Origin of the sequence: Cryobacterium sp. Y50, from assembly GCF_002929805.1 — a bacterium.
In the GTDB taxonomy this organism is placed as follows: Bacteria; Actinomycetota; Actinomycetes; order Actinomycetales; family Microbacteriaceae; genus Cryobacterium.
In genome coordinates this window covers 57,672-171,935 of record NZ_PJJM01000102.1, presented here as the reverse complement: position 1 = coordinate 171,935, position 114,264 = coordinate 57,672, and the positions used below count along the sequence as shown (strand labels likewise).

General features: G+C 63.8%; 107 protein-coding genes and 1 pseudogene (2 of these 108 running past the window's edge). 72 read left to right on the top strand and 36 right to left on the bottom strand.

Going from position 1 to position 114,264, the window contains the following annotated elements:
* Positions 1-267: the 5' portion of an acetyl-CoA C-acetyltransferase gene (locus CXY73_RS18015; RefSeq protein WP_104178508.1), read on the bottom strand. It extends 918 nt beyond the left edge of the window; only the first 267 of its 1,185 coding nucleotides appear in the window; its start codon is at positions 265-267; its stop codon lies off the left edge, out of view.
* A 534-nt stretch (positions 268-801) separates the two neighbouring features.
* Between CXY73_RS18015 and ispG the strand changes: the two genes are divergently transcribed.
* The 10 genes from ispG to rbfA all read left to right on the top strand — a co-directional run bounded on the left by ispG (position 802) and on the right by rbfA (position 10,230).
* Complete coding sequence (gene ispG, locus CXY73_RS18005) at positions 802-1,956, top strand: flavodoxin-dependent (E)-4-hydroxy-3-methylbut-2-enyl-diphosphate synthase (protein WP_199184386.1); 1,155 nt, start codon at positions 802-804, stop codon at positions 1,954-1,956.
* 160 nt (positions 1,957-2,116) lie between these two features.
* On the top strand, positions 2,117-2,368 hold the full coding sequence (locus CXY73_RS18000) for a type II toxin-antitoxin system Phd/YefM family antitoxin (RefSeq protein WP_104140047.1): 252 nt from the start codon (positions 2,117-2,119) through the stop codon (positions 2,366-2,368).
* Positions 2,365-2,622 carry a Txe/YoeB family addiction module toxin gene (locus tag CXY73_RS17995; protein WP_104139846.1) on the top strand — a complete coding sequence of 86 codons (258 nt, stop codon included), beginning with the start codon at positions 2,365-2,367 and terminating at the stop codon, positions 2,620-2,622. Before CXY73_RS18000 ends, CXY73_RS17995 begins: the two co-directional genes overlap by 4 nt.
* A gap of 56 nt (positions 2,623-2,678) precedes the next feature.
* Positions 2,679-2,984, top strand: a complete 306-nt coding sequence (locus tag CXY73_RS17990) for a winged helix-turn-helix domain-containing protein (protein WP_104139843.1) — start codon at positions 2,679-2,681, stop codon at positions 2,982-2,984.
* A 10-nt stretch (positions 2,985-2,994) separates the two neighbouring features.
* Complete coding sequence (locus CXY73_RS17985) at positions 2,995-3,231, top strand: hypothetical protein (RefSeq protein ID WP_104139840.1); 237 nt, start codon at positions 2,995-2,997, stop codon at positions 3,229-3,231.
* Between the two features lie 97 nt (positions 3,232-3,328).
* On the top strand, positions 3,329-5,092 hold the full coding sequence (locus CXY73_RS17980; protein WP_104178507.1) for a proline--tRNA ligase: 1,764 nt from the start codon (positions 3,329-3,331) through the stop codon (positions 5,090-5,092).
* A 187-nt stretch (positions 5,093-5,279) separates the two neighbouring features.
* On the top strand, positions 5,280-6,317 hold the full coding sequence (gene nusA / locus CXY73_RS17975) for a transcription termination factor NusA (protein WP_104139834.1): 1,038 nt from the start codon (positions 5,280-5,282) through the stop codon (positions 6,315-6,317).
* 8 nt (positions 6,318-6,325) lie between these two features.
* Positions 6,326-6,583 carry a YlxR family protein gene (locus tag CXY73_RS17970; RefSeq protein ID WP_104139831.1) on the top strand — a complete coding sequence of 86 codons (258 nt, stop codon included), beginning with the start codon at positions 6,326-6,328 and terminating at the stop codon, positions 6,581-6,583.
* A gap of 76 nt (positions 6,584-6,659) precedes the next feature.
* Complete coding sequence (gene infB, locus CXY73_RS17965; protein ID WP_104178506.1) at positions 6,660-9,485, top strand: translation initiation factor IF-2; 2,826 nt, start codon at positions 6,660-6,662, stop codon at positions 9,483-9,485.
* A gap of 238 nt (positions 9,486-9,723) precedes the next feature.
* Complete coding sequence (gene rbfA, locus CXY73_RS17960; RefSeq protein WP_104139825.1) at positions 9,724-10,230, top strand: 30S ribosome-binding factor RbfA; 507 nt, start codon at positions 9,724-9,726, stop codon at positions 10,228-10,230.
* Between the two features lie 55 nt (positions 10,231-10,285).
* Here rbfA and CXY73_RS17955 read toward each other — a convergent pair whose 3' ends face one another.
* Entirely contained in the window at positions 10,286-10,798 is a 513-nt protein-coding gene (locus CXY73_RS17955) for a dihydrofolate reductase (protein ID WP_104178505.1), read from the bottom strand.
* On the bottom strand, positions 10,795-11,829 hold the full coding sequence (locus CXY73_RS17950) for an A/G-specific adenine glycosylase (RefSeq protein WP_104178504.1): 1,035 nt from the start codon (positions 11,827-11,829) through the stop codon (positions 10,795-10,797). Before CXY73_RS17950 ends, CXY73_RS17955 begins: the two co-directional genes overlap by 4 nt.
* 23 nt (positions 11,830-11,852) lie before the next feature.
* Here CXY73_RS17950 and CXY73_RS17945 point away from each other — a divergent pair, with 23 nt between their 5' ends.
* The gene (locus CXY73_RS17945; protein WP_104178503.1) at positions 11,853-12,464 is read left to right on the top strand and encodes a hypothetical protein; all 612 of its coding nucleotides are present in this window, start codon (positions 11,853-11,855) and stop codon (positions 12,462-12,464) included.
* Here CXY73_RS17945 and CXY73_RS17940 read toward each other — a convergent pair.
* Positions 12,461-13,474, bottom strand: a complete 1,014-nt coding sequence (locus CXY73_RS17940) for a ketopantoate reductase family protein (RefSeq protein WP_104178502.1) — start codon at positions 13,472-13,474, stop codon at positions 12,461-12,463. The two genes, CXY73_RS17945 and CXY73_RS17940, sit on opposite strands and share 4 nt — an antisense overlap.
* 57 nt (positions 13,475-13,531) lie before the next feature.
* On the opposite strand from CXY73_RS17940, the gene truB reads away from it, so the two are divergent.
* The 4 genes from truB (at position 13,532) to CXY73_RS17920 (ending at position 16,291) form a co-directional block, all read left to right on the top strand.
* Positions 13,532-14,476, top strand: coding sequence for a tRNA pseudouridine(55) synthase TruB (truB, locus tag CXY73_RS17935; RefSeq protein WP_104178501.1), 945 nt, complete (start codon positions 13,532-13,534; stop codon positions 14,474-14,476).
* The gene (locus tag CXY73_RS17930; RefSeq protein ID WP_104139807.1) at positions 14,473-14,841 is read left to right on the top strand and encodes a hypothetical protein; all 369 of its coding nucleotides are present in this window, start codon (positions 14,473-14,475) and stop codon (positions 14,839-14,841) included. Before truB ends, CXY73_RS17930 begins: the two co-directional genes overlap by 4 nt.
* Before the next feature lie 77 nt (positions 14,842-14,918).
* The gene (locus CXY73_RS17925; RefSeq protein WP_104139804.1) at positions 14,919-15,359 is read left to right on the top strand and encodes a hypothetical protein; all 441 of its coding nucleotides are present in this window, start codon (positions 14,919-14,921) and stop codon (positions 15,357-15,359) included.
* The gene (locus CXY73_RS17920) at positions 15,356-16,291 is read left to right on the top strand and encodes a bifunctional riboflavin kinase/FAD synthetase (protein ID WP_104178500.1); all 936 of its coding nucleotides are present in this window, start codon (positions 15,356-15,358) and stop codon (positions 16,289-16,291) included. The genes CXY73_RS17925 and CXY73_RS17920 overlap by 4 nt, the downstream gene beginning before the upstream one ends.
* 13 nt (positions 16,292-16,304) lie before the next feature.
* Here the strand turns inward: CXY73_RS17920 and CXY73_RS22110 are convergent, their stop codons facing one another.
* Positions 16,305-16,523 (bottom strand): PLDc N-terminal domain-containing protein, encoded by a 219-nt coding sequence (locus tag CXY73_RS22110; RefSeq protein ID WP_104139798.1) that lies wholly within the window; start codon positions 16,521-16,523, stop codon positions 16,305-16,307.
* Between the two features lie 174 nt (positions 16,524-16,697).
* Here CXY73_RS22110 and CXY73_RS17910 point away from each other — a divergent pair, with 174 nt between their 5' ends.
* Together CXY73_RS17910 and CXY73_RS17905 are read left to right on the top strand one after the other, a co-directional pair.
* Positions 16,698-17,345 (top strand): ScbR family autoregulator-binding transcription factor, encoded by a 648-nt coding sequence (locus tag CXY73_RS17910; RefSeq protein WP_104178499.1) that lies wholly within the window; start codon positions 16,698-16,700, stop codon positions 17,343-17,345.
* 52 nt (positions 17,346-17,397) lie between these two features.
* The gene (locus CXY73_RS17905) at positions 17,398-18,621 is read left to right on the top strand and encodes a CynX/NimT family MFS transporter (RefSeq protein WP_104139792.1); all 1,224 of its coding nucleotides are present in this window, start codon (positions 17,398-17,400) and stop codon (positions 18,619-18,621) included.
* Between the two features lie 9 nt (positions 18,622-18,630).
* Here the strand turns inward: CXY73_RS17905 and CXY73_RS17900 are convergent, their stop codons facing one another.
* Positions 18,631-19,575, bottom strand: coding sequence for an ROK family protein (locus CXY73_RS17900; RefSeq protein ID WP_104139789.1), 945 nt, complete (start codon positions 19,573-19,575; stop codon positions 18,631-18,633).
* A 135-nt stretch (positions 19,576-19,710) separates the two neighbouring features.
* On the opposite strand from CXY73_RS17900, the gene CXY73_RS17895 reads away from it, so the two are divergent.
* The 10 genes from CXY73_RS17895 (at position 19,711) to CXY73_RS17850 (ending at position 32,337) form a co-directional block, all read left to right on the top strand.
* Positions 19,711-20,655 carry a sugar-binding transcriptional regulator gene (locus tag CXY73_RS17895; protein ID WP_104139786.1) on the top strand — a complete coding sequence of 315 codons (945 nt, stop codon included), beginning with the start codon at positions 19,711-19,713 and terminating at the stop codon, positions 20,653-20,655.
* A 33-nt stretch (positions 20,656-20,688) separates the two neighbouring features.
* Positions 20,689-21,702 carry a deoxyribose-phosphate aldolase gene (gene deoC, locus CXY73_RS17890; RefSeq protein ID WP_104178498.1) on the top strand — a complete coding sequence of 338 codons (1,014 nt, stop codon included), beginning with the start codon at positions 20,689-20,691 and terminating at the stop codon, positions 21,700-21,702.
* Between the two features lie 8 nt (positions 21,703-21,710).
* A complete protein-coding gene (locus tag CXY73_RS17885) occupies positions 21,711-23,231 on the top strand; it encodes an aldehyde dehydrogenase family protein (RefSeq protein ID WP_104178497.1) in 1,521 nt (506 codons plus the stop codon).
* A complete protein-coding gene (locus tag CXY73_RS17880; RefSeq protein ID WP_104178496.1) occupies positions 23,228-24,091 on the top strand; it encodes an aldehyde dehydrogenase in 864 nt (287 codons plus the stop codon). Before CXY73_RS17885 ends, CXY73_RS17880 begins: the two co-directional genes overlap by 4 nt.
* Positions 24,092-24,145: 54 nt before the next feature.
* Positions 24,146-25,666: an SDR family oxidoreductase gene (locus tag CXY73_RS17875; protein WP_104139774.1), complete on the top strand. Its 1,521-nt coding sequence runs from the start codon at positions 24,146-24,148 to the stop codon at positions 25,664-25,666.
* A 99-nt stretch (positions 25,667-25,765) separates the two neighbouring features.
* Positions 25,766-26,326 carry a GDSL-type esterase/lipase family protein gene (locus tag CXY73_RS17870; protein WP_104139771.1) on the top strand — a complete coding sequence of 187 codons (561 nt, stop codon included), beginning with the start codon at positions 25,766-25,768 and terminating at the stop codon, positions 26,324-26,326.
* A 43-nt stretch (positions 26,327-26,369) separates the two neighbouring features.
* Complete coding sequence (locus CXY73_RS22105) at positions 26,370-28,289, top strand: DUF2207 domain-containing protein (protein WP_158254159.1); 1,920 nt, start codon at positions 26,370-26,372, stop codon at positions 28,287-28,289.
* Positions 28,290-28,300: 11 nt separating this feature from the next.
* Positions 28,301-28,636, top strand: coding sequence for a DUF6804 family protein (locus CXY73_RS17860; protein ID WP_233198434.1), 336 nt, complete (start codon positions 28,301-28,303; stop codon positions 28,634-28,636).
* Positions 28,637-28,956: 320 nt separating this feature from the next.
* Positions 28,957-31,143: a DEAD/DEAH box helicase gene (locus CXY73_RS17855; RefSeq protein WP_104178495.1), complete on the top strand. Its 2,187-nt coding sequence runs from the start codon at positions 28,957-28,959 to the stop codon at positions 31,141-31,143.
* A 165-nt stretch (positions 31,144-31,308) separates the two neighbouring features.
* Positions 31,309-32,337 carry a 6-phosphofructokinase gene (locus CXY73_RS17850; RefSeq protein WP_104178494.1) on the top strand — a complete coding sequence of 343 codons (1,029 nt, stop codon included), beginning with the start codon at positions 31,309-31,311 and terminating at the stop codon, positions 32,335-32,337.
* A gap of 157 nt (positions 32,338-32,494) precedes the next feature.
* Here CXY73_RS17850 and CXY73_RS17845 read toward each other — a convergent pair whose 3' ends face one another.
* Complete coding sequence (locus CXY73_RS17845) at positions 32,495-32,749, bottom strand: mycoredoxin (protein WP_104139757.1); 255 nt, start codon at positions 32,747-32,749, stop codon at positions 32,495-32,497.
* A gap of 57 nt (positions 32,750-32,806) precedes the next feature.
* Here CXY73_RS17845 and CXY73_RS17840 point away from each other — a divergent pair, with 57 nt between their 5' ends.
* From CXY73_RS17840 to CXY73_RS17830, 3 genes are read left to right on the top strand one after another with little or no spacing between them, the layout of a single operon-like run.
* Positions 32,807-33,280, top strand: coding sequence for an 8-oxo-dGTP diphosphatase (locus CXY73_RS17840; protein ID WP_104178493.1), 474 nt, complete (start codon positions 32,807-32,809; stop codon positions 33,278-33,280).
* Positions 33,273-34,469, top strand: coding sequence for an inorganic phosphate transporter (locus CXY73_RS17835; RefSeq protein ID WP_233198433.1), 1,197 nt, complete (start codon positions 33,273-33,275; stop codon positions 34,467-34,469). Before CXY73_RS17840 ends, CXY73_RS17835 begins: the two co-directional genes overlap by 8 nt.
* Complete coding sequence (locus CXY73_RS17830; protein WP_104139751.1) at positions 34,466-34,798, top strand: peptidase; 333 nt, start codon at positions 34,466-34,468, stop codon at positions 34,796-34,798. Before CXY73_RS17835 ends, CXY73_RS17830 begins: the two co-directional genes overlap by 4 nt.
* Before the next feature lie 43 nt (positions 34,799-34,841).
* Here CXY73_RS17830 and CXY73_RS17825 read toward each other — a convergent pair whose 3' ends face one another.
* Positions 34,842-36,119: a uracil-xanthine permease family protein gene (locus tag CXY73_RS17825; RefSeq protein WP_104178492.1), complete on the bottom strand. Its 1,278-nt coding sequence runs from the start codon at positions 36,117-36,119 to the stop codon at positions 34,842-34,844.
* Between the two features lie 68 nt (positions 36,120-36,187).
* Here CXY73_RS17825 and CXY73_RS17820 point away from each other — a divergent pair, with 68 nt between their 5' ends.
* Positions 36,188-37,771, top strand: coding sequence for a carboxylesterase/lipase family protein (locus CXY73_RS17820; protein ID WP_104139745.1), 1,584 nt, complete (start codon positions 36,188-36,190; stop codon positions 37,769-37,771).
* Positions 37,772-37,834: 63 nt separating this feature from the next.
* A complete protein-coding gene (locus tag CXY73_RS17815) occupies positions 37,835-39,319 on the top strand; it encodes an NCS2 family permease (RefSeq protein ID WP_104139742.1) in 1,485 nt (494 codons plus the stop codon).
* A 30-nt stretch (positions 39,320-39,349) separates the two neighbouring features.
* On the opposite strand, the gene CXY73_RS17810 is transcribed toward CXY73_RS17815, so the two are convergent.
* From CXY73_RS17810 to CXY73_RS17790, 5 genes are all read right to left on the bottom strand, one after another.
* Entirely contained in the window at positions 39,350-40,084 is a 735-nt protein-coding gene (locus CXY73_RS17810) for a FadR/GntR family transcriptional regulator (protein ID WP_104139739.1), read from the bottom strand.
* The gene (locus CXY73_RS17805; RefSeq protein WP_104140041.1) at positions 40,084-40,857 is read right to left on the bottom strand and encodes a 3-oxoacyl-ACP reductase; all 774 of its coding nucleotides are present in this window, start codon (positions 40,855-40,857) and stop codon (positions 40,084-40,086) included. The genes CXY73_RS17810 and CXY73_RS17805 overlap by 1 nt, the downstream gene beginning before the upstream one ends.
* 68 nt (positions 40,858-40,925) lie before the next feature.
* A complete protein-coding gene (locus CXY73_RS17800; RefSeq protein ID WP_104178491.1) occupies positions 40,926-42,287 on the bottom strand; it encodes an aldehyde dehydrogenase in 1,362 nt (453 codons plus the stop codon).
* The gene (locus tag CXY73_RS17795; RefSeq protein ID WP_199184385.1) at positions 42,284-43,054 is read right to left on the bottom strand and encodes a gamma-glutamyl-gamma-aminobutyrate hydrolase family protein; all 771 of its coding nucleotides are present in this window, start codon (positions 43,052-43,054) and stop codon (positions 42,284-42,286) included. Before CXY73_RS17795 ends, CXY73_RS17800 begins: the two co-directional genes overlap by 4 nt.
* Positions 43,035-44,402 (bottom strand): glutamine synthetase family protein, encoded by a 1,368-nt coding sequence (locus CXY73_RS17790; protein WP_104139733.1) that lies wholly within the window; start codon positions 44,400-44,402, stop codon positions 43,035-43,037. Before CXY73_RS17790 ends, CXY73_RS17795 begins: the two co-directional genes overlap by 20 nt.
* A 265-nt stretch (positions 44,403-44,667) precedes the next feature.
* Between CXY73_RS17790 and CXY73_RS17785 the strand changes: the two genes are divergently transcribed.
* Complete coding sequence (locus tag CXY73_RS17785; protein WP_104139730.1) at positions 44,668-46,212, top strand: amino acid permease; 1,545 nt, start codon at positions 44,668-44,670, stop codon at positions 46,210-46,212.
* 106 nt (positions 46,213-46,318) lie between these two features.
* Here the strand turns inward: CXY73_RS17785 and CXY73_RS17780 are convergent, their stop codons facing one another.
* On the bottom strand, positions 46,319-47,194 hold the full coding sequence (locus CXY73_RS17780; RefSeq protein ID WP_233198432.1) for a fumarylacetoacetate hydrolase family protein: 876 nt from the start codon (positions 47,192-47,194) through the stop codon (positions 46,319-46,321).
* Between the two features lie 53 nt (positions 47,195-47,247).
* Positions 47,248-48,801: a DNA-3-methyladenine glycosylase 2 gene (locus tag CXY73_RS17775; RefSeq protein ID WP_104178490.1), complete on the bottom strand. Its 1,554-nt coding sequence runs from the start codon at positions 48,799-48,801 to the stop codon at positions 47,248-47,250.
* Between the two features lie 74 nt (positions 48,802-48,875).
* Between CXY73_RS17775 and CXY73_RS17770 the strand changes: the two genes are divergently transcribed.
* The 3 genes from CXY73_RS17770 to CXY73_RS17760 all read left to right on the top strand — a co-directional run bounded on the left by CXY73_RS17770 (position 48,876) and on the right by CXY73_RS17760 (position 52,089).
* Positions 48,876-50,267, top strand: coding sequence for an FAD-binding oxidoreductase (locus CXY73_RS17770; RefSeq protein ID WP_104178489.1), 1,392 nt, complete (start codon positions 48,876-48,878; stop codon positions 50,265-50,267).
* Positions 50,268-50,300: 33 nt separating this feature from the next.
* A complete protein-coding gene (locus CXY73_RS17765) occupies positions 50,301-51,530 on the top strand; it encodes a PrsW family intramembrane metalloprotease (protein ID WP_104139721.1) in 1,230 nt (409 codons plus the stop codon).
* A 187-nt stretch (positions 51,531-51,717) separates the two neighbouring features.
* On the top strand, positions 51,718-52,089 hold the full coding sequence (locus CXY73_RS17760) for an FKBP-type peptidyl-prolyl cis-trans isomerase (RefSeq protein WP_199184384.1): 372 nt from the start codon (positions 51,718-51,720) through the stop codon (positions 52,087-52,089).
* 67 nt (positions 52,090-52,156) lie between these two features.
* On the opposite strand, the gene CXY73_RS17755 is transcribed toward CXY73_RS17760, so the two are convergent.
* Together CXY73_RS17755 and CXY73_RS17750 are read right to left on the bottom strand one after the other, a co-directional pair.
* Positions 52,157-52,402 carry a DUF167 domain-containing protein gene (locus CXY73_RS17755; protein ID WP_104139718.1) on the bottom strand — a complete coding sequence of 82 codons (246 nt, stop codon included), beginning with the start codon at positions 52,400-52,402 and terminating at the stop codon, positions 52,157-52,159.
* Positions 52,403-52,479: 77 nt separating this feature from the next.
* Positions 52,480-52,923 carry a pyridoxamine 5'-phosphate oxidase family protein gene (locus CXY73_RS17750; protein ID WP_104178488.1) on the bottom strand — a complete coding sequence of 148 codons (444 nt, stop codon included), beginning with the start codon at positions 52,921-52,923 and terminating at the stop codon, positions 52,480-52,482.
* A gap of 199 nt (positions 52,924-53,122) precedes the next feature.
* Between CXY73_RS17750 and CXY73_RS17745 the strand changes: the two genes are divergently transcribed.
* On the top strand, positions 53,123-54,871 hold the full coding sequence (locus CXY73_RS17745) for a BCCT family transporter (protein ID WP_233198431.1): 1,749 nt from the start codon (positions 53,123-53,125) through the stop codon (positions 54,869-54,871).
* Between the two features lie 27 nt (positions 54,872-54,898).
* Here CXY73_RS17745 and CXY73_RS17740 read toward each other — a convergent pair whose 3' ends face one another.
* Together CXY73_RS17740 and CXY73_RS17735 are read right to left on the bottom strand one after the other, a co-directional pair.
* Positions 54,899-55,165: a protealysin inhibitor emfourin gene (locus CXY73_RS17740; protein ID WP_146071809.1), complete on the bottom strand. Its 267-nt coding sequence runs from the start codon at positions 55,163-55,165 to the stop codon at positions 54,899-54,901.
* Positions 55,166-55,174: 9 nt separating this feature from the next.
* Positions 55,175-56,413 (bottom strand): M4 family metallopeptidase, encoded by a 1,239-nt coding sequence (locus CXY73_RS17735; RefSeq protein WP_199185425.1) that lies wholly within the window; start codon positions 56,411-56,413, stop codon positions 55,175-55,177.
* Positions 56,414-56,482: 69 nt separating this feature from the next.
* On the opposite strand from CXY73_RS17735, the gene CXY73_RS17730 reads away from it, so the two are divergent.
* The 3 genes from CXY73_RS17730 to CXY73_RS17720 all read left to right on the top strand — a co-directional run bounded on the left by CXY73_RS17730 (position 56,483) and on the right by CXY73_RS17720 (position 61,637).
* Positions 56,483-57,388 (top strand): LLM class flavin-dependent oxidoreductase, encoded by a 906-nt coding sequence (locus CXY73_RS17730; RefSeq protein WP_104178487.1) that lies wholly within the window; start codon positions 56,483-56,485, stop codon positions 57,386-57,388.
* 160 nt (positions 57,389-57,548) lie between these two features.
* On the top strand, positions 57,549-58,658 hold the full coding sequence (locus CXY73_RS17725) for an AI-2E family transporter (protein WP_104178486.1): 1,110 nt from the start codon (positions 57,549-57,551) through the stop codon (positions 58,656-58,658).
* A gap of 48 nt (positions 58,659-58,706) precedes the next feature.
* Positions 58,707-61,637 (top strand): aminotransferase, encoded by a 2,931-nt coding sequence (locus tag CXY73_RS17720; RefSeq protein WP_104178485.1) that lies wholly within the window; start codon positions 58,707-58,709, stop codon positions 61,635-61,637.
* Between the two features lie 10 nt (positions 61,638-61,647).
* On the opposite strand, the gene CXY73_RS17715 is transcribed toward CXY73_RS17720, so the two are convergent.
* A complete protein-coding gene (locus tag CXY73_RS17715) occupies positions 61,648-61,992 on the bottom strand; it encodes an ATP-dependent DNA ligase (protein WP_104139697.1) in 345 nt (114 codons plus the stop codon).
* Positions 61,993-62,202: 210 nt separating this feature from the next.
* Here CXY73_RS17715 and rpsO point away from each other — a divergent pair, with 210 nt between their 5' ends.
* Positions 62,203-62,472: a 30S ribosomal protein S15 gene (rpsO, locus tag CXY73_RS17710; RefSeq protein ID WP_092112143.1), complete on the top strand. Its 270-nt coding sequence runs from the start codon at positions 62,203-62,205 to the stop codon at positions 62,470-62,472.
* A gap of 169 nt (positions 62,473-62,641) precedes the next feature.
* Entirely contained in the window at positions 62,642-64,171 is a 1,530-nt protein-coding gene (locus tag CXY73_RS17705; protein ID WP_104139694.1) for an amino acid permease, read from the top strand.
* Here the strand turns inward: CXY73_RS17705 and CXY73_RS17700 are convergent.
* Entirely contained in the window at positions 64,168-65,388 is a 1,221-nt protein-coding gene (locus tag CXY73_RS17700) for an SGNH/GDSL hydrolase family protein (RefSeq protein WP_104139691.1), read from the bottom strand. The genes CXY73_RS17705 and CXY73_RS17700 overlap by 4 nt on opposite strands.
* 164 nt (positions 65,389-65,552) lie before the next feature.
* Between CXY73_RS17700 and CXY73_RS17695 the strand changes: the two genes are divergently transcribed.
* The 11 genes and pseudogenes from CXY73_RS17695 (at position 65,553) to CXY73_RS17645 (ending at position 78,637) form a co-directional block, all read left to right on the top strand.
* Positions 65,553-66,704, top strand: coding sequence for an LLM class flavin-dependent oxidoreductase (locus CXY73_RS17695; RefSeq protein WP_104178484.1), 1,152 nt, complete (start codon positions 65,553-65,555; stop codon positions 66,702-66,704).
* Between the two features lie 2 nt (positions 66,705-66,706).
* Positions 66,707-66,823, top strand: a pseudogene (locus CXY73_RS23650) (NADPH-dependent FMN reductase); the annotation flags it as partial.
* Between the two features lie 463 nt (positions 66,824-67,286).
* Complete coding sequence (locus CXY73_RS17685; protein ID WP_104178483.1) at positions 67,287-67,835, top strand: NADH-quinone oxidoreductase subunit B family protein; 549 nt, start codon at positions 67,287-67,289, stop codon at positions 67,833-67,835.
* Positions 67,832-69,892 carry a hydrogenase 4 subunit B gene (gene hyfB / locus CXY73_RS17680; protein ID WP_104178482.1) on the top strand — a complete coding sequence of 687 codons (2,061 nt, stop codon included), beginning with the start codon at positions 67,832-67,834 and terminating at the stop codon, positions 69,890-69,892. The genes CXY73_RS17685 and hyfB overlap by 4 nt, the downstream gene beginning before the upstream one ends.
* A 26-nt stretch (positions 69,893-69,918) precedes the next feature.
* Positions 69,919-70,812: a respiratory chain complex I subunit 1 family protein gene (locus tag CXY73_RS17675; RefSeq protein WP_146070716.1), complete on the top strand. Its 894-nt coding sequence runs from the start codon at positions 69,919-69,921 to the stop codon at positions 70,810-70,812.
* Positions 70,809-71,459, top strand: coding sequence for a hypothetical protein (locus CXY73_RS17670; protein WP_104139680.1), 651 nt, complete (start codon positions 70,809-70,811; stop codon positions 71,457-71,459). The genes CXY73_RS17675 and CXY73_RS17670 overlap by 4 nt, the downstream gene beginning before the upstream one ends.
* Before the next feature lies 1 nt (position 71,460).
* Complete coding sequence (locus CXY73_RS17665; protein ID WP_104178481.1) at positions 71,461-72,909, top strand: proton-conducting transporter membrane subunit; 1,449 nt, start codon at positions 71,461-71,463, stop codon at positions 72,907-72,909.
* Positions 72,909-74,471, top strand: coding sequence for an NADH-quinone oxidoreductase subunit C (locus CXY73_RS17660; RefSeq protein ID WP_104178480.1), 1,563 nt, complete (start codon positions 72,909-72,911; stop codon positions 74,469-74,471). Before CXY73_RS17665 ends, CXY73_RS17660 begins: the two co-directional genes overlap by 1 nt.
* Positions 74,472-74,885: 414 nt before the next feature.
* Positions 74,886-77,174 carry a polyribonucleotide nucleotidyltransferase gene (locus CXY73_RS17655; RefSeq protein WP_104178479.1) on the top strand — a complete coding sequence of 763 codons (2,289 nt, stop codon included), beginning with the start codon at positions 74,886-74,888 and terminating at the stop codon, positions 77,172-77,174.
* Between the two features lie 180 nt (positions 77,175-77,354).
* Entirely contained in the window at positions 77,355-78,227 is an 873-nt protein-coding gene (locus tag CXY73_RS17650; protein WP_104178478.1) for an SGNH/GDSL hydrolase family protein, read from the top strand.
* A 74-nt stretch (positions 78,228-78,301) separates the two neighbouring features.
* A complete protein-coding gene (locus CXY73_RS17645) occupies positions 78,302-78,637 on the top strand; it encodes a metalloregulator ArsR/SmtB family transcription factor (protein ID WP_199182248.1) in 336 nt (111 codons plus the stop codon).
* Between the two features lie 35 nt (positions 78,638-78,672).
* Here the strand turns inward: CXY73_RS17645 and CXY73_RS17640 are convergent, their stop codons facing one another.
* From CXY73_RS17640 to CXY73_RS17610, 7 genes are all read right to left on the bottom strand, one after another.
* Entirely contained in the window at positions 78,673-80,235 is a 1,563-nt protein-coding gene (locus CXY73_RS17640; protein ID WP_104178477.1) for an NADH-quinone oxidoreductase subunit C, read from the bottom strand.
* Entirely contained in the window at positions 80,235-81,698 is a 1,464-nt protein-coding gene (locus CXY73_RS17635; protein ID WP_104178476.1) for a proton-conducting transporter membrane subunit, read from the bottom strand. Before CXY73_RS17635 ends, CXY73_RS17640 begins: the two co-directional genes overlap by 1 nt.
* Positions 81,698-82,357, bottom strand: coding sequence for a hypothetical protein (locus CXY73_RS17630; RefSeq protein WP_104132403.1), 660 nt, complete (start codon positions 82,355-82,357; stop codon positions 81,698-81,700). The genes CXY73_RS17635 and CXY73_RS17630 overlap by 1 nt, the downstream gene beginning before the upstream one ends.
* A 12-nt stretch (positions 82,358-82,369) precedes the next feature.
* Positions 82,370-83,311: a respiratory chain complex I subunit 1 family protein gene (locus CXY73_RS17625; RefSeq protein WP_104178475.1), complete on the bottom strand. Its 942-nt coding sequence runs from the start codon at positions 83,309-83,311 to the stop codon at positions 82,370-82,372.
* A 5-nt stretch (positions 83,312-83,316) separates the two neighbouring features.
* On the bottom strand, positions 83,317-85,335 hold the full coding sequence (locus tag CXY73_RS17620) for a proton-conducting transporter membrane subunit (protein ID WP_104139656.1): 2,019 nt from the start codon (positions 85,333-85,335) through the stop codon (positions 83,317-83,319).
* Positions 85,332-85,817 carry an NADH-quinone oxidoreductase subunit B family protein gene (locus tag CXY73_RS17615; protein ID WP_104139653.1) on the bottom strand — a complete coding sequence of 162 codons (486 nt, stop codon included), beginning with the start codon at positions 85,815-85,817 and terminating at the stop codon, positions 85,332-85,334. Before CXY73_RS17615 ends, CXY73_RS17620 begins: the two co-directional genes overlap by 4 nt.
* Before the next feature lie 188 nt (positions 85,818-86,005).
* Positions 86,006-86,470: an Lrp/AsnC family transcriptional regulator gene (locus CXY73_RS17610; protein WP_104178474.1), complete on the bottom strand. Its 465-nt coding sequence runs from the start codon at positions 86,468-86,470 to the stop codon at positions 86,006-86,008.
* Positions 86,471-86,601: 131 nt separating this feature from the next.
* On the opposite strand from CXY73_RS17610, the gene pdhA reads away from it, so the two are divergent.
* From pdhA to CXY73_RS17590, 4 genes are all read left to right on the top strand, one after another.
* Positions 86,602-87,699, top strand: coding sequence for a pyruvate dehydrogenase (acetyl-transferring) E1 component subunit alpha (gene pdhA / locus CXY73_RS17605; RefSeq protein ID WP_104139647.1), 1,098 nt, complete (start codon positions 86,602-86,604; stop codon positions 87,697-87,699).
* A gap of 2 nt (positions 87,700-87,701) precedes the next feature.
* On the top strand, positions 87,702-88,769 hold the full coding sequence (locus tag CXY73_RS17600) for an alpha-ketoacid dehydrogenase subunit beta (RefSeq protein ID WP_255411399.1): 1,068 nt from the start codon (positions 87,702-87,704) through the stop codon (positions 88,767-88,769).
* On the top strand, positions 88,766-90,244 hold the full coding sequence (locus CXY73_RS17595; protein WP_104178473.1) for a dihydrolipoamide acetyltransferase family protein: 1,479 nt from the start codon (positions 88,766-88,768) through the stop codon (positions 90,242-90,244). The genes CXY73_RS17600 and CXY73_RS17595 overlap by 4 nt, the downstream gene beginning before the upstream one ends.
* Before the next feature lie 319 nt (positions 90,245-90,563).
* The gene (locus CXY73_RS17590; RefSeq protein ID WP_104139642.1) at positions 90,564-91,226 is read left to right on the top strand and encodes a VOC family protein; all 663 of its coding nucleotides are present in this window, start codon (positions 90,564-90,566) and stop codon (positions 91,224-91,226) included.
* Positions 91,227-91,618: 392 nt separating this feature from the next.
* Here the strand turns inward: CXY73_RS17590 and CXY73_RS17585 are convergent, their stop codons facing one another.
* A complete protein-coding gene (locus CXY73_RS17585) occupies positions 91,619-92,218 on the bottom strand; it encodes a TetR/AcrR family transcriptional regulator (RefSeq protein ID WP_104139639.1) in 600 nt (199 codons plus the stop codon).
* An 82-nt stretch (positions 92,219-92,300) separates the two neighbouring features.
* On the opposite strand from CXY73_RS17585, the gene CXY73_RS17580 reads away from it, so the two are divergent.
* Genes CXY73_RS17580 through CXY73_RS17560 form a run of 5 tightly spaced genes read left to right on the top strand, consistent with a single transcriptional unit; the run spans position 92,301 to position 98,564 of the window.
* Positions 92,301-93,908, top strand: a complete 1,608-nt coding sequence (locus CXY73_RS17580) for a carboxyl transferase domain-containing protein (protein WP_104178512.1) — start codon at positions 92,301-92,303, stop codon at positions 93,906-93,908.
* Positions 93,909-93,912: 4 nt separating this feature from the next.
* Complete coding sequence (locus CXY73_RS17575) at positions 93,913-95,937, top strand: biotin carboxylase N-terminal domain-containing protein (protein ID WP_104178472.1); 2,025 nt, start codon at positions 93,913-93,915, stop codon at positions 95,935-95,937.
* A gap of 11 nt (positions 95,938-95,948) precedes the next feature.
* Positions 95,949-97,115 (top strand): acyl-CoA dehydrogenase family protein, encoded by a 1,167-nt coding sequence (locus CXY73_RS17570; protein ID WP_104178471.1) that lies wholly within the window; start codon positions 95,949-95,951, stop codon positions 97,113-97,115.
* Positions 97,116-97,137: 22 nt separating this feature from the next.
* Complete coding sequence (locus CXY73_RS17565; RefSeq protein WP_104178470.1) at positions 97,138-97,650, top strand: MaoC family dehydratase; 513 nt, start codon at positions 97,138-97,140, stop codon at positions 97,648-97,650.
* Positions 97,647-98,564 carry a CoA ester lyase gene (locus CXY73_RS17560; protein ID WP_104139627.1) on the top strand — a complete coding sequence of 306 codons (918 nt, stop codon included), beginning with the start codon at positions 97,647-97,649 and terminating at the stop codon, positions 98,562-98,564. Before CXY73_RS17565 ends, CXY73_RS17560 begins: the two co-directional genes overlap by 4 nt.
* Before the next feature lie 59 nt (positions 98,565-98,623).
* Here CXY73_RS17560 and CXY73_RS17555 read toward each other — a convergent pair whose 3' ends face one another.
* Positions 98,624-99,127 (bottom strand): glutathione peroxidase, encoded by a 504-nt coding sequence (locus tag CXY73_RS17555; RefSeq protein ID WP_104139624.1) that lies wholly within the window; start codon positions 99,125-99,127, stop codon positions 98,624-98,626.
* A gap of 281 nt (positions 99,128-99,408) precedes the next feature.
* Between CXY73_RS17555 and CXY73_RS22100 the strand changes: the two genes are divergently transcribed.
* Both CXY73_RS22100 and CXY73_RS17550 read left to right on the top strand, forming a co-directional pair.
* A complete protein-coding gene (locus CXY73_RS22100) occupies positions 99,409-99,576 on the top strand; it encodes a hypothetical protein (protein ID WP_158254158.1) in 168 nt (55 codons plus the stop codon).
* A gap of 268 nt (positions 99,577-99,844) precedes the next feature.
* Positions 99,845-101,530 (top strand): ribonuclease J, encoded by a 1,686-nt coding sequence (locus CXY73_RS17550; RefSeq protein ID WP_104139621.1) that lies wholly within the window; start codon positions 99,845-99,847, stop codon positions 101,528-101,530.
* 68 nt (positions 101,531-101,598) lie between these two features.
* On the opposite strand, the gene CXY73_RS17545 is transcribed toward CXY73_RS17550, so the two are convergent.
* The gene (locus tag CXY73_RS17545; RefSeq protein ID WP_104178469.1) at positions 101,599-103,212 is read right to left on the bottom strand and encodes a peptide chain release factor 3; all 1,614 of its coding nucleotides are present in this window, start codon (positions 103,210-103,212) and stop codon (positions 101,599-101,601) included.
* Between the two features lie 353 nt (positions 103,213-103,565).
* Between CXY73_RS17545 and CXY73_RS17540 the strand changes: the two genes are divergently transcribed.
* Entirely contained in the window at positions 103,566-104,570 is a 1,005-nt protein-coding gene (locus CXY73_RS17540; RefSeq protein WP_233198430.1) for an aldo/keto reductase, read from the top strand.
* Between the two features lie 19 nt (positions 104,571-104,589).
* Here the strand turns inward: CXY73_RS17540 and CXY73_RS17535 are convergent, their stop codons facing one another.
* Positions 104,590-105,180, bottom strand: a complete 591-nt coding sequence (locus tag CXY73_RS17535) for a TetR/AcrR family transcriptional regulator (RefSeq protein ID WP_104178468.1) — start codon at positions 105,178-105,180, stop codon at positions 104,590-104,592.
* Positions 105,181-105,435: 255 nt separating this feature from the next.
* Here CXY73_RS17535 and CXY73_RS17530 point away from each other — a divergent pair, with 255 nt between their 5' ends.
* The 4 genes from CXY73_RS17530 to CXY73_RS17515 all read left to right on the top strand — a co-directional run bounded on the left by CXY73_RS17530 (position 105,436) and on the right by CXY73_RS17515 (position 108,690).
* Positions 105,436-106,779, top strand: coding sequence for a pitrilysin family protein (locus CXY73_RS17530; RefSeq protein ID WP_104178467.1), 1,344 nt, complete (start codon positions 105,436-105,438; stop codon positions 106,777-106,779).
* 65 nt (positions 106,780-106,844) lie between these two features.
* Complete coding sequence (locus tag CXY73_RS17525; protein WP_104140014.1) at positions 106,845-107,447, top strand: histidine phosphatase family protein; 603 nt, start codon at positions 106,845-106,847, stop codon at positions 107,445-107,447.
* A 44-nt stretch (positions 107,448-107,491) separates the two neighbouring features.
* On the top strand, positions 107,492-108,253 hold the full coding sequence (dapB, locus tag CXY73_RS17520; protein ID WP_104178466.1) for a 4-hydroxy-tetrahydrodipicolinate reductase: 762 nt from the start codon (positions 107,492-107,494) through the stop codon (positions 108,251-108,253).
* A complete protein-coding gene (locus CXY73_RS17515; RefSeq protein ID WP_104178465.1) occupies positions 108,250-108,690 on the top strand; it encodes a hypothetical protein in 441 nt (146 codons plus the stop codon). The genes dapB and CXY73_RS17515 overlap by 4 nt, the downstream gene beginning before the upstream one ends.
* A 10-nt stretch (positions 108,691-108,700) precedes the next feature.
* Here the strand turns inward: CXY73_RS17515 and CXY73_RS17510 are convergent, their stop codons facing one another.
* From CXY73_RS17510 to CXY73_RS17495, 4 genes are all read right to left on the bottom strand, one after another.
* Positions 108,701-109,591 (bottom strand): TIGR01777 family oxidoreductase, encoded by an 891-nt coding sequence (locus tag CXY73_RS17510; protein WP_104178464.1) that lies wholly within the window; start codon positions 109,589-109,591, stop codon positions 108,701-108,703.
* A 9-nt stretch (positions 109,592-109,600) separates the two neighbouring features.
* A complete protein-coding gene (locus tag CXY73_RS17505; RefSeq protein WP_104178463.1) occupies positions 109,601-110,032 on the bottom strand; it encodes an OsmC family peroxiredoxin in 432 nt (143 codons plus the stop codon).
* Between the two features lie 143 nt (positions 110,033-110,175).
* Complete coding sequence (locus tag CXY73_RS17500; RefSeq protein ID WP_104178462.1) at positions 110,176-110,679, bottom strand: DUF4395 domain-containing protein; 504 nt, start codon at positions 110,677-110,679, stop codon at positions 110,176-110,178.
* Positions 110,666-111,133 (bottom strand): thioredoxin family protein, encoded by a 468-nt coding sequence (locus CXY73_RS17495; RefSeq protein WP_146071808.1) that lies wholly within the window; start codon positions 111,131-111,133, stop codon positions 110,666-110,668. The genes CXY73_RS17500 and CXY73_RS17495 overlap by 14 nt, the downstream gene beginning before the upstream one ends.
* Before the next feature lie 165 nt (positions 111,134-111,298).
* Between CXY73_RS17495 and thyX the strand changes: the two genes are divergently transcribed.
* The 3 genes from thyX to CXY73_RS17480 all read left to right on the top strand — a co-directional run.
* Positions 111,299-112,009 (top strand): FAD-dependent thymidylate synthase, encoded by a 711-nt coding sequence (thyX, locus tag CXY73_RS17490; protein WP_104139596.1) that lies wholly within the window; start codon positions 111,299-111,301, stop codon positions 112,007-112,009.
* A gap of 96 nt (positions 112,010-112,105) precedes the next feature.
* Positions 112,106-113,083 (top strand): 4-hydroxy-tetrahydrodipicolinate synthase, encoded by a 978-nt coding sequence (gene dapA, locus CXY73_RS17485; protein ID WP_104139593.1) that lies wholly within the window; start codon positions 112,106-112,108, stop codon positions 113,081-113,083.
* A 171-nt stretch (positions 113,084-113,254) separates the two neighbouring features.
* Positions 113,255-114,264, top strand: partial view of an efflux RND transporter periplasmic adaptor subunit gene (locus CXY73_RS17480; RefSeq protein ID WP_199184380.1) — the 5' portion only. The gene runs 49 nt beyond the window's last position; 1,010 of the gene's 1,059 nt are visible here — the first part of the coding sequence; it begins with the start codon at positions 113,255-113,257; its stop codon lies beyond the right edge, outside the window.

Below are 114,264 nucleotides of genomic sequence, written 5' to 3'. Positions count from 1 at the left end.
GACCTTGTTGAGCGTCATGGCCGGTACGTTCCACGGGATGCCTGCTGCGACGCTGGACTGCCGGGCCGGGTTCTGCCCGCAGCCAGCCTGCAAGACCTGCCCCATGAGCACGAAGTCCACCTGATCCGCAGCGACTCCGGCGCGGACGAGGGCGCCCGCGATGGCCGCGGCGCCGAGGTCGACGGCGGTGAGGGACGAGAGCTGCCCGTTCACGCGTCCCTGCGGGGTGCGCGATCCGGCCAGAATTACAACGTCGGTTTCGGTCATGGGGACTCCTTTGTCAATGAGGTGATGTTTTCAGCATATTGGCCATGTCTGGGTATCGGTTCACGGTCCCCTTGGCAGTAACGATGGTTGTCCATAGATTTCTGACACCTGAACCACCTGTCAGGTTCTGCGCCACAGCTCTCCCCACCCCAACACATCAGAACGAGAAGCACCCCAACGCATCAGAACGAGAGGCAAATTTCATCCGGGTAACAAAGTTGTTCCTGGCTCCGGCGGTCAGCACCGCCCGGGCCCTGACCCTGGTCGGCTGCGCACCAACGACCACGTCAGTGACAACCGGAGACGAGGACTCCACCACCACGCCTTCCGTTCCGGCCGCCAGACCTACGAAGACGTCGCGACAGCCGGAGCCTTCATCGGCGACCGGGCTGACTGAGCTGGAATTGGACAACTGCGGCCACTCGCCGCACCTCGAACACCCGGCTGAGTTTCTTGCGACACTGCTGGCCCAGCTGGAGCGGTAACCCGAGGTGGCATTCAGCTTGTCCGGGTGTCGGCAACTAAGCTAGGCAAGTGGCTGCAATCAATTTGGGGATGCCCAAAGTACCTGAGGTACTCGCTCCCAGACGTAAATCCCGTCAGATCAAGGTCGGTAAGGTTCTGGTCGGTGGCAATGCTCAAGTGAGCGTGCAATCGATGACGACTACCCCGACCACCAACATCAACGCGACGCTTCAGCAGATCGCCGAACTCACAGCGAGCGGATGCGACATCGTGCGCGTCGCTGTCCCCACCCGGGATGACGCAGAGGCTCTGCCGATCATCGCCAAGAAAAGCCAGATTCCGGTCATCGCAGACATCCACTTTCAGCCGAACTATGTCTTCGCCGCGATCGACGCCGGCTGCGCCGCCGTACGAGTGAACCCGGGCAACATTCGCAAGTTCGACGACCAGGTCGGCAAGATCGCCGCCGCCGCCAAGGCCGCCGGCGTGAGCCTGCGCATCGGGGTCAATGCCGGCTCGCTCGAGCCGAGCCTGATGCAGAAGTACGGCAAGGCCACGCCGGAAGCGCTCGTGGAGAGCGCAGTCTGGGAGGCGAGCCTGTTCGAGGAGCATGACTTTCACGACTTCAAGATCTCGGTCAAACACAACGACCCGGTGATCATGGTGAAGGCCTACCGCCTGCTCGCCGAGCGTGGCGATTGGCCGCTGCACCTCGGCGTGACCGAGGCCGGTCCGAGCTTTCAGGGCACCATTAAAAGCGCGACTGCGTTCGGTTTGCTGCTCGGCGAGGGAATCGGCGACACCATCCGAGTATCGCTCAGCGCTCCGCCGGTCGAAGAGATCAAGGTCGGCCTGCAAATTTTGCAGTCACTCAATCTACGCGAACGCAAGCTTGAGATTGTCTCTTGCCCCAGTTGCGGCCGGGCACAAGTGGATGTCTACAAGCTCGCCAATGATGTCACCGATGGGCTCGAAGGCATGACCGTGCCGTTGCGGGTGGCGGTCATGGGTTGCGTCGTCAACGGACCGGGCGAAGCCCGCGAGGCTGACCTCGGTGTTGCGAGCGGCAATGGCCGGGGCCAGATCTTTGTGCGCGGCGAGGTCATCAAGACCGTTCCGGAGTCCGAGATTGTGGCCACGCTCATCGAAGAGGCCAACCGCCTCGCCGCCGAGATGCCGGCCGCCGAGCTCGGCAGTCCCACGGTGTCCGTCGGCGCGAAGTAGCCGATCCGCGCGAACTTGATTGGCGTCAGGAAAGCCGTCTGCTTACAGATACGTGAGTTTCACGGGTGGCACCTTCCGATCACGCGAGCAGCGATTATGGTTCGCGATTGCCCGTTGCCCTGACTTCGCGTACAATTTCTTGTACGTCGAAGGAGAGAATATGAAAACAATCACCTATTCGGAGTCGCGGGCAAACTACGCGGCGACGCTCGACTCTGTGCTGGACGATCGCGAGGAAGTCATCATTACGAGAGCGGGCCGAGACCCGGTCGTTCTCGTTGCCCTCGATGATTACGAATCTCTTAAGGAGACGGCCTATCTCTTGCGCAGCCCTGCTAATGCTCGCCGCTTACTGGGCTCCATTGAGCGCCTTGAAGCTGGCCAGGGTGCTGAGCACGATCTCGCCGAATGAGGCTGGTCTGGGATGAGCGTGCCTGGCAGGACTATCTGTACTGGCAGACGCAAGACCGCAAGATCGTCAAGCGGATCAACGCCTTACTCAACGACATTCAACGCAATGGCAACGACGGAAACGGCAAACCCGAAGCGTTGAAGTACGGCTTTCGCGGATACTGGTCTCGAAGAATCACCGACGAACACCGACTGATCTACAGGGTGACGGACGATCAGACCCTCATCGCCCAGTGCCGCTACCACTACGAGTAACGCTTGCATTTCTGACAGGTGTCATAATATATTTACACCTGTCAGGAGGCGTTGTTATGAACATGGAACAGCTCAGCGCGACCCTCGCAGCGGTCGCCAGCCCGCAGCGCATGTTGATTCTGGCCGAATTGCAGGGCGGGCGCGTGCACGTCAGCGAGCTGGCACGACGCGTCGGAATGTCGCGGGCGCTGCTCTACATGCACCTCGCGAAGCTTGAGGGTAGCGGATTTGTAACCACGTCGCTGGAGCTCTCTCCGGAGGGAACCGCTCTCAAGCACGTCGCGCTCGCTCCATTCTCAATCACCGTCACCATCGTTACCATCGCCGATGCCGTGGCAAACGCCGCGGCATCATCCCATTAAAGGAATCACCATGGATTATGCCTTCGCTTTTCTGGTCCCCATCGTCGCGATCATCGGCGGAATCACTTACTCAATTTTCAATCAGTACTTCAAAACTCGTCGCCACGTGGCAGAGGCAGAAGGGTCGCCGGCGCTGAGGGAAGCGCTGGCTAGGAGTAACGAGATTAATGCCGCGCTGTTGGAGAAATTGACCGCAATGGACTCTCGGCTGGGCGCGATCGAGCGCACCCTGAGCGAGGTCGGCTGAGCCGGTTCGGTGACGTCGCTCGTAGCCATCGATGAAATCGATCACCAGCACCGCGCCCGTGGGGGAGCGCTCGGCGGCGCGCGCGTAAGGTAGACGGGTGCCTACACGTCTCTCCAACTACTTCCTCCGTACTCTCCGCGAAGACCCCTCCGACGCCGAGGTGACCAGCCACCGCCTGCTCGTGCGGGCCGGCTACATCCGCCGCCAGGCCCCGGGCATTTTCGCCTGGCTGCCGCTCGGCCTCCGGGTGAAAGCAAAAGTGGAGCGCATCATCCGTGAAGAGATGACGGCGGCCGGCGCGCACGAGGTACATTTTCCGGCCCTGCTGCCGCGCGAGCCCTACGAGCTGACCGGCCGCTGGGATGAATACGGCGAGGGCTTGTTTCGTCTGAAAGACCGCAAGGGCTCCGACATGCTGCTCGCGCCGACCCACGAAGAGGTCTTCGCGCTGCTCGTCAAGGACCTGTACAGCAGCTACAAGGACCTGCCGCTGTCGATTTACCAGATTCAGGACAAGTACCGCGACGAGGCACGCTCGCGCGGCGGACTGCTGCGCGGCCGCGAATTCACCATGAAGGACGCCTACTCCTTCGACTACACCGACGCTGGCCTAGACGTAAGCTACCAGTTGCAGCGCGACGCCTACGAGCGCATCTTCAACCGGTTCGGCCTCAAATACGAGATCGTCCAAGCGGATGCCGGCGCCATGGGTGGTTCCAAGAGCGAAGAGTTCCTGCACCCCACCCCGGTCGGAGAAGACACCTTCGTGCGCAGCGCGAGCGGCTACGCGGCCAACATCGAGGCGTTTCGTACCCTCGTTCCGGAAGACAAAGACTTCAGCGCGCTGCCCGCTGCGCAAGTCTTCGATACCCCGAACACCCCGACCATTCAGACGCTCGTCGACAAGGCCAACGCCGAGCACCCCCGCCTCGATGGTCGCGACTGGACGGCAGCCGATACCCTCAAGAACGTCGTGCTCGCGCTCACGAGCCTTGACGGCACCCGTGAACTCATCGCGATCGGCGTTCCCGGCGACCGCGAGGTCGACCTTAAGCGTGTCGAGGTCGCCTTCGCCCCCGCCGAGGTGGAAGCCGCCAACGAGGGAGACTTCGCTAAGAACCCCGGCTTGGTCAAGGGCTATATCGGCCCGTGGGGAGCGGACGGCGCCGTTCTCGGCGCGAAATCGACCACCGGTATCCGTTTTCTGGTCGACCCGCGCGTGGTCTCCGGAACCGAGTGGATCACCGGCGCCAACGAAGAGAGCCGGCACGTGTTCGGCCTCGTCGCCGGCCGCGACTTCGCCATTGACGACGTCGTCGAGTCCTCCGACGTGCGCGCCGGCGACCCGGCCCCCGACGGCTCTGGCCCGGTCGAACTCATTCGCGGCATGGAAATCGGGCACGTGTTTCAGCTCGGTCGCAAGTACGCCGAGGTGCTCGGTCTCAAGGTTCTCGACGAGAACGGCAAGCTGGTCACGGTCACGATGGGTTCATACGGCATCGGTGTCACCCGCATTCTCGCGGTCATCGCCGAACTCAACAACGACGCAAAGGGCTTGATCTGGCCCGAATCGGTCACTCCGTTCGACGTGCACGTGATCGCCACAGGCCGGGACGAGATCGTCTTCGACACCTCGGAAGCCGTCGTCGCCGCGATCGAAGCCACCAATCGTGAGGTGCTCTACGATGACCGCCGCAAGGTCTCGCCGGGCGTCAAATTCGGTGACGCCGAGCTCATCGGTGTGCCGTGGATCGTCATCGTCGGCCGCGGCGCTGCCGACGGCATCGTCGAGCTGTGGAACCGCCGCACCGGCGACCGGGAGCAGGTCGACGTCGCCGACGTGGCCAAACACTTCGTCTAAGAAACGTTTGATCGAGAACGGATGCTGCCAGCCAACTGAGCCGGCAGCATCCGTTCTGCAGAGAACCAGCGCTGGACCAACCCACGGCGGGGAGAATGGGTGACGGGACGCCGCAGATTCGAGTACCGTAGTATCCAGCCCGCTGCGCGGTTTCGCGGCGGCAAGATCTGAATAGAGGAGGCCGGCCATGGACATCGACCTCAGTGTTTTGCGGCTACTGGAGCGCGAAAAAGAGATTCCCTTCGAGGAACTCGTGCAAATCATCGAACAGGCGATTCTGACTGCCTATGTCAAGCACATCCAGCAAGACGTGTCGAAGCTCGAAGCTTCGAAGATTGCTGAAGCCAAGCACGATATTCAGGAGGTGCCCGAAGCGCGCGTCGTTCTCGACCGCAAGTCCGGGCACGTGGACATTTTCATTCCCGAGCACGACGACGACGGCAACGTCATCGGCGAAGCTGTCGACAACACCACCGACTTTGGTCGCATCGCTGCCTTCGCCGCCAAGCAGGTCATCAACCAGCGTCTGCGTGATCTGGCCGATGACGCTGTTCTCGGTGAATTCAAGGGCCGCGAGGGTGACATCGTCGCCGGAATTATTCAGCAGGGCCCAAACCCCCGCATGATTCACGTCGACCTCGGCACCATCGAAGCGATCATGCCCCCTGAGGAGCAGGTTCCCACTGAGAGCTATGTGCACGGCGCGCGCATTCGCGTGTTCGTGACGGCCGTCGGTCGTGGGCTCAAGGGCCCGCAGATCACCGTATCGCGCACCCACCCCTCGCTCGTGCGCAAGCTGTTTGCACTCGAGGTGCCCGAGATCGCCAGCGGAGTCGTCGAGATCGTCTCTCTCGCCCGCGAAGCCGGCCACCGCACCAAGATCGCCGTGCGCGCCACCGAACCCGGCGTGAACGCCAAGGGTGCCTGCATTGGCGAGCTCGGCCAGCGCGTGCGCGCCGTGACTGTTGAGCTCAACAACGAGAAGATCGACATCGTCGACTTCTCGCCGGACCTCGCTACCTTCGTCGCGAGCGCTCTGTCGCCGGCCAAGGTGACGAGCGCCTACGTGATCGACGAGTCGATCAAGGCTGTGCGTGCGCTCGTACCCGACTACCAGCTATCGCTCGCGATCGGCAAAGAGGGCCAGAATGCGCGCCTCGCAGCCAAGCTGACCGGTGCGAAAATCGACATCCAGCCGGACAGCATTCTGGAGGATGCCGAATAAGGGGTACGATGAATTCCGTTAGAACGTGTATTGGCTGCCGTTCGCGCGCCCCTCGATCCTCACTTTTGCGGATCGTTGCTGGGAAATCAGAAGTTGTGGTGGATGAAACCGCCACAATCCCCGGTAGAGGTGCGTGGCTGCACGCCCGCGACTCGTGCTTTCTGGATGCCGTGAGGCGCCACGCTTTCGGGCGTGCTTTTCGCGTGACCAGGTCACTGGACGCGAAACAACTAGAGAACAGGCTGAATTGGCTTATGGACAACTAATGAGCGGCTCGAAATGAGACCCGTCCGTTATTAACGGTCTGCCCCTTTCCGGGTGCAGACCCGGAACAGGAGAATTGTGGCTGCGAAACCACGCGTACACGAGATCGCTACTGAGCTCGGAGTCGACAGCAAGGTAGCACTTGCTAAATTGAAGGAAATGGGCGAGTTCGTAAAAGGACCGTCTTCCAGTGTTGAACCGCCAGTAGCACGTCGCCTTCGCGCTGCGCTTCAGGCGGAAAGTGCCGCAGCGAAGGCTGCCACCCCGCCGCCCGCCGCTGGAGCTGCTGCCACCCCGGCAACGCCTGCTCGTCCGAGCCACGGCGCGAAGCCGGGTGCTCGCCCGGGCCCCAAACCGGCCGCCGAGCCCGCTGCTCCGGCCGTCGCCCCGGCAGCGGATGCTGCGCCCGTTCCGGTGGCGCCGCTCACCGTCGCCGAGCGCCAGGCTCAGGCCGCTGAGAAGGCCGCAGCTGCTGAGAAGGCCGCAGCCGCCGAGGGTGACAAGCTCAACAACGGCACCTCCGAAGCGAAGTCCACGGAGGGATCGGCTACGCCGGTCAAGCCGGGCATGCCTCGCCCGGGAGCTGCACGACCGGGTAACAACCCGTTCGCCAGCAACCAGGGCATGGGTCAGCGTCCAGCTCAGCCGCCGCGTCCGGGGAACAACCCGTTCGCGAGCGCACAGGGCATGGGCCAGCGCCCCGCAACACCTACTCCCAGCAACATTCCGCGCCCTGCGGCTCCTCGCCCCGGCGCCCCCCGCCCCGGTGGACCTGGCCAGGCGGCACGCCCGACCGGATTCGGTCAGCGCCCAGGCGCCTTCCAGCGTCCCGGCGGCGCCCCGGGTGGAGCCGGTGGAGCACGCCCCGGATTCACGCGTCCCGGAGCTCCTGCCGGAGCCCCCGGTTTCGGCCCGCCCCGGCCTGCCGGCGGAGGAGGCGGTGCCGGTCGCGGTCGTGGCCCGGGCGGTGGCACAGCTGGTGCCTTCGGTCGCGGTGGCGGCAAGAACAAGGCGCGCAAGTCGAAGCGTACGAAGAGAGCAGAGTTCGAGCTGCGCGAGGCCCCGTCGCTGGGTGGAGTATCCGTACCGCGCGGCGACGGTGGAACAGTTGTTCGTCTTCGCCGCGGAGCATCCATCACGGACTTCGCTGACAAGATTGACGCGAGCCCCGGAAACCTTGTGACCGTGCTGTTCCACCTCGGTGAAATGGCCACGGCAACGGAATCCCTCGACGAGGCCACATTCGACGTGCTCGGCAGCGAGCTCGGTTACAAGATTCAGATGGTCTCGCCCGACGATGAAGACCGTGAGCTGCTGCTCGCGTTCGATATCGACATCGATCAGGAACTCGCAGACGAAACCGACGAAGACCTCGCGATTCGTCCTCCCGTCGTCACCGTCATGGGCCACGTCGACCACGGTAAGACCGCGCTGCTTGACGCGATCCGTAACGCCAAGGTCGCCGAGGGCGAAGCCGGTGGTATCACGCAGCACATCGGTGCGTACCAGATCATCACCGAGCACGAGGGCATCGACCGTGCCATGACGTTCATCGACACACCGGGTCACGAGGCATTCACCGCTATGCGTGCTCGTGGTGCGCAGGTCACCGACATCGCGATCCTCGTGGTCGCTGCCGACGACGGCATCATGCCGCAGACGATTGAGGCGCTCAACCATGCCCAGGCCGCCAACGTGCCGATCGTGGTTGCAGTGAACAAGATCGATAAGCCCGGAGCCAACCCGCAGAAGGTACGTCAGCAGCTCACCGAATTCGGCCTCGTCGCCGAAGAGTACGGCGGAGACGTCATGTTCGTCGACGTGTCGGCCAAGAACAAGACCGGTATCAAGGAAATTCTTGACGCCGTACTCCTGGTCGCCGATGCCGCACTCGACATGCGCTCCAACCCGAACAAAGATGCCCGCGGTGTCGCCATCGAGGCTCGCCTCGACAAGGGCCGCGGCGCGGTGGCAACCGTGCTCATCCAGTCCGGAACGCTGCACGTCGGAGACTCCATCGTCGCCGGAACGGCCTATGGCCGTGTTCGTGCGATGGCCGACGAAAACGGCGTTGCCGTTCTCGCCGCCACGCCGTCTCGCGCAGTTCAGGTGCAGGGTCTGTCGAGCGTTCCCCGCGCCGGCGATACCTTCCTCGTCATCGAGGAAGACCGCACCGCCCGTCAGATCGCCGAAAAGCGTGAAGCCGCCGAGCGCAACGCACTGCTGGCCAAGGCCCGCAAGCGCATCAGCCTCGAAGACTTCACCCGTGCCCTCGAAGAGGGCAAGGTCGAGTCGCTCAACCTCATCATCAAGGGTGACGTTTCCGGTGCCGTTGAGGCGCTGGAAGAGTCGCTGCTCAAGATTGAGGTCGACGATTCTGTGCAGCTGCGCATCATTCACCGTGGTGTCGGTGCTGTCACGGAGAGCGACGTCAACCTCGCGACCGTCGACAACGCCATCATCATCGGGTTCAACGTTCGCCCGGACACGAAGGCCCGCGAGCGTGCTGCTCGCGAAGGCGTCGACGTGCGCTTCTACTCCGTCATCTACTCCGCCCTCGAGGACATCGAGAGTTCCCTCAAGGGAATGCTCAAGCCCGAGTACGAAGAGATCCAGAGTGGTATTGCCGAAATTCGCGAGGTCTTCAGCTCGTCGAAGTTCGGAAACGTCGCCGGTGTCATCGTGCGCTCCGGTACCATCACCCGAAATGCCAAGGCTCGAGTTATTCGCGAGGGCATCGTGGTGGGGGACAACCTGGGTATCGAGTCGCTGCGTCGTTTCAAGGACGATGTCACCGAGGTTCGTACGGACTTCGAGTGTGGTATCGGACTGGGCAAGTTCAACGACATCCGAATTGGCGATGAGATCGAGACCATCGAGATGAAGGAGAAGCCGCGCGTCTAGCGTTGGTTTTGGGGGGTCGGGCTCGTATTTCGGGTCAGGCCCCGCACGGGGTCAGATCTGCGCAAATTTCCTCCGAAAAGGAAAGAGCGGGGACTCCCACCCCGATTCCCTGCTGTGCATATTAACAGCGGGGAAAATTTACTCCGCCCTTTCGTTGGGTAAGGAGCATCCGTTTAATGCGGTGAAAAAGTACAGAATGACCGGGCGCTTTGGCGGCCGGCTAACAAGGAGTATTGCAATGGCAGATCCGGAACGCGCCAGAAAAATGGCGGACCGCATTAAGGTCATCATCGCCAAGCGGCTGGAGCGCGGCTTGCGCGATCCCAGGCTCGGGTTTGTGACCATCACGGACGTGAAGGTGACCGGGGATCTGCAGCACGCCTCGGTGTTCTACACCGTCTATGGCTCGATCGAGGAACGCACGGACAGCGCAGCTGCGCTCAAGGCCGCAACCGGCCTGATGCGCAGCGAGGTCGGTAAGAACATCACGGCACGGCTCACCCCGTCGATCGAGTTCATCGCCGACGGTATTCCGGAGAACGCCGCGCTCATTGACGACCTACTGCGTGAGGCCCACGATCGCGATACCGCGACCGAGGACAGCAAAGGCACTGCGACCTATGCCGGCGACGCCGACCCGTACAAGAAACCGCGCGACTACGACCTCGAAGACGACGAGGCCGTTGAGGCCGACGACTCTGACGATCTCGACGCGCCCGACACTGCCAGCACCGGCAGGCACTAGAACCATTTCGGTACCTTCGACCGGGCCGGGGTCCGGAAAGGTTTAAGGATGCGGGTTATGGGGCTGGATCCGGTTCGGGGACGCGCTGGTAGCGCGCGAAACGGTAGCTCAGGCCTTCGCTGGAGCGGAGCCATCCGCTGGTTGGATTGGTGTCTACAAGGCTCCAAGCGGCGGTTAGGGCTGGGGCGAGCGTGTCGCCGGCGAACTGTTCGTCGATCTCGGTCAGCTCGAGTGTGTCGGCGTGGCAAAGGGCGAGGCGAAAGATTTCGGCGCCGCCGATCACCCAGACCGGCCCGGCGGCAATCGCGAGTGCGTCGTCGAAGCTGTGCACAGCAAATGCCCCGGGCGCGTCCCAGTCACGTTGGCGCGTGACCACGACGTTGTGGCGGCCCGCAAGAGGACGGAAGCGTTTGGGAATCGATTCCCAGGTGCGCCGACCCATGACGACGGCGCCACCTCGCGTGACGGAACGAAAGTGGGCGAGGTCCTCGGGCAGCTGCCAGGGCAGGCCGCCGTCGGCTCCGATCACACCCCCACGGCTTTGCGCCCAGATTAGACCGATGCTCATAATATTCCGTCGAGCAGGGTATAGCCGTCGGGAGAGTCGACCGCGAGGCCGTCGGCTACGAGGCTGTGCAGTGCGCGCTGCAGCTGAGCCGCGTCGGGCCAGAGCGAGTCAATCTCGGCGTCCGTCACGCCGCGGTGGGTAGAGCGCAGCTCGGCCATGATCAGGCCGCGCACCTGCCGGTCACTGCCCGCGAACTTCTTCTGCACGGTCTTGCGCGTTCCGGTGTATTCGGGATAGTCGAGGGCCCGCCAGGCACAGTCATTCCGGATCGGGCAGATGTCGCAGTTCGGACCGCGGCTGGTGCAGACGACCGCGCCGAGTTCCATGATCGCTGCGTTGAACAGCGCCGCCTCGAGGGCGCTTTGCGGCAAGAGAGCACCCATCGCCTCGAGGTCACGACCGCGGCTGGGGGGTGCGGGTTCCCCTGAACCGGCGATGGCACGGGCGATCACCCGCCGCGTGTTGGTATCGACGACCGGATGCCGGTGGCCATACGCGAACGCTGCCACCGCGCGCGCGGTGTAGTCCCCGATCCCGGTCAGGGCGAGCAGCGCATCGATGTCGGAGGGCACAACGCCGCCGTGTTGCTCGGTGATCTGCACGGCGGCAGCGTGCAACCATAAGGCGCGTCGCGGGTACCCGAGGCTGGACCAGGCGCGCACCGCCTCGCTTGGCGGCACCGCAGCGAGATCGGCGGGTGTCGGCCACCGCGCCAGCCACTCCTGCAGCCGGGGGATGACCCGGTTCACCGGGGTTTGTTGCAGCATGAATTCGCTCACCAGGATTCCCCAGGCGCCGAATCCCTCGCGGCGCCATGGCAGGTCGCGGGCGTTCGCCAGGAACCAGGCGTTGAGCGTGGTGCTGATATCCGCTGCTCGGTAGCCTGCGGCGCTGCCGCGAGCCGTCCTACTGCCGGCCGCCGTGCCAACAACGACTTCAGGAGCTGCGTTGTCTCCGGTTCCAGCAGTTGTGACGGGCACATCGGGCGCGTTCTTCAACGCGGCGGTATGACTCGAGGGCGCGATGTTCATCCGTTCTAATCTAGGCTCGTTTCATGAAGCTGGTTTCCACACCCCGGATCGAATTTCTGCGCACCCTGGCCGCCGAGATTCTGCACAATTACGGCCGAGGTCGCACGATCATTGCCGTCGACGGCAATGAGAGAGCGGGTCGCGTCAGCTTCGCCGACGACCTCGCGGCCGTCTTCCGCGAGAGCGAACACCCCACGTTTCGAGCCAGCCTACGTAATTTTCAGCACTCGCGCGCCGAGCAACAGCGCCTCGGCGGAGACCGCCTCGATGTTTCGGAGCGGTTGTATCGGGTCGGATACGACTACTCGACACTGCGCCGCGTACTCGTCGAACCCTTTCGCCTGGGCGGCAGTACCGGGTTCGTCACCGAAGAATTCGACCCCGACCGGGATGCCTGGATTCAACCGACCTGGCAAACCGCCCCGGCCGACGCCATTCTCATCGTTGACGGTGCCTACAGCAATCGACCGGAGTTGCACGGGCTGTGGCTGTTCAGCGTACTGCTCGAATCGGTGTCAGGAAGCGAATCCGACCGGCAGTACCTCGCCGATGTGCACCCGCGGGACATAGTCTCGGCGGTCGTCGACAACACCAACGCCGACCTTCCACGTCGGGTCTTAACCGACCGCTGCTAGTGGCTGGTGGTGGTGAGCTGATCGAACTGGGCCACGACCTCGTCTGGTTTCAGGAATACCCGGCTGCTCTCCACCTCGTGCACCAGCGCGGTCAGGAGAGCGTTGACCGGTGCCGGTCTTCCCGCCAGCTCGGCCTGACGCACGACAGCACCGTTGAGGTGGTCGATTTCGGTCAGGTGGGCCCGCTTGATGCTCTGCAGGGTCGACCCCAGATTGGCGACCGCACCCATTTTTGCGCCCATGCGCAGCGGCAAGGTCTGTCCGAGGGCCATCGGCAGCCGTGCGAACACGCGCAGGCTGCGATCGCTCATCCCCTGCAGGGACCCAAAGGTGACGTAGCGAGCCATGCCCACCTGCACGGTCTCCTGCATGCTTGCGGTCAGAATTCGGCGCAGCGGTGCATCGGCGATGACCGCCTGCACGCTCAGCCCGGTGATGGCCGGCAAAGCGTTGAGCATGTTCACTACGAGCTTGGTCCACTGGGCGCCCACGAAGTTGTCAGTGGCGACAGTGGGAAACGCCTCGTCCAGCACCGCCTGCCAGTGCTGGGTGGCAGCATCTGCTTTGCCGTCACCGCGACCGAGGTAGCTCGATGCTGAGGTGGTGACCCGCACGCGACCCGGCCCAATGTAATGCGCGGCGATGAGGGTGAGCAGACCGAAGCATTCCGAGTTCGGCAGCAGGTTCTGGGCTATTCGCAGCCCGTCGAGCCCGTTCTGCACGACGATCACCGGTGAGCCGTCGAGCGGCTCGGCATTCTCGGCGATGGCGGCCGTGGCATCCTGCGCCTTCGTGCAGACCAGTGTCAGATCCGGAGTTTCGGTCAGAGTCTCCTGCACCTGCACGCGGCATTGCGCATCCCCGTATCCTCCGGTGAGTCGGATTCCGTTCTCTTGAATCAGAGACCTGGCCACCGCGCGGGCCGTGATGGTGAGATCGTGGCCGGCCCGGGCGAGCAGGGTCGCGTAGAGACCGCCCAGGGCGCCGGCGCCGATCACAGCAATTTGCATAGCCCCAGCCTAGATTGCGTTTCGGGCGAGGGCGTTCCACGCTGGTACCCTCTAGAAGTGACTAGCGGCCTCCTCCTCATTGACAAGGCGCAGGGCTGGACGAGCCATGACGTTGTCGCCCGAACCCGGCGCCTGGCCGGAACCCGCAAGGTCGGCCACGCCGGTACCCTCGACCCGATGGCCACCGGCCTGCTCGTGCTCGGCATCGACAGCGCAACTCGGCTTCTCACCTACGTGGTCGGTCAGGGCAAGGAATACCTCGCGACCATTCGCTTGGGACAGTCCACCACGACTGATGACGCCGAGGGCGATGAACTCACTCGCGCACCGGTTGAACAAGTCGCCGCGATCACCCCCGAAGCAGTGGCCGCCGGCATTGAAAACCTCACCGGCGATATCAGCCAGCAGCCGAGCGCCGTCAGCGCCATCAAGGTAGACGGAAAGCGGGCCTACGCCCGGGTACGTGCCGGCGAAGACGTGCAGCTGCCCTCGCGCCCGGTCACGGTGAGTGGTTTCGAACTGTTCGCAAGCACGCCCGGCGACGGTTTTCTCGACCTCGAGGTGCGCGTCGAGTGCAGCTCCGGCACCTACATTCGTGCGCTCGCCCGCGACCTCGGTGTGGCGCTCGGCGTTGGCGGCCACCTCACCGTTCTGCGCCGCACCAGAATCGGCCCGTTCCGCATCGAGAACGCTGCTACCCTCGAGCAGATCAATGTCGTCGCCAACCTCATTTCTCCAGCGGATGCCGCCACCCGGCTGCTGGCGCGTCTCGACCTGTCCGCGGAGCAAGCCATCGACCTCGGACATGGCAAACGCATTACCGTGAAGGAAGACACCACCCGCACCGGTCCGGTCGCCGCCATTGCACCGGATGGCCGCCTGGTCGGACTGGTCGAGTATCGCGGCGGCCAGGCCAAGTCGCTGCTGAACTTTCCGCCAGATCTTCCTGGCAAAATAGCCGAGCCGCCGGCATCCGTCATCGAACCGGAACAGGGCTCATGATCGAATGGTTTACCTGGCTGCAGCTGGGAATCGCCGTGCCCGGCGGAGTGCTCTGCGTCATCCTCGGCCTGCTGGGACGCAAACCCACCGACCTCACCATGGGCGCGGCCGCCCTCGTCGAATTGCTGCTCATCGTGCAGCTTGCTGCCGCGATTGCGGCGCCACTGGCCGGCAACGACGCCACCGGCAGTCTGCTCGAGTTTTACACCTACCTGGTCAGTGCCATTGCGCTGCCGGTCGTGGCCGGATTCTGGGCGCTGGTCGAGCGTAGCCGCTGGAGCACCGTCATCCTCGGTGTGAGCTGCCTGTCTGTCGCCGTCATGCTCTACCGCATGAACCAGATCTGGAACGTTCAGGGGAGCTGACCCGGTTCCGGCTGCCTCGCGGAAGCTGCAATAATTATTTAACCAGATGACGAGTGAGTTATGACTACAACAGAGCGATGACAGAATCCCCGACTGAGAAGCCCGCCTCCGCCAAGCGGGTGAGGGGCGTCGGTCGACTCCTCATCGCCGTTTATGGCGTGCTGGCCCTCGCCGCCACCGGCCGGTCCTTCGTACAAATCGTGCGAGCCTTCGATGAAGCCCCGCTCGCCTATGCCTTGTCTGCTCTCGCCGCGGTGGTCTACATCGTGGCCACGGTGGCCCTGATGCGGCGCAGCATTCGCTGGTATCGCATCGCCTGGATCACGATCAGCTTTGAAATGCTTGGCGTACTCGTCGTTGGCACCCTGAGTCTGGTTGATCCGGCGCTGTTCGAGCACGCGACCGTCTGGTCGATCTACGGCAGTGGATACCTCTTTATTCCCCTCGTGCTGCCTCTGCTGGGCATGTGGTGGCTCGCCCGCCACCGCGTCGCGCCCGTGAGCGAGGGGCGCGCATGAAGATTCTGAACGGTGTCGAGTCCGTACCGAGCGACTGGCCCGACTCGGCCGTGAGCATCGGAAAGTTCGATGGCGTGCATGCCGGACACCGTGCGGTCATCACCGAGCTCCAGACCGTCGCCGAGCGCGAGCAGCTGGCGGCCGTCGTCGTGACGTTCGACCGGCATCCGCTCGCCCTGCTCTCGCCGCAAAACTGCCCGAGCACGCTCGTCAGCGCAGAGCAGAAACTCAAACTGATCGCCGAGACCGGGGTTGACGCGACCCTGTTGCTCGAGTTCAACCACGCCCTGTCAAGCCTGCCACCGCGCGAGTTCATCGAAAGCATTCTGGTCACCGCTCTGCACGCCCGGTTCGTGCTCGTCGGTTGTGACTTTCGATTTGGAGCCAAGGGGGCCGGTGATGTTGCCCTGCTGCGGCAACTCGGCCTCGAATACGGCTACACCGTTGGACTGATCGAGGACGTGAAACCCGACGGTGAACGGCGGGTCTCGTCCACCTGGATTCGCGAATTGCTCGCCACTGGTGCGGTGCGTGCGGCTGGAGACCTGCTTTGTCATCTGCCGACCGTGCGAGGCATGGTGGTACACGGCGCAGCCCGCGGCCGCGAGCTGGGTTTTCCCACCGCGAACCTGTCCGCCGATTCCGAGGGGCTGATTCCGGCCGACGGCGTCTACGCCGGTTGGCTGACGGATGCCGGTGCTCGCTATCCGGCGGCGATTTCGGTTGGCAACAATCCCACCTTCGACGGAGTGGCACAGAAGCAGGTCGAGGCCTACGTGCTCGATGAGACCGAGTTAGACCTCTACGACCGCGTCGTCGACGTTGCGTTCGTTGAGCGGATTCGCGGCATGGTCGCCTACGTGGGCATCGACCCGCTGATCAAACAGATTCGCGACGACGTGGCGCGGGTGCGCACGATCCTGGGCCCGTAATTCCGGGCCTGGTTTAGTCCAGTCGGAGCCGGTTACCGACGGCGAACCAGGCGGTCGCGCCGAACACCGGGGCGAGCAGCACAGCGAGAACCCAGTTGGTGCGCTTGGTTGGACTCAGGTGTGCGGCACGCCCGATCTGCATGATGGCGACGAGGGAAAGAGTGAGCACGACCAGCCCGGCGAGTACTGCCACCAGGATGCCGACCCAGTCGTGAACGCCGATGTTCTCCATGCCCAAAACCATACCAAACAGTATGTTTATTGTTGCGCGCAATGAGGTATTGGTGATTGGAGACTGGCACGTGGGCATAGCCCCAAAAGGGGGTGCGGTCGAGGCCCTCGGGGGATTCGAGGGGGGTCGTCGCCCCCGGTATTCTAGAAACTCGAGCATTTTCCGGGAGATCCAATGTCACAACAAGTACGAGCGATCGAAACGCGCGCCGCGATAATTCGCGGTGCAGCAGCGGCCTTTGAGCAGCGCGGTTACGGGAGCACGTCCCTTGCACAGGTCAGCAGTGCGGCTGGCGTCACCAAGGGCGCCCTGTACTTCCACTTCGATTCCAAAGAAGCTCTCGCCCTCGCCATAATCGCCGCGCAGCACGCGGCATCGGCGGCGGCCGGCCAGAAACTGCTCGATGACAACTACCCCGGTTTGCACGCCCTCGTATCGATGTCCTATGAGCTCGCGCGTCAGCTGCGCGACGACCTCGTCGTGAGCGCCGGAATTCGTTTGACCATCGAAGCGGTGAATTTTTCCACCCCCGTGGCCGGGCCCTACCTCGACTGGATGGTTGCCTGCGAGGAATTCCTCGGCCGGGGGATGGCCTCCGGCGATATCAACCCCGATCTGGACGTTCGTGCGGCCGCCCACTTCTGTACAGCGGCCTTCACCGGCGTGCAGGTCGTCTCCGATGTGCTGACCAAACGGGCCGACATCGACCAGCGTCTCACTGAGATGTGGGCCATGCTGCTGCCAGCCCTCGTCGCTCCCGAACGCTGGGAGGAGCTGAAAGACCTCCCCGAGCGTATCCGGCGGGAGCGCGCGGGGCTGTAGCCGTCGCATCCGCTCGGCTGGCCGGGCCTGCCCCGCGCCCTAGACTGACCGAGTGACTATCGCAGCCCCCAGCCCCCTCTGGCCGGGACGCGGCCTGGCCCTGCTGGGCATCATTCTGGTCGCGGCAAATCTCCGGAGTGCGGTTACCGCTCTCTCGCCGATTGTCGCCGAGATCAACGTCGATATTCCGCTCAGCGCGGTATCCCTCGGCGTGCTCGGCATGCTTCCGCCCGTTTGTTTTGCCGTTTTCGGCATCTTCACCCCAATGATCAGCCGTCGCCATGGCCTCGAATTGCCCCTCGTGCTCGCCGTCCTGGCGATCCTGGTCGGTCATTTCACTCGCGGGGTATCCGGCTCGATCACCATGCTCATCATCGGCAGTGTCATCGCCTTCGCCGGCCTCGGCGTTGGCAATGTGCTCCTGCCGCCGCTGGTCAAAAAATACTTTCCGGACCGGATCGGCCTCGTCACGTCCCTGTACGCCACCGTGATGTCGCTGAGCACCCTGGTTCCTCCGCTCATCGCCGTTCCGGTGGCGGATGCCGCGGGCTGGCGAATTTCGCTCGGCATGTGGATGCTGCTGGCTCTGCTGGCGCTGGTGCCGTGGATCACCATGCTCGTGCGGCACCGTACCGAGCAATCGCCAAGCCCCGTGGTCGACGAGGCCGATGCGGCCATTCTCGGTCGACTGTGGCGATCCTCGATCGCCTGGGCCATCGCCGGCGTGTTCGCGACCTCGTCGCTCAACGCCTATGCCATGTTCGCTTGGCTGCCACAGCTCCTCGTCGACGCAGCGCAGGTGACTCCTACCCAGGCGGGGACGCTCCTCGCGGTCTACGCCGGCATGGGCATCCCGTGCGCCCTGATCATTCCGATCCTCACCGCCCGCCTGAAGAACATCGGCCCACTCGTCTACGTGGGCGTATTCGCGTTCGTGATCGGCGACCTGGGGCTAATGTTCCTACCGAAGACCATGACCTGGCTCTGGGTGTCGCTGGCCGGGCTTGGGCCAATGTTCTTCCCGCTGGCTCTTGTGCTCATCAACCTGCGCACCCGCACCCACGCCGGTGCGGTTGCACTCAGCAGCTTTGTGCAGGGTATCGGTTACACACTCGGTGCCCTGGGTCCGCTGGTTTTTGGCCTGTTGCATGAACTGAGCGGTGGGTGGACCTGGCCGATGGTCTTTCTCCTCGTAACGGCGCTTGCCGTGCTCGTTGCTGGAGCGGTGATCGGTCGACCGCACATGCTCGAGGACGACCTGGCACGCTCCCGCTGAGCCAGGCGGCTACGGCACCAATTCTGCGCGGTGAATCAACGCCGCAGCGCCGATCAGCGGGCCGTCGCCCGAGAGAGCCGAGTGCACCAGGCGTACCCGGGTTGCGTAGGCGAATTGCACGCGTTCCAGGATCGCCGCGCAGGCGAAATCCAGCAGGTCGGGGGTGACATTCGAGAAACCACCACCAATGGCGACCATGTCGAGGTCGAGCAGCGTCGCCGCGGAGGCGATCGCCTGGCCGAGGGCCCGGCCGCTGCGCTTCACGGCCAGAATCGCGATCGGGTCGGCTGCCGCGTAGGCCGCCGCTAGGTCCTCGCCGGACTCGCCGGTGAAGCCCTGAGATCTGGCCCAGGCGACGGTTTTCGGCCCGGAGGCGATCGCCTCAATGCAGCCGGTTCCGCCGCAGGCGCAGGCATCCAAGAAGCCGCCGACCTCGATATGGCCGATATGGCCGGCATTGCCCGTTGGCCCGGATACCGTGACGCCGCCGAGAATCAAGCCGCCACCGACACCGGTCGACACGATCATGCCCATCAGGTTGTCGACGCCCCGGCCCGCACCCACCCAGTGTTCGGCTAGCGTGATGCACAGGCCGTCCATGCGCAGTCGCACGTCCAGACCGGGAACCAGCCCGGCCACGAGCTCCTGGAGCCCAAACTCGCGCCATACCGGCAGATTCAGCGGCGACACCGCCCCCGCACCCAGGTGAATCGGCCCGGCACAGCCGATGCCGACTCCGATCAGGGGATAGCCCAGCGGCACGCTCGCGAGGGTCGCCAGAATGACAGTTCTGACAGCGGATGCGAGCTGCTCACTGGTCGCGCTGGCCCCGGTCGTCGCGCGGTGCCGGCTGCTCGGAAGCACTGTGCCTCGGTCGTCCACGAGTGCGGCTTCGACCTTGGTCCCCCCAACGTCGACGGCGAGAACGTACTCGAAGGCTTCACTGGTGCGCATGCACTGATCGTATGGGATGGGTCCGCTCAACGCGCCAGCGGTGGCCGCTGCTCAAGAGAGCAAGATCGCCTACAGCTGTTGATTCGCGCGTCGGGCTCACGTAGGCTGAATTCGAAAGATTGGACCGTGAACCGTATGAGTGACACCGACGAACTCCTCTCCATCCGCGCGGCCGAGTTGTACTACGAAGAAAACCAGACCCAGGATGAGATCGGTGTCATTCTGCGCCTCACCCGCTGGAAGGTTGGCCGGCTGCTCGCGAGCGCCAAGGCCAACGGCTTCATCCGCATCGAAATCGTGCACCCGCGCGCCCGGCGACTACCGATCGAACGCCGCTTACGCGAATCGACCGGCTTGACCGACGCGATCGTGGTCTCCTCCGCCGGGGTGTCGAGCGACGCTGAGCTGCAGTCGCGTACCGCGCAGGCCGCCGCCGACTATCTCACGAGCCTCCGCCCGATTCCACGCACGCTCGGCATCAGCTGGGGTCGCACCCTGCACGACGTGTCCCTGCACCTCAAACAGGGCTGGGCGCCGGGAGTGAACGTGGTGCAGATCAACGGTGGCGTCAGCCTGAATCAGCGCACCGGCACCGCGGCATCCACTGCGGTGACCATCGCGCACAAGGCCGACGGGTCGGCCACTCTGCTGCCCAGCCCGGCCATCTTCGAACGCCTTGAAACCAAACAGGCGATGGAGGCCGACCGCACGGTTGCCGGGGTGCTTGCCCTGGCCCGCAATGCCCAGGCCTACGTCTTCAGCGCCGGTCAAGCAGATGCAAATTCCGCCCTGGTCGATAGCGGCTACCTGACGGTCGCCCAGATCGACGACCTCGTGACGCGCGGTGCAGTCGGCGACGTTGTCGGCCGCTACATCGATCAAAACGGCCGAATCGTCGACCCCGAACTCAACGAACGCACGGTCGGCATTCAGCTCGACCAGTTGCGGCGCGCCCCGCTCACCATCGCCGTCATTTCCGGACGCTCCAAACACGCCATCGCCCGCGCCGTCGTGCGCAACGGGCTGTGCACCGTTCTGGTGACCGACGAAGACACCGCGAACGCCCTCCTCCAAGACTGAAGATACCCGTGCCACCGCTCAAAAGGACACCCCATGACCAGTAGCCCCTTGGCCACCTACCAACCCGATCAGCGCGCCCTCGCGTTGATCGGCGGGGAAGCCACCGACGCCAACCTGCGCCGGTACCTGCACGGCATCCCCGGAATCGACGCCGTCGGCCTCGAAGCCCGCGCTGCCGACCTCGGTACCCGCTCGATCAAGACCAGCTCCAAGCGCTGGGCGATCGACACCATTATTGGACTGATCGACCTCACCACCCTCGAAGGAGCCGACACCCCTGGCAAGGTGCGTTCGCTCGTCGCCAAGGCGCTGGTACCTGACCCTGGTGACCCCGGCTGCCCGCGCGTCGCCGCGGTCTGCGTCTACGGCGACATGGTCGGCACGGCCGTCGTTGCGCTCGGCGCTGCCCACGCCAACGGCGGCACCGAGGGAGTCAACGTGGCCGCCGTCGCCACTGCTTTTCCCAGCGGACGCGCATCGATTAGCGTCAAGCTCGCTGATGTGCGCGCCTCGGTCGCCGCCGGCGCCGACGAGATCGACATGGTCATCGACCGTGGCGCCTTTCTGGCCGGCCGATTCGGCCAGGTTTACGACGAGATCGTGGCTGTGAAAGATGCCTGCCGCCGCGCCGACGGATCGATGGCTCACCTCAAGGTCATCCTCGAGACCGGCGAACTGAACACCTACGACAACGTGCGCCGCGCCTCCTGGCTGGCCATTTTGGCTGGCGGAGACTTCATCAAGACCTCCACCGGCAAGGTAACCCCGGCTGCGACGCTGCCGGTGACGTTGTCGATGCTTGAGGTCGTGCGCGACTGGCACCGCCTCACCGGCGTGCGCATCGGAGTGAAGCCGGCCGGCGGCATCCGCACCTCGAAGGACGCCATCAAGTACCTCGTGACAGTCGCCGAAACCGTGGGGGAGGAGTGGCTCGTACCGCACCTGTTCCGGTTCGGCGCGTCCAGCCTGCTGAACGACGTGCTATTGCAGCGCCAGAAGATGGCGACCGGGCACTACTCCGGCCCCGACTACGTGACGATTGATTAGGAACGACCATGAAATTTCTTGACTACGCTCCGGCCCCCGAGTCGCAGGCCCTGCTGGGCCTCAAAACCGATTACGGTCTGTTCATCAACGGTGAGTTCACGGCCGGCCGGGGCACCCCGTTTCAGACCATCAACCCGGCCACCGAGCAGCAGATCGCCATGATCGCGACCGCCAATGAAGCGGATGTCGACGCCGCCGTTGCCGCCGCCCGTCACGCCTACGACGGGGTCTGGTCCCGCCTGTCCGGCAGCGACCGAGGTAAATACCTGTTTCGCATCGCTCGTCTGGTGCAGGAACGCGCCCGCGAACTCGCCGTCGCCGAAACCCTCGACAACGGCAAGCCGATCAAGGAAACCCGCGATGTCGATATTCCCCTCGTCGCCGCCTGGTTCTTCTACTACGCCGGCTGGGCCGACAAGCTCGATCACGCCGGAGTAGGCCCGAACCCGGCCTCGCTCGGCGTTGCGGCCCAGGTCATCCCGTGGAACTTTCCGCTCATGATGCTCGCCTGGAAGATTGCCCCGGCCCTCGCCGCCGGTAACACCGTCGTTCTCAAGCCCGCCGAAACCACCTCGCTCACCGCGCTGCTGTTCGCCGAGATTCTGCAGCAGGCCGATCTGCCCGCCGGTGTCGTGAACATCATCACCGGTGCTGGCAGCACCGGGCAGACCCTCGTCAACCACCCCGGCGTCAACAAGGTCGCCTTCACCGGGTCAACGTCGGTCGGGCGGGCTATTGCCCGTTCGGTCGCGGGAACCGACAAGAAGGTCAGCCTCGAACTCGGCGGCAAGGGCGCCAACATCGTCTTCGACGACGCCCCGATCGACCAGGCGATCGAGGGCATCGTGCGCGGCATCTTCTTTAATCAGGGCCACGTCTGCTGCGCCGGCAGTCGCCTGCTCGTGCAGGAAAGCATCCACGACGACGTCATAGATCGGCTCAAGCGTAGTATGCAGACGCTGCGCCTGGGCGACCCGCTTGACAAGAACACCGATATCGGCGCCATCAACAGTGCAGAGCAGCTCGCCCGCATTCGCGAACTGTCCGAGCTGGGTCAGCGGGAGGGCGCCGAACGCTGGAGTGCCGACTGCGTCATCCCTACGACTGGTTTCTGGTTCGCGCCGACCATCTTCACCAACGTGTCGACCAGCCACCGCATAGCCCGCGACGAGATCTTCGGCCCGGTGCTCTCGGTGCTCACCTTTCGCACCCCGGCCGAGGCCATCGCCAAGGCGAACAACACCCCGTACGGTCTCTCCGCCGGAATCTGGAGTGACAAGGGCAGCCGCATCCTGGCCGTCGCCGACAAGCTACGCGCCGGCGTGATCTGGGCGAACACCTTCAACCAGTTTGATCCGTCGAGCCCATTCGGCGGCTACAAGGAGAGCGGCTACGGCCGTGAGGGAGGCCGCCACGGCCTCGCCGCGTACCTCAAGCCCGCCGTACGCACTGGTTCGCGGTCCGCCGCCGCTGTTCACGCGACACCGGTCACCAAGAAGTCCACGTCTGCAAAGAAGGCCGCCAAGTGAACCGCCTCGCCATCCCCAAAACCTACAAGCTCTATATCGGCGGCAAGTTTCCGCGCAGCGAATCCGGACGCGTCTACGAGGTGCTCTCGCACAAGGGCGAGTTTCTGGCCAATGCAGCCAAGGGCAGCCGCAAGGATGCCCGCGACGCTGTCGTTGCCGCTCGTAGCGCGCTCGGTGGCTGGGCCGGAGCCACGGCCTACAACCGCGGCCAGGTGCTGTACCGCATCGCCGAGCTGCTCGAGGGTCGTCGGAGCCAGTTCATCGACGAAATCATGAGCTGCGAGGGCGTCAATGCCGCAGCGGCGAGCGCCCAGGTCGACGAAGCCATCGACCGTTGGGTCTGGTATGCCGGCTGGGCCGACAAGTACGTGCAGGTTGCCGGCAACGCCAACCCAGTGTCCGGACCGTTCTTCAACCTGTCCGTGCCAGAACCCACCGGCATCGTGGCGATCATCGCGCCACAGAGCGCCGAATCGCTCCTCGGACTGGTCAGCGCCATCGCCCCGGCCCTCGTCGCCGGAAACACCGTCGTCGTCGTCGCCAACGAGAGTGCGCCGCTGCCTGCAATCAGCCTCGGCGAGGTGCTCGCCACGAGTGATGTGCCCGGTGGGGTGGTCAACATCGTGACCGGTTCGCCGGCCGAGATCGCGCCCTGGCTGGCCAGCCACGCCGACGTCAACGCTCTCGACCTCGTCGGAGCCGGCGACCTCGACTGGGTCGAGCTGCAGATCAGCGCTGCCGACACGCTCAAGCGGGTGCTACCACCCGAGACGGGAGCGGATGCCGCAGCACCGGCGTTGTCGCGCATCCTCGCCTTCACCGAACTGAAGACGGTCTGGCACACCAAAGCCATTCTCTGATTCGGATCCGAAGTACCCAGCGGGGGGTCAAGCGGACGGGATAAACTCCGCCGCATGACCTCACGCAGAGCACTTGTCACGGGAGCGACCGGCTACATCGGTGGACGCCTCGTACCCAAACTCCTCGAAGCCGGTTTCACGGTGCGGGTGTTCGTGCGCACCCCGTCAAAGTTACGCGATGTGCCCTGGGCCGACCAGGTCGAAATCGTCGAGGGCGACCTTGGTGACCTGGCCTCGGTACAGCGCGCCTGCATCGACGTCGACGTGCTCTACTACCTCGTGCACTCGATGGGCGCGGCCGGTGACTTCGAAGAAACCGAGCACCTGGCTGCCGAAAACGTCGCCCAGGCGGCTGTCGGCGCCGAAATCGGGCGCATCGTTTACCTCGGCGGGCTGCATCCCGAAACCGGCGCGTTGTCGGCCCACCTGAACTCCCGCAGGGAAGTCGGCCGCATCCTGCTTGCCAGCGGTGTACCGACCGCGGCCTTCCAGGCCGGCGTTGTCATTGGCTCCGGCTCGACCTCGTTCGAGATGATTCGTCACCTCACCGATGTGCTGCCCTATATGCCGGCGCCGAAGTGGGTGCGCAACAAGATCCAGCCGATAGCCGTGCGTGACGTGCTCTACTACCTGCAGGCCGCGGCCGACCTCGCCCCCGAAGTAAACCGCACCTTCGACATCGGCGGCCCCGACGTGTTGCGCTATGGCCAGATGATGAACGGCTACGCCCTCGAAGCCGGACTGAAACAGCGGGCCATCGCCGCCCTGCCAGTGCTCACCCCGTGGCTCGCCTCGCAGTGGGTGAACCTGGTCACACCCATTCCGCGTAACCTCGCCATTCCCATCATCGCGTCGCTGCAGTATGACTGCGTCGTGCATGAGAGCGACATCGACCAGTACATTCCGCAGCCGGAGGGCGGCCTCACCGGCTACCGGCGCGCGGTGCGCCTGGCGCTGGGCCGCATGCGCGACGGCGACGTCGAGACCAGCTGGCGTAACTCCTCGATCGAGGGCGCTTCGAGTAACCCGCTCCCAAGCGACCCGGACTGGGCCGGCCACGCCGTCTACACCGACCTGCGCGAGAAGACCACCCCAGCTGCCCCGGCCGCTCTCTGGCGGGTTATCGAGAGCATCGGTGGCGAAAACGGCTGGTATTCTTTCCCGCTGGCCTGGGCTGTGCGTGGCCTGATGGACAAGGCTGTTGGCGGGGTGGGCCTGCGCCGCGGCCGCCGAAACCCCGACCACCTGCACACGGGTGAGGTGCTCGACTTCTGGCGGGTCGAACAGATCGACCACGGCAGCTTTCTGCGATTGCGCGCCGAGATGCGCGTTCCCGGGCGGGCCTGGCTCGAAATGAGCGTTACACCGACGGATGCCGGTGGCTCGCTCTATCGGCAGCGCGCGGTGTTCTTTCCCCGCGGCCTCGGCGGTCGGCTGTACTGGGCGGTTATTTTTCCGTTTCACGGGATCATTTTCGAGGGCATGGCCACGCGCATCACGGCCGCGGCTGCGGCGGAACAGGAAGCCGAGGCGGAGCATTCGCTTTCGTCGGCTACACGCTCCGACAACGCCTGATGGTCGGGTAGATGTGTCGATAAAGCGTGCGTATACTCTGGGAATTCTGGCGATTCTGCCCGGTTCGGGGCATGATGGGTAGCGGATAGGAGGCCTATTATGACAGTTTCACTCGCCTTCCTGGGCGACGGCCTCACCGCGAATGGTCAGTGGGAAGAATGGTTTCCCGAGCACGAGGTACACAATCTCGCTGCGAGCGGCAACACCACCGATGAGGTTATTTCACAACTTGATCAGGTGATTAAGTTGCGGCCCAATGCCATTGTGATCGGGGTCGGCACCAACGATCTCGGCTGGCGCAAATCCGACGAGTACGTCGTGCGTAACCTCGAAACCATCCTGCACACACTGCGCCGTGCCCTGCCGGAGACCCGCATCATGGTGCAATCGGTGCTGCCGCGCGACCGAGACTTCGCCGGCACAATCCGCTCCATCAACCGGCACGTCTGGCAGTACGCCCCCACCCAACACGTGCAATACCTCGACCTGTGGCCGGCACTGGCGTTGCCAGACGGTGAACTCGACCCGACCTTCGGAATCGACCGGTTGCATCTGAACGAGGCCGGCTATGCCGCCTGGCTGGCCGAGTTGCGGCCGGGGCTGGAGATGCTGTTCGAGCGCCCGCCGTCGACGACGTCGATTCCGATTCAGCACGCCTGACCCGGGCGGCGGCCGGGCCAGTACGGCTCGGTAGAGTGGACTTATGCCCCGATCGGTTCGCCCAGCACGTTTCCTGGCTCTCGGTGCGCTGGTCGTGGCGGTGATCGGTGCTGTCATTGGGGGAGTCGTGCTCGCCGCGGCTCCAACCGCCCAGGCCGCTGTGCCAACCCTGACCATGCGGCAGGACGACTACAGCTTCGACTCCTTCGGCGCCGAGTATGAACTTGCCCGGGACACCGACGGTCGGTCAACCCTCACGACGGTGGAAACGATCGTCGCCCGATTCCCCGACACCGACCAGAACCACGGCATCCGCCGCGCCATCCCCACCCGGTATGACGGTCACCCCACCGGCATCGTGATCGACAGCGTCACCGACGAAAACGGCACGCTGCGCTCGTTCGACACCGACACCGACACCGACACCACGAGTGAAGACCGTGACCAGGAATTCATCGACGTGACGATTGCGACCGATGAGTTCGTGCACGGTGCGCAGACTTACGTCATCAGTTATCACCAGTCCAACGTGATCCTGTACCCGTCCGACGCGAACACCGAAGAGTTCTACTGGGATGTCAACGGCACCGGCTGGGACCAGAGCTTCGGTCTGGTGACCGCGACGGTGCACTTCGATCCGCAACTGGTGGACCACCTGGCGGGCGACGTGTTCTGTTTTCAGGGATCGGAGCTCGCGGACCAGCCGTGTGACGGCATCCGCTTGACCGGCTTGGCCACTGACCCGACCGTGTCGGCGACGGCCACCGATCTGGGGGCGCGGGAGAATGTCACGGTCGTGGTGCAGTTCGAGCCGGGCACCTTCGTGCCCCGCGACGACTCCTTCACAGCCAACGCTTGGCCGGGCATTGCGCTGGTCGCGGTGATTTTTGGGCTGTTGACGGCACTCGTCGCTGGGATCCTGCGGGCCACCCGGTGGCGCGCTGCGCCGGGCCGGTTCACCATCATCGCCGAATATCTTCCGCCGCGAGGCGTCAATCTGCTCACCTCCGGCGACGTCGTCGGTGCCGCTGCCAAGGCGATGGCCGCACAATTCATCAGCTTCGCCGTGCGCGGCAACGTGCGCATTCTTGATGCCGACGACAAGAAGAATCACTTTCTGCTGGAATTCGTGCACGCCGAAGCTGTTGACGAGACCGAAAGCCGCATTCTCGGCAAGCTTTTTCCCGGCTTGCGGCCCGGCGACCAGCGCGACCTGAAGAAAAAAAGCGTTTCACTCAGTAAGGCACTGCAGAAGGAACCGTTGGCGACCCGCGCTGAATCGCTGCGCCTGGGACTGCGGGAGAAGCAGAACGATGGGCTGCGGGTCTGGTTGTTCCTGCTGGCCAGCGTAAGCGCTCTGGCCGCGCTGGCGGCGAGTCTCGGGGCCATCATCACGGTCGTGGGCGGCTTCTGGCCGCTGCTGTTCATCGTGCTGGGTATCGCGGCCGCGGTGGCCACCTTCGTCTGTGCCGGAAATCTGCGACCGCTCACCGACAGCGGCGCTGAACTGCGTGACTATTTGAAAGGCGTCAAGTTGTATATAGGTCTTGCCGAAGCCGAACGGCTTCGTATCCTGCAGAGTCCAAAGGGGGCCGTGCGGTCCGTTTACCGGACAGAGAACGGTCGTTCCGATCTGACCAGAGCTACCATCACAGCGGATGCCCCCTCCCTTCAGATCGTGAAACTCTACGAGCGCGTGCTGCCCTTGGCGGTACTGTTCGGCCAGGAGAAGGAATGGTCGAAGGTAATGGGCGGGTATTACGCCGAGAGCGGCACCCAGCCCGACTGGTATTCCGGAACGGGAATGTTCCAGGCCGCGCTGTTTACCGGTGCTATCAGCAGCTTCTCGGCGTCCTCTGCCGCGTCGTGGTCGGGCACCGCCACGAGCTCTCCGACCTCGGGCGGCGGTGGCGGCGGGTTCTCGGGGGGCGGGGGCGGCGGCGGCGGCGGCGGGGGCGTCTGATGGGACGTGTAATGGGTACGCCAGCCGAACCGACCTTCACCCGCGCTGCCCTCGCACCGGGCCTGCTGGGGGCAATCGCCCTGCTCGCCGGCCTCGCCCTGCTGGATAGCGAAAGCTTCATCATCATCCGCTACGCGGTGAGCATCCTCGCGCTCATTCTCTGCGTCTTTGTGCTGCAGGCGCGTTCCTGGTTCTGGCTGATCGGCCTCGTGCCGATGGCGATTCTGTGGAACCCCGTCGTGATTCTTGACCTCAGCGGGCAGGGCTGGGTCTCGGCCCAGTTCATCGCCGCGATCATTTTTATCGCAGTCGGCCTGCGCACCAAGGTACCGGTTCGCAAGAATTGAACGGGGGCGTAGACTACTACCGCGTTGAGAGAACCGGGTCAGGTCTCTACCGTGCACTCGCTGGCGATGGCCGTACTCGTTGAACCAACGCCTGTAAAGGCGCGTGATTCGACGGCACCACCGCTGCGACAGCATCCGCTTGACCACGAGTTTTGCGTGATGATCGCGACCCGTACTGTGTTTCGTGAATCGTTTATTTCTGAGAACTCATCAGAACGATTGGCGGGCTGCAGTGTTCCGGCAACAGTTGGAGGCCGTGACCGGCTCGCGTGGACGGTTACAGCCGGTACCCGTACCGTGCTGCTTTTGAGTGGAGAACAATGGCTTATACCCGCACCGATGCCTCGGGCAGCCGGAACAACCTCGGCCGCGGCGGTATCACCCGCAATCGGGCACACCCGCGTTCGCGTGACGACGACGCGCCGATCATCCCGATTCTTGCCCGCAAGGTGCGCGAGGTCGAGGCGAAGGCGCAGTCCGGGACCAAGCTCGGGCCGACCAACCGCACCAAGTATCAGGTCATTGCCCTGCTCATGCGCGAGGAACGCGCCAGGATCAAGGGCGATAAGGACCTCTCCGACGCCAACCGGGCCGAGCTGCTCAAACGCCTCGATGGTATCGCCCAGATTTTGGCCAAGACCGCAGCTCGCGACACGAGCCTGATCACCCTGCTCGAACCCGATGCCGGCGTCTCCACCGTGGCTCAGCGGTTTCGGCGGGACTGGCTGCTGGAATCCGGTGCCGAACTGAGCCCTGACGAACTCATCATCACCCGCGAACCCGAAGCCAAACCGGTCGTGCTGCAGAACCAGGTCGTCCCCCAGTCGGTCAAAGCCCGGCAGCTAGCCAACCCGTTTCTCGCCCCCGACTTCAGTGCGGCAGCGCAACCGATCGTGCATCCGCGCCGGCTCGCCAATTGGGAACTGCTCGGCCCCCTATTCAAATCGTTTGAGTACGGCGCGGGCGGCCAGGCCGCCAGCATGGATATGCCGGAGGCCCCCAGGCTTGACCGACTGTCGCCGAATAGTATGGAGCTCATGCGGCACCAGGCGCGGTTCATCGAGAGCGCTCGTCTGGGCCACCGCAGCTATCTGCTCGCCGATGAGCCCGGCCTCGGCAAGACGGCGCAGAGCCTGCTGGCGGCATCCGTTGCCAACGCCTACCCTCTGCTGGCCATCGTGCCCAACGTCGTCAAGATGAACTGGGCTCGCGAAGTGGAAATGTGGACACCGAACCGGCGTGCCACCGTCATCCACGGCGATGGTGACACCCTAGACGCCTTCGCCGATGTGGTCGTGGTCAACTACGACGTGCTCGACCGACACCTGGCCTGGCTGGGCACCCTCGGGTTCAAGGGCATGGTCGTCGACGAGGCCCACTTCATCAAGAATCTCGCCTCCCAGCGCTCCAAGCACGTGCTCTCGCTGGCCGACCAGATTCGGCGTCGTACCCCGGGCGGGAACCCGCTGCTGATGGCCCTGACCGGAACACCCCTGATCAACGACGTCGACGATTTTCGGGCCATCTGGCAGTTCCTCGGCTGGATTGACGGCGACAAGCCAGCCCCCGCATTGCTGAAACGCCTCGAAGAAACGGGCCTCACGCCGGCCGACATGGGGTTCTACAAGGAAGCACGCGCTGCTGTCATCGACATGGGCATTGTGCGTCGCCGCAAGATCGACGTCGCCGCTGACCTGCCGGCCAAGCGCATTGCCGATCTCCCGGTCGAGCTCGACGACGACCTCGGTCGGTCCATCCGCCAGGCCGAACGTGAACTCGGTGCCCGGCTGGTTATCCGGTACCGTGCTCTCGTGGCCGCCCGGCACACGGGCTCTGGCGGTCCGGCCCTTCCCGACGAGGACCAGCGGGACGCCTACATTCGCGCCGTCGCGCACGCCGAACTCGAAGATTCCAAGGGCCAGAGCACCGGTGAGAACGTCTTCACAATGGTGCGCAAAATCGGTCAGGCCAAGGCCGGTCTCGCGGCCGACTACGCGGCTCAGCTGGCCCGGTCGGTCGGCAAGGTCGTGTTCTTCGCCAAGCACATCGATGTCATGGACACCGCTGAGGAGATCTTCGCCAAGCGAGACCTTAAAACGGTCTCGTTGCGCGGTGACCAGAGCGCGCTTGCCCGGCAGGCAGCGATCGACGCATTCAACAACGATCCCGACGTTGCGATCGCGGTCTGTTCGCTCACCGCGGCCGGCGTCGGCGTCAACCTGCAGGCCGCCTCGAACGTTGTGCTGGCCGAGCTGAGCTGGACCGCAGCCGAGCAGACCCAGGCCATCGACCGGGTGCACCGCATCGGGCAGGATGAGCCTGTCACCGCCTGGCGCATTATCGCCGCGCACACCATCGATGCGCGCATTGCCGATCTGATCGGCAGCAAGCAGGGCCTTGCTGCTCGTGCGCTGGACGGTTCGCAGGAAGAGTACGCCGCGGCCGACTCTGTGCAGGAGAGCGCCCTGATCTACCTGCTGACCCAGGCACTCGACGGAAAACTGTGAGGCCGTGCGCGACCGACCGGGGCGGGTCGATTTGAGCCGTGCTCGGTCAGGCAGCATGATTGTCAAGCGTGCATCTTTGATGCGCTTGTTCTGACATTGATTGGTGGCGCGCGTCGCGTCATGATCAATCGACCGGATTCGCCCAGCTACCAGGATCGGCCAGCAATGAAGATCGGTATTCTTACTAGCGGCGGCGACTGCCCCGGGCTCAACGCGGTCATTCGCGGTGCCGTGCTCAAGGGCGTGCGCACGCACGATTTTGAGTTCGTCGGAATTCGCAACGGTTGGCGGGGCCTGGTGCAGAGCGAATTCATGCCGCTCGACCGGCACAGCGTTCGCGGGCTGTCTCGTCAGGGCGGCACCATTTTGGGTAGTTCCCGCACCAATCCGTTCGAGGGTGAGAACGGCGGACCGGAGAATATCCAACGCACCCTCGATGAGAACGGCATCGACGCCGTGATCGCCATTGGCGGCGAGGGCACGCTCACCGCCGCGCATCGCCTGACCGAAGCCGGCCTCAACATTGTCGGTGTGCCCAAGACCATCGACAACGACCTTGAAGCCACCGACTATTCCTTCGGCTTCAACACGGCCGTCGAAATCGCCACCGAAGCCATCGACCGGCTGCGCACCACCGCTGAATCCCACGGCCGCTGCATGGTGGTCGAGGTGATGGGACGCCACGTTGGTTGGATCGCCCTGCATTCCGGCATGGCGGGCGGCGCCCATGCCATCCTTATCCCGGAGCAACCGAAGTCGATCGAACAGATTTGCAACTGGGTCGAGCATGTGCGCGACCGCGGCCGTGCCCCCGTCATCGTGGTCTCCGAAGGCTTTCTGCTCTCTGGAATGGAGGAGGCGCACTCTACCAAGGGGTTGGACGCCTTCAATCGTCCCCGCCTCGGTGGAATCAGCGAGGTCATCGCTCCGCTGATCGAAGAACGCACCGGCATCGAGAGCCGAGCGACCGTGCTCGGCCACACCCAGCGCGGCGGCGCCCCCTCGGCTTATGATCGCGTGCTCGCGACTCGACTCGGCATGGCCGCCGTCGACGCGATCCACAACTCGCAGTGGGGAACGATGGTGTCACTGCGCGGCACCGAGATCGACGTCGTGAGCATCGCCGCCGCCACCATCGGTCTCAAGCGCGTCACACCGGCCCGCTACGACGAGGCCGCGGTACTCTTCGGTTAGACAGGCCGTCCGCGCGCGTCGCGGCAGGCTTTGCGTTCTTGGCTCGGGTTCGAACCAGTGCCAATTTCTCAAATGCAGGCCACGACACCGATCGTCGCTGCGACAGCGCAAATCAGATCAGCGCAAATCAGATCAGCGCAAATCAGATCAGCGCAAATCAGCCGAGTTTGGCCTGAACCTGTGCCAGCGACGGATTGGTCGCCGCTGAGCCGTCGGGGTATAAAATCGTCGGCACAGTCTGGTTGCCGTTATTGAGGCTCATGACGAGCTCCGACGTACCATCAACCCGTTCGATATTCACCTCGGTGTAGCTAATTCCGACGGTGTCGAGCTGCTTCTTCAATCGTTTGCAGTAACCACACCAGTCGGTCGTGAACATGGTGATGGTTCCGGTAGCTGGTACAAAATTCATAATCGGAGCTTATCCGAGCTGCCTCCCAACCAGCTGCACGCGCGTTAAGATGAGGTAATGACTTTGCCCCAGGTATGTGTGTGCTACCTCACTCGACTATCTGCCGAAGGCAACCAGCAGGTTCTGCTGGGGCGCAAGAAGAAAGGCCTCGGCATGGGAAACATCGTCGGTCTGGGTGGCAAGCTCGAAAGCGGCGAAACCGCAGTGGATGCTGCGGTGCGCGAAATCGAAGAGGAGTCGGGACTCGTGGTGGCGGCATCCGCTTTGACCGAACTGGGCCTGCTCACCTACCTGTTTCCACACCGCAAGGAGTGGAGCCAGGAGTCGACCGTCTTCGTCTGCGAGGAGTGGTCGGGAACGCCGCGGGAATCCAACGAGCGGAACCCTCTCTGGTTCGACGTGGCGACCCTCCCGGTCGATGAGATGTGGGACGACGCCCGCCATTGGCTGCCCGGTGTGCTCGCCGGTGTGCCCGTGCGCGCCACCTTCACCTTCGGCGCCGATCTAAAGAGCGTGGTGTCCCGTGCCTGATTTCAGCCTCATCATCGTGTTGGTCGTCGCCCTGGCCCTCATTTTCGACTTCACCAACGGCTTTCACGACACGGCAAATGCTATGGCGACCCCGATCGCGACCGGCGCCATGAAGCCCAAGGTCGCCGTCGGTGTCGCCTCGATTCTCAACCTGGTCGGGGCATTCTTGTCGACTGAGGTCGCCCGCACAATCTCGGGCGGCATCATCAAAGAGGGTGACGGCGGGGTGCTGATCACCCCCGAGCTGATCTTCGCCGGTCTGATCGGCGCGATCGTCTGGAACCTGGTCACCTGGCTGATGGGGCTCCCGTCGAGCTCCAGCCATGCCCTGTTCGGCGGTTTGATCGGCGCTACCATCATCGGTGTCGGCACTCAGGCCGTCGACTACAACGTTGTCGCCGCGAAGGTCATTCTGCCCGCCCTGATCGCGCCCGTGATCGCCGGCGTTGTCGCCCTCGTTGCTACCCGCCTCGCGTATATGATCACTCGCCGGGACGTCGGTCAGCCCGACGGGCGCGGCGGCTTTCGCTACGCGCAGATCTTCTCCTCCTCGCTCGTCGCCCTCGCCCACGGCACCAACGATGCACAGAAGACGATGGGTGTGATCACCCTGACCCTGATCGCCGGCGGATTCCAGGCCGTCGGCAGCGGGCCAACGTTCTGGGTGATCGCCGCCTGCGCGCTGGCGATCGCGATCGGCACCTACACTGGCGGCTGGCGCATCATTCGCACCATGGGCACCGGACTGACCGAGATCAAGCCCGCACAGGGCTTTGCCGCTGAAACCAGCACCGCCGCGACCATCCTGGCCTCGAGCCACCTCGGCTTCGCGCTCTCCACCACCCAGGTCGCCTCCGGTTCGGTGATCGGCTCAGGGCTCGGCCGCCGTGGCTCGACGATTCGCTGGGGCATGGCCGGACGCATCGCGCTCGGCTGGGTTATGACGTTGCCCGCCTCGGCCATCATGGGTGCATTCGCGGCCGGGCTGGCCTTGCTCGGCCCGATCGGCATTGTGCTGGACATGGTGATTGGAACCATCGTGATCATGGTCCTGTTCCGCTGGTCCCGGCGCAATCGGGTCACTCACCACACACTGCTCAACGATATCGACGATGCCGGCCGGGTTGTCAGCATCAAGAAAACGCCGCGGCGACTCTCTCGTTCAGCCCGCAGGAAGGTGTCGCTTTGATCGACTGGGCGGCGTTCCTCATCGTTTCCGCAGCGTCGCTCGTCTCGGCGGCACTGGTGGTGAGCCTTTACTCGCTTGGTCTGCGCTTGTTCACCACGGCCGGCCGCATCCCCCTGGTGGGGCCGCACGAGTTCACCGGCGCAATTACCGTGCTGAGCCCCAAGAAGGCCGCGAAGCAGGTCAAGCGAGCGCGCAAGGCTGCCGCGGCGAACCCGCTGTCGGACGCCCAGAAGCGTTTGGCCCTGTACGCCGGCTGCGTTTGCTTTATCCTGTGCGCGGTCGCCGTGCTCTACGGCGTCTATCTGATCGTGCCCGTCCTGCACGCCTAGCCCTGCCACAGTGCCCGGGCCCGGGAGATGGTTGGAGGGGGCGCTAGGCGGTTCTGCGTACCCGGGCGACCCAGGTCATCAGGTGGTAGATCACGATGGCAGCGACCGTGCCGAGCGCGATGCCGTTGAAGCTGAGGGTGCCGGCGTTCAGCGTGAAGTCGGCGATGCCGATGATGAGCGCTGTCGCCGCAGTGAACTGGTTGACCGGCTTGGAGAAGTCGACCTTGTTGTCGAGCCAGATCTTCACACCGATGACGCCGATCAGCCCGTACAGCGCGGTGGTGACGCCGCCGAGCACCCCGTCGGGAATCGTGAAGATGATCGCACCGACCTTGGGGGAGAGGCCGAGCAGGATCGCGACAATTCCGGCGACCCAGTAGGCCGCCGTGGAGTAGATGCGCGTCGCCGCCATCACGCCGATGTTCTCGCCGTAGGTCGTGGTTCCGCTGCCGCCGCCGAAGCCGGCGAGCATGGTGGCCAGCCCATCGGCGAGCAGCGCCCGCCCGGTGAGCCGGTTCACTTTCGCATCCGTCATTTGCGCTACACCCTTGATGTGGCCGACGTTCTCGGCGATGAGCACGAGCACGACCGGCAGGAAGGCGGGAAGCACCCCGAACACGGCGGCCGGGTTCTCGAATGGGTTGGCCGGGGCGGTGAACGGCGGCAGGCCGATCCAGGCAGCCTCGGCGACGCGGCTGAAGTCGACCTCGCCAAAGAATACGGCCGCCACATAGCCCACCAATACGCCGAGAAAGATCGACAGCCGACCCAGGATGCCGCGAAACAACACCGTGCACAAAATGACCGCGACGAGGGTGATGAGCGCGGTGAGCGGCGCCTTGTCGAAGTTGGCTTTGGCGACCGGGGCCAGGTTGAACCCGATCAGGGCGACGATGGCGCCCGACACGATCGGCGGCATCAGCCGGTCGATCCAGCCGGTGCCGGTGAGCTGCACGATCAACCCGACGAGCGCGAGCAGCAGGCCGACGACCAGAATTCCGAACAGGGCGCTGTCCATGCCCGCCGAGGCCGTTGCCGCGGTGATCGGCGCGATGAACGCGAACGATGAGCCGAGGTAGCTCGGCAGTTTATTGCCGGTGATCAGCAGAAACAGCAAGGTTCCTATGCCGGAGAAGAGCAGAGTCGTGCTGGGAGGAAAATCGGTGAGCAGCGGCACCAGAAAGGTGGCGCCGAACATCGCGACGACGTGCTGCGAGCCGATTCCGATGGTCAGCGGCCAGCTCAGGCGTTCGCCCGGGCCGACGACCTCCTGCGCGCCAACCGTTCTTCCGTTTCCGTGCAGGGTCCAGGGCAGTGCCATAACGTTCTCGTTTCTTCTGTTCCGTGATCAGGTTTGAGCGTAGCCTGCGCAGCAATAGACTCGAGCCCATGAGCCAGCTCGCTGATCAGACCACCAATCAGGGTCTCGAGGTGCGAGTGGCCACCGGACTGCTCCGCGGCGTGCGTGAACGCGGCGTACTCGCCTGGCGCGGCATTCCCTACGCGGCGGCTCCGGTGGGCGACCTACGGTTTCGCTCCCCGCAGCCCGCCTCGGCGTGGACCGGCGTGCGGGACGCGAGCCAGTGGGGCCTGATCGCCCCGCAAAGCCACAAGGGTCAGTTTCGCGGCGCCCATCCGCGCATTCCGCAGGGTGAAGACTGCCTCAATCTCAACGTGATCGCCCCCGATGAGCGGATGCGTGACGGCGCGCGATTGCACGGTGCCACTCAACCAGGCAGCGCCCTCCGACCGGTCATGGTGTTCATCCATGGCGGTGCCTACAGCGTCGGATCCAGTCGCGAGGTTCCGCGCCAGGGTGAGGGATTGGTACGGCGCGGCGGTATCGTGTACGTCAGCTTCAACTATCGACTGGGCGCTCTCGGGTACCTGGACTTTTCCCGGTTTGCCTCGCCGGAGCATCCGTTTGAGAGCAATCTGGGGCTGCGCGACCAGGTCGCAGTGTTGAAGTGGGTGCGGAACAACATTCGCGCGTTCGGCGGGGACCCGGATGCCGTCACTCTGTTTGGCGAGTCGGCTGGCGGCAATGCGGTCACCACGTTGATGACGGTGCCAAGCGCGGCCGGCCTGTTCCACCGGGCCATCGCGCAGAGCGCTCCGCCGAACGCGGTCTATCCGAGTGAGCTCACCGCGCGCTGGGCCGGCGAATTCGTAGACAGCCTGAACCAAGGCTCCGCAGACTACGGCGACGAACAAGCGGCCAGCCAGCTGCTCTCCGTCGTCCCGGACGTGCTCGCCGCCGCGACCACCGCGCTGACCGTGCGCACGCCGGATCAGGATCCGGGCACGATTCCGCTCTGCCCGGTCATCGACGGCGATTTTCTGCCGGAGCGGCCGCTCGATGCCTTTCGCGACGGCCGGGCCGCGCGCATCCCACTGATCATCGGTACCAATGCGCGTGAGGGTTCGCTGTTCAGTGGTCGTATCGACATTCTCGCCACCACACCCGCGCGAATCCACACGATCTTCAAGAAAACCAAGAAGAAGGCCAAGAAGGCGCTCAAGGCGCAGTATCCGGGCATTCCGGCGCTGCGGGCCGCACTCGATTTTGGGGGTGACTACTCTTTTTGGTATCCGAGCGTGAAGGTCGCCGAGCGGCACTCCCGATACGCGCCGGTGTACTTCTACCGCTTCGATGCCGCTCCTCGTCTGCTGCGGCTGATGGGCCTCGATGCCACGCACGGCCTCGAACTCTTTCCGCTATTCGACCGCCTCGACGGCTGGTTCGGCCGCGGCATGACTGCCCTCGGCGGGCGCCGCGCCTTTCAGGACATTGGAACAAGAATGCAGGGCTGGTGGCTCGGCTTCGTGCACGACGGGGTGCCTTCGGCTGAGTGGCCGCGGTACGAGGAAGGCACCAGGGAGACCCTCATCATCGATCGGGAGGACCAGGTCGAATCCGACCCGCACCGCGAACGGCGCCTGGCCTGGGGCAGGTTCGTGCCGCACGTCTAAGCCAGCGCCGGCCCGGTCGTAGACTGGAACCTTGCGTTAGAGCCACGGCACCGGGAGCACACCATTAGCAGCACTGAAACACCCACTCAAGCTGCCTCGCCGCAGCCGGCATCGCGTGGTTTGAAGGCCCGCGTCGACTCCTACTTTGAGATCACCAGCCGCGGCTCCACCTGGTCCCGCGAATTCCGCGGGGGAGTCGTCACCTTTGTCACGATGGCCTACATCGTCATTCTGAACCCGCTGATTCTCGGCGGGTTCAGCGCCGACCAGGCCGCCGTCGACGTTGAGGGCGGCTGGCTGCCCAACGAGCAGGTCGCCGCCGTCACCGCGCTGACCGCCGGCGTCATGACCATTCTGTTCGGCGTTATCGCCCGCTTGCCCTACGGCTTCGCCGCCGGTCTCGGCATCAACTCCTTCCTCGCCGTGAGCGTCGTCGGCCAGGTCACCTGGGCCGAAGCAATGGGCCTGGTCGTCATAAACGGCCTCATCATCGTGCTGCTCGCCTCAACCGGCCTGCGCGAACTCATCTTCAACGCCATCCCGCGCCCGCTGAAAGTCGCCATCACGGTCGGCATCGGCCTGTTTATCGCGTTCATTGGACTAGTCGACTCCGGCTTCGTGCGCGCCAGCGGCGCCAACTCGCCGCCGGTGCAGCTCGGCGATGCTGGCTCGATCGCCACTCTGCCGACCGCGATCTTCGTGATCGGGCTGATCATCATGGGTGTGCTGCTGGCTCGCAAGGTCAAGGCCGCCCTGCTGATCGGCATCGTTGCGACCACCATCATCGCCGTCATTCTGGAAGCCATCTTCAAGGTCGGGCCGTCGTTCGGTACGAACCCGGCCGGGTGGAACCTCAACGCCCCGGTGCTGCCGACGAGCGTCGTCGCCCTGCCCGACCTCGGCCTGATCGGCGAGGTCTCCTTCGGCGCTTTCGAGCGCATCGGCATGCTCGCCGCCGTGATGCTGGTCTTCACCCTCGTCTTCACGAACTTCTTCGACGCCATGGGCACCATGACCGGCCTGGCCAGTGAAGCCGGCCTCGCCGACAAGGACGGCAAATTTCCGCGGCTGAAGTCTGCCCTGATCGTCGAGGGCATCGGAGCCGTCGCCGGCGGTGCGACGAGCGCCTCCTCGAACACCGTGTTCATCGAGTCCGGCGCCGGCATCGGCGAGGGAGCCCGCACCGGCGTCGCCAACGTGATCACCGGCATCCTCTTTCTAGCCGCCATGTTCTTCACGCCGTTGACCCAGATCGTGCCGCTCGAGGTGGCCGCAGCCGCCCTCGTCATTGTCGGAGCGCTCATGGTGTCGCAGATTCGCCACCTCGACTTCACCGAATTCTCCAGTACCCTGCCAATCTTCCTCACCATCATCGTGATGCCGCTGACCTACTCCATCGCCAACGGTATCGGCGCCGGCTTCATCAGCTGGGTGCTCGTGCGCAGCCTGTCTGGCAAGGCGCGTGAGATCAGCCCGCTGCTCTGGGTCGTCGCCGTCGGGTTCGTGCTCTACTTCGTGCGCGGCCCGGTCGAGGCGCTCATCGGCTGAGCGACCCGACAAACGGATGCCGCGACGCGGCTACTCGAGAAAACCGCGCAGCAGCAGCGCTGTACCGGCTAAATGCTCTCGCATAGCCTGCGCGGCGGCATCCGCTCGACCGGACAGAATGGCCAACACAATCTGCTCGTGTTGCGCGTCGGAGTGAGCGATGTTCGGACCGAGCGAGGGAATGGAATCAAGCAGTTCGTTGACCCGCATTCGCACATCGGCCAACAGCGGCACGAGCAACGAAGAACCCGCCAACTCACCGATATAGAGGTGTAACCGGGCGTCGAGGCGCCGGTAATCCTCGGGGCTGGCCTCGCGTGCGGCACCCAAACTGGCCCAGAGCAGCTCGCGCTCAGCGGCCGGCAGCACCCGGCTGGCGGCGGCCCGGGCAGCGCCGATTTCGAGAATGTCGCGCAGGGTGAGCACATCGTCGATCGCGGCGGAGACGAGCGCAGGCGCGGCACCTTCGGGGCCGGGCAGCGTGGGAATCACCGCGGTGACGAAGGTGCCACCGTATCGCCCACGCCGAGAAACCAGATAGCCAGCCTCGGCGAGGGAGGCAATGGCGTCGCGCAGCGTGTCCCGACTGACATTCAATTGGGCGGCCAGATCACGCTCGGACGGCAGTCGTTCCCCGGGCGCGACCAAGCCCAGTCGAACCGTCTGCAACAGCCGTTGCACGGTCTCCTCGAAGGCATTGCTGCCCGACACCGGGCGCAGCAGCAGACCGCTATCGAGGCCGCTGACTCCGGGTAGATCGGCCATTATTCTGGGGTGACGTAGGCCGAGCTGATTCCACCGTCGACCAGAAAGGTCGAGCCGGTTATGAACGAGGAATCATCGCTCGCCAGGAAGGCCACGGCCGCCGCGAGCTCTTCGGGCTCGGCGAACCTGCCGACCGGAATATGCACGAGCCGCCGTGCGGCTCGCTCCGGGTCTTTCGCGAACAGCTCCTGCAACAACGGTGTGTTCACCGGGCCGGGGCAGAGGGCGTTCACCCGAATGCCCTGGCGGGCGAACTGCACGCCGAGTTCGCGGCTCATCGCCAGCACTGCGCCCTTCGACGCGGTGTAGGAGATCTGGCTCGTCGCCGAGCCGAGCACGGCGACAAAACTGGCGGTGTTGATGATCGATCCACTGCCCTGTCTGACCATGTGGCGAAGCGCCGCCCGGCAGCACAGATACACCGATTTCAGGTTGACGTCCTGCACGTTTTGCCAGGCGGGCAGTTCGGTGGTTTCAATGGAATCGTCGTTGGACGGTGAAATACCGGCGTTGTTAAACGCCACATCGACCGAGCCGTAGGTGTCGAAAGTGGTGTCGAACAGGTGATTCACTTCATTTTGATCGGTGACGTTGACCTTAACGAACAGCCCGCCGACCAGCGCGGCGGCCGCCTGCCCGGCGGTTTCGTCAAGATCGCCGATCACGACCATCGCCCCCTCAGCGGCAAACCGTTTGGCTGTGGCCAGCCCGATACCGCTTGCCCCGCCGGTGATGACGGCGACCTTGCCGGCCAGGCGCTGGGTCAGGTCCATTCGCGCGATGCTGCTCACGATTTTCTCCTTCAATCTTTGACAAGCGGACGCTTCGCGCAGGTGGTGCGCTAGTCGACCGCGATGAAAACGTTCTTGGTGTCGGTAAAGTTCAGGGGGGCATCCGGCCCCAGCTCACGCCCGAGGCCCGACTGTTTGAAACCGCCGAACGGGGTCGAGTAGCGCACGGAGGAGTGCGAGTTGACCGACAAGTTGCCCGATTCGACGCCGCGTGCCACGCGAAGGGCCCGACCGACATCGCGGGTCCAGATGGAGCCGGACAGCCCGTATTGGGTGTCGTTGGCCAGGCGCACTGCGTCGGCTTCGTCGTTAAACGGCAGCACGACCACGACCGGGCCGAAGATTTCGTCGGTGACACAGCGATCGGTGCGGCTTGCCGGGGTGAGCACGGTTGGTGCGACCCAGAATCCGGGACCGGTCGGGGCGTGGCCTCGAAACGCCACCGGAGCATCCGCTGGCAGATAGGCGGACACCGCCGCGTGGTGCTGGCGAGAGACGAGCGGTCCCATTTCGGTGGCGGGGTCGGTCGGGTCACCCACCGTTACGGCGGCGACGGCCGGTTCGAGCAGCTCCAGGAACCGGTCGAACTTGCTCGCCTGCACCAGAATACGGCTGCGGGCGCAGCAATCCTGGCCGGCGTTCTCAAACACACCGGACGGCGCGGCGGCTGCCGCCCGTTCGAGGTCAGCGTCGGCGAAGACAATGTTGGCGCTCTTGCCACCAAGCTCAAGGGTGACTCGTTTCACCTGCTCGGCGCAGCCCGCCATGATCTGCTTCCCGACCGCGGTCGATCCGGTGAAGACGATCTTGCGCACGTCCGGATGGGTGACGAACCGGGTTCCGACGACGGAACCGCGCCCCGGAAGCACCTGGAACAGCCCATCGGGCAGTCCGGCCTCGAGGGCGAGGGCAGCGAGCCGCAGGCTCGAGAGTGGGGTCCACTCGGCCGGTTTCAGCAGCACGGCATTGCCGGCCGCGAGGGCCGGCGCGAAACCCCAGGCACCGATCGTCATCGGGAAGTTCCACGGTGTGATCACCCCCACCACTCCGAGCGGCTCGTGAAAGGTCAGGTCGATGCCGCCGGCGACCGGAATCTGCTGCCCGAACAGACGCTCGGGCGCCGCCGAGTAATACTCGAGCACGTCACGAACGTGCCCGGCCTCCCAACGGGCCTGCGTGATCGGATGCCCCGAGTTGCGCACCTCGATACCGGCCAGGTTCTCCCGGTTGCTGTCGACGGCCGCGGCGAATCGGCGCAGCATTCGGGCCTTATCGGCCGGATCGACGGCCGCCCACAGCTTCTGGGCCGTGACAGCCCGGGCGATGGCCTCGTCGGTTTCGTCCACGCCGACGTGCTCGATGGTCTCTGCGATCGACTCATCGGCCGGATTGACGATGGTGTAGCTGTTCACGGGATTGCTCCTTCAATCTGGGCCGCCCGGTATTCGGTGGCGGCCACAATGAGCCCGCTGAACAGGCGGAGGTCCTCGGGTGACTGTTCCGGATGCCATTGCACGGCTACCCCGAAGGGTACCGCCGGCAGTTCGACCGCCTGCACGATGCCGGCATCCGTTTTCGCCGTCACGGAGAGGCCGTCGGCGACCCGGTCGATGGACTGGTGGTGGTATACCGGAACGGCAGGCAGTTGGGTTTGGCCGTCGAGCAGTGTACTGAGGGTCGTGTTCGGTTCGATGACGACATCGACGACGTTGAACACGCCTCCGCCTGCCTGGTAGCTGGTGTCGCCGACCAGATCGGGCAGATGCTGGTGCAGACTACCGCCGAGGGCAACGTTGAGCATTTGGGCACCGCGACAGATGCCCAGAAATGGCAGTTCGCGGGCGATAGCCTCGTGCAGTAGCAGGTCTTCCCAGGCGTCACGGTCTGGCCGGGATTCATCGGTCTGCGCGTGCGGTGCCTGCCCGTACCGGGCCGGGTCGACGTCTTTTCCGCCGGTGATGATCAGGCCGTCGAGGCCGTCGAGCACCCGCCGGGCGATGGCGGCATTCACCGGCTGGGGTGGCAACAGCACGGCGATCCCGCCCGCACTCGTGACCGCATCGAAGTACACCCGCGGCAGGATCGCTGCCGGCACGTCCCACACCCCCGTCTGGGCCTGTTCTAGATAGGTGGTCAGACCGATGATCGGTCCCGGAGCATTAGAGACGTTCAAAGCCACGCACCCGCTCCCAGTCGGTCACGGCGGCGTCGAAGGCCTCCACCTCGATACGGGCGTTGTTGGCGTAGTGCTCAACGACCTCGTCGCCGAAGGCCTCCCGGGCGATAGCGGACCCGGTGAATAGATCGGCCGCTTCGCGCAGAGTTGAGGGCACCCGGGGCAGGCCGCTGGTATAGGCGTTGCCGGCATAGGCCGGCTCCAGTTCGAGTTCGTGCTCGATGCCGTAGAGACCGGCCGCGATCAGGGCTGCGACGGCGAGATACTGGTTGACGTCGCCGCCGGGCACCCGGTTCTCCACCCGGATGCCGGGGCCATGACCGACCACGCGCAGGGCGCAGGTGCGGTTGTCGATGCCCCAGCCGAGCGCGGTTGGGGCGAAACTACCCGGTACGTAGCGCTTGTACGAATTAATGTTGGGGGCCGAAAAAAGAGTAAGTTCGCGCATCACGGCGAGCTGGCCGGCCACAAATTGGCGGAACAGGGTCGACATGCCAGCTTCGGCATCCGCTTGATAGAACGCTGATTCACCGCCGGGGCGCTGCAGGCTGATATGGATATGGCAGCTGTTGCCCTCGCGCTCGTTGTATTTGGCCATGAAGGTGATGCTCTTACCGTGCGCGTCGGCGATTTCCTTGGCGCCACTTTTGTAGATGGAATGGTTGTCGCAGGTGGCCAGGGCTGTGGCATAGCGAAACCCGATCTCCTGTTGACCGAGGTTGCACTCACCCTTGACGCCCTCGCAGTACATTCCGGCGCCGTCCATGGCCAGGCGGATTTCCCGCAGCAGCGGCTCTATTCGAGTGGATGCCAGCAGCGAGTAGTCGATGTTGTAGTCGCTGGCGGGGGTCAGGCCCCGATACCCCTTCTGCCAGGCGGCGCGGTATCCATCGTCGAACACGATGAATTCCAGCTCGGTCGCGCAAAACGAGACGAGACCGTGTGCGGCCAGCCGGTCGAGCTGCCGCCGCAGAATCTGCCGTGGCGAGGCGACGACGGGGGTGTCGTCGGGCCAGTACAGGTCAGCGGTGACCAGGGCGGTTCCGGGCAGCCACGGCGCCAGACGCAGGGTATCGAGGTCGGGCCGCATCGCCATATCCCCATAGCCGCGGCCCCAGCTCGACATAGCGTAACCCTCGACCGTGTTCATTTCCACGTCGACGGCGAGCAGATAGTTGCAGCACTCAGCGCCGTGCGCCGCGGCATCCTCGAGAAACAGGCGAGCCGAGAGACGCTTGCCGACCAGTCGACCCTGCATGTCCGTGAAGGCGACGATCACCGTATCGATTTCGCCGCGCGCAACCCGCGTGGTCAGCTCGTCCAGCGTGAGGTTTCCGGTCTGGGTAGTCATTGAGCTTCTCCTCGGAGCTGGTCTAGCGAAACGAGTCGGTCACGGCAATCAATCGTGCAATTTTCAACCATTAGACCACAGACGCGGCAGCGTAGGGAAGGGTGGATTGCCTTCGCTGAGTGAATTTTATTTGCACAAAGGTATATACACCCAACCAATCAAGCCATAGCATCGTGCCAACCTCACTGAACCAGTGCTCACCGGCCGAAGATATTTTGGGGGTGTTTAATGACCGGGCGCGCACCAGAGCGCAAAGGAAAAACGGATGTCCAAAGACTCCTTGAAAGTTTCAGGCGTGCAGTACACCACCGCAGAAGCCGGGTACTTCGAGAAACGCAGGCTCAAACGTAGCGCCGGTATTTGGGGCTTGTGGGGACTGGCCGTCGCGGCGGTCATTTCCGGGGATTTCTCCGGCTGGAACTTCGGCATCGGGTTTGCCGGGTTCGGAGGGATGCTCATCGCCTTCTTACTGCTCATCGTCATGTACTACGGCATGATTTTCAGCATCGGGGAAATGGCGGCGGCCATGCCGCATACCGGCGGTGCCTACTCCTTCGCCCGGGCGGCGATGGGCCCGTGGGGCGGATACGTCACGGGGCTTGCTGAGACCATCGAGTACGTCGCAACCACCGCCGTCATCGTCTACTTCTCGGCCAGCTATGCCGACGGGATCACGTCGGAACTGCTCGGCATCTCCTTGCCACCCTGGCTCTGGTGGCTGCTGCTCTATGCCGCATTCATCGCGCTGAACGCCGCCGGAGCGGCGATCTCGTTCAAATTCGCTATCGTCGTGGCCATTATTTCGATCGCCATCCTGCTCGTGTTCTCGGCCATGGCCGCTCTGTCCGGCCTGTTCAGCTGGGACAACCTGTTCAATATCGCGCCGGATGCAGGCCAGAGCGCGTTCCTGCCGCACGGCATCATTCCAATTCTGTTCGCCCTGCCCTACGCCATGTGGTTCTTCCTCGGCATCGAAGAACTGCCGCTCGCCGCCGAGGAAGCGCACAATCCGGTGCGGGACATTCCACGCGCCGGATTCATCGCTCGCTCGACCCTGATCGTGACCGGGCTGCTCGTGCTGTTCCTCAACACCGGAGTGGTCGGTGCTTCGCAAATTGCCGGATCGGAAGAGCCCCTGCTCGATGGATTCCGGGAGATCGTCGGTGACGGCCTGGCGGCCGTGCTGGCCCTGTTTGCGCTGATCGGTTTGCTAGCTTCGCTGCAGGGAATCATGTTCGCCTACGGACGTAACATGTATTCGCTCTCGCGGGCGGGCTACTATCCGAAATTCCTCTCGCTCACCGGAAAACGTCAGACCCCGGCCATCGCCCTGCTGGTCGGCGCGATCATCGGTTTCGTGGCGCTCGTGCTGGTCGAGACCCTGGGTGGCTCCGGCGGCGTCGCCGGAGCCATCGTGCTGAACATCGCCGTCTGGGGCGCCGTGATCGCCTACGTGCTGCAGATGGTGTCGTTCGTTCTGCTGCGCAAGAAGTACCCCAATGCGAGCCGACCGTACCGCAGCCCGTGGGGTATCCCCGGAGCGGTCATCGCCGGCATCCTCTCGCTGGCCATTTTCTTCGGGTTCTTCATCAATGAACCGGCTCGGCCGGCGATCGCGGCCATCGCCGTGGTCTACGTTGTCATGCTCGCGGCCTTCGCTCTCTGGGGTCGCAAGCGACTCGTGCTCTCACCGGAGGAAGAATACGCGGTGTCCGGTGGGTTGCACCGAGACCCGCAGCGGGAAGGCTACGGCGGCACGGTCGAAGACTCGATCCTCGAAAGCGACGATCAGGTCAACCCGCGACCCTGACGCAGGATCGGGTAGGTCGGCGGCATCCGCTTTCTCGATACGTGATTCTGTTCGGCTGCACCAGCGGATGCGGCCGAACAGGTCAATCGGCCGCCTGGATCTGCCGCTAGATTTCGCGGCAGTGCGTCGTGAGCATGCCGATCTTGTCGATCGAAATGGTTACGGTCGAGCCGTCGCGCAGAAAAATGGGGGGCTTGCGGCTGTACCCGGCGCCGCCCGGGCTGCCGGTGGAGATGAGCGTGCCCGGCAGCAGGGTCGAGGTCTTCGACAGGTAAGAGATGATCTCGGCGACGGTGCGCACCATGTCGGCGCTCGAGGCATCTTGCAGGATACGGCCGTCAACGTGGGTGGTCAGCCAGAGGTCCTGCGGGTCACCGATCTCGTCGGCCGTGACGACGAGCGGGCCGGTCGGGGTGAAGCCGTCGAAGGACTTGCAGCGCGACCACTGCGCCTCCGAGAATTGCAGGTCGCGTGCGGTGATATCGTTCACGACGGTGTAGCCGAAGACGTAATCGAGGGCCTTGGCGACCGTCACGTTGCGGGCCGGACGGCCGATGATCACGCCGAGTTCCGCCTCGTAATCGACCTGTTTGGTCAGGTCGCGCGGCCAGATGACGGTCGAGCCGTGCCCGGTGAGCGAGTTGGGCCAGAGCGAAAACACGGTCGCTGCGGTTTCGAGGCGCAGGCTCAGCTCAGAGGAGTGCGCGGCGTAGTTGGCGCCGATGGCGATGATCTGCGGCGGGCGCAGCACCGCGGAGGAATGTCGCAGCTCGTCAACCGGGGTCAGCACTGCCCCGTTGGAAACCGCGTCGAGGCTGATCGCGCGCACGTGCTCGTAGCCGGCATCGCCGCGTTCCAGCAGGTCTTGCAGGTCTCGCGGCGCGTCGTCCATGACGTTGTCGAGAAACAGAGCCGCGTCGTCAAAGACCACGGCCAATCGAGGAATGGAATGGCCGTCAACTCTGAGATGCGCAAATTTCACTCTTCTAGGCTAGCGGCCCGGGCGGCGGCCCACCCTGTGGGGTACTCCAACCCTCATCCGATCCGCTTGGAGGAAACGGGGGAAATGGGCGATTTCGGGAGAGCGGCTGCCCGCCACAGGTGCATTCCCGCGTAGCTGCGCCACGGTGCCCAGCCGGTGCCCCGGGCCGCGAGTGAGCTTGGGGCGACCGGCAGGCCGAGCCGGCCGGCGCCCTGCCGCAGGGCCAGGTCGCTGGTCAACAAAATGTCCGGGCTGCCGAGCACCCGCATTGCCACGTACCCGGCCGTCCATGGTCCGATGCCCGGCAACGCCATCAAACTCACCTCAAGCTCGGCCCGGGTCTGCCCGAACGAGAGCGCGAGTTCGCCCGATGCCAGCAGTTCGGCTACGTGCAGAATCGTATTGATCCGGGCGCCAGGCCCACGCAGCACCGCCCGCCCGCCGGCCGCGATCTGCGCCGCCGTCGGAAAAAGCAGGCACTGATCGCCGCTCGGCCCCGGCATTCGCTCGCCAACCGCGTCGGCCAGCCGGGCGAGCGCCGTGCGCGCGCCCGCGACCGACACCTGCTGACCGATCAGCGCCCGAAACAGGGTCTCCTCGGCGTCCATGCTGCCTGGTACGCGCAGGCCGGGCGTCTGGGCGACCGAGTCGGCGAGCGCGGGATCGGCGGCGAGCTGGGCGTCGATCGCCTGCGCGTCAGCGTCGAGGTCGAACAGGCGCCGCACTCGGCTGACCAGCGGTGCAAGGTCGGCGAGATGCGACAAACGGATGTTGCAGGAAACTGCGGGGGCAGCATCCGTTCCCGACCGGGTCACCTCTACCACGCCCGTGCCATGCGGCAGGCGCACGGTGCGCGTGTAGCTGGAATCGGTGGCCGACTCGACGCCGGGCAGGGCTCTGGTAGCGAGAAAGCGCAGCACACTGGCACCGTCGAACGGCGCCCGGGCGGGAAGCTGGAGCAGAATTTTGGTCTCGGCCTGGTCCTCGTGGGGGAGCGGCCCTGGCCTGCCCAGCCGAGCCGCCCGCACCTCGGAGGGGGTGCGCGCGTAGACGGCGGCGACGGTGTCGTTGAACTGGCGTACGCTGCCAAAACCGGCTGCGAACGCGACGTCGGTGATCGACAGTTCCGTGTTCAGCAGCAGCAGCCGGGCAGTCTGGGCGCGGTGCGCGCGGGCCAGGGCGAGCGGTCCGGCACCGAGCTCGGCGACCAGCACCCGGGTCACGTGCCGGCAAGTGTAGCCGAGGCTGGCCGCGAGCCCCGGCACGCCGTTCCGCTCCACGATGCCGTCCGAGATCAGCCGCATCGCCCGGGCAGCGAGATCGTCACGCATGTTCCAGGCCGGTGAGCCGGGCACGGCGTCGGGCAGGCAGCGTTTGCAGGCCCGCAGGCCGGCTTCGTGCGCGGCCGCAGTGGTGAGGTAGAACGACACATTGCCGGGCTTGGGAGTCGTGGCCGGGCAGCTCGGCCGGCAGTAGATGCCGGTCGTGTGCACGCCGGTGATGAACTGGCCATCGAACCGGGCATCGCGCGAGGACATGGCCCGGTAGCGCTCGGCGAAGACCTGGTCGGCCATTGGCGGGTCGGCGGCGGCAGTTAAGCGGTTCATCCTTTCAGCCTGCCACGCCCGCGTACACACCGGTAGCGAAAATCAGACATCGTGCGGCTCGATAGGCTGAACGGATGAACGCACTGACGCGCCTCCAGACCGAGCTTGGCGACATCGTCGGCATCGACCCGATTGACCTTACGGCCAGCCGCACCGACAAGTCCGGCTGGGTCGCCGACGGCACACCGCTCGCCGTAGTTCACGCCACCGCAGTGGATCAGGTGCAGGCGGTGCTGCGCATCGCAACGGAATTTCGGGTGCCGGTGGTGACCCGTGGGGCTGGCACAGGCCTGTCCGGGGGAGCCTGCGGCACCGACGGCTCGATCGTGCTGAGCGTGGCCGGCCTGAACCGCATCCTCGAAATCAATGCCGACGACGAACTCGCCGTCGTAGAAGCCGGCGTGATCAACCAGCAGCTCAACGACGTGCTGGCCGAACAGAAGCTCTGGTTTGCACCCGATCCGGCGAGCAAGGCCATTTCTACGGTCGGCGGCAACATCGCCACGAACGCCGGCGGGCTGCTCTGCGCCAAGTACGGCGTCACCCGGGAGGCCGTGCTCGGCCTCACCGTCGTGCTCGCCGACGGCAGTCTGCTGCGCACCGGCCACCGCACCATCAAAGGCGTCACCGGCTACGATCTCACCGCACTTCTGACCGGCTCGGAGGGAACCCTCGGCGTCATCGTCGAGGCGACGGTGCGGGTGCGCGCGTTGACCACGGGCACGGTCGCGACCATCGGCGCGGTCTTTGAGACTGTCACCGCGGCGGCTGCAGCGAGCGCTGCCATCACGGCCGCGCGCATCCGCCCCGCCGTGATGGAACTGATCGACCCGGTCGCCCTCGCTCACGTCGCGACCTACCTGGGCCCGGCCGGATCGGCCGGGTTGCCGCTGGGCCGCGGCGCATTTCTGCTCGTGCAGACCGATGGGCCGGCCGCGCTCGCCGAAGCCGAGCAAGCCCTCATCGTGCTGCGCACCGCCGGCGGCGAGGCTACCCTCTCAACGGACGCCGCTTCCGGCGAACGCCTGCTCGCCATCCGCCGCGCCATGCACCCGGCCCTCGAGCAGCTGGGTCAGGTTCTCATTGAAGACGTGTCGGTGCCGCGCTCGCGCATGGCCGAGATGTTCGCCGCGATCGCCGGCATTAGTGCCCGCACCGGAATTCCCATTCCCACGGTCGCCCACGCCGGCGATGGAAACCTGCACCCCAATTTCGTGATAGAGCGCCAACCCGGTCAGGCGGCGGATGCGCCGGTGCCCGACGAGATCTGGGCGGCGGCCGACGAAATGTTCCGGGCAGCGCTCGCGTTGGGCGGCACCCTCACGGGTGAACACGGTGTCGGCGTACTCAAGCGCCGGTGGCTGCGCGATGAGATCGGCGACCGTAGCCTGGACCTGCAGCGCCAGCTCAAGGCGGTGTTCGATCCGCTGGGCATACTCAACGCCGGCACCATGTTCGACGCCTGAGCACTGGCGGGGTTGGCCCGGTATTCTCAAATAATGAGTCTCGACCAGCCGCCGGGCCAGCCGTCCCCCGAGCGCCTTCCCGTGCAGCCGAGCCCGACCCCCGTGCAACCCGTCTGGCGCCGGGCGGTGCGCCCCTCGCGCGCCGGTGCGATCGTGCTCGGCGTTGTCGGAATCGTGCTCGCCGGGCTGGCCTTGCTGGCCGTTATTTTGTATCTGACCACGTTCCTCGGCACCGGGGCGCTGCTGCTTGGACTGATCCTGGCGCTGCTGCCGCTCGCAGTCGTGCTACTGGCGGTGCGCTGGATCGATCGCTGGGATCCGGAGCCGCGCCCGGCGCTCATCTTCGCCTTGCTCTGGGGCGCTGGCATCTCCATCGTGAGCGCACTCGTCTTCGACCTCGGGGTGCAGATCACGATTGCGGCCAGTTCGGGGGCACTCGCCGGGAGTGATTTCGCATCCTCTGTTATTCAGGCGCCCGTAGTCGAGGAAATCGCCAAAGGATTCGGTGTTCTGGTCTTGTTCTGGGCGGTGCGCCGGCATTTTGATGGACCGCTCGATGGCGTCGTCTATGCCGCAACCATCGCCGCCGGCTTCGCGTTCTCCGAGAATATTCAGTACTTCGGCCTGGCCCTGGCCGATGGCGGCGCGCAAAACTTGGGCGTTACGTTCTTGCTGCGCGGTGTCTTCTCACCGTTCGCGCACGTCACCTTCACTATCTGTACCGGACTGGCCCTGGGCTTGGCGGCCCGGCGCGGCGCCTCGAAGAGTGGGGCGTTCGGATTCTTTCTGCTCGGCCTTATGCCGGCAATCGGCCTGCACGCGCTCTGGAACGGTGCCACCTTTGTGCTGGCCGGTGACGCATCCGTTCTGATCTACTACGTCGTCGTGCAGGTGCCGCTGTTCATCGTCGCTATTCTCGTCGTGGTATTTTTTCGCCGTCAGGAGGCGCGCATCACCCTGCGACGGTTGCACGAATATTCGCAGGCCGGCTGGTTTACCGCGGTCGAGGTTTCCATGCTCGGCACTGGGGCCGGGCGGCGTCAGGCGCTGGCCTGGGGCGCCCGTCAAACGCGCTCGCGCCAGCTGGCCATGCGCCATTTCATAGCGGATGCGACCCGCCTCGCCTTTGTTCGCGACCGCCTCGTTCGCGGCCAGGGAACCCCGGCGCTGCACGCCCGCGAGGCACTCCTGCTCGGGTTGCTCATGAGTCACCGGGCCGCGGTGTTGGGCCAGCAGCCTCCCGGGGCAGCGACGCAGCCGTGACAGACGGGGTCGGACGGTCCGCACCTACAGAAACTCGCCGCTTCGGTGGTGTGGCAATGCCGACGACTCTACCGATGCGACGAGTTGGTGTACGACTAGAGTGCACCCGCGGCGCCGTGGATGCAAGCATTATTTTTTTGGATCTCGCCGGTGTGCAATCGGGCGCAAGATCCGGTTGGATGGGTACATGACTGATATGAACTCCAAGCCCGAAATCGACTTTCCAGAGGGCGCTGCGCCCAAGCAACTTGAGGTCACCGATATCGTTGTCGGGGACGGCGCTGAAGCAGCTGCCGGCGCGACCGTCGACGTGCATTATCTCGGTGTTGAGTTTGAGTCCGGCGACGAGTTCGACTCGTCCTGGAGCCGCGGCCAGTCGATCAACTTTCCGTTGCGCTCGCTCATTGCGGGCTGGCAGGAAGGTATCCCCGGCATGAAGGTCGGCGGGCGTCGCAAGCTTGTTGTGCCCCCGCATCTCGCCTACGGTCCGGCCGGCTCGGGCCACCGTCTTTCCGGCCAGACCCTGATCTTCATTATCGACCTGCTCGGCGTTAGCTAAAGCCCCACTGAGAACGAACCGAAACGGGAGGTGGCTGCTGCAGTCGCGTCCCGTTTCGTCTGCCGGGCTACGACCGGTCGATGCGCAAATGCTTGATCTTGGAGGTGTGACCGCGAATGATGCTCACATCACGCTTGGGCACCTTGAAATGCTTGGCCAGCAGCGCGACCAGGGCATCGTTGGCAGCGCCCTCCACCGCGCGCTGCTGCAGAAAGACCGTCACGGAGGCGTGTTCCGGAGTGCTCTCGGCATCGTCGACCACGAGAGGGCCCTTGCGGCTGCCCGGCTTTACATGCACGGTCAGGTTGAGCATGGCGGGCACGGCACTCCTGTTCCCCCGGTTGGATGACAAAGGGCGCACCTCAACGGTACTGCGCCCGGCCACCGGTTCTACATCAGCGCCGTTGTGGGTTCCGGGCCGAGTGTGAACCGCCGCCCGGTGATCGTGGTGGGCACGATTTCGACGAAGGTCGGCTTGACCGTGGGAATCAGGGGCCGAAGCAGCAGGGTGGCGGCCGCGTCAATCGCACGCTGGGACTCGAGCGCCCGTGCCGTTCCGTGCACGACGACGCTCCATGCTTCGTCGCGACCCACGCCATCCGTTTCAAAGGCCACCGTGTGGTTCACGGTCAGTTCCAAAAGTTTGGTGCCGGCCGCCGTGCGAAATAGCAGTCGACGATCGGCCGCGACGAAATTCACTGGAAAAATGTCGGCAACGCCGCCGATGGCGACAGCGAGGCGGCCCAGGCTCGCCGAGAGCAGTGCATCCCAGCACTCGTCTTCCGTGAGGCTGTGCACGGGGTTGTGGGTGGCGTCGACATCGTCGTTGGTCATGGTCTATAGTCACACGGTCCGGCGCTCAGATCGAGGGGTACAACGGTAAAAGTCGGCCTGTCCCTGAGAAAATCTCCTGCTCCCCCCTTTGCGGCACGCTTTACCGGTAAGCTGGAATTTTGCCCAGCGGGGTACCTACCTGGCGGCGCAGCAACGGTTTCTATCGTGCGGCACAATCTATTCTTTGAGAAGGTTCACCGTGAGTGCACTACCCGACGTACCGGCGAAAACGCCGAAAATCAGCCCCCATCGACCCCGACGATTTGTTATTCCGGCACCTCGAGTGTTTTATCCGGCTCTCGGAATCATTCTGGCCGTCGTGATCGTCGCCATCGCCTTCCCGGTACGCACCGGCAGCGTGCTTGCCCTGCTGCAGGGTTGGGTCGTCGCCGGTCTCGGACCGTACTACATGGTCATTGTGGCCGCCTTCGTGGTATTCGCCATTTGGATGGGCGCGAGCCGTTTCGGCGACATCAAGCTCGGGCAGGATGACGACAAGCCGGAATTTGGCATCATGAGCTGGTTTGCGATGCTCTTCGCCGCTGGCATGGGTATCGGCCTCGTCTTCTGGGGAGCGGCTGAGCCCCTCACGTTCTTCACCGACCCCAAGCCGGGCGTGACCGGAGACTCGCGGGAGCTGGCTGCGGCTGCCATGTCGCAGACCTTTTTGCACTGGGGCTTTCATGCCTGGGCCATCTACGCCGTTGTCGGGCTCGCTCTCGCCTACTCCATCCACCGCAAGGGACGCCCGGTATCCATCCGTTGGGCGCTGGAGCCGCTGCTCGGGGACCGGGTCAAGGGCCGCCTCGGTGACGCCATCGACGTCATCGCCATCGTCGGAACTCTGTTCGGCGTGGCTACCTCACTCGGACTCGGGGTCAAGCAGATTGCGGCCGGCCTGAGCTACCTCGGCGTCGTGGGAGACGTCAACAACACCCTCCTCGTCGTGCTCATCATCGTCATCATCGCCATCGCCACCGTCTCCGTGGTGAGTGGAGTCGGCAAGGGCATCAAGTGGCTCTCTAATATCAACCTCGGTATGGCCGGGCTGCTGCTGATCGCTGTACTGGCCCTCGGCCCCACGCTCTACCTGTTCCGCCTACTCGTCGAGTCCATCGGCGGGTATTTTCAAAACGTCGTCGGCCTCACCTTCGACGCCGGTTCTTTCACCGGCCAGGCGGGAATCGACTGGCAGGGCGCCTGGACAATCTTCTACTGGGGCTGGTGGATCTCCTGGGCGCCGTTCGTCGGTGTTTTCATCGCACGCATTTCGCGCGGCCGTACCGTGCGTGAGTTCATCGCCGGCGTGCTGCTCGTGCCTACCCTAGTCACCTTCGTCTGGTTCGCCGTTATGGGCGGCAGCGCCATCCGCCTCGCCTGGGAGGGCGACGGCGGAGGGCTCTTCGACCCAGCTGTCGGCATCATCTCCGAGAACGTGCTGTTCAACTTCCTCGGCCAGCTACCGCTTGGCGGCATCCTCTCGGTTATCGCGGTCATCGTGGTGGCGATCTTCTTCATCACCTCGGCCGACTCTGGTTCGCTCGTGATCGACATGCTCGCCTCGGGCGGCGACACTAACCCGCCCAAGTGGAGCCGCATCATGTGGGCGAGCCTCGGCGGAATCGTCGCGATCGCCCTGCTGCTGGCCGGCGGGCTCGCTGCCTTGCAAACCGGCGCAATTCTGACCGCGATACCGGTCAGCATCGTCATGATCGGTATGTGTATTGCCACCTACAAAGCGTTCCGCGTCGAACACGAGGTTCTGGTCAGTGCCGAACGGCGTCAGCGTCGTGAGGAGATGGCCCGCCGCATCGGCAAGACGGTGACCGCGCACCTCGAGGAGAACTTCGACGACCACTTCGGCGATCAGGTCGACGGCCACATCGAGGCTGCGCTGATCGACGATCCGGCCCGTCGCCCCCGATGGGGCCGTCGCTCGAAAGAATAACCAGCACCACCGCCGGGTCAGGGCCGCCTACATTCCGTTGGCGGCCTTGACGCGGTTGACTAGGTCGCGCCACGGACCGTTTACCTCGGGCTCGGCGAGCACCACCTCGTGCGGGGCGCATCGAATGCGATAAGCGAACCGGTCTACAGTTGCCACGCTGTCGGTGACGTCGTCCCAGGGCAGCGAATCGAGAAAATCCGCCCAGATTGCGGGGTCGGGTTGCTCTTCAACCCGGACTTCCCAGGTGAGGCGGATCCCGGCCATCCCGCCGCTGCGCGACACAATGACTTTCATACCGAAAGGTTACCCCCCTGGTTGCCCTGCGATCGGCCCGCGCTGCGGCCCAGACGGAGGCGGTGTCAGCGGGTCGACCAACGGGGTCGAATACGCTGGCGGCAGGGAGATACCAGGGGCGCTCGGAGTGCCGATCGTGCTGGGCGACGGCGAGGGAACGGCGGCCACTACCCCGACCGTGGCCCAGGCCCGCAAGACCGCGTCGTGGGCGGTCGAACCGTTTCCGTAGAGGCGAGCCGCGGTATCCGCCGTCGCAGCCGCGAAGGCAGCAAAATCGCTCTGTGGACGAAGCGCCGTTCCGGTGAGCGTCTCATACCAAATGCGGCCCGGCGTTTTCCAGGCGTTGCCGCCGATGGCCTCTGCGACCAGGTAGAAAGCGCGGTTGGGAATGCCCGAATTGAGGTGCACCCCACCGTTGTCGTCGTCCGTCTCGACGTAACCGGCCATGCTGTCCGGCTGCGGATCCTTGCCGAGCACATCATCGTTGTACGCCGTGCCGGGCGCTTTCATCGAGCGCAGGGCGATGCCCTCGACCTGCTCGGTGAACAGGCCCTCGCCGATCAGCCAGCTGGCCGCACTGGTCGACTGTCCCCGCAGATTTTGCTCGACGAGCGCGCCGAACACATCGGAGATGGACTCGTTGAGCGCGCCGGACTGCCCCTGGTACTTCAGGTTCGCCGTAAATTGGGTGACTCCGTGCGTGAGCTCGTGACCGATCACACTCGGCGAAATGGTGAACCGGTTGAAAACCTGGCCATCTCCGTCGCCGAACACCATGCGTTCTCCGTCCCAAAAGGCGTTGTCGTATTTTTGGCCATAGTGCACCGTGGCATCCATCGGCATACCGCCGTTATCGATACTGTCGCGTCCAAACTGGTTCCAGTACATCGCCTGGGTGGCTCCGAGGCTGTCATACGACTCGGTCACCGCCGGGTCCGTTCCGGCGGGCTGCCCCTCCGTACGCACCTGCCGACCGGGCAGGCGTTCGAGGCCACCGGCATCCGAAATGGTGCGATCAGATTCCCCCGGTGTGCGGGTCGGCAGGCTGCGCGCACCCGGGTGGGCCAGTGGATGCGCCCCGTCGCGCAATCGCCGTATCCGCGAGTCTCGCAGCAGCGAATCCCTGGCGGCAGCTGCGGCCCGCGCGAATTTGGGATCGGCAAGTTGCGCCAATCGTGTCAGCAGGTACGGCGGCACGATCGTGCAGTAGCGGGGGATCAGCGGCGATTGAATCTGCGGAGTGTCCATGTGCAGAGTCTGGCACCGGGCACCGACATTGCAACAGTGCCGAAGCGCCCCGCTGAATAGACTCGCCTCATGCGCTTTGGAATCGTCATTCTTCCGCAAGACCCGTGGCCGCGTGCACGCAAGAAGTGGCTCGGTGCCGAGCAGTACGGCTTCGACCACGCCTGGACTTACGATCACCTGTCCTGGCGGTCGCTCGCCGACGAACCCTGGAATGCGACTATTCCCACCCTGACCGCCGCGGCGGCCGCGACCGAACGCATCGCTCTGGGTACCTTTGTCTCCTCACCGAATTTTCGGCATCCGGTGCCGTTCGCCCGGGACATAGCGACGGTCGACGACGTGTCGAACGCACGGTTCCTGCTCGGTATCGGGTCGGGCGGCACCGGGTTCGATGCCACAGTTCTGGGCCAGCCGGAGTACACGCCGCGGCAGCGGCACGAACGGTTCGCCGAATTCGTCACCGACCTCGACCTCTTGCTGCGCGGCGAGGAGCCGGGTTCCACCGCGGGAATCAGTTTCGCTGGTGACTGGTACTCGGCCGTCAATGCGCGCATGGTGCTGCCCGAGTCGGCTGCCCCTGTGCGCCAACGCGTGCCGTTCGTCATCGCCGCCAACGGCCCCAAGGGTCTCGGACTGGTCAGTCGGTTCGGCCAGGGCTGGGTGACGACCGGCCAGGAAGGATCAACGGGGGAGGCCTGGTGGGATGGCGTGCGCGGCCTCGCGCACCGGCTGAACGACGTGGCGACCGCCGAAGGCCGGGACCCGGCCACCATCGACCGTTACCTCTCACTCGACAGCGGCGGAACATATTCCCTGCAGAGCATGAATGCATTCGAGGATGCCGTCGGCCGCGCTGCCGACCTCGGTTTCACCGACGTGATCACTCACTGGCCACGCGCCAGTGGAATCTATGCCGGCGACGAAGCCGTGCTGGAGGCGGTCGCGGCAACCCTCAACCGTCGACACGGTTTCTGAGACCCTCCCTGTACGCCGCCGCGGCGGAGATTCCGCGGTAGCCCCCCGAAACGATCCGAAATTGACATAGTCACGTTAATCTCCGCAGTTGTCCCGGCCGGAGGCAACGAAGTGGCCGGTCGATCGGGGTTTCTGCCCGATGCCTGTCTAGGCTGGGTGCATGCGCGCACATGACGACCCCACGCCCCTGGCACCTCGCACTCCGCTGAACGACCGGCTCGGCTGGCTCGGCCTGCGCAGCGGGCAAATTCTGCTCGTCATCGTGCTCGCGTCCGCCGTCATCTACGGACTCGTGCAGCTCAAGCTCGTCGTCATCCCGGTATTGATCGCCATCATCCTCGCCTCGGCGCTCAGCCCGGTGATCAACGGCCTGCGCAAGCGCGGTGTCGCCGCGATCCTGGCCACCTGGATCACCCTGCTCGGCGGCATCGCCGTGTTCGGCGGAATCATCACGCTCATCGTCTTCGCGGTGCGCGACCAGTGGGACGAGCTGTTCTCCTCGGCCTCCGAGGGCATCGACACGCTGCAGCAGTTCCTCATCGACGGACCGATCCAGATCGACGAGCAGCAGATCACCGACGCCCGCGATGGCGTCGTCGACTTTCTCACCAGCAGCCAATTTGGCACCGGGGCGCTCGCCGGGGCCTCCGCTGTCTTCGAATTGATCACAGGCGCCGTACTTCTCGTGGTTATCCTGTTCTTCTTTCTCAAGGATGGCGGACAGATCTGGAACTTCTTCCTGAGTCCGTTCAAGGGCGAGCGCCTAGCCCGTGGCCGACGCATCGGTCACACTTCTCTGCGCGTGCTGGGCGGGTACGTGCGTGGCACCGCGATCGTTGCCGCCGTCGACGCCACCGCGATCGGCATCGGCCTGGCAATTTTGCAGGTGCCGCTCGCCCTGCCGCTCGCGGTCATCGTTTTCCTCGGAGCGTTCGTTCCGCTGATCGGAGCGACGGCGGCCGGTGTGCTCGCCGCGCTCGTTGCCCTGGTCGCGAGCGGCCCGGTCGTGGCGCTCATCGTGCTCATCATCGTGGTCGCTGTCAACCAGCTCGAGGGCAACTTTCTTCAGCCGGTCGTCATGGCGCAGTCACTCAAGCTGCATCCGCTTGTCATTCTCGTCGGCCTGACCGCTGGAACCATTCTCGGCGGCATCGTCGGTGCCGTGCTCTCGGTGCCGATCGCTGCCGTCGCCTGGGCCATCGCCAAGGCTTGGAACACCCCGAACGCCCCGGGCGCCATTCCGCCGAAGCGGCGCGTTCGCAAGCGCTGATCTGCAGCGTTAGCGCGCCGCAGCTGCCACCCGTATGACTGGAGAACCATGACCGTGCCGAGTCCATTTCACCTGCCGCGCCCGCGACTGACGCTCGACCAGGCGGCCGAGCTCGGGCGTGCCCGGTTCGGCGTGACAGGCACCATCACGGAGCTCGGCAGCCACCAGGACCGTAATTTTCGTATCAAATCGGATGCCGCCACGCTCGTTCTCAAGGTCTCCAATCCGGCCATCGCCCCGATCGAACTCGAGGCGCAAAACGCCGCCCTGGCCCACCTGCGCGTCTTGGGACTCGACCTGCCAGCGGCGCTCAAGGGGATCGACGGCAGCGAGATCCAGCGCGTCACCCTCGACGGACAGACCCTCGATCTGCGCCTCCTGACCTACGTGCACGGGCAGCCGCTGACCGACTCACTCCGCCTGTCGGACGTGCAGATCCGCTCGCTCGGCGATGTAGCCGGCCGGATTGCGCGTGGCCTCCATGACTTCGAGCACCCCGGAACCGACCGCGTTCTGCAGTGGGACCTGCGCCGCGGCGGCGAAGTCATCGACGTGCTCCTGCACTTCGTCGACGACGATAGCCACCGCGATCGCCTCCGGGAGGTGACCAGCGCGGCACGGCAGCAGCTCGCGCCGGTCGCGGCCGACCTGCGGGTGCAGACCATTCACGGTGACCTGACCGACGACAACGTCGTGTCGCGCGATGACACGGCAGACACGATCACCGGAGTCATCGACTTCGGCGACGTGGCGCTGGGCTGGCTCGTGGCCGAGCTGGCCGCGACCTGCGTCTGCGTGCTGTACCGCAGCCCGCAGCATCCGCTCGCCATCCTCGACACGATCGAGGCGTTCGCAGCGAGTGTCCCGCTGACCGAGGGGGAAATCAGCGCGCTCTGGCCGCTGATCGTGTTGCGCAGCGCGGTGCTCGTCGTGAGCGGTGAACAACAGGTGCGGCTGGACGGTGACAACGACTACGCCGACGCGAACCGCGCCCGCGAGTGGCGCGCCTTCGAAACAGCCGCCGATCTCGATGGCGCCGAGGTTGAAGCCCTCATCCGGTTCACGCTGACGGGCACCGGCGCCCCCATCGTGACAACCGAACACCCCCTGGCTGGGCCGCTCGATCCCGCGGTCATCATCGACCTGTCCGTGACGAGCGCCGGTTACGACGCCGGAGTCTGGCTGGAACCGGGCATTGATGCGCGCATTGCAGCGGATGTTGCAGCCCAGCTCGGCCACGCCGTCACCCGCTACGGCGAATACCGGCTCTCCCAAACGCGCATCAACACGGCCGAGGAATCGGTCACCCTGGTCCTCGGTGTCGAGGTGTTTCTGCCGGCCAGCAGCCAGATTACCGCGCCGATCGCGGGGACCGTTATGGTCGTCGATTCCGACACTGTGCGGCTCGAGGCCGGCCACTTCGACCTGTGGCTGACCGGTATCGACGCGGCAGCCCTGGCCGGCCAGACTATCGATGCCGGAACGATTCTCGGTACCGTTCCGGCCAGTTCGGCTGATGCACGCCACTCCAGCGCAGTGGCCCGCGTGACCCTGCAGACCAGTCGACTCCGCGGCATCCGCCCGCCGTTCTTCGTCGCACCGTCACACGCGGCGCTCTGGCAGCGGGTCTGCCCCGACCCGTCAGCGCTGCTCGGGCTGGAAACTGCCCGACCACTGGTCGATGCCGGTGCCCTGCTGCAGCGTCGGGACGAGTCCTTTGCGCGCGTGCAGGAACACTATTACGAGGCCCCGCCCCAGATTGAACGTGGCTGGCAGCACCACCTCATCGATACTCATGGCCAGGCCTACGTCGACATGGTCAACAACGTCACGACCGTCGGACATGGGCACCCGCGTATTGCCGAGGCCGCGCGCAGCCAATGGTCGCTGCTCAACACCAACTCCCGGTTTCATTACGAGGAGCTCGTGCGATTCACCGAACGCCTCGCCGAGCTCGCACCCGACCCGCTAGACACCGTCTTTCTGGTCAACAGCGGAACCGAGGCCGTCGATCTCGCCCTGCGCCTGGCCCTCAGTTACACCGGCCACGACACCGTGCTGGCGGTGCGGGAGGCGTATCATGGCTGGTCGCTGGCGGCGGATGCCGTCTCCTCTTCGGTGGCCGACAATCCCCGGGCGTTCGAAACTCGCCCCGACTGGGTGCATCTGGTCGAGGCTCCGAACGCCGTCCGTGGCAAGTATCGGGGCGCCGACTCGGCCCCGCTGTACCTCGACGATCTCGATGGCGACCTCCAGCTCCTCGCCGACGATGGGCGCACGGTAGCAGCGTTCATCGCTGAACCCGTGTTCGGCAATGCCGGCGGCGTGTTGTTGCCCGACGGCTACCTGACCGGCGTCTACGAGCGGATGCGCGCCCGCGGCGCACTCTGCATCGCCGACGAGGTGCAGGTGAGCTACGCCCGGCTCGGCAAGCACTTCTGGGGGACCGAGCAACAACGGGTGGTTCCCGACATCATCACGATTGCCAAGGCGATGGGCAACGGGCATCCGCTCGGCGCGGTCATCACCCGTCGCGACATTGCCGAGCACTTTGCCGAAGATGGGCCGTTCTTCTCCTCGGCCGGCGGCAGCCCGTTGAGCTGCCGCATCGGCCTGACCGTGCTCGACATCATGCGTGACGAAGGCCTGCAGCAGAACGCCGAGGTCGTCGGCCGCTACCTGAAACAGGGCCTCGAACAGCTGGGCGAACGATTCGATCTGGTCGGGGCTGTCTACGGCATGGGGCTCTATCTCGGCGTCGAGCTAGTCAGCAACCGGGCCGCCTTCACGCCGGCGACCGGCGCCGCCGCCCGGCTCTGCGACGAACTCCTGCTGCGGGGCTGCATCGTGCAGCCCACCGGCGACTTCAAAAACGTGCTCAAGATCAAGCCGCCGCTCTGTCTCACCATCGACAGCGCGAACCATTTTCTGGCGTCGCTGGCCGACGCACTGGGTATCATCGCCCTCAGTGCGGTATAGCCCCAGACGCTTAGCGCCGCGTTTTCGCGCTGATGCTCGGCGGCGGCGAGGGCGACGGTGTCGGCTCGGCGATGAACACCAGGCCGCCGGCACTGTTGGCCGAGAGCATGAGGGCTTCGATCCAGTCCCGGTTGATCGACGGGGTTCGACTGCCAAAATATCGGTAGTACAGCGTGCTCGTCGGGTCGAGCCAGATGGCGCTGCGACCGCTTCCCTCGTCGGCGGAATCGGACCAGGTGAAAATGAAACTCTCCCGGCGCCGCAGCTTGGTGCTGATCACGATTTGCAGATGCATGAGGGTACGATCGTCGAAGGTGGTCACGATGCCCGGATTGCCGTACAGCAACGTACCCATGTTCGTGCACCTCCTCGATTATTCCCCCACTGTAGCGCTATGAGCGGGCTGGAACAGACCGGGTGAACCACACACTGCGTTCGCTCCGCTGACTGCGGGGGGCGCTGACTCTGCTAAAGTATGAAGGTTGCCGTTCAACGGCCGCGGATAAAGAGAGCTCAGGCATCCTGCCAAGGGCACCGCGCAGTGAGAGAAAGGGGATCCCACTTTATGGCACTCGAACCAGATGCTAAGAAGGCGATCATCGAAAAGTACGCTACCCACCCAGGCGACACCGGGTCCCCGGAAGTTCAGATTGCAATGCTCACGCAGCGCATTCTTGACCTCACGGAGCACTTGAAAGAGCACAAGCACGACCACCACTCACGTCGTGGTCTGCTTCTTATGGTTGGTCAGCGTCGCCGTCTGCTCGGTTACCTGTCGGACATCGACATCACTCGGTATCGCACACTGATCGGCAGCCTCGGCCTGCGTCGCTAATTCCGTGCAGTTTATTTGCACGTAGCGAATGCAGCGTTGATAACGCGAACTTCTTCACAACGGGTCGTCACCTTTTCAGGTGGCGGCCCGTTGTGCGTGCCGCCGACGAACGGGTGTAGAACGGCGGCTTGCTAACATGAGCGGTCGGCAATAACGAACGGATATCAGCATGAGTCTTAGGCGCACCAAGAGTATTGAAGATTCCATAGCAGACTCGCTGGAAAAGGGCCACAGCCTCAAACGCACCCTTAGCACCTGGGACCTCATGATCATGGGCGTTGCAGTCGCCGTCGGAGCGGGAATCTTCTCGGTCGGCGCCAAGGCTGCCGGCAGCTATGCCGGACCGTCGGTCACCCTGGCCTTTCTGCTCGCAGCTTTCACCTGCGCGCTCGCGATCATGTGTTACGCCGAGTTCGCCTCGGCCGTGCCCGTCGCCGGGTCTGCGTACACCTTCACCTACGCGACCCTCGGCGAGCTGCTCGCCTGGATCATCGGCTGGGACCTCATTCTCGAGATGCTCACGGCGGCCGCCGTCATCGCCAAGTACTGGGGCATCTACCTCAGCACAGTGTTCGACCTGGCCGGCTGGAACATTCCAGCGACGATCCCAGTACTCGGCCTCGACGTCAGTTGGGGAGCTTTCGTCATCGTCGCCATCTTCACCGCACTGCTCGTACTCGGCACTCAGCTCTCTGCCCGCGTTGCCAGCGTCTTCACGATCATCAAGGTCGCAATCGTAGTCTTCGTCATCATCGTCGGCGCGTTCTTCATCAACACTGCTAACTACACGCCGTTCATTCCGGCCGAAGTCCCCTCGACCGGCGGAGAGGGCGACGTCTGGATGCAGTCCCTGTTCTCCTTCATGACCGGTGCGGCTCCCGCCCAGTACGGCCTGTTCGGACTGTTGGCCGGTGCGTCCCTCGTGTTCTTCGCGTTCATTGGCTTCGACGTGGTCGCCACGAGCGCCGAAGAGGTCAAAAACCCGCAGAAGACCCTGCCGCGGGGAATCTTCGCCGGCCTGACCATTGTCACGGTGCTCTATCTCGGCGTCAGCCTCGTCCTCACCGGCATGGTGCCGTACACCGTACTGGCCGACGACCCAAACGCTTCCCTCGCGACCGCGTTCGTTGCGGTCGGCGCCGGCTGGGCCGCTCAGGTTATCTCGATCGGAATCCTGGTCGGCCTCACTACCGTGATCATGGTGCTCTTGCTTGGCCTGTCCCGCGTGCTGTTCGCTATGAGCCGCGACGGCCTGCTGCCGCGCTGGCTCAGCGTCACGAGCGAGAAGCGACGCACGCCGGCTCGCATTCAGATCATTTCCGGCACCGTCGTCGCGCTCATCGCGGGGCTCACCGACGTGGGGGTGCTCGAAGAGATGATCAACATCGGCACGCTGTCGGCCTTCGTGCTCGTGAGCATTGCCGTCGTCGTGCTGCGCAAGAAGCGCCCCGACCTGCCGCGCGCGTTCAAGGTTCCGTTCTCGCCGGTGCTGCCGATCCTGTCGGCCGTGCTTTGCGGCTGGCTGATGCTCAACCTCACGACCCTCACCTGGGTACGGTTCGCGGTGTGGCTGGTCGTCGGCTTGCTCGTCTACTTCGCCTACGGTCGCCGCCACTCCGTGCTCGGCATCAAGCAGCGTGCGGCTGCTACCGAGGCGGTTCGAGTCGAAGTTGGCGGCGCGACAAAGCCCGTAGGCTAGCTGGCGAACTCGCCTTTCGCGTGCATCTCTTCCTGAATCATGAGGGCGAGCTGGCGCAGCAGGACGGCATCGACCCCGGAATCCGCGCGCGGTTCCGGATCAAACACGCCGAGCGCGCCGATGCGCTCACCCGAGGCTGCTTCGATGGGGAATCCGGCATAGAAACGCATGTGTGGTGCGCCGGTGACGTAGGCCTTGCGCCGCCAGCGGTGATCGGCGAGCGTGTCGGGCACGATGACGGCACCGCGTGCGCGCACGACCATCGCCGACATCGAATCGTTCCAGGCCGGGCTGTACAGGGCTGGGCCGGTGCTCGACCGAATCTGCAGGCGATTATTTTCCCGAATAGCGAAGAGAGCGGATGCCGTACCGAAAGACTGCTGCGCCAGCGCCACAATATGATCCAACCGGGTATCACAGCCGCGTTTGAGTCGGCGCTGGCCATCGCCGCGAATGGGCGCCGTCCGGGACGGCGCGTCGGTGGATCCGAGCGGTACCGGATAAGGGCTGCGCTGCACGACGTCCAGACGCCCCGCCATCTTCTCGGCCAGCAATTCGCCCCAGTGTCGATAATCGGTTGAATCCGACAGACCAGTGGAGGCCAGAAACTCGGCGTCCGTCACGGGGACGAAAACGGAGCGACGCATCGACAGGCAGACCTGTTCGGTGATCGTGTCGAGCGACCGGGCGTGCCGATCAGCGATCGTTCCGCCGAGGCTGTTGAAGATTGGAATGGCGCGAATGGGTTGGATGCCTTGAACATAAATGTAGGCACTGTCATTCGTGTGTCGCTCGAGAAAATTCAGCAGCCGAGTGAGATCGGCCTGCCACGTTCGTTCGGCCGTGAGATGCAGCGCGTCACCGACGCCCAGAATGACGACGACCGCATCGAGGCGCCGAAGGTCGGCCCCGCGCAGTTGTACCTGAGCGGAGGCCAGCAGCCCGATCGAGCTCGCGATGAGGACGACGTCTGCTCCGCGCTGCGTGCGCCCCGATAGTGCGCGAGCGAGCGAACCGGGCAACGCGAGGTCGTGGCTGCTGACGCCCCAGCCGGCGGCCGGCCCGCTGCCGAGCACGAGAATGCGATCGCTGTCGATGCCGGGGGAGTGGGCCTCCGGGGTGTCGCTGGGCTGCGGAATGGTGACGCTGCCCTGCATGCTGATCGCGGCCCAGGCGCGCATTATTCCGGCTGCCGCCACTCGCGCGAGTCCCTGCATCAGTGCATCCCCATTTCAGTCACTAACACTCTGCCCGACACCGGAACCTGTGCCACCCATTCTCATGGCACCAGTTCGGGGCGCACTCGTGCCGGGAATACGGGCGACCAGACGGCGGTTACTGGTAATATCAATGCAAACGCATTGTTTTTCTGGAGGCTGGCATGCAGTTCGGAATCTTCACCGTCGGCGATCGTACCGTTGACCCCACGACCGGGCGGGAACCGTCCGAGCACGAACGCATCTCCGCAATGGTCTCGATCGCCCAGAAAGTCGAAGAAGTCGGCCTCGACGTCTTCGCCACCGGTGAACACCACAATCCACCCTTCGTGCCGTCGTCTCCGACCACGATGCTGGGTTACATCGCAGCAAAAACGAGCCGCATCATCCTCTCAACGGCGACCACCCTGATCACGACCAACGACCCGGTGAAGATCTCCGAGGACTACGCGATGCTGCAGCACCTGTCGGAGGGTCGGGTCGACCTCGTGCTCGGTCGCGGTAACACCGGCCCGGTGTACCCGTGGTTTGGCCAGGATATCCGCCAGGGTATTCCGCTGGCTCTGGAGAACTATGCGCTGCTGCGTAAACTCTGGCGTGAAGACGTGGTGAATTGGGAAGGCCAGTTTCGCACCCCGCTGCAGGGTTTTCAATCGACGCCGCGACCCCTCGATGGTGTGCCGCCCTTCGTCTGGCACGGCAGCATCCGCAGCCCGGAAATCGCCGAGCAGGCCGCCTTCTACGGGGATGGCTTTTTCGCCAATCACATCTTCTGGCCGGCTAGTCACACCGAGAAAATGGTCGGCTACTACCGCGAGCGGTTTGAGCACTACGGGCACGGCACGGCCGAGCAGGCCATCGTCGGTCTTGGTGGCCAGGTCTTCATGTGTAAGAATTCCCAGGACGCGGTGAACGAATTTCGCCCCTACTTCGATAACGCACCCGTCTACGGACACGGCCCGTCGCTGGAAGACTTCACCGAGCAAACCCCGCTCACCGTCGGCAGCCCGCAGCAGATCATTGACCGCACCCTCGGTTTTCGCGACTACGTCGGCGACTACCAACGCCAGCTCTTCCTCATGGATCACGCCGGCCTGCCGCTGAAGACCGTGCTGGAACAGCTCGACCTTCTGGGCGAAGAGGTCGTGCCGGTGCTCCGCCGCGAGTTCGCGCAGAATCGCTCGGCCGCCGTGCCCGCTGGCCCGACCCATGCTTCGTTGGTCGCGGAAGCAGCGAAAACGGATGCCGCAGCTCCCGCCACCGGTTCGCGCACCGGGGCAGCCTCCGGGCTGTCCGCGTCGGCGAAGCTGGCTTAGTCATGGCCCCAACGACCCGCACCATCGCGGTGGTTACTGCGGGACTGAGCCCGCCGTCATCCACTCGGATGCTGGCCGACGAGCTCGCCCGGGCGACCGCTGACCGTCTGATCGAGCGATCCGATCGCTCCACCGCGGTGCGCGACCCCCTCGCTGTAAACCCGTCCTTCAGTCTGACGAACGGCTTCTGAGACCGATTGCCACGGCGAACGCCTCGTCTTGGAAAACAACGACGACCCTGGCTTTCTCGGGGGCCAGAACTCCGGCGCTTGTACCGAGTTTTAGGCAGCTTTGGCCAGGTAGGCGTCGTTGAGGTAGCTGTCGATGTGGTCGTCGATAGCCCAAAATACTCGTATTCTGACGTTGGCACCGCCTGCTGCGTTATCCTCGCTGACCCAGCCAAATTATGAAAGCACCCAGCCGAAGTGTTGTCGCTGACCGTACACTACTGTCGGGTGTATAATTGACCAGAATAGATAAGATCATAGTAGGCACTCGTGCCACTGTTTCTTGATTTTGAACTTGAACTTGTCCTTGGTTAGCAGTCACCTGAACTTTAACGAGAGATAACGATAATCTTGCATGCGTGAATTTTTATCTAAAATCATTCAGACACCTCGGCTCTTGACGCCACCCCGTCATATTATGCAGCAACTACCAGAACTAGAAGTGATTGGTTCGGCCTTGCAGGATAACGTGCGACGGCTATTTAAGGGGTCGCTGGCTATACGACAGATTGATACTGGTTCTGACAATGCGACCGAACAAGAACTGGCAGCTTTAACGAACGCTTATTATGATATTGAACGGTTCGGTATTCACTTTGTCCCCTCTCCGCGCCACGCCGACATGTTGCTGGTGACTGGGCCGGTGACGCGTAACATGGCCGAAGCATTAAAGCGGGCGTATGATGCCACGCCCCATCCAAAGTTGGTGGTGGCTGTGGGTGACGATGCGATCGACGGTGGAATTTATAAAGGTTCCTATGCCGTGCTTGACGGCGTCAGTCAGGTTATTCCAGTTGATTATCAGATTGCCGGCGACCCGCCATCGCCATTAGTAATTATGCAATCATTGCTGGCGATTTTGGACGGAGCAAAAAAGGCTCCCAAACAAAAGGGCCAGTCATGATGAGCGCCCTTGCCTCTCCCACTATGTTGATCGCCGCGATGGCCCTGTTTGGGATCGGTGGAGTTGGCGCTGTGTTGCTCCGAAAGTCAGATCGGCTAGCGAATTACTGGTCGAGTGCCTTCGCACTGTTCGGGTCCGTCACCGCGCTGGTATTTGCAGTTTCGATGCTGGCGAGTGGGCAGACATTTGTGGCCCAGACTACCAGTGATAGTTTTCCGTTGCTGTCGTTCGCACTGAACATTGACAGGTTGGCAGCTTTCTTTTTAGTGACAATTTCGATCGTAACGTTTTTTTGCTCACTGTACGGAATCGGTTACATCAAACAATATTATGGCCGCTACAACATCGGGTACTTGGGATTTTTATACAACCTGTTTATTGTGGCGATGCTGTTGGTAGTCACGTCGTCAAACGGCATATTTTTCTTGATCGTGTGGGAAATCATGTCCCTGGCCTCTTACTTTTTAGTGGCCTACGATCGTCATGACCCCGAAAACGTAAAAGCCGGTTTCTTATACCTGGTGATGACCCATATTGGCACGGCTTTCATTTTGTTAGCCTTTATACTCCTTTACGTTCACACGGGAAGCTTTGACTTCACGGTTATTCAAGCCGCGATGCCGACGGTGCCGGCGCATATCAAAGACAGCGTATTTTTGCTGGCGTTGATTGGCTTCGGCGTCAAAGCCGGCATTATTCCACTCCATATTTGGCTGCCGGCTGCTCATCCAGCTGCCCCGTCGCATGTCTCGGCGATCATGTCTGGGGTGATGATAAAAACAGGAATTTACATGATGATCCGGCTCTTTTTGGACGTCCTGCAGCCAGCTCCGCTTTGGTGGGGCATTGTCGTGTTGGTGATTGCGGTCGCATCGTGTGTATTGGGGGTTTTGTATGCTTTGACCGAGCACGACATAAAGCGACTGTTGGCCTATCACAGCATCGAAAACATTGGTATTATTTTGCTCGGAGTGGGCAGTGCATTGGTATTTTCTGCCCTTGGAATGTCAGGGTTGGCGGTGCTGGCCTTGACTGCTGCGCTGTTTCATACCCTCAATCACGCGATCTTTAAGTCGTTATTATTTTTGAGTGCGGGCTCGGTCATTCATGCCACTGGAACTAGAAACATGGAAAAATACGGCGGCCTCATTAAGCTGATGCCAGCCACCGGGTTGTTCTTCTTAGTGGGTTCGATCGCCATTTCGGCGTTGCCACCGCTGAACGGCTTTTTTAGTGAATGGCTGACATTTCAGGCGCTATTTCAGGGTATCGCGCAGACTGACTTTTACATTAAGTGGCTGTTTATTGGGGTCACTGCCGCCCTGGCACTCACCAGTGGCCTGGCCGTGGCTTGTTTCGTTAAGGCTTTTGGTGTCACTTTTTTGGCCCGGCCGCGCAGTCAGCGAGCCGAAAAAGCCCACGAAGCTTCGGCGGTCATGATCGCTGGCATGGCGGGTTTGGCGGTCCTGTGCGTGGCTGTTGGCGTTGGCTCGTCATGGATTATCGCCCAGCTGCAAACGATTGCCCAGGGTGTTCTTTCGGCTGGTGACCACGCGACGCTAGTGACGGTCACATCGGGTCATATTCTGTCTATCGCGGAGGGTTTTGCTACCGTATCGGCACCGCTGCTATCACTGCTATTGATCGCGGTGCCATTGGTGGTATGGACGATTACCAGGTTTGGCATCAACCGTTCGCAGCGTGTAACGACTGGACGGACCTGGGACGGTGGAACGGATCTCACTAGCCGGATGGAAATCACCTCAACTGGTTTTGCCCGCTCGATCATCCTCATATTTCGGGGCCTCCTGAAGCCAAGTTTACAGCACAGTGTTGAATACGAAGACGCCGCCAGCCGCCTGATTCCCCGCTCTCGCTCGGTAACATTGAGCGTCCAGGATGTCTATCGTCGCTATCTGTATCGTCCAGTATTTATCGGCTTTATTCATCTGTCTCACTGGATTAAAAATGGTATCCAAAACGGGAACATTAATGCCTATATTTTGTACATCTTGGTGGTGTTGCTGGTAATGCTCGGATTGGTTGGTGTCTGGTGAGTTACCTCCTATGGATTATCCAGATCATGTTTGTGCCCCTGGTGGCGCCACTTGGCGTCGGCCTGATCAATAGCTTGAAGGCAAGAATTCAAAAACGGCGTGGTGCCAGTCTGTTGCAGCCGTACCGAAATTTGTGGAAGTTGTTTTACAAAGACGAAGTGATTAGCCGGGACGCGTCATTCATCTTTCGATTTGCGCCGTTTATCGCCATGGGAGTCACTATTATCGTTGGTGCCTGTCTGCCAATTTTTACGTCAACGCTCAGCACACCGATGAGTGATTTGCTGGCGGTTGTTTACACCTTGGCACTGGGGACGTTCTTTATGGCGCTGGCTGGTATGGACAGCGGCAGCGCATTTGGTGGTTCTGGGTCAAGCCGTGAAATGACGATATCGGCTATCGTCGAAGCATCATTCATTTCCTCGATTCTGACCGTAGCGTTCCTGAGTGGCACAACCAATATTGCCGTGATGTCTGCCGGCCTGTCGCCCGGTAGCGGCAACTTTTTGATCCCAATCGTGTTGGCCTTTGCTGCTTTTTGTATCGTGTTGCTCGCCGAAACTAGCCGCTATCCGTTTGATAATCCTGATACGCATTTGGAACTGACGATGATCCACGAGTCGATGTTGTTGGAGTTTTCTGGTAAGCGATTAGCTCTTATGGAATGGGCAGCTGCAAACCGGCTGCTTATCTTTTCAATTTTGGCGGTCAATTTATTTTTTCCGATTGGCATCGCGCACGACCAAGCGGTGCTGTCGGTGCTACTCGGCATTAGTTCAACCCTTTTGAAAGTAGCAATTGTGTACATCGTGTTGGCTGTTCTAGAGTCAACGATCGCTAAATATCGCTTCTTTCGTCTGCCGGACTTGCTACTGGTGGCGTTTGTGTTGAACGTCGTTGCGATTGGGTTGGTCCTATGAACAGTCCACTGCTCGTCCCGATCTTGATAACGGTCATATATTTGACTAGCATTTATATGCACCTGGCTAAAAAAAACAATGGCGTCGCTGGCCTGTATGCGCTTCAATCGGTAGCCTTGGTGCTGCTGTTTGTTTCGTCGTTTCTTGCCAACCCAACCGTTTTACTTTTTCTGGTTATTGTCGTGTCCATAATAGTAAAAGTGATACTGGCACCGCGCTTTTTTAACCGACTGGTGACGCGTCATAAGGTGAAGTTTACGGTAAGTTCATACGCTAATACGCCCGTTACGTTGATCGTTATTATGTTCATTACGGCTTTTGTTAATTCAGACGTTTTTTTGCCGATCACCGATCTTTCGGCTAGCAATAGTACGTATGTTGCGCTAGCGATTGCTGCCATGCTGGTGTCAATATTTTTGATGGTCAATCGTAAAAGTGCACTGTCGCAGATTGTGGGCGTGCTATCGCTCGAAAACAGTATTGTAGCGTTTGGCATTATTGCTGGGCTCGAGCAATCCGCACTGCTGCAGCTGGGTACACTGTTTGACATCTTTGTTTGGATGTTGGTCGCGACGGTCTTTGTGTCGATGGTGTATCGGCATACGGGTTCGCTTGTCGTCACGACCATGCGGCATTTGAAGGATTAATATGATTATATATATTGTCGTTGGTGGACTATTGACAGCGAGTTTGTTGAGCCTGCTGTTTAAAAACCGGGTTGTGGGCGCTGCCGCCAGCATTATCGCTCATGGGCTGGGGCTGATTGGCGCCGTCGCCCTCTGTTTGCGAGTGGCCTCCGACGGCGACTACATCCCCTCTCTGTTTACGCTGGTGGATCCACTCAGCGCGCTGACTGTGCTGATCATTTCTATCGTTGGTCTGGCCGCCAGTGTGTACGCTGCCCCGTATTTAGACCGTGAAGTCTCGAAGGGAATTATTGGTCCCAAGCGCTTCCGGCAGTACTTTGGGCTGGTGAATTTATTCATGGCGTGCATGTTGTTATCGGTGACTGCCGCGCACCCGATTGCAGCTTGGATTTTTCTGGAGGCGACGACGCTGTCGACGGCCTTTTTGATTAGCTTTTATGACAGACCGTCAACGATCGAGGCCGCCTGGAAATATTTGATTATCAATTCAACGGGATTGCTGCTCGGGTTCTTTGGCGCGTTGCTGTTCTTTAGTGCTACTAGCCGATCTGGCCTTGATGGCTTTGTGACCTGGCAAAGTTTGCTCCAGCAGGCGCAGTCGATTGATCCAGGCGTCGTCAAGGTCGCCTTTGTATTTGTGCTGGTTGGCTTTGGCACTAAAGTTGGTCTGGCACCGATGCATGCCTGGAAACCCGATGCCTACAGTAAATCACCGGCTCCGGTTGGCGCCCTATTGTCGGGCGCGTTGCTGCCGGTTGCACTGGTGACGATTTTGAAGTTCAAGGTAATTACTGACACGGCCGTTGGGGGTGCGTTTAGTAGTCACCTGCTAATGGTATTGGGCGTGCTGTCGCTTCTCATTGCCGCCTTTAGTATTTTGACGATCCGCAACTACAAACGCATGATGGGATATTCGAGTATTGAACACGCTGGTCTGATGGCACTTGGTTTTGCGTTTGGCGGGCTTGGCGCCTTTGCTGCAATTTTACACCTGATATATCATTCGCTTATCAAAGCCGGACTCTTTTTTACTGCTGGTAACCTGCGGCTGTCGTTTCATTCGGCCAAGATTAAGAATGTTAGCGGCGCCCTGAAAGTGGTACCGGTCACAGCTGGTTTGTTTATGCTGCTGTTTTTGGCAGCAACGGGCCTGCCGCCGTTTGGCATTTTTATGTCCGAATTGTACATATTCGGGGCCGGTTTAAAGCAATATCCGATCGTGACGATTGTGGCACTGCTGGCCGTCGCGTTGGTGTTTGTCGGCTTTTTCCGGCAGGTATCGGCTGTGTTGTTTGGGGATCCGCCAGAGGGAGCGCAGGATGCAAAGTCGAATAAGTGGTTGCTGATCCCGCCTATTGTGCTGCTATCGCTGGTACTTGTTTTTAGCTTTTACCTGCCGCCCCCATTGCTCGATTTAATCAACGAAGCCGTCAGGAGGTATGACCTATAATGAACCAATTATACCCCGACTACCTAACACAAATAGCGAATGTGACGAGTGATGGCTCTGTGCATCAGTTTGTCATCGAGTCGGCGGAAACTACCAAGACGTTGAGGCAGCTGCTTGAAAGTGACGATCTGACATTTAAGATGATAGATGCTACTCACGATAACCATCGTGAGTTCCGGTTGTACTATATTTTTACCGATACAAAACGGCATACGGTTATTGTTGCGGTGCTGCCGTTACTCGATACGATCGAATTTGCCACCATCGCGAATGTGCTCCCAGCCGCAGGTAGGTATGAAAACAAGCTGTGCGAAATGTTTGGACTGCACGTCACGGGCCGAGGCCCGTCGCAGCGCATGCTGCTACACGAAAACTGGCCAGAAAACCTGCATCCGCTGCGCAAAGACGTTAAGTGGGATACGCGGCCCGAACCTGCAGGCGGTAACTACCAATTCCAGGATGTGAGCGGTGAAGGTATCTATGAAATACCGGTCGGTCCGATTCATGCCGGCATTATCGAGCCAGGACACTTTCGCTTTAGTGTGGCTGGTGAAGAGATCGTCCTGCTAGAGCCGCGCCTTGGCTACGCTCATAAGGGGAGCGAAAAGTTGTTTGAGCAATTACCCTTCGCTAGACAGATTATATTGTCAGAAAAAATCGCTGGCGATACATCATTTTCGTACTCACTGGCCTATTGCCAAGCAGTCGAGTCACTAGCTGGAGTATTGGTTACACCCGAGCACGGCCAAGCGCGCGTCCTATTCTCCGAACTTGAGCGGCTAGCCAACCACTTTGGTGATATCGGCGGTATTATGCTTGATGCCGGGTTTAACTTTGGCGGTGCCGGCGGCGCTAGAATGCGCGAGACGATATTACGGCTGAATGATAAGTTGTCGGGCAGTCGTCTATTGCGCGGCATTAACACGTTTGGCGGTGTGGCGATTAGACTGTCACGGGCCCAAATCACGGACTTGCGGGCTGAGCTGCCTCTTGTCGAAAAGGATTTCGAGCAAGTTATGAGTATTGCCGAAAATACGGTGACGTTATTGAATCGGCTAAAAGGTACTGGCGTGCTTACGCTAGACGTCGCTGCTCGGTTTGGCATGATGGGCCCCGTCGGCCGAGCGAGTGGCCAAGATGTGGACGTTCGACGAGATTTTCCTTACGCCGGGTACGGTACGCTGCCTTCAACACTTGTTCCGGTCGAGACCAGCGGTGATGTGTACGCTCGGTTTAGGGTGCGGGTACGAGAAGTTGGTGTCTCTTTCAAGATAATCGACGAGGTGCTCAGTAGCATGTCGAGTATTGTGCCTATACCTTCCAACAAAACGATTAAATTGTGCAGAAATAGCCTGGGCATAGGGTGTACCGAAGGCTGGCGCGGCGAGATACTCTGTGTCGTTCACACCAACGCCGAGGGGGTCGTCTCGCGCGTTGCTGTTCGTGACCCGTCTTTTGTCAATTGGCAAGGAGTAAGCGAAGCCGCGTTTGGAGGAGTGGTTCCCGACTTCCCGCTGGTGAATAAGAGCTTCGGCCTTTCTTACTCGGGGAACGATACGTAGAAAAGCAGACCCGCTGCTTTACACGAAGGTCCATTACCGGCTTCTCATCGCGCTCTGCACTGCCGATCATCCACCCGCACCCACCGAACTCAGGAACGCTCTACGCACCATCGACGCACCCGAGCTACCGTGCTGGCCGCTGAGCCACGTAGTGCCTGTCAGCCGGTCTGATAGCATTGCAGAGATCAATCCTCGGATTGGCCAGTTATCTGGAGCGGCCAGGTAGGACGCTGGTTATCGGTGGTGATTTTCCAACACGGTTTGCGTGGTGGTGAGTTTCCTCTGGTGGCCAGCAAATACGCTGCCTGACACTGCTCGCTGACATTGCACGCTGCCCAACTCGCCTGTCATACGGGCATGCGAGCCTTCATCGCCAGCATGGCGAGAAGCAAACTTAAAGGAGAAAACCCCCACATGGAGGGTCCAGAAATCACGTTCGTCGAGACCGTTATCGATAACGGCAAGTACGGCAAGCGCACCATCCGTTTTGAAACCGGGCGCCTCGCTCAGCAGGCACAGGGATCTGCCGCCGCTTACATCGACGAAGAGACGATGCTGCTCTCCGCCACGAGCGTCAGCAAGCAGCCGAAGGATAACTTCGACTTCTTCCCGCTCACCATCGACGTTGAAGAGCGTATGTACGCTGCCGGCCGCATCCCGGGCAGCTTCTTCCGCCGCGAAGGTCGTCCCTCGACCGACGCGATCCTCACCTGCCGTCTGATCGACCGGCCGTTGCGCCCGTCGTTCGTCGACGGTCTCCGCAACGAGATCCAGGTTGTCATCACCGTTCTGGCCATCGAACCCGACGAACTGTACGACGTGCTCGCGATCAACGCGGCTTCCATGTCGACCCAGCTCGCCGGCCTGCCGTTCTCCGGACCGATCGGTGGCGTTCGCGTCGCCCTCATCCCTGACGAGAACGGTGGCGGCCAGTGGGTTGCCTTCCCGAAGCACTCGCAGCTCGACGACGCTGTCTTTAGCATGGTCGTCGCCGGCCGCGTGGTCACGGATGCAGCCGGAGTGCAGGACGTCGCGATCATGATGATCGAGGCCGAAGCCACTGACGTCGCGTGGAACCTGATCAAGGGCGGCGCCATCGCGCCAAACGAAGCCGTCGTTGCCCAGGGCATCGAGGCTTCCAAGCCGTTCATCAAGCAGCTGGTCTTCGCGCAGCGGCAGGTAGCGGATGCCGCCGCCAAGCCGACCGCCGACTTCGCCCTGTTCCCGCCGTACCAGAGCGCCACCTACGACGCTGTCGCCGCGCTGTCCTACGACCAGCTCAAGACGGTCTACACGATCGCCGACAAGGTCGAACGTCAGAACGCTGACGACGCGCTCAAGGCATCCGTCAAGACTGCCGTCGCGGCCCAGGTCGAAGCCGGCGAGCTCGATGCGAGCGCCAACAACCAGGTCAACGCGGCCTACAAGTCGGTCACCAAGCTTGTCGTGCGCTCACGCGTACTCAACGAGGGCATCCGCATCGACGGTCGTGGGCTGGCAGACATCCGTCCGCTCGACGCCGAGGTTGCGGTCATCCCGCGTGTACACGGTTCGGCCATCTTCCAGCGCGGCGAAACCCAGATCTTGGGTGTCACTACCCTGAACATGCTCAAGCTTGAGCAGTCGATCGACTCCCTGAACCCGGTCACCAAAAAGCGTTACATGCACAACTACAACTTCCCGCCCTACTCGACCGGTGAAACCGGCCGGGTCGGAACGCCGAAGCGTCGCGAGATCGGCCACGGAGCGCTCGCTGAGCGTGCCCTGGTTCCCGTGCTGCCGACGCGTGAGGAGTTCCCCTACGCCATCCGTCAGGTCTCCGAGGCGCTTAGCTCCAACGGATCCACGTCGATGGGTTCCGTCTGCGCTTCGACTCTCTCGCTACTGAACGCCGGGGTGCCGTTGCGCGCCCCGGTCGCTGGCATTGCCATGGGCCTGATCAGCGACACCGTTGACGGTCAGACCCGTTATGCGGCTCTGACTGACATCCTCGGTGCCGAAGACGCTCTCGGCGACATGGACTTTAAGGTTGCCGGTACGAGCGAATTCATCACCGCGATCCAGCTCGACACCAAGCTCGACGGTATCCCCGCTTCGGTTTTGGCTGGCGCGCTGACGCAGGCGAAGGATGCCCGAACCACGATTCTCTCCGTGCTGAACGCCGCGATCGACGCCCCAGACGAGATGGCGCCCACCGCGCCGCGCGTCATCAGCGTGCAGATCCCGGTCGACAAGATCGGCGAGCTGATCGGCCCGAAGGGCAAGACGATCAACTCGATCCAGGACACCACCGGTGCTGACATCTCGATCGAGGAAGACGGCACCGTGTACATTGGCGCCGTTGACGGACCGTCGGCTGAGGCCGCTCGCGCGCAGGTCAACGCCATCGCGAACCCGACCAATCCGGAGGTTGGCGAGCAGTTCCTCGGAACCGTCGTCAAGATCGCCGCGTTCGGTGCCTTCGTTTCGCTGCTCCCGGGCAAGGATGGGCTGCTGCACATCTCCGAGGTGCGTAAACTTGCCGGTGGCAAGCGCGTTGAGAACGTCGAAGACGTGCTCGGCGTCGGCCAGAAGGTTCTCGTGGAAATCACGAAGATCGATGACCGCGGCAAGCTGTCGCTCGCTCCGGTGCTCGATGAGGCTGCCGATACCGAGGGCCGCGACGCGTCATCGGCCGGCCCCGAGGCTTCGGCCGAGGTCTAGTACTAGCTGAAAACCTTGCTCCCACAGATCTCCCGATCACCTCTCGCCAGGTCGGTCGGGTAGACGGAAGACCCGCACTGCTTGCAGTGCGGGTCTTCTCGCGTCCGCCTTGTGGCGTGCTGCAGAAGGGGATCATTTACGCGCCTTGCCGAGTCTGATGTCGGGGTCTACGTTCGTCGCATGACAAAACAACGCTTGGTTTCACGATTCCTGCCGCGCCTCAGTGCCGTCGCTGTGCTCACAGCGGCCCTGCTGACTGGCGCGGTGAGCGCCCCGGCGCTCGCACACACCTCGCCGACCAGGCCGGCCGTGGTTGCCGGCCCAGCCGTCAAGGCCCCTGCAACCCGTTACGTCGCGCTCGGCGATTCGTTCACGTCTGGTCAGGGCGCCCCGCCGTACGTGCTCGACGGTACTCCGTGCCTGCGTTCCAAGCAGGCCAGCTACCCGATTTTTGCGAACCTGGTCAGTCCCTTCAAACGCGTGTCGAATAAAGCATGTTCCGGGGCCAGCACAGCGGATGTTCCCGCTCAGCTCGTCGGGGTCAGCAAGGAAACTGCTCTGGTCACGTTGACCGTCGGAGGCATCGACGCCGGCTCCAACATCGTTTTGGCGGCGTGTGCGCCCGACCCGGTCAGTACGATCTGCCTCGGTACCATCCAAAACAGTGTCGCCCAGCTGAACGTTCTCGCCCCCAAGCTCGTGGGCACCTACGGTCTCGTGGCGGCGACGTTGCCGCAGGCGAAGATCGTGGTGCTCAGCTATCCGCGGCAGTTCAAGCCGGGATTCTCCCCGCTGGGCGATATGCTCAACGGGGCCACCGACGCGCTAAACACCGTTATCGTCGGATCCGTCGCGGCGATGGCGACGCCGCGCGTCCGCTTTGTTGATGCATCGCAGGAATTTGCCGCACACGGCGTTGGGTCGCGGGTTCCGTACTTCGCATTTGATCCGCTGAACCCGTACGCGCCGGCCAACTTTCACCCGAACGCGCTCGGCAACAGCTTTGGTTACACTCGCGCCCTCGTGCATGACGGGGTGCTGCGTGTCCGTTAGCGCCGATTCAGCGTTAAGCATTCAGCGACGGGTATCTAGTTGAAAGAATCATTAGGTAGCGATATACTAAACCTGTGTTGTCCTCTGGTTTGCCCGCCGCCCAATTGAAGTCCGACCTGTTCAAGGCGCTCGGGCATCCGCTGCGGGTGCAGGTTTTGGAACAGCTCGTCGCCGGCGAACGTTCGGTGGGGTCACTCGCCGAAGCCCTCGGCTGCGAGCTGTCCAACCTGTCCCAGCAGCTCGGTGTGTTACGGCGGGCCGGCGTAGTAGTGACCCGGCGCGAGGGCAACTCCATTTTCTATGCCCTGCGCGATCAGGGTGCGGTGGAGCTGCTGACCGCGGCCAAGCGCATGGTGCTGGCCAGCCTCACCGACTCGCACGCACTCCTGCGCCACCTCGAACAGGAGTAAGACGCGCCCGCCGCGGTCAGCTCACGCGACGCGGCCTACAGGTCGTTGCCGGCGTAGGAGAGGTTGAAACTCTTGTTCGCGAGTGGAAAGTCGGGAACGATTGTTTCCGACAGGGCCTGCGGCACAGCGGGCCAGTTCAGGAACGACGGGTCGACGATCTTGACCCGGGCGAGCGTGCCGTCGGCGGCGAGTTCGACCCTGTGCGTTACCGTACCCCGCCACGCCTCGACCAGAGCCAGCCCGGTGCCGGCCGAGGTCGGGTTCAGGCTGTGCGCGGTGCCCGTGCGCCCCTGCAGTCGCTTGAGCAGGTCGAGCAGGATAGCGGTCGACACCTCGACCTCCCGAGCGCGCACGGTGTAGCGAGCGAGCACGTCGCCGCCGTCCTCGGTCACGACGTGAAAGACCTCGCCGAGATTGACGAACGGATGGTCAAGGCGGGCATCGGTGTCGATGCCGGAAGCTCGGGCGACATAGCCGAGCGTGCCAAGCGTGGTCGCATGGGCGCGGGAAAGGCGGGCCGTGCCGGTGAAGCGGCCACGCACGATGGCGTGGCCGAGCGTGATCTCGGCTAGTTCGGCCATGGCTGCGGCAATATCCGCCAGATCGTCGGAGCTCGGCAGGGCGTTGACCCTGGTGCCACCGACGCTGAGGGCGCTGCGGAGCAGACGATGCCCGGTGACTGACTTGTTGATACGCATGAGTTGCTCACGCAGGCCCTGAGCCCGCGCGTCAATGATGCCAAAGCCCACATCGTTGGCGAGCGAGCCCAGGTCTGTGACGTGGTTGTACAGCCGCTCAAGCTCCAAGAGCAGGGCGCGCAATAGCCGGTCGGGTTCGGAAACCTCGATGCCAGCGGCCTGCTCGACAGCCATGACGAATGCGAGGGAATGGCCGACGGCAGTGTCCCCGCTGATTTGCTCGGCGAGCAGCACGCCCTCGGCGGCGCTCTTGCCCTCGAAGACCTTCTCGACTCCGCGGTGCAGGTACCACTGACGGGCTTCCATGCGCACGATCGTCTCGCCGACGACCGAGAAGCGAAAGTGTCCGGGCTCGATGATCCCGGCGTGAATCGGTCCGACGGCGATCTCATAGACCCCGGGACCTTCGACCGGGACAAACGGGAAGGATTCCACGTCGGGCTCGAACTCGGGTACGACCGAGTTGGCCTTGAGCATCGGATACCAGCCGCGCGGCCAGTGGCCGTGGCGCACCAGGCGGTGAGGCTGCGGGTGATCCCTTGGCTCGACACCGTACAGATCGCGAATCTCCCGCTCGAAGTTGCCGGCCGAAAATGACAGTTCGGCGAGGCTGGGAATCCAGGCGTCCGTGCGGGGCACGCTCACTGACAGGTCAGCGCGCAGTGAGGGGTCGGCTCCGACAAAGGAATATACGATGCGAAACTGGTCGTTGTCTTCGTGACACGCGATCAAGGCCAGACGGCTGCCGGCATCCAACAAGGCACCGGCTGCCGTGGCCAGCCTCGAACGGTCGAGGTGACGTAGCTCGGCACCGTCGCCGGCGGCCAGTCCGCGTTCGGTGGAGCGGCCTGAGGCTAACTCGTCGGCGGCGTGGTCTTCAGGGGTCCGCTCATCGCGCATCAGTTGGTACCTCCCAGAACGGCTGTGGCCTGCAGCAACAGAGTGCCGACCGGCTCGGCCACGAAGGCGATCGTCGCTGTGGTCGCCAGGGCCAGAATGATGGGCAAAATCGGCCCATGGGTGGAATAGTCCGGGGTGAAGGCTTGCGGGCTCGGGGGCACCGTGGTCGCGGGAGCGCCGATGGTCATCTGCACGGTCAGACGGGTGAAGGCGGCGAAGATGACGAGCAGCAGCACGAGGGCAGCGCCGACGACTCCGCCAAGTCCCACCGACCAGCCGGCCATGATGATGCCGACCTCGGAGAAGAAGATGCTGAACGGGGGAAAGCCTACGATGGCCGCCATGGCGATCAGCCACGGGATGGCGAGCCCGGGTCGTCGCACCAGCAGGGCCCGCACATCGGCGATCACCGGGGTGCCCTCGATCTTCAGGATCCGTCCGGAGAGGACGAACAGGGTCGCCTTGATCAGGCCATGGCCGAGAATGTAGAGCAACACCGACGGGAGGGCAGCTGGGCCGATGGCCACACCGATTGCCATGAGGCCCATGTGTTCGATGCTGGAGTAGGCCAGCATCCGCTTGTAATCGCGTTGCCGAATGAGCAGGGATGCGGCAACGAGCAGGGAGAGCAGGCCAGCGATGCTGAGCATGGTGCGCAGAAACTCCGGGCCGATCACGAGGTTGGTGATCGACTGGATGCGCAGGATGGCGTAGAGCGCAACCGAGAGCAGCACGCCGGACATGAGGCCGGAAACCGGAGCTGGGGCCTGGCTGTGGGCATCCGGCAGCCAGCTGTGCATCGGGGCCAGGCCGGATTTGGTAGCGAATCCGAGCACGGCGAGGGCGCCGCCGGCCGTGATGAGTGCCGGGTCGAGGCCTCGCGTGGACTGGCTGAGGAGTATCCAGGAGAGCGTCGGGGTATCGGTGCCGACCGAGGCGGCGTAGATCAGCACGATCCCGAGCAGCGCGATGGCTACACCGACCGAGCCGAGAATGACGTATTTCCAGGCGGCTTCGAGCGAACGACGGGTGCGGTGGTGGCCGACCAAAAAGGCGGTGGCAATGGTCGTGGCCTCGACGGCGGCCCACATCAGGCCGATGCTGTCGGCGAGCACGGCGAGGGACATCGCGGCCAGGAACAGGGCGATGAGTGCCTCGTAGCCGGCGGCGTTCTTGGTGCGGCTGGACGCGGCACTGCTGAGGCCGCCCCAGGTGGAGATGAGCCCGACCGCTCCGACGACACTGAGCATGTAGGCCGAGAGGGCGTCGGCACGCAGTATTCCGCCGCCGCCTTCGGGGATATCGCCGTTCAGGACGGCGCTGATCAGGAACAGACCGGAGACCAGCACGGCGCTCGACGCTGCGACGCCGACGAAGCGTCGCAGAGATGAGCCGCGCAGCAGCAGGCTCAGGGCTGCGAAGACGAGCGGGCCGACCAGGGGAATCCACAGAACAAATGACATCAATCGTGCAACTCTCTGAGCTGATCGACGGCCGTGCCGCCGAACTTGGTGCGCATGCGGCCGGTGAACACGTGCAGAATCAGCACGACCAGCAAAACGTCGAGGGAGACCGCGAACTCGAGCAGAATCGGCACACCGCCGCTGGTGAGGAACGTCGTGGTGGCGATGCCGTTGTCGAGCACCAGAAAGCCGATCAGCTGCGAGCGGGCCCGGCGGCGGCTGATCAACAGCAGAAAGCCGATCAGTACCATGGCGAGCCCGATCGGAGCGGCGTGCCCCGTGCTGCTGTCGCCTAATCCGAAGACTCGGCTGACGACGACGTAGCTGAGGATGCTCAAGAGTGTGACGGCGAGCAGAGCGGCCGTGGGGTTGAGTCGGGTCGATTCCTGAATCTGTTTGATCGACGCCTTGGACTGGTACGCGAGCACCCAGGGCAGGCCGATGCCCTTGACCGAGAGAATGAGCAGAGACACCAGCCCCAGTTCGGATTCGCCCTCGGCGATGCCGATCACGGCCACAAGCGCGGCCAGGGCCACGCCCTGCAGCGCGAGCAGACGGATGGACGCCAGTAGGGAGTGTCGCCAGACCATGAGCGCGCTGGTCAGCAGCAGGGCTCCGGTGCACAGGCCGATCAGTTGGGGAAAGAAAGTTTCAAACACGACGGATGCTCCTCAGGCGACCAGATAAGAGGCGGTAACGGCCAGGAAGGCGAGGGCGAAGGAGCCAGCGAGCAGCTCGGGCACCTGGAACAGTCGTACCTTGGCGAGAAAGATCTCGCCGACGCTGAGCAGCACCCCCAGCACCAGCACCTTCACGGCGATCGAGACGACGCCAATTAGGAGGCCCAGGGTACTGAAATCGGTGACGATGCCCCACGGCACGATCAGGTTGCTGACCAGGCCGAGCAGGGCGGCCAGCTTCAGCCAGGAGCCGACTTCGAGCCAGGCGAGGTCGCGTCCGCTCGCTTCGAGCGTCATCGCCTCGTGCAGCATGGTCACCTCAAGGTGGGTGCCGGGGTTATCGATGGGTAGTCGGGCGGTCTCGGCCATGATGGCGATCGACAGCGCGACGAGGGCCAGCACGCTGACCGGCGAGATGATCAGCTCGGGGGAGAGCAGTCGGGTTTCAACGATGACCGACAGGGTGCTGGTTCCGGCCGGAATCGAGAACGCGTAGACCGAGAGCAGCAGGGTTGGCTCAACCAGCGCGGCGACCGTCATGTGTCGGCTGGACCCCATGCCGCCGAAGGCGGTACCGCCGTCGAGGCCGACGAGGGCGAGGGCGACGACGCCGATCAGCATGATGGAGACGATGACGAACAGGTCGCTGGGAATCAGCGCGAACGGAATGGTTCCCACCAGCGGCAGCAGCACGCAGAGCAGCAGGCTCGACACGACCAGGGCGACCGGACCGACGCGCAGCATCCAGCTGCTGTCGGTGCCGCGCACCGGGTTCTTCGCGAGCAACTTGCGCAGGTCCCGCCAGGGCTGCCAGATTCCGGCGCCGGCGCGGCCCTCGATCGTGGCTCGCACCTGCCGGATCACACCCATTAGCAGTGGTGCAAGGAACACGAACAGGACAACCTGCACGAGGGCGATGATGATGGCGCTCATATCGTTCACAGGGAGACCACAATCAGGACGATCAGTAGGGCGACGAAGGAATAGGTGAGGTAGCGGTGAATGCTGCCGTTGGCGACGTGGCGAGCGGCTTTGCCGTAGCGCTGGAACAGGTTGAGCACCGGCCGATACAGTCGGGTTTCAATCACGTCGGAGACGGTTTGTTCGACCCGCACGTGTTCCACTAGGTAACGGGACTCAGCCACGTGGGTGACCTGTACGTCTCGCGAGGGCTTGAGCACGTCGTCGAAGACTCGAACCAGCGGCTCGGCATACGAGGTCGCGGTGTACTGCATGCGCGGCCGAGCCCTGGAGCCGCCGCCGCCCCAGGGCAGGTCGACGGTGCGATGCGGATGCCGACGGGCCGAGACGATGATCGCGACGATCACCGGGATCGCGACGAGGGCCGACAGCACGACGAGCATGATCGGGTCGAGCACAGCGCCGATGCCCGGCAGCGAGACGCCGCCGAGGCCGACCGTTTGCACCGCGGCCGTCGGGTCCGAGCTGACCGTGGTGGCCACGAGCGCGGCGATCGGTCCGGGTAACAGTCCGAGGGCGAGCACGGACAGGGCGCCGAGGGCGAGTGAAATACGCATCAGCGACGGCACTTCGCGGGCATCCGCTGCCTCTACACTGCGTGGGCGAGCGAGGAAGGCGATGCCGTAGGCCTTGACGAAGGTCAGCAGGGCCAGTCCCGCGGTCAGGGCGATCACCGCGACGGCGATCGGCATGGCAACGGATGCTGCGATCGAGACGACCGCCCCACCCTGGCGACCGCCGTGAATGAGCGACTGCAGCAGCATCCACTCGGCGACGAAACCGCTTGTGATCGGGATGGCGGCGGCGCCGAGGCTGGCGATGCCGAAGGCGACAGCGGTAACGGGCATGCGGGCGCCGAGCCCGCCGAGCCGGTCGAGGTTGCGTTCGCCGGTGGCATGAATGATGGCGCCAGCACCGAGGAACAGCGTGGACTTGAACGCGGCGTGACTGACCGCGAGAAGCAGAGCAGCGACGAGCGCGGCATCCGCTGCCGCCGTCGCGTCGTAGCCGCGCAGCAGCATACTCGCGCCGAGGCCGAGAAAGACCAGGCCCATGTTTTCGGTGGTGGAGTAGGCGAGCAGCACCTTGAGGTCGCTCGAAACGGAGGCCTGCAGAATGCCGTAGAGCGCTGACGCCCCGCCGACCAGCATGATCGCGATGCCCCACCAGGCCGGGCCGTCTGGCAGGAGCCGAACGCAGACCAGCAGGCCGCCATAGACGCCGATCTTGACCATGGCGCCGCTCATCGCGGCCGAGACGTGGCTCGGGGCTTCTGGAAGCACCCGGGGAACCCAGACGTGCAACGGTACGAGCTCGGCCTTGCCGCCGAAGCCGAGCAGAAGCAGCACGAAGGCAACGTTTGCTGCCGCGGAGCCGGGTTCGATGGCCTGCAGGTTGCTGAAGCTGGTGCCTCCGGAGGCGGCGGCGAGCACGGCGAATCCGGCGAGGATGAAGAAGAAGCTCAACTGCGACATAGCTGAGTACCAGATGCCGGCTGAGGCGACCGAGGCGCGGCTGGCGTGATCGGCCAGCAGCAGTACCGTGGAACCGAGGGTCATGATCTCCCAGGCGAGCAGGAACGACACCGAGTCGGTCGCGGCCGGCACCAGCTGCATACCCACGAGGAACACCGGCATGGCGACCCAAGCGGTGCGGCTCGCGTCCGGCCCGCTGGTGGAGCTCATCGAGTAGATCGAGACAAGAATGCCGACACCCGACACGATGAGCATGAACAGGCCGCCGAGGCGGTCGGGGGCCAGCAGTAGCGGGTCCATCGGCAGGGCCACGGGAATGAGCAGGCCTCCGGTCGCGCCGAGCATCGCGGCGAGACCGGTGATAAAGCCGGTCACGGCGATTAGGGTGCAGAGGATGCCGCCGGCTCGCGACCGCAGAGACGGTGCGGCCAGGAGGGCGGTCACCACGGCCAGCGCGCCGAGGCCCAGTTGCAGCAGAAGCCCCGCTCCGATACCGGTCATCGGCCGGTCATCCGGCGTAGGGCCTGCACGATCTCGGTCGGTTCCGGCGGACTGCCCGGCACTTCGATATCGACGTGCACGAAATCAGAAACCGGCCCCACAATACCGTAGCCGTCGCGGAAGGCGCCACCGTGGATGGCGCAGTCGCCGACCGCGATGACAAATCGGGGGGTGGGGGTGGCCTCGATCGTGCGGCGCAACGGCTCGGCCATATTGCGGGTGACGCTGCCGACGATGAGCAGCACGTCAGCGTGCCGCGGTGAAGGCACCAGACGGGCGCCGTAGCGTTCCACGTCATAGACCGGGCCGAACGCGGCAGAAACTTCCAGCGCACAGTCATTGCAGCCGCCGGCGTTGATGTAGCGCACCTGCACGCTGCCACCGAAGACTTCGGCTCCGGGAAACAGGGGCGGGGCGGTCGGTGCCGGTTCGGCGATGCGTCCGCCGTGGCGAATGAGGGTGGCCAATCGAAGAAAGCTCATCGGAGCCCCTGGTATGCATGCATGTTCACGAAGCTGGAGCCTTCTATGGGGAGCGCGAAGTCGAAGGGTGAAGGGCAGGCGACGGATTCTGCGGCGCGTCTGGTTAGGTGAAAGACTACCAGCGCAATTAACTTCATTACTTCTTTATATATCTATATGAAGAATTTAGCAAATAGATCAAACCGTGCTCAGGCGTGTCGGTCGAGCAGTGGGGTGAGTCGATAGGGGATGACCTCGCCCATCGCGAGCGAGGTCTCGGTGCGCTCGACCCCATCACAGGCGAGGATCGTGCCATCGATCCGAAACAGATCGGCGGCATCCGTGCAGACCACGCGTACGAGCAGATCGGCCTGCCCGCTCATGCCGTGCGCTTGCACGATTTCAGGAATTTTGGCAAGATCGATCACGATTTGAGCGAGGCGCTTCTGCTGCACATGTACCTCGATGAACGCGGTCAGTGGGTAGCCGAGAGCGGCCGGATTGATGCGGCGGTCGAAGGCTAGAAAAGCGCCCGAATCTTCCAAACGTTTCATGCGGGCCTGCACGGTATTGCGCGACAGCCTCAGGGTGTCGGCGAGGGCGACGAAGGTGCTGCGCGGGTCGGCCGAGAGGGCTTGCAGGAGCTGAGTGTCGGTTTTGTCAAGGCTGTACATAGTGCAAAATTTTAACACGGTCCGGCAAGTCTGAATAGGGCACTCTGCTCACTTTTTTCGCCGGTGGTTGTGCTCTCTGTGGGGTCGACATAGGCTCAGGCCAACTTTAGCAACGACGCTCGGAGCGAACCATGATCGATTTCTCCCCTCAACCGGTGCAACTTCTCTCGCTTGACGGCGAGCGGATGCCCCGGCCTGACTTAGACCCTTGGGTCGATGATCTCGACGGGCTGGCACTGCTGGCCCTGTACCGCGACATGGTCGTGGTGCGCCGGATCGACACCGAGGCGACCGCGCTGCAACGACAGGGTGAACTCGGACTGTGGCCGCCACTGCTCGGCCAGGAGGCCGCCCAGGTCGGCTCCGCCCGTGCCCTGCGTGACGATGACTTTATCTTTCCGAGCTACCGCGAGAACGCCGTCGCCTACTGCCGCGGAGTCAACCTGACCGACATCGTCAAGGTCTGGCGTGGCAACGCCCAGTCCGGCTGGGATCCGTACACGGTCAATATGGCGACCCCGGCGATCATCATCGGCGCGCAGACCCTGCACGCCACAGGGTGGGCGCTCGGCGTGCAGCGGGATGAGGTCGATTCCGTCGCCATCACCTACTTCGGCGATGGTGCCACGAGTGAGGGCGACGTGAACGAGGCCATGGTGTTCGCGGCAAGCTTCCAGGCTCCGGTGGTCTTCTTCTGCCAGAACAACCACTGGGCCATCTCCGAACCGGTGGGGCTGCAGGCGCACCGCCAGATCGCTGATCGAGCGCCGGGCTTCGGTATTCCGAGCCTGCGCATCGACGGTAATGACGTGCTCGCGGTCATGGCAGCGACCCGCATCGCTCTCGACCGGGCCCGCACCGGTGGCGGCCCTACCTTCATCGAAGCGGTCACCTACCGTATGGGACCGCACACCACAGCGGATGACCCCAGCCGCTACCGAGACCCAGCCGAACTTGCTGAGTGGAAGACCCGTGATCCGCTGCTGCGGCTGCACCGGCTGCTGGAACGGCTTGAGGTAATCACCCCCGAGGTCGAAGCCGAGACCCAGGCCATTGCCGATGCCGTAGCCGCCGAACTACGCGCTGGCTGCATCGGTCTGGCCGACCCGGAACCGCTGAGCGTGTTCGACCACGTATACACCACCCCGAACGCGACCCTGGAGCGCCAACGCACCGATTATGCCGGCTACCTCACGAGCTTCGGCTCTCAGCCTGGAGAAGGGCGATGACCATGACTACCCTGATGACCCCCGCAACCGTGTCCACCGTTCCGGGCCTCACTGTGCCGGCTTACACCGAACCGGCGCCGACCCCGTTGAGAGAGACGAAGACCCTCACCCTCGGCAAGGCCATCAATGAGGGCCTACGACAGGCGATGCTCGACGACCCCAAGGTCGTGCTGCTCGGCGAAGATATCGGAGCCCTCGGCGGCGTCTTCCGCGTTACGAGCGACCTACAGGCACAGTTCGGCGTCCGCCGCGTCATCGACACGCCGCTCGCCGAATCGGCGATCATCGGCACCGCGGTCGGTCTCGCCTACCGCGGTTACCGCCCGGTTTGTGAGATTCAGTTCGACGGTTTTATCTTTCCAGGCTTCGACCAGATCGTCAGCCAGGTCGCGAAATTCCACTACCGTACCCAGGGGGCTGTGCGCATGCCGATCACCATTCGGGTGCCGTTCGGCGGCGGTATCGGCGCGGCCGAGCACCACTCCGAATCGCCGGAGGCCTACTTCGCTCACACCTCCGGCCTGCGGGTGATCGCTGTCTCCAACGCGCAGGATGCCTACAGCCTCATTCGGCAGGCCATCGCGAGCGACGACCCGGTGCTCTACTTCGAGCCCAAGCGCCGCTACCACGTGAAGGGTGAGGTCCTGCCAGAGCTCGGCGCTCCAATGGAGCAGGCCGTCATCGTCACTCCGGGAACGGATGTCACGCTCCTCACCTATGGCGCGCTCGTGTCGACCGCGAAGGATGCGGCGCTCGCCGCGGGCGATGAAGGCGTTTCGATCGAGGTCATCGACCTACGGTCGCTGTCCCCGGTGGATTATGCGGTGGTGGAGGCATCCGTTCGTAAGACCGGGCGTCTGGTCGTGACCCACGAGGCGGCGCAGTCGGGCGGACTCGGCGGCGAGATCATCGCGACCGTCACCGAACGCTGCTTCAGCTACCTGGAATCCGCCCCGGTGCGGGTGACCGGCTTCGACGTGCCATACCCGCCGGCCAAGCTCGAAAGCCACCACCTGCCCGACCTGGACCGTATTCTCGACGGCGTCGACCGCGTGATGGGGCGACGATGATCAAGGTGTTCAAGCTGCCCGACCTCGGTGAGGGGCTTACCGAGAGCGAGATCGTAGCCTGGCTGGTCGCGCCGGGCGATGAGGTCGCGCTCAATCAGCACATCGCCGACGTCGAAACGGCCAAGGCCGTGGTCGAATTGCCGAGCCCGTTCGCCGGTGTGGTGAGCGAGCTGCACCGTCCGGCTGGTGTGGTCGTGCACGTCGGCGAGCCGATCGTCAGCTTTGACGTGGTTGGCGATGCCGACACCCCCGATGCCGGTGCAACGGATGCCGACACCCCCGATGCCGGTGCAACGGATGCTGCGGCCCCCGCTCAAGCTGAGAAACGCGAGGCCAACCTGGTCGGCTATGGACCCGCCGTCGAGCGCGGCGGCCACCCGCAGCGCCGAGCCCGACCGGGTGGCGGAGCGGCGGTCTTAGCCAGCGGGCTCGCCGTTGATGATCCTGCAGAAGATGGTTCCGCTGGCGGTCAGGCCGTTGGCGACACTGCTGCTTCCGTCGGCCGGGCAGCGCCAGACGCCGGGACCTCTGCCGTCACCGACCAGGTGACGTCCGTCGACCAGCCCGCAGTAACATCCGGTGCAGACCGGCCGCGCTCGACGCCGCCGGTGCGCGCCCTGGCCCGCGACCTCGGCATAGATCTCACCACGGTCACCGGAACCGGGCGCGACGGCCTGATCACCAGAGATGACGTGCGCGCCCACATCACCAAGTCGGTGCCGGCGACCGGTCTGCCCGTAACGACGCCCGACCGATCCGGGCCAGAAGCGTTCCCGCGGGAGACCCGCGCGCCGATCAAGAGTCTGCGTAAGCTCACGGCAAAGGCCATGGTGCAGAGCGCGTTCACGGCACCGCACGTGACCGAATTCCTCACCATCGACGTTACGCCGACCGTGGAGCTGCTCGATTCCCTGCGTGCCGACCGGGGCTTTGCCGATGCCGGCATTGGAATCCTGACCGTGGTGGCCAAGGCGCTCTGCATCGCCGTTGGCCGCACGCCCGCGGTGAACACCCGGTGGGATGAGTCGGCCGGCGAAATCGTGCAGTTCCACTACGTGAACCTCGGCATCGCTGCGGCCACCCCGCGTGGCCTGGTGGTGCCGAACATCGTCGACGCCGACCGACTCGACCTGCAAGGCCTCGCCGCGGCGCTCGCCGAACTCACGACGGCAGCCCGGGCCGGCACGACCGCCCCGGCGGCACTGTCCGGCGGCACGATCACGGTCACGAACATCGGGGTGTTCGGTATCGATGCCGGCACGCCCATTTTGAACCCGGGGGAGGCGGCGATCCTCGCGATGGGCGCCATCCGTTCGCGACCGTGGGAGTATCGCGGCCAGATTGCATTGCGCAAGGTGCTCACGCTCAGCCTGTCCTTCGATCATCGTCTGGTCGATGGCGAGCAGGGCTCCCGCTTTCTCGCCGACATCGGCACCATCCTCGCCGACCCGGCCCGGGTTCTGACCATGATCTAGCCCGGGCTGATCCGCGCTCACGCCTGCGCGTCGTGGCCAATTCAGGAAATCAGGTCGAAGTGAGGGCCTCAAGCGCGATTCTCGGGTGGTTATCCGACGGTTTTCCTGAATTAGCCACGCGGTGGGCCGGCATTTCTGCAACCATCCCCGGCACTCGTCGACCTCACCCAGCTCGCTGCGCATAACTCCTGCATCTTGTATGACTGACCGAAAAGTTCCGCGGAATTCCGGGGTACCTAATTTCTAATTCAGCAGATTTCAGGAGTTATGCACCAGACGGGCGGTTGACCGGGGCGCGGCAGCGGAGGACAGTGGAAGCATGAACGCTCACGGAGCACTCCTCGCCCCCTTCACGACGAAGAAGCAGTTGGCCGACACCGCTTTTGTGCACCTCGACGGGTGCCTGCACGCCTCTTTCCGCACCAAGAACTTCGCCTCAGCCCTCGAACTGGTCAACCGCGTTGGCGAAGTGGCGGAGCAGATGAACCACCACCCCGACCTGCGCCTCGGCTACGGCACCGTCTCGCTCATTCTCACTTCGCACGATGTTGGAGGAGTCACCGCTCGCGACGTCGCGCTCGCCGCGCGGGTGCAGCAGATCGCCGACAGCCTTGGTGCGACCGCTCGCCACCAGCAGCCAGCCCGCTACGACATCGCAATCGACTGCGCAGACGCGGATGCCGTGCGCCCATTCTGGCGGGTCGGTCTCGGCTACACCGAGGTCGCCGGCGACGACGGTATCGAGCTGGTCGACCCGCGTGGTCTCGCCCCCAAGGTCTGGTTTCAGCACATGGAAATCGCCCGCACCGACCGTAACCGCATCCACTTGGACGTCTACGTTCCGAGCGACGATGCCGAAGGTCGGGTCGCGGCCATGCTCTTGTGCGGCGGCGTACTGCTCACCGACGAACACGCACCCGACTGGTGGGTCCTCGCCGACGTCGAGGGCAACGAGCTCTGCGTCTGCACCGCCGCCTTTTGATTCGAGCGTGCAGTGCAGCTTCCGTCACGCGGAGGTGGCTACTGCATGGGGTGGTAGAAATGCAGGCCCACAAGCGCGCCAGCAGGGTCTGCCAAACAGTTCTACCGGTGTCGATTAGGACGCCCATATGCGACACTGGCGATCCGCCGCGACGAGACCGTTGGTGCTGCTGATACTGGCTGGCTGCTCAGTGCCGCCACCCACAACCGCAACCCACGACCGCTCTTGTCGGTGAAATACTCCTCGTCGCTCGGTCTCTGCTTGTAGAAGGGCCAGTCCTCATCGACCTCTCGAAACCTGTGGCTGAACTGGGATCTACCCATAACGACGGTGAGGCGCGGAGTCAGCGGACGCTGATCGCACAGTGTGGAACGAGGAGGGCTCCGTTCAGGTCATCGCTGGTCAACCGGGACCAGTGCAGCGAGTGCCATTTCGGTCAGCACCCTCCGCACATCGGTGCGCGGAGCGACGACGGCGCTGTGCGGCGTCGAATTCAGCAGGCCGAAGGTCGCGTGGGAGCGAATGCGCAGCAGCGTCTCATCGACCGTGGGATGCACCCGGTGCAACACCTCCACCCAAAGTTCCACGTACTCGCGTTGCAGCAGGCGCACGCGGTGGCGGTCGGACTCGGCGAGGCTGTCGAGGTCGCGGTCCTGCACCCGGATCACCTCAGGGTTCGACAGAGCGAAGTCGACGTGAAAGCGCACGAGGTCGCTCAGCGCGGCCGCGGCATCCGTTGTCTCAGCCACGACGGCCCTGCCACCTGCCACGAGGTCCTCGCTCACGTCGATGAGGAGAGCGGCGAGCACGGCTTGCTTGCCGCTGAAATGCCGGTAGACGGCGGGTCCGCTCACCCCGACGGCCGCGCCGAGATCTTCGATCGAGACCCCGTTGAAGCCTGAGCGCGCGAACAAGGAGGCCGCCGCACGGAGCAGGGCGGAGCGCCGGTCGGCCTTGGCCTGGCTGCGTGTGGTTCTCTGTGTGCTGGACATTTCAGTTAACACTAGCTAGCCTGATTTGAGTTACCGAACATTAACTGTGATTGGCACCCAGTCGAAGGAGACGCAGCCGGCGATGCACGTACTCACCAGTGAACTCGACCACACCGCTCCGGACTTTCTCGCCAACGACACTGGACAACGCGCCCTCGTCGCCGACCTTCGCTCGAGGCTGGCCGCGGCTGCGCTCGGCGGTCCCGAGACATCCCGCCAGCGGCACGTCGCCCGTGGCAAGCTCCTGCCGCGGGACCGCGTTGACCGCCTGCTCGATGACGGCAGCCCCTTTCTCGAAATTGCACCGCTGGCCGCCAGCGGCCTCTACAACGACGACAGTCCCGGTGCCGGCCTCATCGCCGGAATCGGCCTCGTCCACGGCCGACCCGTGCTCGTGATCTGCAACGACGCCACCGTCAAGGGCGGAACCTACTATCCGCTCACGGTCAAGAAACACCTACGCGCCCAGGAGATCGCCGCCGAAAACCGGCTGCCGTGCATTTATCTCGTCGATTCCGGCGGCGCGTTTCTGCCCCTGCAAGACGAAGTCTTTCCCGACCGCGAACACTTCGGTCGCATCTTCTACAACCAAGCACGGATGTCCGCGGCCCGAATTTCGCAGATTGCTGCGGTGCTTGGCTCCTGTACGGCCGGCGGCGCCTACGTTCCGGCGATGAGCGACGAAACCGTGATCGTTCGAAATCAGGGCACCATCTTTCTCGGCGGCCCGCCGCTCGTCAAAGCGGCGATCGGTGAGATCGTCTCGGCCGAAGAACTCGGCGGCGGCGACCTACACTCGCGCGTCTCCGGCGTCACCGACCACCTCGCCGAGAACGACGAGCACGCCCTGCAGATCGTGCGCGACATCGTTTCAACTCTGCCGCTGCCGGCCGGGTCGGCCTGGCCGGTGCTGCCGGTGCGTGAGCCGGCCGTATCAACCGACGAGCTGTACGGCGTAGTGCCGGTCGACGTGCAGCAACCCTACGACGTGCGCGAGGTCGTGGCCCGGCTCGTCGACGCGAGTGAATTCCACGAATTCAAGAAGGAGTTCGGCACGACCCTCATCACCGGATTCGCCCATCTGCACGGCCACCCGGTGGGCATCGTCGCCAACAACGGCATTCTGTTCGCCGACTCCGCTCTCAAGGGGGCCCACTTCATCGAACTGTGCGACCAGCGCGGCATTCCACTGCTTTTTCTGCAGAATATCTCCGGGTTCATGGTCGGCAAGGACGCCGAGGCCGGTGGCATTGCCAAACACGGCGCCAAAATGGTCACCGCCGTCGCCACCACCCGGGTGCCCAAGCTCACGGTCGTCATCGGTGGCTCCTTCGGCGCCGGCAACTATTCCATGTGCGGCCGGGCCTACTCGCCCCGCTTCCTCTGGATGTGGCCGGGCAGCCGCGTGTCAGTGATGGGCGGCCCGCAAGCCGCCGCGGTGCTCGCGACTGTCAAACGCGAACAGATCGAGGGTCGCGGCGATGAGTGGTCGGCGGCGGACGAAGCTACCTTCAAGAAGCCGATCGCCGAGCAGTATGAACAACAGGGCAGCCCCTACTACTCGACCGCCCGACTCTGGGACGACGGCGTCATCGACCCGGCCGACACGCGCACCGTGCTCGGACTGGCGCTCGGAGTCTGCTCCGCCGTGCCGCTGCCCGACCCCGCCTTCGGCCTGTTTCGGATGTGACCCGATGAATACCCCCTTCGATACCGTGCTCGTCGCCAATCGCGGCGAGATTGCGTGCCGCATCATTCGCACCCTGCGCGAGCGGGGCATCCGCTCGATTGCGGTCTACAGCGACGCCGACCGCGGTGCCCGGCATGTTCAATTAGCGGATGCCGCGGTGCGGATCGGCCCCGCAGCCCCGGCCCAGAGCTACCTCAGCATCGAGCGCGTTCTCGCCGCCGCGGTGCAGACCGGCGCCGAAGCCATTCACCCCGGTTACGGGTTCCTGAGCGAGAATCAGGCCTTCGCGCAGGCCTGCGCCGATGCCAAAATCATCTTTATCGGGCCAAGCGTCAACGCCCTGGCCGTGATGGGCGACAAGATCCGTTCCAAGAACCACGTCGCCGGGTTCGGAGTGCCGATCATTCCTGGAATCGCCCGCCCCGGACTCAGCGATGAGCAGCTCATCGAGGCTGCCGTTGAGGTGGGCTATCCGCTGCTGATCAAACCGTCTGCCGGCGGCGGCGGCAAGGGTATGCAGGTTGTCGAGAGCGCCGAGCAGCTCGCCGACGCTCTGCAGACCGCCCGTCGCGTGGCAGCGAGCGCCTTCGGCGACGACACCCTGTTCCTGGAGCGTCTCGTCGCGACCCCCCGCCATATCGAGGTGCAGGTGCTCGCCGATAACTACGGCGCCGTCATCCACCTCGGTGAACGCGAGTGCTCGTTGCAGCGTCGCCACCAAAAAGTGATCGAAGAAGCCCCGTCGCCACTGCTCGATGCGGCCACCCGGGCCCGCATCGGCGAGGCCGCCTGTGCCGCCGCACGTAGTGTCGACTATCGAGGCGCCGGCACGGTTGAATTTCTGGTCGCCGCTGATGCTCCAGATGAATTCTTCTTCATGGAGATGAACACCCGACTGCAGGTGGAACACCCAGTCACGGAACTCGTCACCGGCGTCGACCTGGTCGACTGGCAGCTGCGCATTGCCGCCGGGGAGCCGCTGACGCTCGAACAAGCCGATATATGCCTCAGCGGGCATGCGATCGAGGCGCGGGTCTACGCCGAGAACCCCGACCGTGATTTTCTACCGATGACCGGCACCGTGCTCGCCCTGCGCGAGGCGACCGGAGAGGGTATCCGGGTTGACAGCGCCCTTCTGGTCGGCCTGGAGATCGGCGGAGCTTACGACCCGATGCTGGCCAAGATCGTGGCCTGGGGCTCCGACCGGGCGACGGCGATCGCCCGTCTCGACCGCGCCCTCGCCGATACCCTCGTGTTCGGCGTACATACCAATCTGGAATATCTTCGCCTGTTGCTGCACGACCCGGCCGTGCTGGCCGGCGAGCTCGACACCGGGCTGATCGAACGCACCCTGCCGCATTTGGTGTTTCGGCAGGCCGATGAGCACGTGCTCGTAGCCGCAGCCCTGCTGCTGCATGCTGCCCGTGCCGATGTAACCACCTCCATCTGGCAGCAGCCGAGCGGCTGGCGCCTTGGCGAGCACCGCAGCGCGCAGTATCAGCTCGGTGTGGGCGGCGGAAGAATCGTGAACGTGAGCGTTCGCGGGGAGCCGCGCGCGGCATCCGTTGCCGTCGGCGAGCACCGGAACGTCCGCGGCAGTCTCCTGGCAGTGGATGCTGACCGGGTATGGGTCGAGTTCGCCGGCGAGACGCGCCTGTACGACCTGATACGCACGACCGGCCACCTGCACCTCGGGCACGGCGGGGTCGCGTTCGACCTCCTGCTTCCCACCCGGGCCGAACAACTTGCGGAGATGCTCGGCGGCCTTGGCCGCACACCGGGCGAGCTGCGCCCAGAGGTGCGCTCCCCGATGCCGGGCACCGTCGTGTCGGTGCCGGTCACGACCGGAGACCGAGTCGTCGCCGGGCAGACCCTCGCCACGATCGAGGCCATGAAAATGGAGCACAAACTTTTGGCAACGCAGCCGGGCACTGTCTCCATCACCGTCGTTCCCGGCGATCTCGTGCGCCTCGACCAGATCGTCGCAACCGTCAGGGCCGAACCCGGCGCCAGCACCACCCCAGACTAGGGAGCGTCACATTGAGTTACGAACTGAGCCCCACCCAGCAGGCCCTCAGCGACCAAGTACGCGACTTTGCCGACACCGTCGTCGCGCCCGCCGCCTACGAATATGACACCAAGCGCAGCCTGCCCTACGGCATCATCGCCCAGATGGGCGAGATGGGTCTCTTCGGCCTGCCGTTCCCGACGGAATACGGTGGCCAGGGCAGCGACTACTTCTCGCTCTGCCTCGCGGTCGAACAGCTTGCTCGCGTCGACCAGAGCATCGCCGTCACTCTCGAAGCCGGTGTCGGCCTGGGAATCATGCCGGTGTACCGTCGCGGCACCGAGGAGCAGAAGCAGCGGTGGGTTCCACTGCTCGCGAGCGGCACGGCACTGTCTGCCTTCGGCCTCACTGAAGCGGATGCCGGCTCCGACGCTGCCGGCACCAAGACCACCGCAGAACTCACGAACGGTGAATGGGTGATCAACGGCAGCAAGCAGTTCATCACCAACTCCGGTACCGAGATCACCCGGCTGGTCACGGTGACCGCGGTCACCGGCCAATCGACCCGCACCGACGGTTCCATCAAGAAGGAACTCACCGCCATTCTGGTGCCGACCCCGGCACCCGGTTTCACCGTACTGCCCGCCTACGACAAGGTCGGCTGGCACACCTCCGACACCCATCCGCTGCTCTTCGACGACGTGCGTGTGCCGGAGGCCAACCTGCTCGGCGAGCGTGGCCGTGGATTCGCGAACTTCGTGCAGACCCTCGATGAGGGCCGCATCGCCTTCGCCGCGCTGTGCACCGGGGCGGCGCAGGGCTGCCTCGACGAGTCGGTGCGCTATGCCAGGAGCCGTAACGTCTTCGGCCGTGCCATCGGGTCCAACCAACACATCGCGTTCAAACTCGCGCGCATGCAGGCGCGCGTGCACACCGCGCGTCTCGCTTACTATGACGCGGCGCTGAAAATGATCAACGGCAAGCCGTTCAAGATGGAGGCCTCGATCGCCAAGATGGTCGGCAGCGAAGCGGCTATGGACAACGCCCGCGACGCCACCCAGATCTTCGGCGGATACGGTTTTCTGAACGAAAACCCGGTCGCCCGGCACTATCGTGATTCCAAGGTGCTCGAGCTCGGCGAGGGCACAACTGAGGTTCAGCTCATGGTCATCTCGCGGGCCCTGGGCTTCGCCGGCTGACCTGAAGAAATTGGAGAAGCGGATGCCCGATTCCAGTACAAAGGAACTGCAGCCGGGGGAGCGCCACCCGGTTCAGCAGCGCGGCCTGTACTTCGAGGAGTTCGACCTGAAGGCGCTCTACCAGCATCGCCCCGGTCGCACCGTGACCGAGGCCGACAACGTGCTGTTCACGACGATGACCATGAATACCCAGTCCCTGCACCTCGACGCGGCCTGGTCGGCAACGCAGCCGTTCGGTGAACGTCTGGTCAATTCCATGTTCACCCTCTCGACCATGGTCGGCAGCTCGGTCGCCCAGTTGACCCAGGGTACGATCGTGGCGAATCTGGGGTTTTCGGCCGTAGCGTTTCCGCATCCGCTGCACCATGGCGACACTCTGTACTCGGAGACCATCGTCACCGACAAACGCCTGTCGAAGAGCCGGCCGGGGCAGGGCATTATCACGCTCGAGCATACCGGGCGCAACCAGGACGGCGTCATCGTCGGCACGGCTGTGCGCACAGTGCTGGTCTGGTGCCGGGGGGCAGCAAAATGAGCGGCTCGTTCGACGGTGGCCCACTCGATCCCGACCCGTTTGAGGAGTATCCGACCGGCCCGGACCGCTTCGACGACAGCCCGACCGGACTGAGTCCCTTCACTCCGGCCCCGTTCACCCTCGGTCCCGCTCTGCTGTTCTGCCCGGCCGACCGTCCCGATCGCTACGCGAAGGCCGTTGAGCGGGCCGATGCGGTCATTCTCGACCTCGAAGACGCCGTCGCTCCCGCAGCCCGGGCCGACGCGCGTCGGGCGCTGATTGAGCATCCGCTCGACCCGATGCGCACGATCGTGCGCATCAATCCGGCCGACACGGCCGACTTCGCGCTCGACCTGGCCGCGCTGGAGCGCACGGAATACCGCGATGTGATGCTCGCCAAGACGGTCAGTTTCGGCCAGGTCGAGTTGCTCGATGCATTTCGAGTGATCGCGCTTTGCGAAACCGCCGCCGGCGTCATCTCTGCATCCGAGATTGCCGCGGCACGAAACGTCGTCGCGCTCATGTGGGGTGCCGAAGACCTGGTCGCGTCACTCGGTGGCACGTCCAGCAGGTTCCCCGACGGCCGCTACCGCGACGTCGCTCGCCAGGCCCGCTCCCAGGTATTGTTGGCTGCTCGAGCCCACGACAAAGCCGCGATCGACACCGTGCACCTCGACATCACCGACACGGTGGGGCTCAGTGACGAGGCAGTGGATGCAGTCGCGAGCGGCTTCACCGCTACCGCGTGCATCCACCCCAGCCAGGTCGAGGTCATCCGGTCGGCGTACCAGCCGACCGCCGCCGAGGTCGATTACGCCCTCGGGCTGCTTGAGGCGGCAGCCAGTGTGCGCGGCGTCTTCCAGCACGAGGGCCGCATGATTGACGGCCCGGTACTGCGTCACGCCGAGGCCGTGCTGCGCCGAGCCGCCCGCTGACGCCCCGCGCCGGGGCGTCTGCTCGCCGGGCCCACCTTAGGGTCCTGGGCCCATGCGGATCAGGCGGCTTTGGCGGCCAGAACCTTTTCGATCGCGTCGACGATTACGGTCGACTCCGGCTCCACTGACGAGGCGAAGCGGTCCACGATTTCGCCAGTCGAGGTCACCAGAAACTTCTCGAAGTTCCACTTGATCAGGCCGGGCATGAGTCCGTGCTTGAACTTCGTCAGCTCCGCGTAGAGCGGATGCTGCTGCTTTCCCCGCACATCGACCTTGGCCGTCATCGGAAAGGTCACCCCGTAGGTCATGCCGCAGAATTGAGCGATGTCCTCTTCGGTGCCGGGTTCCTGGCTCATGAACTGGTTGCTGGGTAGGCCGAGCACCACTAACCCCTCGTCGGCGTAGCGCCGGTACAGCGCTTCCAGACCGGCATACTGCGGGGTGAACCCGCACTTCGAGGCCACGTTGACGACAAGAACCGTCTTGCCGGCGTAAGCGCCGAATGTGGTTTCTGATCCGTCGATGAGGGTGAGGGGGATGTCGTACAGCGCAGAAGAGGTCATTAGAGAACTTTATCGATGCCGCATCTGAGCTGGCTGCACAATCCCTGTGTAAATTGTGCGCCGCCCCTATAGGCCGACCCGTTCACGTACTATCATATGAGTTCAGAAATCATGGCGGTCCATTAGAGGATCCGGATTTCTCAGCCCGCGCGGCGCAGCGCATTCTTCCCGCCGACCGGGCCACCATCCCCAGTTTCACTCGAATCAGGCTTTCGCCTCGAGCGACGCTGTCTGCTCTGGCCAGCCATCGGTATCCGTTTATAGATTGCACCAGGAGCAGCATGAATTCCTACGTTTCGAAGCGCACTGAGCGCACCACCACGGCCAACGAGTACGTCACTCAAGACGTTCGACGCGCGATCACCGCCACCGGCTACGTCAGCGGCACCGCGCTACAGCTTGAAGCCGGTTGCTATGTGTCGGCACGGGTCACGCCGTGTAGTCGATAGCCAGACCGACCGCCAAGGTCGGTGACACACAAAAGGGGACTCCGCCGAGCGCGGGGCCCCCTTTCGTGTGCCCGAAACTCCGAGCGAGGATGCGTCGGTAGACTAGGAGCGTATCTGGCCGGTATTTTGCTTGCCCGCCAGCTGCGACACGAGGTACGCGTATGCGCGCTGAAGCCCCCGGAGCATAATCGCTGCGCTTCCCGTATGCCTGAGCTCGGTCCCCCCCCACACCTGGACATGCAGTACCGCAGACAACGAAATGAGATTCATGAATAACCACTACCTCGACCTGAGCACTCCGCCGGCACTGCCGGCCCGCGGCATGCGCATCATCCCGCTCGGAGGCCTCGGCGAGATCGGCCGCAACATGACCGTCTTCGAACACAAGGGAAAGCTGCTCATCGTTGACTGCGGCGTTCTCTTCCCCGAGGACAACCAGCCCGGCATCAACGTCATCCTGCCCGACTTCACCGCCATCCGCGACCGCCTGCAGGACATAGAGGCCATCGTGCTCACCCACGGCCACGAAGACCACATCGGCGCAGTGCCGTACCTGCTCAAGGAACGCGGCGACATTCCCGTCGTCGGCTCCAAGCTCACCCTGGCCTTCCTCGCTGCCAAGCTGCAGGAACACCGCCTCAGCCAGAACTTCATCGAGGTGAAAGAGGGCGAGCGCCGCACCATCGGCCAGTTCGACCTCGAATTCATCGCCGTGAACCACTCCATCCCCGACGGCCTGGCCATCGCCATCCGCACCGAAGCTGGCCTCGTGCTCGCCACCGGCGACTTCAAGATGGATCAGTTCCCGCTCGACAAGCGCCTCACCGACCTCGGCGCCTTCGCGCGCCTGGCCGAAGAGGGCGTCGACCTGTTCATGACGGACTCGACCAACGCCGAGGTTCCCGGATTCACCACCGCCGAGAAAGACATCGGACCGGCGATCGACACCGTGTTCCGCACCTCCCCGCGCCGCATCATCGTGTCGAGTTTCGCGAGCCACGTGCACCGCATCCAGCAGGTCATCGACGCTGCCGTCAAGCACAACCGCAAGGTGGCCTTCGTCGGTCGCTCCATGGTGCGCAATATGGGCATCGCGAGTGAGCTCGGCTACCTCAACATTCCCAAGGGCCTCCTCGTGGACATGAAGGCACTCGAGCGCATGAAGGACGACAAGGTCGTTCTCATCTGCACCGGTTCGCAGGGTGAGCCGATGGCCGCGCTCTCGCGCATGGCCAACCGCGAGCACGTCATCAAGATCGGCGAAGGCGACACAGTGCTGCTCGCGAGCTCGCTGATCCCCGGCAACGAAAACTCCATCTACCGCGTCATCAACGGCCTGATCCGCTGGGGTGCCAACGTCGTGCACAAGGGCAACGCCAAGGTACACGTCTCCGGTCACGCCAGTGCCGGCGAGCTCGTCTACTGCTATAACATCGTCAAGCCGGTCAACGTCATGCCGATCCACGGCGAATGGCGCCACCTCACGGCCAATGCTGACCTCGCCATCGCGACCGGTGTCCCCGAAGAGAACGTCATTGTCGTCGAAGATGGCGTCGTCGTCGACCTCATCGACGGTCACGCCAAGGTCACCGGCCGGGTTGTCGCCGACTACATCTTCGTCGACGGTATGACCGTGGGCGGGGCATCCACTGCCGCGATGGAAGACCGTCGCAAGCTCGCCGAAGACGGCACCATCACCATCCTCGGAATCCTCAACGCCAAGACCGGCACGCTCTCCGAGCCCGTCGAGTTCCTGGCGCGCGGATTCGTGCACGACGACGAGTGGGTCAAGGGCGCTACCAAGGTCATTGACGAGGCCATGAAGGCCGCGAACCGCATCAAGATCGTCGACGGCGCCGAGCTCGAAGACCTGTTCACCCAGTCCGTGAGTCGCTGGATGAACCGCAAGTATCGTCGCAGCCCGGTCATCACCTCCGTGGTCGTCGACGCGTAACAGCACCGACAGAACGAGAAAGGCCGCATCCTCCACGAGGATGCGGCCTTTGCTATTCAGCGCACCAGCTACATGAAGTCGTCCGCCGTCGCGTTCGCGATGTCGATCAGCACGAGCTTCGGGTTTTCCTTGGCAATCGCCTGCAACCGCCAGGGCGTGCTGAAGAGGGCGAGCAGCGTACCGTCGGAGCGGGTGAAGACCTCGACCTGACGGGTTCCGGCGAGCACGAGCGCGCTTTCCTTGTCGGTCTTGCGGGCCACCTGGTATGGCAGCGCTTCCATGCGAATGTCGGCGTGAAAGTCGTGCACCATGCGATCTTCGACAACCTCGAACTGCATGGGTCCGACGGCGCCGAGCACCGGAGCCTGTTCGCCCCGCACCTCCGAGCGCATCACCTGGATGATGCCCTCATGGTCGAGCTGGTCGATACCGCGGCGAAACTGCTTATGCTTGCTGCTGTCGACCGGGCGAATCGCCCGAAAGTGTTCGGGGGAGAACAGCGGCAGCGGCGGAAACTCCACCCGCTCGTCTTCGAAGATTGAGTCGCCCACGCGCAACGCCGACGCGTTCACAAGTCCGACGATGTCGCCGGGCCAGGCCTGATCGGTGACGGTACGTTCCTTGCCGAACAACTGCTGGGCGTACTTCGTGGCAAAGGGCCGGCCGGTCGCAGCATGCGTCACGATCATGCCGCGGCGAAATTCGCCGGAGCAGACGCGCACGAATGCCACGTGGTCGCGGTGCGCCGAGTTCATACCCGACTGCACCTTGAACACAAACCCTGAGAACGGCGAGCTGACCTTGCGCGGGTTGCCGTCGATGTCGATGCGGGCTTCAGCCGGTGGCGCGAACTCGACCAGGGTGTCGAGCAGCTGCTGCACCCCGAAGTTGGCCACGGCCGCGCAGAACAGCACCGGGGTGGTCTGCCCGTCCAGAAACAGCTCGGAGTCGTGATTCTGGGACTCTGCGTCGAGCAGCTCAGATTCTTCCACAGCGGATGCCCAAGCCGGACCCTCCTCGATCGCCGCGTCGGCCGCATCCAGCCGCACCGATTCGGCCACGGTCGCTCCACCCGCCGTGCGGGTGTAGCGCAGGAAATCCCCGGAGCGGCGATCGAGCACGCCGCGCAGGTCGCCCGCCTCGCCGACCGGCCAGTTCAGCGGGGTCGGCAACAGACCGGTACGGGTCTGGATCTCATCCATCAGTGCCAGGGGAGTGTCGCCCGGCCGGTCCCACTTATTGATGACGGTGATGACGGGGAGCCCGCGCTGCTTGCAGACGGCGAACAGCTTCATGGTCTGCGGCTCGAGACCCTTGGCGGCGTCGACGAGCATTACCGCGGCATCCACTGCCGAGAGTACCCGAAAGGTATCCTCGGAGAAGTCGGCGTGGCCGGGGGTGTCAACGAGGTTGATCACCGCGTCGTGGTACTCGAACTGAATCGCAGCGCTGGTGACCGAGATACCACGAGCCTTTTCCATCTCCATCCAGTCCGAGACGGTACCGCTGCGACCGGCCTTACCGTGCGTGGCGCCGGCCGAGGTGATCGCGCGGGCGTGCAGCAGCAGCGCCTCGGTCAGCGTGGACTTTCCGGCGTCGGGGTGGGAGATCACGGCGAAAGTACGGCGCCTGCGAGCCTCACGGAGAACCTGAGGGTTGGGCACGTCGGCGAGGTTGGTCATGGCTGCTTTCCTGCGGCTGATTTGGGCAGGATACCTCGCCAAAAGATCAAATAGTCGATTCGATAGCCGGCGGCCCAGGGCGGATGTGCACCTGCACATTCAGCCCAATTTTCGCGCAATCGCCAGTCTAACAAATCATGCGCGTACCGACTGGCGACCAACGCATTCTGACCCTGCCTCGAGGGTCAGCAACACCAAATTGCCTCGTTCCGACGTACATTTTGGTAACGGTTTAGCGTGCCGCCGGGAAATGTCGGTGGCCTCGCCTACAGTCGGGCACAGAGCACGTCACGCATCAGAAAATCCGGCAAAAGCGACTGGCCCGGCGCACATTCCGCGGAAGGAGCAACACGATGACCAGACAAGCGGTCTCGACCTCCCTCGACGCGATGTCGATCGTCCGTTCCGGGCCGGTTGAGACGACCGCCGGTGCGCTTGAGGTACGCCGCCAGATTCCGGGTACCGAGCTGTTCGTGCATCCGCTCGCTCTGGGTTGCAACGCCTTCGGCTGGACGGCTGACGGTGAAACGTCAACCTCGATTCTCGACGTTCACCGCGATCTCGGCGGAAACTTTCTGGACACGGCCGACAGCTTTGCGGCCGGTCGCAGCGAGGTGATCATCGGTGGGTGGCTGCGCTCGCGTCGAGCGCGCGCCGAGACCATTGTGGCCACCAAAATCGGTTACAACCTTGACAACCCCGGGTTGAGCCAGCGCAGCATCGTCGGCGCCGTCGAGGCCAGCCTGGCTCGGCTTGGCACCGACTATCTCGACCTGCTTTACTTTCACTTCGACGACAAGTCCATCGCCCTCGAAGAGAGCCTCGTTGCCGTTGACACCCTCGTACGCGCCGGCAAGGTGCGCCACCTTGCGGCCTCCAATTTCTCGGCTGAGCGCCTGATGCAGGCCCGGGTGCTCTCCGCGTTGGGCCTGCCCAAGTTCGTCGCCGTCGAAACGCCGTACAACCTCGTGCACCGCACCGAACTGGAACCGAGCATTGCGGTAGCGGCCGGTGCACAGAACCTCGGTCTCATGCCCGGCTTCGCTCTGGCTCACGGCTTTCTGGCCGGCGCCTATCGCACCAAAGCAGATGCCGTCGGCACCGCGCGCGGTCAGCTCGCGCGGGTCTATGTCAACCGGCGGTCCCTGCGCGTGCTCGCTATGGTCGATCGCATCGCCGCCGCCCACAGCGTCGCGCCCGCGACGATCGCACTGGCCTGGCTCCTGGCCCAGCCCGATGTGGTCGCACCGATCGCTGGGGCCGGGCAACCGGGCCACGTGGCGGCACTCCTCGCGGCGGCAGGCATCCGTCTCGGTCGTACCGATCTGGCCGACCTGGATCGAGTATCGACCGTCTGACTGTGTGAGCGGTTCGGTGCTAGTCGCTCGACTCGTCGAGCACGCGCTGCACGGCACGAATCAGCGCGGTGTGTGCACCGACCGGGTCGCCCAGGTTGGCGCCGGCGAAGGCACCGTCCCTGGCCAGAAAGAAGTCGTCTGCTGCGTCACCAGGTCGGGCATGACCCATGCCGCGGAACAGGTCTTCGACGCTGCGGCCGTACCAATCGCGGTGAGCGGCGACGGCCTGACGTACCGGATGCGTGGGGTCGGTGAACTGCGCTGCAGCGTTGATGAACGGGCAGCCGTGGAATCCCTCGCGGATCACTTGAGCCGAAATTTCGGCTACAACACCGCGCAGGCGTTGCTCGGGGGTGTCGAAGCGTAGCTCCAGTTCGGCGAGAAGCTCCCGAGCGCGTCGGTCCCGACCCTGCAGGTAGACCACGATGAGGGCATCCTTGGACCGGTAGTACTTATAGAAGGTGGCTTTGGTGACCTTGGACTCGCCGATGATTCGGTCCACACCCACGGTGTGCACACCCTCGGTGTAGAACAGACGGTCGGCGGTGGCGAGAATGCGCACCTTGGCGTGTGTCGCCGGCCGTACCGCCTCATCTGTCAGCATGGTCATTCGGGCTCCTCTGTCGGGGGCCGATTGGGGCCCAGATCAGCGCAAAACCGGGGGGTTTGGGCCGGTCAGCACCCAGACTGTAACACACACTAGACAGACCAGTCTGTCGAATCTGACGGCTCGGTGCGATTTGGTCAAACTGGGGGTATCAAACGGTACTGGTGTTCAGCGGAACACTACTGGTACCAGTGTTTTGGCGGCTGCTCCTGCCGGTACGCCGGCGCGACCGGAGCGGTCAAGTAAGGTTGTGGTGATATGAACGGTGCAGTCGACTTTCCCCTAGATCAGGCCGAACTCTCGTTTCGGGCCGCCGGTGATGCCCTCGTGCGGCGGACCGTTCTGCCGAGCGGGGTGCGTATTCTCAGCGAGCAGGTACCGGGAGCCCGCAGCCTCACCATCGGTTACTGGGTTGCCGTTGGGTCGCGCGATGAACGGCCGGGCCATTTCGGCTCCACCCACTTTCTCGAGCACCTGCTGTTCAAAGGCACACCCACCCGGTCAGCGCTCGACATCGCCATCTCCTTCGATGCGGTCGGCGGCGAGCACAACGCCATGACCGCCAAGGAGTACACCTGCTACTACGCCAAGGTGCAGGACCGCGACCTCGGCATGGCCATCGACGTGCTGACCGACATGCTGACCTCGTCCAAACTGGATGCCGGTGAGTTCGAAACCGAGCGCGGCGTCATTCTCGAAGAACTCGCCATGGCCGATGATGACCCGGCCGATGTCGCCAATGAGCGCTTTTTTGAAGCCGTGCTGGGCACGCATCCGCTCGGTCGCCCGATCGGTGGCAGCGCCGACGACATTCGTGGTGCCACCAGGTCGGCTGTCTGGGAACACTATCAGGCGAACTATCGCCCGCAGGACCTCGTCGTTACCGTCGCCGGTGCCGTAGACCACGACGTGCTCGTCGCCGCCGTCACCCGCGCCCTCGAACTGGCCGGCTGGGACCTCAGCGTTGCCCAGACCCCGGTCAGTCGCCGTGGTGGTGTTCCCGCCGTCATCACGCAGGGGCAGGCGCTCACCATCGTCAAACGGCCACTCGAACAGGCCAATCTGCTGCTCGGAATGCCCGGGCTGCTCGCCACCGACGACCGCCGCGTGACCATGAGCGTGCTCACCTCGATCTTCGGCGGCGGCATGTCGAGCCGGCTGTTCCAGGAGGTACGGGAGAAGCGCGGCCTGGCTTACTCGGTCTACTCCTTCGCTCCCGGTTACTCCGACGCCGGGCTGTTCGGCATGTACGCCGGGTGTACACCGGCCAAGGCTGGCCAGGTCGCCGAGATCATGCTCAGCGAACTGCACCGCCTCGGCGATTCCGGCGTGACTGCCGACGAGATGAAGCGGGCGTCGGGGCAGCTGAGCGGAGCATCCGCTCTCGCGCTGGAAGATTCGGACACGCGGATGTCCCGGCTGGGTCGTTCCGAGATCACCCTCGGTGAGTTCGCCGATCTCGACGAGGCCCTGCGCCGCCTTGCGCTCGTCACCGCGGCCGACGTGCAGGAGCTCGCCGCCGAGCTCGCGAGCGGCCCCGTGTCGATCTCCGCGGTCGGAGCGCTCGACGATGACGCTTTCGCGGCGATCCTTCCCGGCTGACCGCAGCCGCAAAGCTTTTGCACTATCCGCACCCGCGGACTCCTTGAAATTTGAAATGGACAATGATGCCCCAGTACATCTACCTGGTCCGCCACGGCGAGCAGCAGGATGCCGAACACGGCTTGCATGACGGCCCGCTGTCGCCGCGTGGCAAGCGTCAGGCGTTATTGATCGCCGACCGGCTGAGCGGCGTTCCGTTCACCGGTGCGTGGCATTCACCGCTGCAGCGGGCGGCCGAAACCGCCGCGATCATGGCCGAACGGTTGCCGTCGGTGCAAAGCGAATCGTCTGCGTTGTTGTTCGACTGCATTCCCTCTGGCCGGGCGGCCGAAACCCCGTCGGCCTACGACCCCTTCTTCGGCTCGGTCACCGACGACGAAATTGCTGCCGGACGCGCGCAGATGGAAGACGCGGTCGCCGAATTTCTGCAGCCACGTCGCAGCCAGCGGCACGACCTGCTGATCACCCACAATTTTGTGATCGCCTGGTTTGTGCGTGAGGTGCTCGGAGCTCCCGACTGGCGCTGGGTCGGCATCAACCAGGCCAACTGCGGGCTGACCGTGCTGCAGCAGAAGCCGGGCCGTCCGTGGACGCTGGTCACCCACAACGACCTTGGCCACCTACCGGTCGAGCTGCGCACCGGATTACCCGAACCGCTGATGTTCTAATTGACCCGGTGAAGCTGACAACGATCAATTGGTAGGTTGGTTCCATGACAACACGGGTGGCCATCATCGGCGCAACGGGCAAGATGGGCCGCCTGGTCTCCGATCTGATCGACCGGACCGAGGGCTACGAGGTCGTCGCCCGGCTTGATTCTCGCAGCGAGCTGAGCGAGATGCTCGGCACCGAGATCGCCGTTGACCTGACCCGTGCCGACGTCAGCCGCACGGTTGTCGACTTCGCCACCGAGCACGGTCTGCGGGTGCTTGTTGGCACTTCTGGTTGGAGTCAGGAGGGCATCGATGCACTTCGCCGCCGCCTTGCCGATCGCGACGATACCGGTGTCATCATCATTCCCAACTTCTCGATCGGATCGGTGCTCGCAACGGCATTCTCCGCCCTGGCCGCTCGATTCTACGACTCCATCGAGATCGTCGAGGGACACCAGCCCGGCAAGGTCGATTCGCCGTCGGGCACGGCCGTGCGCACCGCCGAACTGATCGGTCGCGCCCGCGCCGAACTCGGACCCGTGTCTGCTCCGCACACTGACCAGCGGGCCCGCGGGCAGCAGGTCTCCAGTGTGCCCGTGCACAGCCTGCGCCTGGCCGGCCTGCTCGCCCGACAGGACGTGATTCTGGGCGGGACCGGCGAAACGCTCACGATCAGCCACAACACACTGTCCCCGAGCGCCTACGAAAGCGGCATTCTGCTGGCTCTCGCCGCGACGCGCACTGCCACGGGGGTGACGGTGGGCCTTGACCAAATCGTCGACCTTGGATTCGGTTCAGACATCGCGGGAGCATCCGAATGAAGGGCAAAATCGCCGTCATCGTCATGGCGGTACTCCTGGTTTTCTATTTGCTGCTGGCCGGAGTGCGCGCCATAGCGTTCATCGAAAGTGGGGAGCCGCTCGGTATTGCGATCGGGGTGGCGCTACTCGTCTTGCCGCTGATTGGCTTCTGGGCGCTCGCGCGGGAGATCACCTTCGGCATCCGCTCCGAGCGGCTGGTGCGTCAGCTCGACGAACTCGGGGGGCTTCCTTCGGTCGACCTGCCGGTGCGTCCGAGCGGTCGTCCCTATCGGGACGCTGCCGACGCTCAGTTTCCGGCTGCCCAAGCCGAGGTTGAGGCGGAACCCGATAACTGGCATTCCTGGCTGCGTCTTGGCCTCGCCTACGACGCCTCCGGCGACCGCAAACGAGCCCGCGGAGCGATCCGCACGGCGATCGCCCTCGAACGCACGCGCTAGAAACAGCCCGCTACGGCTGGCGCAGCATCCAGGCGATCGCAGTGGTTGGCGTACGCTGAGCGAACTCGAATCCGTCGTCGAGCAGCTTCTGGGGACTCACCTGCTGGTTGGCGAGCAGCAGTTGGCGGGCGGCATCCTGCAGTAAAAGGGTCAGAATCAATTTCGGTACCGGCAGCAGGAATGGCCGGTGCAGCGCCGCGGCGAGAGTGCTGATGATATCGTTGGCCGTCGCAGGGGTCGGCCCGACCAAGTTCACCGGGCCGGACAGAGTAGAAGTCAATAGGTGCACGATGGCCGCGGCCTCGTCGTGCAGGCTGATCCAGGCCCAGTGTTGCATTCCGCCACCGAGGGGGCCGGCGAGGCCGAGTTTGGCCAGCGGTAGCACGGGTTTGAGAGCCCCGGCCTTGGCCAAAACGAGACCGGTACGTAGGGTGACGACGCGCGTCGGTTCGGGTGCGAGCTGTGCCTCGGCTTCCCAGCTCGTGACCACCTCGGCGAGAAAATCGGTGCCGACAGCCGATGCCTCAGTCAGCTCTTCCCCAGGCCGATTCCCATAGATCCCCACCGCAGAGCCGTTCAGCAGAACGTTCGGCGGGTTCGCTGACCGACGCAGCGCGTCGGTCAGCGTGCGCGTGGCGTGCAGACGGGATCGGAGGATCTCCTGGCGATACCCGCTTGTCCAAGGCAGCCGCGCGAGCGACGCCCCGGACAGGTTGATGACGGCATCGATGTCGTCGAGCACCCTCGGATCCAGAACCAGCGCGGCCGGGTCCCAACGAATCTCGTTGGTCCCGAAAGCCTCGCGTCGCACCAGCCGCACCGGGGTGTGGCCGGCAGCTGCGACCTGGCGGCTGAGCTCACTACCGATGAGACCGGATGCCCCGGCGATCAGAACGCGCATGGCGTTGGCCTAGGCCAACTCGGCTTCAATGGTGATCGGAATGCCAGCGAGCGCCTTCGAAATCGGGCAGTTCTCCTTGGCGTCCTGGGCAAACGTTTCGAACTCTGCCTCGGTCAGACCGGGAATCTTCGCGCTGACCAGCAGGTGGCTGCCGATGACGCCGGTGCCGGCCGCAAAGGTGACAGCGGCAGTGGTCTGGATACTCTCGGGGGTGTGGCCGGCCGAGCCGAGGGCGTTGGCGAGGGCCATGGAGAAGCACGCTGCGTGAGCGGCGCCAAGCAATTCCTCGGGGTTGGTGGTGTTCGATACCCCTTCGGCGCGCGCCTTCCAATTCACTGAGAATTCCGCGGTATGGGAGGAATCGAGGGTGACGGTTCCGGCACCGGTCGGAAGATCGCCGGTCCAGACGGTGGTTGCTTCACTCGTGAGTGTCGTGGGCATGGTGTTACCTCCAGGTGATTGAATTCCACCCTATCCGTCAGACCTGTCCGGCGAACCTGTCCCGTCTGGGAACTTCCTGAGAGCCAGCCCGACACGCCCAGCTCACGTTCGAACCCGATCCCGAAACGCTCTCAGTCGAGGGGTCAGGCCCCGCTGACTCGCGCGCCCCGGTTTAGCAGGCCGAAGCGCACGAGCAGCAAATAGATCTGGCAGCCGAGGCAGTAATCAAACACGGCGTTGAGAAAGGCCGCAACGAAGGCTGCCGCCGCCGCGATGCCGACCGCGCCGGGCACTCCGGCCAGCCCGAGGGCCACGCCGACGAGCGTGACCGCGAGGCCGACGCCCTGGGCAAAGGTCGGTGCAGCAGCATCCTCGAGTTCGGCCGGGGGAGCAAGGCGGGGTCGCACGAATTTCTTGAACAGCACGCCATACGGATGCCGACCGGCTCCGGCCGCCGCGCCCCATGCGAATAGTCCGGTCAGTACCGACAGCAAGATCACTGCGGCAACGGATGCCCCGGTCAGCGACAGAAAGACCACAGCGAGCAGTAGCACGGCGGTGATCGCCGCACCGAACCTGGGCCCTCGCGGATCGAGCCGTGGGCGCGCCCTGGGTAGCGTCGTGATCGGCGAATCAGCGGTTGACATAGGAACTCCCGAGGGTTGTAGAACGACGCGAACCGGGCTCGAAATCGTCAAGGGCAGCGGCGATGGCGGCGCGGTTCGGCGCGCCACCCACGCGGGCACGCACCCGTCCGGTTCCGTCGAGAATCAGGGTCGTGGGCGTTTGCAAAATGGAGTACCGGTTCGCCAAATCCGCGCGGTGGGTGAGATCCACGTCGACGTGCACGACGCCGGGGCGGGAATCCGCCACGGCGCCCAGCAGGCGGCGGGTGCCCGGGCAGCGGGCGCACAACTCGGTTGAAAACTGCAATAGGGTCGCCGCAGCGCCGAAGGGGGTCGTGGCCGCGACATCCGCTTGCCTGATGATTTGGCCGGAAATCTGGGTGACGCGACCCTGCCGGGCCCGCCAGAGAAGACCAAGCACGGTCGTGCCGGCCAGCAACGCCAACAGCAGGCCGAGCGCTTCGAGGGGATTCATGTTTGCAACGCTACGCCGACGTGCTGTGGATCTTGCAGTGTGACGAGAGATTACGCGCGCTCACGGTGTGGCCCGGCTCAGACCTGCGGTGGATGCGACTAACCTGAACCAGTGTCTGATACCGCCGAACAAGAGCCCCGCCCTGAAATTGAATTTCGATCGGAAATGACCGTCGAACTTGTACGCGCGAGCGCCCACGACTCCGATGTGCTGTTTGCCGCCCGGGTATCGACCCTAGGGGAGCTGACCCTGGAGCAGAGTCAGCTCGAGGGTTCCGAGAGCGAGACCGACGAGAAACGCGACCGTGGCCTGATCAACTACCTCATGCGCGACCGCCACGGCTCGCCGTTCGAACACAACTCGATGACGTTCTACGTGCGCGCGCCCATCTTTGTGTTCCGCGAGTTCATGCGGCACCGCATCGCCTCCTACAACGAAGAATCGGGCCGCTACCGGGAGCTGGGCCCGGTGTTCTACGTACCCTCCAATGAGCGCAACCTCGTGCAGGTCGGCAAGGCCGGTGCCTACGACTTTCTGCCTGGAACCGCCGAACAGACCGCGTTGGTGCAGCAGCAGACTCGTGCCGCCGCGATTCACGCCTATGAGGCATATCAGCGGATGCTCGAAGCCGGCGTCGCGCGCGAGGTCGCCCGCATCGTGCTGCCGCTGAACATTTACTCCTCGATGTACGTCACGCTCAACGCCCGGTCGCTGATGAACTTCCTCAGCCTGCGCACCAAGCGCGCGGGGAGTCAGTTCCCGTCCTTCCCGCAGCGTGAAATCGAGATGTGTGCCGAGCAGATGGAGACGCACTTCGAGGCTCTGATGCCCCTGACCCATGCGTCCTTCAATATGAACGGTCGCGTCTCTCCGTAACAGCATTTCGTTGAGAAGTGCCCGTTTGACTGGTTCACACGGGCACTTTTTGCGCTCTCGCAGAGCGAAGGGCGCGGAGACGATAACCTGTAGCTCGTGTCTACCTCTACGAATCCCTTTGGCCAGGTGCTGGTCGCACTGGTCACCCCGTTTACCTTTGATGGCGAAGTGGACTGGGTCGGGGTGGAGAAGCACATCGACGACGTCATCAACGCCGGAGCCGATGGCATCGTCGTGACGGGCACGACCGGTGAGACCAGCACACTGACCGACCCCGAGAAGATTCGCCTGGTCGAGGTCGGCAAGTCGGTCGCCAACGGTCGCGCCAAGATCATCACCGGCGGTGGCTCCAACGAGACCGCGCACGCTATGCAGCTGGCCCGACAGAGCGAAAAAGCCGGTGCGGACGGCAATATGATCGTCACGCCGTACTACAACAAGCCGACCCAGGCCGGTATCCTCACCCATTTCCGCATGATCGCGGATGCCACCGACCTTCCGGTCATTCTGTACGACATTCCCGGGCGCACCGGCGTCGCGATTGCCTACGAGACCATCCTGCGTGCGGCGAAGCACCCCAATATTCTGGCCATCAAGGACGCCAAGGGCGACTTCGCCCAGGTCAGCCGAGTGCTCAACCAGACCGACCTGATGTACTTCTCCGGCGACGATCCCAACGTGCTGGCCCACCTGTCCATCGGCGCGACCGGGCTCATCGGCGTCACCGGCAACATCACAGCGACTCCGTACCGGCACATGGTCGACGCGGTCAACCGTGGCGACCTCAAGGTCGCGACCGCCGCACATCAACAGCTCGAACCGCTCGTGCGCGCCGTGATGACGCACGTTCCAGGCACCGTTGCGGTGAAGTACATTTTGCACGGCCTCGGGCGCATCGGCAGCCCGCGGGTGCGCCTGCCCCTGGTCGGCCCGGAGGACTCCGAAGCGGCCCAGATCGAGGATGAACTCTCGCTCGTGCAGGACATCCCCGGCGTGGACTTCTCAAACTTTCGTCCGGACCGTAACGCGGCCGCCGGCGGATCGCTCCCCAAGGTCGCTGGCACCACCCGCTAAAGCGTTGATCGTGCTCACGGTACTCGTTGGCGTTCGCTGCACCCGTTCGTAGGGGGCCACAAACCTCAACTGGTGCCGTGCGCCCCCCTGGCCGCGACACGTCAGACCCACAAAACGCTAGGATCAGCCCATCGAGCTTGACCACGTCGGGTCGGCCGCGTGGGGAGTCTCGTGAACATTGCACGCCAATGGGTCTTTCCCATCCTTCGTCTGATCGTCATAGCAGCTATCGCCGTAGCCCTGGTCAAGCTCGCCTTCTACCCAGACACCGCGGCCGACAGCAACCCGGCCGAACCGACCGGCGTCGTCGTTGAGCCGCAAATTCCGGTGGCCCTCGGCACGATCAGCAACGATGTCACCCTGCCGGGAACGGTCAGCGCCGACCCGGCCGTGGCCGTAAAAGCGACCGCTATCGGAACGGTCGACGAAATATTCATCGCGGCCGGTCAGACCGTGAACAAAAACGACAAGATCTACGACATCCGAGTTGAGACAATCAAGGACCCGGTCGAAGCAACGGATGCCGATGGCAACGTGACCATTACCCAGCCGAAACCAGTGGTCACCTTCGTTAAAGTCCTCGCGCCGATCACCGGAATCCTGAGCTCGCTCACCGTGATCCCCGGTCAGAGCGTGGCCGTCGGTGATGCTACCGGACAGGTTGCGCCGCCGAGCTTCTCGGTGAGCGGCGCACTCAGCCCCGAGCAGCAGTATCGGCTGCTGACCAAGCCGACCGAAGCATCCGTTGCGATCACGAATGGGCCGGCTCCGTTCACCTGTACCGGCCTGACCATCACCACCCCGCTAGCGGGGGAATCGGCCGGTGGCGACGGGGGTGTGGGCGGCGAAGCAGGCACGGGCGGTACTACCGTCAGCTGCGCCATACCGACCGAGGTGACCGTGTTCGCCGGCCTCGCCGCACAGCTCACCATCGCCGCGGGCCTGGCCGAAAACGTGTTGGTCGTGCCGACCACCGCCGTCGAGGGCTCGGCCGAAACCGGCGTCGTCTGGTTCGTGCTGGTCGACGGCGGCACCGAGGAACGCCCGGTCACGCTCGGCATGACCGACGGCGTCAACGTGCAGGTGATCGACGGGCTGGTCGAGGGCGACCTGATCAACCAATTCGTGCCGGGCGCCGTTGCCGGTGGAGAAACGGGCTGCGAGTTGCAGCCGGACGGCAG

Coding starts and splice junctions, on each gene's coding strand:
- CXY73_RS18000 (WP_104140047.1), top strand. CDS start 2,117: ATGAAAACAATCACCTATTCGGAGTCGCGGGCAAACTACGCGGCGACG.
- CXY73_RS17995 (WP_104139846.1), top strand. CDS start 2,365: ATGAGGCTGGTCTGGGATGAGCGTGCCTGGCAGGACTATCTGTACTGG.
- CXY73_RS17990 (WP_104139843.1), top strand. CDS start 2,679: ATGAACATGGAACAGCTCAGCGCGACCCTCGCAGCGGTCGCCAGCCCG.
- CXY73_RS17985 (WP_104139840.1), top strand. CDS start 2,995: ATGGATTATGCCTTCGCTTTTCTGGTCCCCATCGTCGCGATCATCGGC.
- nusA (WP_104139834.1), top strand. CDS start 5,280: ATGGACATCGACCTCAGTGTTTTGCGGCTACTGGAGCGCGAAAAAGAG.
- CXY73_RS17970 (WP_104139831.1), top strand. CDS start 6,326: ATGAATTCCGTTAGAACGTGTATTGGCTGCCGTTCGCGCGCCCCTCGA.
- rbfA (WP_104139825.1), top strand. CDS start 9,724: ATGGCAGATCCGGAACGCGCCAGAAAAATGGCGGACCGCATTAAGGTC.
- CXY73_RS17955 (WP_104178505.1), bottom strand. CDS start 10,798: ATGAGCATCGGTCTAATCTGGGCGCAAAGCCGTGGGGGTGTGATCGGA.
- CXY73_RS17950 (WP_104178504.1), bottom strand. CDS start 11,829: ATGAACATCGCGCCCTCGAGTCATACCGCCGCGTTGAAGAACGCGCCC.
- CXY73_RS17945 (WP_104178503.1), top strand. CDS start 11,853: ATGAAGCTGGTTTCCACACCCCGGATCGAATTTCTGCGCACCCTGGCC.
- CXY73_RS17940 (WP_104178502.1), bottom strand. CDS start 13,474: ATGCAAATTGCTGTGATCGGCGCCGGCGCCCTGGGCGGTCTCTACGCG.
- CXY73_RS17930 (WP_104139807.1), top strand. CDS start 14,473: ATGATCGAATGGTTTACCTGGCTGCAGCTGGGAATCGCCGTGCCCGGC.
- CXY73_RS17925 (WP_104139804.1), top strand. CDS start 14,919: ATGACAGAATCCCCGACTGAGAAGCCCGCCTCCGCCAAGCGGGTGAGG.
- CXY73_RS17920 (WP_104178500.1), top strand. CDS start 15,356: ATGAAGATTCTGAACGGTGTCGAGTCCGTACCGAGCGACTGGCCCGAC.
- CXY73_RS22110 (WP_104139798.1), bottom strand. CDS start 16,523: ATGGAGAACATCGGCGTTCACGACTGGGTCGGCATCCTGGTGGCAGTA.
- CXY73_RS17910 (WP_104178499.1), top strand. CDS start 16,698: ATGTCACAACAAGTACGAGCGATCGAAACGCGCGCCGCGATAATTCGC.
- CXY73_RS17900 (WP_104139789.1), bottom strand. CDS start 19,575: ATGCGCACCAGTGAAGCCTTCGAGTACGTTCTCGCCGTCGACGTTGGG.
- CXY73_RS17895 (WP_104139786.1), top strand. CDS start 19,711: ATGAGTGACACCGACGAACTCCTCTCCATCCGCGCGGCCGAGTTGTAC.
- deoC (WP_104178498.1), top strand. CDS start 20,689: ATGACCAGTAGCCCCTTGGCCACCTACCAACCCGATCAGCGCGCCCTC.
- CXY73_RS17885 (WP_104178497.1), top strand. CDS start 21,711: ATGAAATTTCTTGACTACGCTCCGGCCCCCGAGTCGCAGGCCCTGCTG.
- CXY73_RS17875 (WP_104139774.1), top strand. CDS start 24,146: ATGACCTCACGCAGAGCACTTGTCACGGGAGCGACCGGCTACATCGGT.
- CXY73_RS17870 (WP_104139771.1), top strand. CDS start 25,766: ATGACAGTTTCACTCGCCTTCCTGGGCGACGGCCTCACCGCGAATGGT.
- CXY73_RS22105 (WP_158254159.1), top strand. CDS start 26,370: ATGCCCCGATCGGTTCGCCCAGCACGTTTCCTGGCTCTCGGTGCGCTG.
- CXY73_RS17860 (WP_233198434.1), top strand. CDS start 28,301: ATGGGTACGCCAGCCGAACCGACCTTCACCCGCGCTGCCCTCGCACCG.
- CXY73_RS17855 (WP_104178495.1), top strand. CDS start 28,957: ATGGCTTATACCCGCACCGATGCCTCGGGCAGCCGGAACAACCTCGGC.
- CXY73_RS17850 (WP_104178494.1), top strand. CDS start 31,309: ATGAAGATCGGTATTCTTACTAGCGGCGGCGACTGCCCCGGGCTCAAC.
- CXY73_RS17845 (WP_104139757.1), bottom strand. CDS start 32,749: ATGAATTTTGTACCAGCTACCGGAACCATCACCATGTTCACGACCGAC.
- CXY73_RS17840 (WP_104178493.1), top strand. CDS start 32,807: ATGACTTTGCCCCAGGTATGTGTGTGCTACCTCACTCGACTATCTGCC.
- CXY73_RS17825 (WP_104178492.1), bottom strand. CDS start 36,119: ATGGCACTGCCCTGGACCCTGCACGGAAACGGAAGAACGGTTGGCGCG.
- CXY73_RS17820 (WP_104139745.1), top strand. CDS start 36,188: ATGAGCCAGCTCGCTGATCAGACCACCAATCAGGGTCTCGAGGTGCGA.
- CXY73_RS17810 (WP_104139739.1), bottom strand. CDS start 40,084: ATGGCCGATCTACCCGGAGTCAGCGGCCTCGATAGCGGTCTGCTGCTG.
- CXY73_RS17805 (WP_104140041.1), bottom strand. CDS start 40,857: ATGGACCTGACCCAGCGCCTGGCCGGCAAGGTCGCCGTCATCACCGGC.
- CXY73_RS17790 (WP_104139733.1), bottom strand. CDS start 44,402: ATGACTACCCAGACCGGAAACCTCACGCTGGACGAGCTGACCACGCGG.
- CXY73_RS17785 (WP_104139730.1), top strand. CDS start 44,668: ATGTCCAAAGACTCCTTGAAAGTTTCAGGCGTGCAGTACACCACCGCA.
- CXY73_RS17775 (WP_104178490.1), bottom strand. CDS start 48,801: ATGAACCGCTTAACTGCCGCCGCCGACCCGCCAATGGCCGACCAGGTC.
- CXY73_RS17770 (WP_104178489.1), top strand. CDS start 48,876: ATGAACGCACTGACGCGCCTCCAGACCGAGCTTGGCGACATCGTCGGC.
- CXY73_RS17765 (WP_104139721.1), top strand. CDS start 50,301: ATGAGTCTCGACCAGCCGCCGGGCCAGCCGTCCCCCGAGCGCCTTCCC.
- CXY73_RS17760 (WP_199184384.1), top strand. CDS start 51,718: ATGACTGATATGAACTCCAAGCCCGAAATCGACTTTCCAGAGGGCGCT.
- CXY73_RS17755 (WP_104139718.1), bottom strand. CDS start 52,402: ATGCTCAACCTGACCGTGCATGTAAAGCCGGGCAGCCGCAAGGGCCCT.
- CXY73_RS17750 (WP_104178488.1), bottom strand. CDS start 52,923: ATGACCAACGACGATGTCGACGCCACCCACAACCCCGTGCACAGCCTC.
- CXY73_RS17740 (WP_146071809.1), bottom strand. CDS start 55,165: ATGAAAGTCATTGTGTCGCGCAGCGGCGGGATGGCCGGGATCCGCCTC.
- CXY73_RS17735 (WP_199185425.1), bottom strand. CDS start 56,413: ATGGACACTCCGCAGATTCAATCGCCGCTGATCCCCCGCTACTGCACG.
- CXY73_RS17730 (WP_104178487.1), top strand. CDS start 56,483: ATGCGCTTTGGAATCGTCATTCTTCCGCAAGACCCGTGGCCGCGTGCA.
- CXY73_RS17725 (WP_104178486.1), top strand. CDS start 57,549: ATGCGCGCACATGACGACCCCACGCCCCTGGCACCTCGCACTCCGCTG.
- CXY73_RS17720 (WP_104178485.1), top strand. CDS start 58,707: ATGACCGTGCCGAGTCCATTTCACCTGCCGCGCCCGCGACTGACGCTC.
- CXY73_RS17715 (WP_104139697.1), bottom strand. CDS start 61,992: ATGGGTACGTTGCTGTACGGCAATCCGGGCATCGTGACCACCTTCGAC.
- rpsO (WP_092112143.1), top strand. CDS start 62,203: ATGGCACTCGAACCAGATGCTAAGAAGGCGATCATCGAAAAGTACGCT.
- CXY73_RS17705 (WP_104139694.1), top strand. CDS start 62,642: ATGAGTCTTAGGCGCACCAAGAGTATTGAAGATTCCATAGCAGACTCG.
- CXY73_RS17700 (WP_104139691.1), bottom strand. CDS start 65,388: ATGCAGGGACTCGCGCGAGTGGCGGCAGCCGGAATAATGCGCGCCTGG.
- CXY73_RS17695 (WP_104178484.1), top strand. CDS start 65,553: ATGCAGTTCGGAATCTTCACCGTCGGCGATCGTACCGTTGACCCCACG.
- CXY73_RS17685 (WP_104178483.1), top strand. CDS start 67,287: ATGCGTGAATTTTTATCTAAAATCATTCAGACACCTCGGCTCTTGACG.
- hyfB (WP_104178482.1), top strand. CDS start 67,832: ATGATGAGCGCCCTTGCCTCTCCCACTATGTTGATCGCCGCGATGGCC.
- CXY73_RS17675 (WP_146070716.1), top strand. CDS start 69,919: ATGTTTGTGCCCCTGGTGGCGCCACTTGGCGTCGGCCTGATCAATAGC.
- CXY73_RS17670 (WP_104139680.1), top strand. CDS start 70,809: ATGAACAGTCCACTGCTCGTCCCGATCTTGATAACGGTCATATATTTG.
- CXY73_RS17665 (WP_104178481.1), top strand. CDS start 71,461: ATGATTATATATATTGTCGTTGGTGGACTATTGACAGCGAGTTTGTTG.
- CXY73_RS17660 (WP_104178480.1), top strand. CDS start 72,909: ATGAACCAATTATACCCCGACTACCTAACACAAATAGCGAATGTGACG.
- CXY73_RS17655 (WP_104178479.1), top strand. CDS start 74,886: ATGGAGGGTCCAGAAATCACGTTCGTCGAGACCGTTATCGATAACGGC.
- CXY73_RS17650 (WP_104178478.1), top strand. CDS start 77,355: ATGACAAAACAACGCTTGGTTTCACGATTCCTGCCGCGCCTCAGTGCC.
- CXY73_RS17640 (WP_104178477.1), bottom strand. CDS start 80,235: ATGCGCGATGAGCGGACCCCTGAAGACCACGCCGCCGACGAGTTAGCC.
- CXY73_RS17635 (WP_104178476.1), bottom strand. CDS start 81,698: ATGTCATTTGTTCTGTGGATTCCCCTGGTCGGCCCGCTCGTCTTCGCA.
- CXY73_RS17625 (WP_104178475.1), bottom strand. CDS start 83,311: ATGAGCGCCATCATCATCGCCCTCGTGCAGGTTGTCCTGTTCGTGTTC.
- CXY73_RS17620 (WP_104139656.1), bottom strand. CDS start 85,335: ATGACCGGTATCGGAGCGGGGCTTCTGCTGCAACTGGGCCTCGGCGCG.
- CXY73_RS17615 (WP_104139653.1), bottom strand. CDS start 85,817: ATGAGCTTTCTTCGATTGGCCACCCTCATTCGCCACGGCGGACGCATC.
- CXY73_RS17610 (WP_104178474.1), bottom strand. CDS start 86,470: ATGTACAGCCTTGACAAAACCGACACTCAGCTCCTGCAAGCCCTCTCG.
- pdhA (WP_104139647.1), top strand. CDS start 86,602: ATGATCGATTTCTCCCCTCAACCGGTGCAACTTCTCTCGCTTGACGGC.
- CXY73_RS17600 (WP_255411399.1), top strand. CDS start 87,702: ATGACTACCCTGATGACCCCCGCAACCGTGTCCACCGTTCCGGGCCTC.
- CXY73_RS17595 (WP_104178473.1), top strand. CDS start 88,766: ATGATCAAGGTGTTCAAGCTGCCCGACCTCGGTGAGGGGCTTACCGAG.
- CXY73_RS17590 (WP_104139642.1), top strand. CDS start 90,564: ATGAACGCTCACGGAGCACTCCTCGCCCCCTTCACGACGAAGAAGCAG.
- CXY73_RS17585 (WP_104139639.1), bottom strand. CDS start 92,218: ATGTCCAGCACACAGAGAACCACACGCAGCCAGGCCAAGGCCGACCGG.
- CXY73_RS17580 (WP_104178512.1), top strand. CDS start 92,301: ATGCACGTACTCACCAGTGAACTCGACCACACCGCTCCGGACTTTCTC.
- CXY73_RS17575 (WP_104178472.1), top strand. CDS start 93,913: ATGAATACCCCCTTCGATACCGTGCTCGTCGCCAATCGCGGCGAGATT.
- CXY73_RS17565 (WP_104178470.1), top strand. CDS start 97,138: ATGCCCGATTCCAGTACAAAGGAACTGCAGCCGGGGGAGCGCCACCCG.
- CXY73_RS17560 (WP_104139627.1), top strand. CDS start 97,647: ATGAGCGGCTCGTTCGACGGTGGCCCACTCGATCCCGACCCGTTTGAG.
- CXY73_RS17555 (WP_104139624.1), bottom strand. CDS start 99,127: ATGACCTCTTCTGCGCTGTACGACATCCCCCTCACCCTCATCGACGGA.
- CXY73_RS22100 (WP_158254158.1), top strand. CDS start 99,409: ATGAATTCCTACGTTTCGAAGCGCACTGAGCGCACCACCACGGCCAAC.
- CXY73_RS17550 (WP_104139621.1), top strand. CDS start 99,845: ATGAATAACCACTACCTCGACCTGAGCACTCCGCCGGCACTGCCGGCC.
- CXY73_RS17545 (WP_104178469.1), bottom strand. CDS start 103,212: ATGACCAACCTCGCCGACGTGCCCAACCCTCAGGTTCTCCGTGAGGCT.
- CXY73_RS17540 (WP_233198430.1), top strand. CDS start 103,566: ATGACCAGACAAGCGGTCTCGACCTCCCTCGACGCGATGTCGATCGTC.
- CXY73_RS17535 (WP_104178468.1), bottom strand. CDS start 105,180: ATGACCATGCTGACAGATGAGGCGGTACGGCCGGCGACACACGCCAAG.
- CXY73_RS17530 (WP_104178467.1), top strand. CDS start 105,436: ATGAACGGTGCAGTCGACTTTCCCCTAGATCAGGCCGAACTCTCGTTT.
- CXY73_RS17525 (WP_104140014.1), top strand. CDS start 106,845: ATGCCCCAGTACATCTACCTGGTCCGCCACGGCGAGCAGCAGGATGCC.
- dapB (WP_104178466.1), top strand. CDS start 107,492: ATGACAACACGGGTGGCCATCATCGGCGCAACGGGCAAGATGGGCCGC.
- CXY73_RS17515 (WP_104178465.1), top strand. CDS start 108,250: ATGAAGGGCAAAATCGCCGTCATCGTCATGGCGGTACTCCTGGTTTTC.
- CXY73_RS17510 (WP_104178464.1), bottom strand. CDS start 109,591: ATGCGCGTTCTGATCGCCGGGGCATCCGGTCTCATCGGTAGTGAGCTC.
- CXY73_RS17505 (WP_104178463.1), bottom strand. CDS start 110,032: ATGCCCACGACACTCACGAGTGAAGCAACCACCGTCTGGACCGGCGAT.
- CXY73_RS17500 (WP_104178462.1), bottom strand. CDS start 110,679: ATGTCAACCGCTGATTCGCCGATCACGACGCTACCCAGGGCGCGCCCA.
- CXY73_RS17495 (WP_146071808.1), bottom strand. CDS start 111,133: ATGAATCCCCTCGAAGCGCTCGGCCTGCTGTTGGCGTTGCTGGCCGGC.
- thyX (WP_104139596.1), top strand. CDS start 111,299: ATGACCGTCGAACTTGTACGCGCGAGCGCCCACGACTCCGATGTGCTG.